At 70.6% G+C, this 113,199-nt stretch carries 99 protein-coding genes and 2 pseudogenes (2 of these 101 running past the window's edge); 48 read left to right on the top strand and 53 right to left on the bottom strand.

From position 1 onward, the window contains the following. From ACIBQX_RS31080 to ACIBQX_RS31070, 3 genes are all read left to right on the top strand, one after another. On the top strand, positions 1-868 hold the 3' portion of the coding sequence (locus tag ACIBQX_RS31080; protein WP_397010694.1) for an arginase family protein. 17 nt of this gene lie to the left of the window's left edge; only the last 868 of its 885 coding nucleotides appear in the window; its start codon lies beyond the left edge, outside the window; it ends in the stop codon at positions 866-868. Between the two features lie 294 nt (positions 869-1,162). Beyond that, positions 1,163-2,548 carry a hypothetical protein gene (locus ACIBQX_RS31075; RefSeq protein ID WP_397010692.1) on the top strand — a complete coding sequence of 462 codons (1,386 nt, stop codon included), beginning with the start codon at positions 1,163-1,165 and terminating at the stop codon, positions 2,546-2,548. Positions 2,549-2,629: 81 nt separating this feature from the next. Next, complete coding sequence (locus ACIBQX_RS31070; RefSeq protein WP_397010690.1) at positions 2,630-4,075, top strand: hypothetical protein; 1,446 nt, start codon at positions 2,630-2,632, stop codon at positions 4,073-4,075. An 18-nt stretch (positions 4,076-4,093) separates the two neighbouring features. On the opposite strand, the gene ACIBQX_RS31065 is transcribed toward ACIBQX_RS31070, so the two are convergent. From ACIBQX_RS31065 to ACIBQX_RS31050, 4 genes and pseudogenes are all read right to left on the bottom strand, one after another. Further along, positions 4,094-5,692 (bottom strand): hypothetical protein, encoded by a 1,599-nt coding sequence (locus tag ACIBQX_RS31065; protein WP_397010688.1) that lies wholly within the window; start codon positions 5,690-5,692, stop codon positions 4,094-4,096. 28 nt (positions 5,693-5,720) lie between these two features. Continuing rightward, a complete protein-coding gene (locus tag ACIBQX_RS31060) occupies positions 5,721-6,080 on the bottom strand; it encodes a nuclear transport factor 2 family protein (protein WP_397010686.1) in 360 nt (119 codons plus the stop codon). Positions 6,081-6,166: 86 nt separating this feature from the next. Next, on the bottom strand, positions 6,167-6,544 hold the full coding sequence (locus ACIBQX_RS31055) for a hypothetical protein (RefSeq protein WP_397010744.1): 378 nt from the start codon (positions 6,542-6,544) through the stop codon (positions 6,167-6,169). Between the two features lie 50 nt (positions 6,545-6,594). Continuing rightward, positions 6,595-6,774: pseudogene (locus ACIBQX_RS31050) on the bottom strand (helix-turn-helix domain-containing protein); the annotation flags it as partial. A gap of 82 nt (positions 6,775-6,856) precedes the next feature. On the opposite strand from ACIBQX_RS31050, the gene ACIBQX_RS31045 reads away from it, so the two are divergent. Then, a complete protein-coding gene (locus ACIBQX_RS31045) occupies positions 6,857-8,134 on the top strand; it encodes an FG-GAP repeat domain-containing protein (RefSeq protein WP_397010684.1) in 1,278 nt (425 codons plus the stop codon). 2 nt (positions 8,135-8,136) lie between these two features. On the opposite strand, the gene ACIBQX_RS31040 is transcribed toward ACIBQX_RS31045, so the two are convergent. Further along, positions 8,137-9,189, bottom strand: coding sequence for a Glu/Leu/Phe/Val dehydrogenase dimerization domain-containing protein (locus tag ACIBQX_RS31040; protein WP_397010682.1), 1,053 nt, complete (start codon positions 9,187-9,189; stop codon positions 8,137-8,139). 10 nt (positions 9,190-9,199) lie between these two features. Further along, positions 9,200-10,423, bottom strand: coding sequence for a serine hydrolase domain-containing protein (locus ACIBQX_RS31035; RefSeq protein ID WP_397010680.1), 1,224 nt, complete (start codon positions 10,421-10,423; stop codon positions 9,200-9,202). A gap of 117 nt (positions 10,424-10,540) precedes the next feature. Between ACIBQX_RS31035 and ACIBQX_RS31030 the strand changes: the two genes are divergently transcribed. From ACIBQX_RS31030 to ACIBQX_RS31000, 7 genes are all read left to right on the top strand, one after another. Next, positions 10,541-10,975: an Lrp/AsnC family transcriptional regulator gene (locus ACIBQX_RS31030; protein ID WP_397010678.1), complete on the top strand. Its 435-nt coding sequence runs from the start codon at positions 10,541-10,543 to the stop codon at positions 10,973-10,975. Further along, positions 10,972-11,778: a helix-turn-helix transcriptional regulator gene (locus ACIBQX_RS31025; protein WP_397010676.1), complete on the top strand. Its 807-nt coding sequence runs from the start codon at positions 10,972-10,974 to the stop codon at positions 11,776-11,778. Before ACIBQX_RS31030 ends, ACIBQX_RS31025 begins: the two co-directional genes overlap by 4 nt. Positions 11,779-11,848: 70 nt before the next feature. Beyond that, on the top strand, positions 11,849-12,607 hold the full coding sequence (locus ACIBQX_RS31020) for a glucose 1-dehydrogenase (RefSeq protein WP_397010674.1): 759 nt from the start codon (positions 11,849-11,851) through the stop codon (positions 12,605-12,607). A gap of 212 nt (positions 12,608-12,819) precedes the next feature. Beyond that, on the top strand, positions 12,820-14,004 hold the full coding sequence (locus ACIBQX_RS31015; protein ID WP_397010672.1) for an MFS transporter: 1,185 nt from the start codon (positions 12,820-12,822) through the stop codon (positions 14,002-14,004). A gap of 100 nt (positions 14,005-14,104) precedes the next feature. Next, positions 14,105-14,680 (top strand): PadR family transcriptional regulator, encoded by a 576-nt coding sequence (locus ACIBQX_RS31010; protein WP_397010670.1) that lies wholly within the window; start codon positions 14,105-14,107, stop codon positions 14,678-14,680. Next, positions 14,677-15,459 (top strand): SGNH/GDSL hydrolase family protein, encoded by a 783-nt coding sequence (locus ACIBQX_RS31005; protein ID WP_397010668.1) that lies wholly within the window; start codon positions 14,677-14,679, stop codon positions 15,457-15,459. The genes ACIBQX_RS31010 and ACIBQX_RS31005 overlap by 4 nt, the downstream gene beginning before the upstream one ends. A gap of 607 nt (positions 15,460-16,066) precedes the next feature. After that, positions 16,067-16,327: a MerR family transcriptional regulator gene (locus ACIBQX_RS31000; protein WP_397010666.1), complete on the top strand. Its 261-nt coding sequence runs from the start codon at positions 16,067-16,069 to the stop codon at positions 16,325-16,327. Between the two features lie 121 nt (positions 16,328-16,448). Here ACIBQX_RS31000 and ACIBQX_RS30995 read toward each other — a convergent pair whose 3' ends face one another. From ACIBQX_RS30995 to ACIBQX_RS30960, 8 genes are all read right to left on the bottom strand, one after another. After that, positions 16,449-21,233 (bottom strand): GH92 family glycosyl hydrolase, encoded by a 4,785-nt coding sequence (locus tag ACIBQX_RS30995; RefSeq protein WP_397010664.1) that lies wholly within the window; start codon positions 21,231-21,233, stop codon positions 16,449-16,451. A gap of 182 nt (positions 21,234-21,415) precedes the next feature. Beyond that, on the bottom strand, positions 21,416-22,204 hold the full coding sequence (locus ACIBQX_RS30990) for an AAA family ATPase (protein WP_397010662.1): 789 nt from the start codon (positions 22,202-22,204) through the stop codon (positions 21,416-21,418). A gap of 247 nt (positions 22,205-22,451) precedes the next feature. Further along, positions 22,452-22,847 (bottom strand): hypothetical protein, encoded by a 396-nt coding sequence (locus ACIBQX_RS30985; RefSeq protein WP_397010660.1) that lies wholly within the window; start codon positions 22,845-22,847, stop codon positions 22,452-22,454. Continuing rightward, positions 22,844-24,148: a hypothetical protein gene (locus tag ACIBQX_RS30980; protein WP_397010658.1), complete on the bottom strand. Its 1,305-nt coding sequence runs from the start codon at positions 24,146-24,148 to the stop codon at positions 22,844-22,846. Before ACIBQX_RS30980 ends, ACIBQX_RS30985 begins: the two co-directional genes overlap by 4 nt. Next, a complete protein-coding gene (locus ACIBQX_RS30975; protein ID WP_397010656.1) occupies positions 24,145-25,347 on the bottom strand; it encodes a hypothetical protein in 1,203 nt (400 codons plus the stop codon). The genes ACIBQX_RS30980 and ACIBQX_RS30975 overlap by 4 nt, the downstream gene beginning before the upstream one ends. Positions 25,348-25,405: 58 nt before the next feature. Continuing rightward, entirely contained in the window at positions 25,406-27,193 is a 1,788-nt protein-coding gene (locus ACIBQX_RS30970) for an FtsX-like permease family protein (RefSeq protein WP_397010654.1), read from the bottom strand. A 5-nt stretch (positions 27,194-27,198) separates the two neighbouring features. Further along, positions 27,199-27,939: an ABC transporter ATP-binding protein gene (locus tag ACIBQX_RS30965; protein ID WP_397010652.1), complete on the bottom strand. Its 741-nt coding sequence runs from the start codon at positions 27,937-27,939 to the stop codon at positions 27,199-27,201. Continuing rightward, positions 27,936-28,469 carry a PadR family transcriptional regulator gene (locus tag ACIBQX_RS30960; protein ID WP_397010650.1) on the bottom strand — a complete coding sequence of 178 codons (534 nt, stop codon included), beginning with the start codon at positions 28,467-28,469 and terminating at the stop codon, positions 27,936-27,938. The genes ACIBQX_RS30965 and ACIBQX_RS30960 overlap by 4 nt, the downstream gene beginning before the upstream one ends. Positions 28,470-28,600: 131 nt before the next feature. Here ACIBQX_RS30960 and ACIBQX_RS30955 point away from each other — a divergent pair, with 131 nt between their 5' ends. Together ACIBQX_RS30955 and ACIBQX_RS30950 are read left to right on the top strand one after the other, a co-directional pair. Further along, positions 28,601-31,117, top strand: a complete 2,517-nt coding sequence (locus ACIBQX_RS30955) for a DUF4118 domain-containing protein (protein ID WP_397010649.1) — start codon at positions 28,601-28,603, stop codon at positions 31,115-31,117. Further along, positions 31,114-31,779 carry a response regulator gene (locus ACIBQX_RS30950; RefSeq protein ID WP_397010647.1) on the top strand — a complete coding sequence of 222 codons (666 nt, stop codon included), beginning with the start codon at positions 31,114-31,116 and terminating at the stop codon, positions 31,777-31,779. Before ACIBQX_RS30955 ends, ACIBQX_RS30950 begins: the two co-directional genes overlap by 4 nt. A gap of 7 nt (positions 31,780-31,786) precedes the next feature. On the opposite strand, the gene ACIBQX_RS30945 is transcribed toward ACIBQX_RS30950, so the two are convergent. The 9 genes from ACIBQX_RS30945 to ACIBQX_RS30905 form a co-directional block, all read right to left on the bottom strand. Further along, positions 31,787-33,697 carry an amino acid transporter gene (locus ACIBQX_RS30945; protein WP_397010645.1) on the bottom strand — a complete coding sequence of 637 codons (1,911 nt, stop codon included), beginning with the start codon at positions 33,695-33,697 and terminating at the stop codon, positions 31,787-31,789. Positions 33,698-33,805: 108 nt separating this feature from the next. Then, a complete protein-coding gene (locus tag ACIBQX_RS30940; RefSeq protein ID WP_397010643.1) occupies positions 33,806-34,450 on the bottom strand; it encodes a TetR/AcrR family transcriptional regulator in 645 nt (214 codons plus the stop codon). A 57-nt stretch (positions 34,451-34,507) separates the two neighbouring features. Then, positions 34,508-35,740: an RNA polymerase sigma factor gene (locus ACIBQX_RS30935; protein ID WP_397010641.1), complete on the bottom strand. Its 1,233-nt coding sequence runs from the start codon at positions 35,738-35,740 to the stop codon at positions 34,508-34,510. Next, positions 35,737-36,072 carry a YciI family protein gene (locus ACIBQX_RS30930; protein WP_397010639.1) on the bottom strand — a complete coding sequence of 112 codons (336 nt, stop codon included), beginning with the start codon at positions 36,070-36,072 and terminating at the stop codon, positions 35,737-35,739. The genes ACIBQX_RS30935 and ACIBQX_RS30930 overlap by 4 nt, the downstream gene beginning before the upstream one ends. 20 nt (positions 36,073-36,092) lie before the next feature. Further along, on the bottom strand, positions 36,093-36,713 hold the full coding sequence (locus ACIBQX_RS30925; protein WP_397010637.1) for a dihydrofolate reductase family protein: 621 nt from the start codon (positions 36,711-36,713) through the stop codon (positions 36,093-36,095). A 72-nt stretch (positions 36,714-36,785) separates the two neighbouring features. After that, positions 36,786-36,971, bottom strand: coding sequence for a hypothetical protein (locus ACIBQX_RS30920; RefSeq protein WP_397010635.1), 186 nt, complete (start codon positions 36,969-36,971; stop codon positions 36,786-36,788). A 416-nt stretch (positions 36,972-37,387) separates the two neighbouring features. Next, positions 37,388-38,641 (bottom strand): arginine deiminase, encoded by a 1,254-nt coding sequence (locus tag ACIBQX_RS30915; protein ID WP_397010633.1) that lies wholly within the window; start codon positions 38,639-38,641, stop codon positions 37,388-37,390. Between the two features lie 110 nt (positions 38,642-38,751). Further along, positions 38,752-39,402, bottom strand: coding sequence for a class I SAM-dependent methyltransferase (locus ACIBQX_RS30910; protein WP_397010631.1), 651 nt, complete (start codon positions 39,400-39,402; stop codon positions 38,752-38,754). Positions 39,403-39,515: 113 nt separating this feature from the next. Then, positions 39,516-40,661: an FAD-dependent monooxygenase gene (locus ACIBQX_RS30905; RefSeq protein WP_397010629.1), complete on the bottom strand. Its 1,146-nt coding sequence runs from the start codon at positions 40,659-40,661 to the stop codon at positions 39,516-39,518. Between the two features lie 180 nt (positions 40,662-40,841). On the opposite strand from ACIBQX_RS30905, the gene dnaE reads away from it, so the two are divergent. From dnaE to ACIBQX_RS30880, 5 genes are all read left to right on the top strand, one after another. Continuing rightward, a complete protein-coding gene (gene dnaE / locus ACIBQX_RS30900) occupies positions 40,842-44,396 on the top strand; it encodes a DNA polymerase III subunit alpha (protein ID WP_397010627.1) in 3,555 nt (1,184 codons plus the stop codon). A gap of 70 nt (positions 44,397-44,466) precedes the next feature. Next, the gene (locus ACIBQX_RS30895) at positions 44,467-46,158 is read left to right on the top strand and encodes an amidohydrolase (RefSeq protein ID WP_397010625.1); all 1,692 of its coding nucleotides are present in this window, start codon (positions 44,467-44,469) and stop codon (positions 46,156-46,158) included. A gap of 95 nt (positions 46,159-46,253) precedes the next feature. Beyond that, entirely contained in the window at positions 46,254-46,886 is a 633-nt protein-coding gene (locus tag ACIBQX_RS30890) for a DUF1707 domain-containing protein (RefSeq protein WP_397010623.1), read from the top strand. Positions 46,887-46,927: 41 nt separating this feature from the next. Beyond that, positions 46,928-47,899, top strand: coding sequence for a tyrosine-type recombinase/integrase (locus ACIBQX_RS30885; protein ID WP_397010621.1), 972 nt, complete (start codon positions 46,928-46,930; stop codon positions 47,897-47,899). Next, positions 47,896-48,888, top strand: coding sequence for a BtrH N-terminal domain-containing protein (locus tag ACIBQX_RS30880; protein ID WP_397010619.1), 993 nt, complete (start codon positions 47,896-47,898; stop codon positions 48,886-48,888). Before ACIBQX_RS30885 ends, ACIBQX_RS30880 begins: the two co-directional genes overlap by 4 nt. Here ACIBQX_RS30880 and ACIBQX_RS30875 read toward each other — a convergent pair. Both ACIBQX_RS30875 and ACIBQX_RS30870 read right to left on the bottom strand, forming a co-directional pair. Continuing rightward, positions 48,878-49,579: an SIR2 family NAD-dependent protein deacylase gene (locus ACIBQX_RS30875; RefSeq protein WP_397010617.1), complete on the bottom strand. Its 702-nt coding sequence runs from the start codon at positions 49,577-49,579 to the stop codon at positions 48,878-48,880. The genes ACIBQX_RS30880 and ACIBQX_RS30875 overlap by 11 nt on opposite strands. A gap of 227 nt (positions 49,580-49,806) precedes the next feature. Continuing rightward, positions 49,807-50,307, bottom strand: a complete 501-nt coding sequence (locus ACIBQX_RS30870; protein ID WP_397010615.1) for a hypothetical protein — start codon at positions 50,305-50,307, stop codon at positions 49,807-49,809. A 320-nt stretch (positions 50,308-50,627) separates the two neighbouring features. On the opposite strand from ACIBQX_RS30870, the gene ACIBQX_RS30865 reads away from it, so the two are divergent. The 7 genes from ACIBQX_RS30865 (at position 50,628) to ACIBQX_RS30835 (ending at position 56,322) form a co-directional block, all read left to right on the top strand. After that, positions 50,628-51,719: a serine hydrolase domain-containing protein gene (locus tag ACIBQX_RS30865; protein ID WP_397010613.1), complete on the top strand. Its 1,092-nt coding sequence runs from the start codon at positions 50,628-50,630 to the stop codon at positions 51,717-51,719. A gap of 146 nt (positions 51,720-51,865) precedes the next feature. After that, the gene (locus ACIBQX_RS30860; RefSeq protein ID WP_397010611.1) at positions 51,866-52,285 is read left to right on the top strand and encodes an RNA polymerase sigma factor; all 420 of its coding nucleotides are present in this window, start codon (positions 51,866-51,868) and stop codon (positions 52,283-52,285) included. Then, a complete protein-coding gene (locus tag ACIBQX_RS30855; RefSeq protein WP_397010609.1) occupies positions 52,282-52,770 on the top strand; it encodes a hypothetical protein in 489 nt (162 codons plus the stop codon). The genes ACIBQX_RS30860 and ACIBQX_RS30855 overlap by 4 nt, the downstream gene beginning before the upstream one ends. Then, complete coding sequence (locus ACIBQX_RS30850; protein ID WP_397010607.1) at positions 52,767-53,462, top strand: ABC transporter ATP-binding protein; 696 nt, start codon at positions 52,767-52,769, stop codon at positions 53,460-53,462. The genes ACIBQX_RS30855 and ACIBQX_RS30850 overlap by 4 nt, the downstream gene beginning before the upstream one ends. Beyond that, the gene (locus ACIBQX_RS30845) at positions 53,459-54,097 is read left to right on the top strand and encodes an ABC transporter permease subunit (protein ID WP_397010605.1); all 639 of its coding nucleotides are present in this window, start codon (positions 53,459-53,461) and stop codon (positions 54,095-54,097) included. Before ACIBQX_RS30850 ends, ACIBQX_RS30845 begins: the two co-directional genes overlap by 4 nt. Before the next feature lie 169 nt (positions 54,098-54,266). After that, the gene (locus tag ACIBQX_RS30840; protein WP_397010603.1) at positions 54,267-55,469 is read left to right on the top strand and encodes an erythromycin esterase family protein; all 1,203 of its coding nucleotides are present in this window, start codon (positions 54,267-54,269) and stop codon (positions 55,467-55,469) included. Between the two features lie 109 nt (positions 55,470-55,578). After that, positions 55,579-56,322 (top strand): class I SAM-dependent methyltransferase, encoded by a 744-nt coding sequence (locus ACIBQX_RS30835; RefSeq protein ID WP_397010601.1) that lies wholly within the window; start codon positions 55,579-55,581, stop codon positions 56,320-56,322. Positions 56,323-56,403: 81 nt separating this feature from the next. On the opposite strand, the gene ACIBQX_RS30830 is transcribed toward ACIBQX_RS30835, so the two are convergent. After that, on the bottom strand, positions 56,404-57,261 hold the full coding sequence (locus ACIBQX_RS30830) for a pentapeptide repeat-containing protein (RefSeq protein WP_397010599.1): 858 nt from the start codon (positions 57,259-57,261) through the stop codon (positions 56,404-56,406). A gap of 308 nt (positions 57,262-57,569) precedes the next feature. Beyond that, positions 57,570-58,343 carry a lysostaphin resistance A-like protein gene (locus ACIBQX_RS30825; RefSeq protein WP_397010597.1) on the bottom strand — a complete coding sequence of 258 codons (774 nt, stop codon included), beginning with the start codon at positions 58,341-58,343 and terminating at the stop codon, positions 57,570-57,572. A gap of 123 nt (positions 58,344-58,466) precedes the next feature. Between ACIBQX_RS30825 and ACIBQX_RS30820 the strand changes: the two genes are divergently transcribed. Genes ACIBQX_RS30820 through ACIBQX_RS30805 form a run of 4 tightly spaced genes read left to right on the top strand, consistent with a single transcriptional unit; the run spans position 58,467 to position 61,614 of the window. Continuing rightward, entirely contained in the window at positions 58,467-59,558 is a 1,092-nt protein-coding gene (locus ACIBQX_RS30820; RefSeq protein ID WP_397010595.1) for a sensor histidine kinase, read from the top strand. Next, positions 59,555-60,205 (top strand): response regulator, encoded by a 651-nt coding sequence (locus ACIBQX_RS30815; protein ID WP_397010593.1) that lies wholly within the window; start codon positions 59,555-59,557, stop codon positions 60,203-60,205. The genes ACIBQX_RS30820 and ACIBQX_RS30815 overlap by 4 nt, the downstream gene beginning before the upstream one ends. Before the next feature lie 33 nt (positions 60,206-60,238). After that, entirely contained in the window at positions 60,239-60,988 is a 750-nt protein-coding gene (locus ACIBQX_RS30810) for a MerR family transcriptional regulator (RefSeq protein WP_397010591.1), read from the top strand. Beyond that, positions 60,985-61,614 carry a hypothetical protein gene (locus tag ACIBQX_RS30805; RefSeq protein ID WP_397010590.1) on the top strand — a complete coding sequence of 210 codons (630 nt, stop codon included), beginning with the start codon at positions 60,985-60,987 and terminating at the stop codon, positions 61,612-61,614. The genes ACIBQX_RS30810 and ACIBQX_RS30805 overlap by 4 nt, the downstream gene beginning before the upstream one ends. A 41-nt stretch (positions 61,615-61,655) precedes the next feature. On the opposite strand, the gene ACIBQX_RS30800 is transcribed toward ACIBQX_RS30805, so the two are convergent. Next, positions 61,656-64,172 (bottom strand): glycoside hydrolase family 9 protein, encoded by a 2,517-nt coding sequence (locus ACIBQX_RS30800; RefSeq protein WP_397010588.1) that lies wholly within the window; start codon positions 64,170-64,172, stop codon positions 61,656-61,658. A 180-nt stretch (positions 64,173-64,352) separates the two neighbouring features. Between ACIBQX_RS30800 and ACIBQX_RS30795 the strand changes: the two genes are divergently transcribed. Further along, entirely contained in the window at positions 64,353-64,676 is a 324-nt protein-coding gene (locus ACIBQX_RS30795) for a hypothetical protein (protein ID WP_397010586.1), read from the top strand. Positions 64,677-64,847: 171 nt separating this feature from the next. On the opposite strand, the gene ACIBQX_RS30790 is transcribed toward ACIBQX_RS30795, so the two are convergent. The 3 genes from ACIBQX_RS30790 to ACIBQX_RS30780 form a co-directional block, all read right to left on the bottom strand. Then, a complete protein-coding gene (locus ACIBQX_RS30790) occupies positions 64,848-65,999 on the bottom strand; it encodes a macrolide family glycosyltransferase (RefSeq protein ID WP_397010742.1) in 1,152 nt (383 codons plus the stop codon). A 55-nt stretch (positions 66,000-66,054) separates the two neighbouring features. Then, positions 66,055-66,684, bottom strand: coding sequence for a hypothetical protein (locus ACIBQX_RS30785; RefSeq protein WP_397010584.1), 630 nt, complete (start codon positions 66,682-66,684; stop codon positions 66,055-66,057). 77 nt (positions 66,685-66,761) lie between these two features. Then, entirely contained in the window at positions 66,762-67,214 is a 453-nt protein-coding gene (locus ACIBQX_RS30780) for an NUDIX hydrolase (protein WP_397010582.1), read from the bottom strand. Between the two features lie 92 nt (positions 67,215-67,306). On the opposite strand from ACIBQX_RS30780, the gene ACIBQX_RS30775 reads away from it, so the two are divergent. After that, positions 67,307-69,028 carry a hypothetical protein gene (locus tag ACIBQX_RS30775; protein WP_397010580.1) on the top strand — a complete coding sequence of 574 codons (1,722 nt, stop codon included), beginning with the start codon at positions 67,307-67,309 and terminating at the stop codon, positions 69,026-69,028. A 221-nt stretch (positions 69,029-69,249) separates the two neighbouring features. On the opposite strand, the gene ACIBQX_RS30770 is transcribed toward ACIBQX_RS30775, so the two are convergent. From ACIBQX_RS30770 to ACIBQX_RS30760, 3 genes are all read right to left on the bottom strand, one after another. After that, positions 69,250-69,663, bottom strand: a complete 414-nt coding sequence (locus tag ACIBQX_RS30770; RefSeq protein ID WP_397010578.1) for a DNA-binding protein — start codon at positions 69,661-69,663, stop codon at positions 69,250-69,252. Continuing rightward, a complete protein-coding gene (locus tag ACIBQX_RS30765) occupies positions 69,645-69,929 on the bottom strand; it encodes a hypothetical protein (RefSeq protein ID WP_397010576.1) in 285 nt (94 codons plus the stop codon). The genes ACIBQX_RS30770 and ACIBQX_RS30765 overlap by 19 nt, the downstream gene beginning before the upstream one ends. A gap of 90 nt (positions 69,930-70,019) precedes the next feature. Then, a complete protein-coding gene (locus ACIBQX_RS30760) occupies positions 70,020-70,544 on the bottom strand; it encodes an ATP-binding protein (protein ID WP_397010574.1) in 525 nt (174 codons plus the stop codon). A 246-nt stretch (positions 70,545-70,790) separates the two neighbouring features. On the opposite strand from ACIBQX_RS30760, the gene ACIBQX_RS30755 reads away from it, so the two are divergent. Continuing rightward, positions 70,791-72,383: a hypothetical protein gene (locus ACIBQX_RS30755; RefSeq protein WP_397010572.1), complete on the top strand. Its 1,593-nt coding sequence runs from the start codon at positions 70,791-70,793 to the stop codon at positions 72,381-72,383. 5 nt (positions 72,384-72,388) lie between these two features. Here ACIBQX_RS30755 and ACIBQX_RS30750 read toward each other — a convergent pair whose 3' ends face one another. The 5 genes from ACIBQX_RS30750 to ACIBQX_RS30730 are packed head-to-tail and all read right to left on the bottom strand — an operon-like array spanning position 72,389 to position 79,074. Further along, the gene (locus ACIBQX_RS30750) at positions 72,389-73,612 is read right to left on the bottom strand and encodes an acyl-CoA dehydrogenase family protein (protein ID WP_397010570.1); all 1,224 of its coding nucleotides are present in this window, start codon (positions 73,610-73,612) and stop codon (positions 72,389-72,391) included. A gap of 10 nt (positions 73,613-73,622) precedes the next feature. Continuing rightward, positions 73,623-74,606: an ABC transporter ATP-binding protein gene (locus tag ACIBQX_RS30745; RefSeq protein ID WP_397010568.1), complete on the bottom strand. Its 984-nt coding sequence runs from the start codon at positions 74,604-74,606 to the stop codon at positions 73,623-73,625. Next, positions 74,596-76,503, bottom strand: a complete 1,908-nt coding sequence (locus ACIBQX_RS30740; protein WP_397010566.1) for a dipeptide/oligopeptide/nickel ABC transporter permease/ATP-binding protein — start codon at positions 76,501-76,503, stop codon at positions 74,596-74,598. Before ACIBQX_RS30740 ends, ACIBQX_RS30745 begins: the two co-directional genes overlap by 11 nt. Continuing rightward, on the bottom strand, positions 76,496-77,425 hold the full coding sequence (locus ACIBQX_RS30735; protein WP_397010564.1) for an ABC transporter permease: 930 nt from the start codon (positions 77,423-77,425) through the stop codon (positions 76,496-76,498). The genes ACIBQX_RS30740 and ACIBQX_RS30735 overlap by 8 nt, the downstream gene beginning before the upstream one ends. A gap of 5 nt (positions 77,426-77,430) precedes the next feature. Then, the gene (locus tag ACIBQX_RS30730) at positions 77,431-79,074 is read right to left on the bottom strand and encodes an ABC transporter substrate-binding protein (RefSeq protein WP_397010562.1); all 1,644 of its coding nucleotides are present in this window, start codon (positions 79,072-79,074) and stop codon (positions 77,431-77,433) included. A gap of 135 nt (positions 79,075-79,209) precedes the next feature. On the opposite strand from ACIBQX_RS30730, the gene ACIBQX_RS30725 reads away from it, so the two are divergent. Then, positions 79,210-79,860 (top strand): TetR family transcriptional regulator, encoded by a 651-nt coding sequence (locus tag ACIBQX_RS30725; RefSeq protein WP_397010560.1) that lies wholly within the window; start codon positions 79,210-79,212, stop codon positions 79,858-79,860. A 27-nt stretch (positions 79,861-79,887) separates the two neighbouring features. Here the strand turns inward: ACIBQX_RS30725 and ACIBQX_RS30720 are convergent, their stop codons facing one another. From ACIBQX_RS30720 to ACIBQX_RS30710, 3 genes are all read right to left on the bottom strand, one after another. Next, complete coding sequence (locus tag ACIBQX_RS30720; protein ID WP_397010558.1) at positions 79,888-81,753, bottom strand: potassium transporter TrkA; 1,866 nt, start codon at positions 81,751-81,753, stop codon at positions 79,888-79,890. 125 nt (positions 81,754-81,878) lie between these two features. After that, complete coding sequence (locus ACIBQX_RS30715) at positions 81,879-83,348, bottom strand: long-chain fatty acid--CoA ligase (RefSeq protein ID WP_397010557.1); 1,470 nt, start codon at positions 83,346-83,348, stop codon at positions 81,879-81,881. Between the two features lie 40 nt (positions 83,349-83,388). After that, entirely contained in the window at positions 83,389-84,699 is a 1,311-nt protein-coding gene (locus tag ACIBQX_RS30710) for a PucR family transcriptional regulator (protein WP_397010555.1), read from the bottom strand. A 209-nt stretch (positions 84,700-84,908) separates the two neighbouring features. Here ACIBQX_RS30710 and ACIBQX_RS30705 point away from each other — a divergent pair, with 209 nt between their 5' ends. Genes ACIBQX_RS30705 through ACIBQX_RS30685 form a run of 5 tightly spaced genes read left to right on the top strand, consistent with a single transcriptional unit; the run spans position 84,909 to position 89,617 of the window. Then, complete coding sequence (locus ACIBQX_RS30705; protein WP_397010553.1) at positions 84,909-85,667, top strand: ABC transporter ATP-binding protein; 759 nt, start codon at positions 84,909-84,911, stop codon at positions 85,665-85,667. Further along, the gene (locus tag ACIBQX_RS30700) at positions 85,664-86,374 is read left to right on the top strand and encodes an ABC transporter ATP-binding protein (RefSeq protein WP_397010551.1); all 711 of its coding nucleotides are present in this window, start codon (positions 85,664-85,666) and stop codon (positions 86,372-86,374) included. The genes ACIBQX_RS30705 and ACIBQX_RS30700 overlap by 4 nt, the downstream gene beginning before the upstream one ends. A gap of 2 nt (positions 86,375-86,376) precedes the next feature. Beyond that, entirely contained in the window at positions 86,377-87,258 is an 882-nt protein-coding gene (locus tag ACIBQX_RS30695) for a branched-chain amino acid ABC transporter permease (RefSeq protein WP_397010549.1), read from the top strand. Further along, a complete protein-coding gene (locus ACIBQX_RS30690; RefSeq protein WP_397010547.1) occupies positions 87,255-88,331 on the top strand; it encodes a branched-chain amino acid ABC transporter permease in 1,077 nt (358 codons plus the stop codon). Before ACIBQX_RS30695 ends, ACIBQX_RS30690 begins: the two co-directional genes overlap by 4 nt. Before the next feature lie 5 nt (positions 88,332-88,336). Next, positions 88,337-89,617, top strand: a complete 1,281-nt coding sequence (locus ACIBQX_RS30685; RefSeq protein ID WP_397010545.1) for an ABC transporter substrate-binding protein — start codon at positions 88,337-88,339, stop codon at positions 89,615-89,617. Between the two features lie 39 nt (positions 89,618-89,656). Here the strand turns inward: ACIBQX_RS30685 and ACIBQX_RS30680 are convergent, their stop codons facing one another. From ACIBQX_RS30680 to ACIBQX_RS30670, 3 genes are all read right to left on the bottom strand, one after another. Next, positions 89,657-90,226 carry a dihydrofolate reductase family protein gene (locus tag ACIBQX_RS30680; protein ID WP_397010543.1) on the bottom strand — a complete coding sequence of 190 codons (570 nt, stop codon included), beginning with the start codon at positions 90,224-90,226 and terminating at the stop codon, positions 89,657-89,659. Between the two features lie 131 nt (positions 90,227-90,357). Further along, positions 90,358-91,878 (bottom strand): M28 family metallopeptidase, encoded by a 1,521-nt coding sequence (locus ACIBQX_RS30675; RefSeq protein WP_397010541.1) that lies wholly within the window; start codon positions 91,876-91,878, stop codon positions 90,358-90,360. 229 nt (positions 91,879-92,107) lie between these two features. After that, the gene (locus ACIBQX_RS30670) at positions 92,108-93,583 is read right to left on the bottom strand and encodes an alkaline phosphatase PhoX (protein WP_397010539.1); all 1,476 of its coding nucleotides are present in this window, start codon (positions 93,581-93,583) and stop codon (positions 92,108-92,110) included. Positions 93,584-93,698: 115 nt separating this feature from the next. Here ACIBQX_RS30670 and ACIBQX_RS30665 point away from each other — a divergent pair, with 115 nt between their 5' ends. Continuing rightward, positions 93,699-95,372 (top strand): DUF4434 domain-containing protein, encoded by a 1,674-nt coding sequence (locus ACIBQX_RS30665; protein ID WP_397010537.1) that lies wholly within the window; start codon positions 93,699-93,701, stop codon positions 95,370-95,372. A 4-nt stretch (positions 95,373-95,376) separates the two neighbouring features. Here ACIBQX_RS30665 and ACIBQX_RS30660 read toward each other — a convergent pair whose 3' ends face one another. Then, a complete protein-coding gene (locus tag ACIBQX_RS30660) occupies positions 95,377-96,171 on the bottom strand; it encodes an SDR family NAD(P)-dependent oxidoreductase (protein ID WP_397010535.1) in 795 nt (264 codons plus the stop codon). A 72-nt stretch (positions 96,172-96,243) separates the two neighbouring features. After that, entirely contained in the window at positions 96,244-96,738 is a 495-nt protein-coding gene (locus ACIBQX_RS30655) for a GNAT family N-acetyltransferase (protein ID WP_397010533.1), read from the bottom strand. Between the two features lie 82 nt (positions 96,739-96,820). On the opposite strand from ACIBQX_RS30655, the gene ACIBQX_RS30650 reads away from it, so the two are divergent. Beyond that, positions 96,821-98,227 (top strand): trypsin-like serine peptidase, encoded by a 1,407-nt coding sequence (locus ACIBQX_RS30650; protein WP_397010531.1) that lies wholly within the window; start codon positions 96,821-96,823, stop codon positions 98,225-98,227. Positions 98,228-98,379: 152 nt separating this feature from the next. Here the strand turns inward: ACIBQX_RS30650 and ACIBQX_RS30645 are convergent. Then, positions 98,380-98,627: pseudogene (locus ACIBQX_RS30645) on the bottom strand (hypothetical protein); the annotation flags it as partial. Between the two features lie 101 nt (positions 98,628-98,728). Here ACIBQX_RS30645 and ACIBQX_RS30640 point away from each other — a divergent pair. Next, a complete protein-coding gene (locus ACIBQX_RS30640; protein WP_397010529.1) occupies positions 98,729-100,405 on the top strand; it encodes a hypothetical protein in 1,677 nt (558 codons plus the stop codon). Next, a complete protein-coding gene (locus ACIBQX_RS30635; protein ID WP_397010527.1) occupies positions 100,402-101,457 on the top strand; it encodes a hypothetical protein in 1,056 nt (351 codons plus the stop codon). The genes ACIBQX_RS30640 and ACIBQX_RS30635 overlap by 4 nt, the downstream gene beginning before the upstream one ends. Here the strand turns inward: ACIBQX_RS30635 and ACIBQX_RS30630 are convergent. The 4 genes from ACIBQX_RS30630 to ACIBQX_RS30615 are packed head-to-tail and all read right to left on the bottom strand — an operon-like array spanning position 101,437 to position 105,879. Further along, positions 101,437-102,822, bottom strand: a complete 1,386-nt coding sequence (locus ACIBQX_RS30630) for a glycoside hydrolase family 5 protein (RefSeq protein WP_397010525.1) — start codon at positions 102,820-102,822, stop codon at positions 101,437-101,439. The genes ACIBQX_RS30635 and ACIBQX_RS30630 overlap by 21 nt on opposite strands. 2 nt (positions 102,823-102,824) lie before the next feature. Continuing rightward, entirely contained in the window at positions 102,825-103,643 is an 819-nt protein-coding gene (locus ACIBQX_RS30625; protein WP_397010523.1) for a carbohydrate ABC transporter permease, read from the bottom strand. After that, a complete protein-coding gene (locus ACIBQX_RS30620) occupies positions 103,640-104,602 on the bottom strand; it encodes a carbohydrate ABC transporter permease (protein ID WP_397010521.1) in 963 nt (320 codons plus the stop codon). Before ACIBQX_RS30620 ends, ACIBQX_RS30625 begins: the two co-directional genes overlap by 4 nt. Continuing rightward, entirely contained in the window at positions 104,599-105,879 is a 1,281-nt protein-coding gene (locus tag ACIBQX_RS30615; RefSeq protein WP_397010519.1) for an extracellular solute-binding protein, read from the bottom strand. Before ACIBQX_RS30615 ends, ACIBQX_RS30620 begins: the two co-directional genes overlap by 4 nt. A gap of 159 nt (positions 105,880-106,038) precedes the next feature. Between ACIBQX_RS30615 and ACIBQX_RS30610 the strand changes: the two genes are divergently transcribed. Further along, the gene (locus tag ACIBQX_RS30610) at positions 106,039-107,052 is read left to right on the top strand and encodes a LacI family DNA-binding transcriptional regulator (protein ID WP_397010517.1); all 1,014 of its coding nucleotides are present in this window, start codon (positions 106,039-106,041) and stop codon (positions 107,050-107,052) included. Between the two features lie 87 nt (positions 107,053-107,139). Next, a complete protein-coding gene (locus tag ACIBQX_RS30605) occupies positions 107,140-107,634 on the top strand; it encodes a DUF6789 family protein (protein WP_397010515.1) in 495 nt (164 codons plus the stop codon). Here ACIBQX_RS30605 and ACIBQX_RS30600 read toward each other — a convergent pair. Beyond that, positions 107,604-108,368 carry an aminotransferase class IV gene (locus ACIBQX_RS30600; RefSeq protein WP_397010513.1) on the bottom strand — a complete coding sequence of 255 codons (765 nt, stop codon included), beginning with the start codon at positions 108,366-108,368 and terminating at the stop codon, positions 107,604-107,606. The two genes, ACIBQX_RS30605 and ACIBQX_RS30600, sit on opposite strands and share 31 nt — an antisense overlap. 113 nt (positions 108,369-108,481) lie before the next feature. Here ACIBQX_RS30600 and ACIBQX_RS30595 point away from each other — a divergent pair, with 113 nt between their 5' ends. The 4 genes in view from ACIBQX_RS30595 to ACIBQX_RS30580 are tightly spaced (at most 47 nt apart) and all read left to right on the top strand, a layout consistent with a single transcriptional unit that may run on beyond the window. Next, positions 108,482-109,714 (top strand): sensor histidine kinase, encoded by a 1,233-nt coding sequence (locus ACIBQX_RS30595; RefSeq protein WP_397010511.1) that lies wholly within the window; start codon positions 108,482-108,484, stop codon positions 109,712-109,714. Then, complete coding sequence (locus tag ACIBQX_RS30590) at positions 109,711-110,355, top strand: response regulator (RefSeq protein ID WP_397010509.1); 645 nt, start codon at positions 109,711-109,713, stop codon at positions 110,353-110,355. The genes ACIBQX_RS30595 and ACIBQX_RS30590 overlap by 4 nt, the downstream gene beginning before the upstream one ends. 28 nt (positions 110,356-110,383) lie before the next feature. After that, a complete protein-coding gene (locus tag ACIBQX_RS30585; RefSeq protein ID WP_397010507.1) occupies positions 110,384-110,740 on the top strand; it encodes a nucleotide pyrophosphohydrolase in 357 nt (118 codons plus the stop codon). A gap of 47 nt (positions 110,741-110,787) precedes the next feature. After that, positions 110,788-113,199, top strand: partial view of a BTAD domain-containing putative transcriptional regulator gene (locus tag ACIBQX_RS30580; RefSeq protein WP_397010505.1) — the 5' portion only. It continues 813 nt past the right edge of the window; only the first 2,412 of its 3,225 coding nucleotides appear in the window; its start codon is at positions 110,788-110,790; the stop codon falls past the right edge of the window.

Here is a 113,199-nt window from a genome sequence, read left to right as displayed (position 1 = left end):
GCGGACCAACCTCGGCCTGGTGCCCGGCGTCGAGCGACTCGGCGGCGCCCTGCTCGACGAGGGGCTGGCCGAGGCTCTCGACGCGAGCGTCGGGCCGGTGGTGGAGGCTCCCGCGTATTCGGGGGAGCGCACCCATCCGAGCCGGCTGCTCAATGCCGAGGCCATCGCCCAGGTCGCGCTGCGCCAGGCGGCAACCGTAGGGGACGTGCTCGACGCGGGCCGCTTCCCCGTCGTGCTCGGCGGGGACGACAGCGTCATCTTCGGCAGCCTGCTGGCCCTGCGCCGCAGAGGCGCTCATGGCCTGGTGTTCCTCGACGCGCACACCGACTTCTACCCGCCCGAGGACTCCCCGACCGGTGAGGCCTCCGACTCCGAGCTGTACCTCGCCTTCGGTCACGGCGCCGACCTGATCGCGGACCTGGCCGGCGCGAAGCCGTTGATCGTCGACCGCGCCGCGGCGCTGATCGGCCACCGCGACCCCGGCGAGGAGCGGGACACCGGCGCCGCCATGAGCGCCACCGACGCGCTGGTCATCCCCCTCGGGGAGATCCGCGACACAGGCGCGGAGGCCACAGCCAGGCGGGCGCTCGCCCACCTGGACGGCGCGGGCGTCGAACGCTTCCTCCTGCACATCGACGCCGACGTCCTCGACGACGCCCTCATGCCGGCGGTCGACTACCGCCTGCCCGGCGGGCTCGGCAGGCGGGAGTTCGCCCTGCTGACGGGGACGTTGCTGGCCGACGATCGGGTCGCCGCCCTCGACGTCACGATCTACAACCCCGCACTCGACCCCGGCGGCGCAGCGGGCCGCAACCTCGTCGGCTGCCTGCTCGACGCGTTCGCCCACGCGGCAGCCCGTACCTGCTGAGCCGCGGCCGCCATCGCCGGCCCCTGGAGGTGGCGCGCCGGGACGAGGATGATGTGCTGCTGTACGAGGTGCGCCGGGCCGTCCTTGCCGGTGCCGCGGGCGGACGGTTGCTGGAGGAGCGCTGTGATGAAGAACGATCCCAGGAGGCCGCGCGCGCGGAGCGACGGTCCCGCACCGGCGGCTTCGGCTCCGCTGATCCGGAACAAGCGCCAGCGGGCCGCCTCCATGCCGCCCCGGGAGTCGCCGCCCCGGGAGCCGCCGCCCCTGGAGTCACCGCCGCGGGAGTCGCCACCCTTGAGTTCGCCTCTCCTGGACGGGGACAGATTGGCCGGGTTGATCGTCGAAGGACTGGAGCGCAGCGCTGACTTCGATCTCGCGATTCTCGTGGACGAGCTGAACGCCCAGTACCCGATCGAGGACGAGACAGAGTGGATCATGGCCGAGGTGATCCTGGGGTGGCTGCAGGGGCCGGTGCGGGACGCCGGCCGGATGCTGAGGCTGCAGCCCCTGCACAAGCGGGCGATCCTGGACGCTCTGGCCGCCGTCGTCGTCGCTCCCAGCACCGCCGCGGCCTTCTCGGAGCAGATGGACGACCTGCTGCACGAAGCGCAGCGGAAGCAGGCCGCCGCAGCGCGGTCCATCCGCGAACGCGACGCGCGCGAACTGGCCGGCCTGCCGCTCAGCGTCAAGTGCGGCCTGCTGCGCGACCTCGTCAGTGGCCACGACAGGGCCATCGCCGACGAGGCTCTCATCCTGCTCTACCCGCTCCTCGACCTCGACCCGGACTTCGCCGCGGCCGATGCCGTGAGGCGTCGCCAGGCGGGCGAGACGCTGCACGTCCAACTGCGGAGCGAGGTCCGCCACTGGGCTCGCTGCGACGACAGCGCGCGGCTCGCGTTGCTGAATCGAGCCCTGTCCATCCACTGCTCGGTGCTGGGGATGGCCGGTCGGGAGCCGACGCTCGTGCTCGTCTACCTGGAGGACGAGCACCTCGACGGCGAGTGGCTCGACTCGTGCGGCAATTTCGACCCGGTGACGGGAGTCATCACGTTGAACCCGCGCTCGTCCCTGTGGAACGACATCGACCAGATCTTCAACACGGTGATCCATGAGAACACGCACAACTACCAGATGTGGCTGGCCGCCCAGCTCACTCCCGAGCAGATGATCGACCCACGCCACCTGCAAGCCACGCTCTTCGCGCTCAACAGGTACGGATATCTGAAACCGTCCGCAGGCGAACACGTATACAAGCGTCAGCCCGTCGAACGGCACGCGTTCCTCGCGGGGGACGAGGTCATGGGGCTGTGGCTGGAGGAGGCGCGCGAAGAGGGCGAGGCCATGCTGGCCATGCTGGCGAAGACTCAGCAGCAGGCTGCGGCGGCGTACCATACGCGCCTGTCCGCAGCCCTTGAGGCGGGTTCGGTCAGCAAGATCTTCATCGCGATCGACAGCGCCCAGACGTTCCTGGACTGGCTACCCGGGGAGGCGGCCGTCAAGCAGCTCCAAGCTCTGGAGCACCACCCCGGACGCACGGTCATCCTCGAAGCGCACCGCCTGGTGCTGCTGGCGGAGCTCGGTGAGCTCCGCCGCTACTCCAACCCGGGCTCGCTCAAGACCGCGATCGCCCGGCTGCAAGATGAGTACGACACGACACGGCCGGGCCCGCCCCCTCGATGAGCGTCATCACTTCGCATCTCCTGGCCCAAGTCCTTTCACTGAGCCCGTACCCGTGGAGAGCCCGGCACTAAGAAAGCCTCTATGGGATCGAGAGCGTCGAGGTGGCTGCGGGCCGACCCCTGGCGGGCGCTGCTGATGCTGGTGGCCGCCTGCTACGGGATCGCCCAGCTGATCGCGGTGGGCCCCGGCATGGGGCTGGGCTGGGACGAAACGGTCTACGTCAGCCAGGTGGATCCACGGGTGCCCGCCGCCGAGTTCATCGCGCCCCGGGCCCGCGGGATCACCCTGATCGTCGCGCCGGTGACACTGGTGACGTCCTCGACGGAGGTCCTGCGGGTCTACCTGTGCCTACTGTCGGCCCTGGCGCTGTACGGGTCGTTCGGGACCTGGCTGCGGCTGCGTCCGGGGGCCGTGGTGCCGGTGGCCGCGCTGCTGTTCGGGTCGCTGTGGCTGGCGCTGTTCTACGGCAACGAGGTCATGCCGAACCTGTGGGTCGCCTTCGGCGCGGTGGCCGCCGTGGGGTTCTTCCTGCGCTGCGTGCGGCCGGGCGGCGGTCGCGGCTGCGTGGCGGGGCTGGCGGTGTGCGTGGCGGCGGTGGCGCTGCTGCGGCCTCCCGACAGCGTCTGGCTCGTCCTCCCGCTGGCCCTCGCGCTGGCCAGGCCGCGCTGGTGGCGGCCCCGGGTGGCGCTCGCGCTGGTCGCCGGCCTGGTGGTCGGCTGGGCGGACTGGATCATCGAGGCGTACGTCCGCTTCGGCGGCCTGCTCGCCCGCTGGCACGCCGCCGAGGCGGCCAACGAGACCGGCCTGCACTTCTCCCTGTACGACCACGCCCAGGCGCTGAACGGCCCGCTCCTCTGCCGGCCTCCCGGCGGCTGCGGTCCCGCCGAGCCGTCGTGGGTGCTGTGGTGGAGCGCGATCCCGGCCCTCGTCCTGCTCGGCCTGTACGCGGCCCGCCGGGCTGAATCGCTGCTCCCGGCCGTCGTCGCCGTGTCGCTGGCCGCGCCGTACCTCTTCCTGGTCGGGTACGCCGCGCCCCGCTTCCTGCTGCCCACGTACGCCCTGCTGACCTTCCCGATCGCGTACGGCGCGGTCGGGCTGCTGGAGCGCGCGCGGGGGAGAGCACCGAAATGGGCCGTCGCCTTCCTGGTCACGGCCGGTTTCCTCGCCCACCTCACCCTGCAGGGCGGCACCTTGGACGAGGTCGTCACCCCCCGGCTCGCCAAGCGGGAGGGCGACGCGCGGGCCGCCCGCGCGCTGGAAGGGCTGGGCGTCCGTCCGCCGTGCCTGGTGTACGGCGAGCAGGCGGTGAAGATCGCTTACCGGATGGGCTGCGCGGGGCACACCGTACTGACCTGGCCGGAGCAGAGCGACGTGCCTGCGGCGGTACGCGACGCCGAGGCCGCGGGGAAACAGGTGATCGCCGTGGACCGGGGCCGCCCGGTTCCCGCGCCGTTTCTCCTGACCTGGGACAGGCGGCACCTGCAGAACGTCCAGCCGGGACGGTGGTTCGCCTACACCCCGCGCTGACGGACGCCGGCGACGTCGCTATGCGCGCAGGACGGTGACCTGGCGGCCGGACGGTGTGGTCGCCTGCTCGAAACTTCCGCGTTCCTTCCAGGGCGGGGCCTCGGGGCGCCGGTCGAAGACCACCAGCACGCCGGTGGTGAGGCTGAGTCGGTCCAGATACCCGTCGAGCTGGACGAGACCGTCGGGCAGCGGGTCTTCCCGGCCGGTCCGCCATACCTTCAGCTCCATCGCCTCCCGCTGCATCAGCCGCTCGCCGTCCGGGCCGGTGTAGGGCCAGCGGACCAGCACGTCCAGGCGCTTGGTGCCCGCGGCGTACTCCCGGTCGAGCCGGCCGCCGCCGTTGACCAGCCGGTGCAGGAAGGCCATGAGGATGATCTGGCAGGCGGCCTCGTGGTAGCCCTCCTGCCGGATGAGCACCTCGCCGTGCTCACGCCAGAACACGACGAACTCCTTCAGCAGCCGCTCCAGGTCGAAACGGCCGTCGGGCAGCACGAAGCTGCGCGGATCGGCCTTCACGAATCGCTCCGTGCGATCTCCCAGGACCCGTAGCAAGACCTCTCGGTAAATCGGGTTGGCGATCTCCAGTTCTCTGGTCCCCCGGATAAGGCCTAGATCGTGAACGTAGGAGACGTCATCGTCGAAGGATGTGTCCGTCTCTGGCCACGTTCCCGCCATGATCGGTTCGATCACCCGTTCCACCCGGGGTTCGTGCAGCCGCGCCACGAGGGCGTCGAGATGGGTGGCGCGCGCCCGGATCAACCGCTCCTTGGCGTCCTCCACCTGCCCGGCGGTGATGGCGCCGGTCACCCCCATCTGGAAGGTGATCTCATGGGCGAGGGCGTTGACCAGCCACGGTTGTCCCTGCGTCAGTTCGAACGCCCGGTCCACCGCGTCCTTGGTGAACTCCTGGCCGGTCGCCTGCGTGTGCTGGCCGTACAGCTCGCCGATCTGATCGGCGGTGAAATCGCCGAGGCGCAGCGACTCGGAGACGATGTTGAACGGGCTGGTGGGATTGCACCGGCCCGGATCGGCGCCTACGGCGACCTTGTAGTCGCGGACGTCCCGCAGTCCGCACAGAATCACGGACGTGGGGAACGGGTGCCCGTCGGGCCGGGCGTTGTGGCCGTCTCTGAGCTGGCAGAGGAAGCTGACCAGGCTGTCGCCCTGCAGGGCGTCGATCTCGTCGAAGAACAGCACCACCCGGCGCGGGCTGCGACGGCACCACTCGCTCAGCGCGACGTCGATGCGGCTGCCCGGTGTGGCCTCTGGCCAGGGATCCGGGGGCAGCAGTTCTTCCGGCCAGCCCGATCGCTCGGCGGCCGCACGGATCGAGTCCAGCAGCATCGACTCTCCCCAGCCGACGTCGTCGCGGGCCACCTTGGCTCGTTCGCAGGAGAACGCCAGGGCCGCGACGGCCCCCTCGGCCGTCAACTCGGACGCCAGGGTGCGCAGACCTGTCGTCTTGCCGGTCTGCCGGGGCGCGTGGACCACGAAGTATCGGTCCATGTCGATCAGTGCTCGTGCCTTGGGCAGCCGCGGTGTGGGAGGCAGCATGTAGTGGCGTTGAGGGTCGCACGGACCGGTGGTGTTGAAGAACCTCGCTCGGGGTGGGCGCATGGTCACATACTGTCATCGAGCCACCGTGTCAGGCGTCTACCTTGTCCAGATAAAACCTGCTGAAGATGAAGCGGCCCTCGTGGGCGCGCAGGATGGCCACGCCGCAGGCCAGATGCTCGTCTCCGTCCCGGGTCTTGCCGCTGAGCTCCCACTCGCTCCACACCTGGCCACCGTCCACCACCGACTGCAGGACGGTCGCCGTCATGTCCGGGACATGCGCGAACAGGCCGGCCCAGTTGGCCCGCACCCGATCCTGCCCGACGAAGCTCTGCTGCGGGTGGTGCGGCAACTCGGAACGGTAGTCTTCGGCGAAGCAGCCGACCAGCGCCTCCAGGTCGTGCTCGTTGATGGCTCTTTCCGTCCGGGCCAGGATCTCGGTAGCGTGCACGCTTTTCTCCCCGTGGTCATGGTTGACGTGACGATCGCCAACCATGCCGGCCCACCGCCGAGCGGTCGTGGCCCGACTTGTACCCCTTACGGGGTCGGCACGGTGATGTCGCGGAAGGTGAGCAGGTCCCAGTCGGCGGTGATCTCGCCCGCCACCGGATGATCGATGGTCACCTGGTCATCGTGATACCGGGGCGTCGATCCGCTCTCCCAGAGCTCGCCGAAGGTCTCGCTCACCCGCCTGAGATCATCGACCAGCGCCGCCACCTGCTCGTCCGCCGGGTAGCGCAGCATGGCCGCACGCAGATCGGCCACCAGCGTCGATGCGAACCTCGCCCGCCGCTCGGGCGTTCGCCGTGTCGGCCCCGGAACCTCGGTGAAGGCACGCCATGCCACGTTGCGGTCCCACCGGTGTCCTGTCGACGGTCCGCGCGACCGCGCACAGGTACTCGTAGTCCGCGCGATCCAGCCCCAGCGCGCGGGACAGGCAGTTCACCACCCCGGCGGACGGGTGACCGCGCCCCTTGCTCAAGACGCTTGATGTAGTCGACCGACACCCCGGCGAGCTCCGCCAGCTCCTCGCGGCGCAGCCCCCTGGCCCGCCGCCGTCCCCCTCCGTCGAGACCGGCCGCGACAGGGTCCGCCCGCTGGCGCCACGCCCGCAGCAAGGCCGCCACAGAACCATGTTCCGGCATGGAAGCCATTCTGTTCCACCTGCCCGAGACAAGGCCGGTGAACCGGAGCCATGACCACGGGGAGGCGGGCACACTAGGTGCTGTGCCTGACCTGCGGAGAGTGATGATCTGGCTGGCTTTGGCGGGGTTGTTGGCGGGATGTGGTGGTGGGCCGCGGCCTGAGCGCCAGGCGAGTTCCCCGGCCGTCGCCGGCCCGACGGCCGCACCCGAGGGTTCCGCGTCCGCCGCCCGTTCCTCGGGTGCGTCTCGCGCCGCTGCGGGGCGGGCCGACGACGTCAACGGGGACGGGCACGCGGACCTGGTCGTCGAAGTGGACCTTCCCCGCGCTGACAGGCGTGACCTCGTGATCGTCCTTGGCTCCGCCCGGGGCCTGGACCAGCAGAGGCGGACGATCGTCCCGTCGGGGACGTTCTGGTCCTGGTTGATCGACGCGGGCGTCAGGGCCGATCTCGACGGGGACGGGTTCGGCGACGTCCTGGGATACGGCCGGTCGAACGACGCCGAGCGCATGCGCCCGCACATCTTCTGGGGCGGCCCGCGCGGGATCGACCCCGGGCTGCCGCCGACCCCGATGCCGCTGCCCGGCCAGAGCGACGTGGCGTCCTACCGTACGGTCGCCGGAGATTTCGACGGGGACGGCGCCGCGGACGTCGCGATGTCCACCCCGAGCGGCCGGAACGACACCAGCCTGACGATCCTGTACGGCCCCTTCACCCGCGAGGGCGTCGCCGCCCGGGAGAGCGTCCAGCCGTCGCCGACCGGCTCGGACTTCTGGCGGATGTCCGTGGACCGGATCGACGGGCGCCGGGCCACGGCACTGATCGTGTACGAAGGCGACGACGGCGAGCAGACCTCCGGCTGGCTGCTCGACGCCGGGCCCGGCGGCCTGGCGAAGGCAGGACGCAAGCTGAACAAGGGGATGGCGGCCGCGTTCGGCGACTTCGACGGCGACGGCACCAGGGACGTGGCCGTCGGCGACGACGGCGGTCGCAACAACGAGCCCGGCTACGAGACGGAAGCGCCCTCGGTCGATCAGACGTTGACCGTCTACTACGGGGATGGCCGTACCAAGGCGTTCACCGGCACTTCAGGCCCGGCGGTCGCCGGCGACTTCGACGGCGACGGGCGCGACGACCTCGCCTTCGGCGGCCGGAAGCGTCCCGTACAGATCTTCTGGGGCGGTGCGGGCGGTTTGCGCGCGGGTGGGGGAGTCGACGGGACAGGCCGGGCGGTCGTGCCGCTGGCGGCGGGGGACTACGACGGCGACGGCGACGACGAGCTCGCCCTGGCCGCCCGCGACGACGGCTACGAGGTCGTCGTCACGGACGGCAGGAGAGCGCTGAGCCGTTTCCACCCGTAGGTTCACACCGCCGTTTCGCGGAGTGCGGCGGCGTCGGCGATGCGCCGGTGCGCCAGCCGGATCGCCGCCTCGTACGGCACGATCCCCGCCGCCGTGGCCTCGCGGTAGACGTCGGTCAGGCGGTCGCCGATCTGGAGGGTCGCTTTCCGCGCCTCCTCGGGGGTGCCGCCGGCCATGTCGATGATCGTGCCGTGGATGACGCCGCCCGCGTTCACCACGAAGTCGGGCGCCCACACGATCCCGCGCCGGGCGAGCTCGTCGGCAACCGAGGGGGAGCCGAGCTGGTTGTTGGCCGGTCCGACCACGGCGGCGCACCGCAGCCGCGGCACGACCTCATCGGTCAGCATCCCGCCGAGCGCGGCCGGCACCAGGATGTCGGCCTCGGCGGTGAGCGCCGTCTCCGGGTCCACCCAGCGCGCGCCGAGCGTTCGCGCCAGCTCCTCGCGGCCCGGATCGATGTCGGCGACGGTCAGCTCGGCCCCCGCGTCGGCCAGCAGGCCGGCGAGCCGCCCGCCGACCTGCCCCAGGCCGACGATCGAGATCCGCTGCCCGGCCAGTGACGAGGTGCCGGCGAGGTGCCGCCAGGTCGCCTCGATGGCGGCGAACGTGCCCACCGCCGTCAGCTCCGACGGCTCACCGCTGCCGCCGTGCTGTACCGGCAGGCAGTGCACCCACGGCGTGCGCTCACGCGCGACCCACATGTCCTCGGCGCTGGTGCCGACGTCCTCGCCGGCGTGGTAGCGCCCGCCGAGGTCGTTCACCGCGTCGCCGAAGTCCAGCAGGGCGTTGCGGCGGCGCGCGCCGAGCGACGCCGTGCCCGGCGGCAGCACGATGACGGACTTCCCTCCGCCGAAGTCGAGCCCGGCCGCCGCGCACTTCAACGTCATGGCCGCCGACAGGGCGAGCGCGTCCGCCAGGCCCGCCTGCCAGTCCGGGTAGGGCCACACCCGGCAGCCGCCCACCGCGTCCCCCAGTGCGGTGGAGTGCAGCGCGATGATGATCGGCAGGCCGGAGCGGGCGCCGGTCCGGATCAGGACTTCCTCATGCTCCAGCACGGTGACTCCCTTACTTCGCCGGTACGGGCTTGCCCAGCATGACGCAGATGGCGGCGTCGATGAGCTTGCGGTCCGCGACCGCGAGCTTCTCGTCACGCAGGCCGAACAGGGTCGTGGTGACGACGGTGACCGTACGGCGGCCGGTGCTGTCGGTGTAGTTCTGGCTGGAATAGCCGGGGATGCCGCCGGTGTGCCCCCACACCGTGCCGCAGGAGTTGGTGTGGCGCTGCAGGCCGAGCCCGTATCGGGCGGAGGCGTCGCTGGGATCCTTCACCGTGACCCGCATCTGCGCGAGCTGGGCCGGAGGCAGCAGCTTGCCGGACATCAGCGCGCTGAGGAACCGCCCCCAGTCGCGCGGGGTGGAGACCACCGCGCCCGCCGCCCAGGTGATCGCGGGGTCGAGCCCGACGACGTCGACGTGGCCGACGCGCTGCGGCCCGGTGAACGACAGACCCGCGGCGACCTCGGGAAGGTTCATCTCGGCCAGGCGGGCGGCGTCGGGTTCGTAGCCGTGGGCCAGCCGGTCCCCGTCGCGTGAGCCGGCGTCGGCGGACAGGTAGGTGTGGCGCAGGCCGAGCGGACGCGCGATGCGCTGCTGGATCAGGTCGGCCACGGACCTCTTGGTGACCTTCTCCAGGATCATGCCGAGGGCGATGTAATTGGTGTTGCTGTAGGCGTGCTCCTTGCCCGGGGCGAACAGGGCCGGCTGCTGGAGGCCGAGGGTGAGCAGCTGACTGGGTGTCCAGGTCCGCTCATCCTGTCCGGTGAGCGTCTTGAGCGCGTCCGGGGTCAGCAGGTAATCGGCCAGGCCGCTGGTGTGGTCGAGCAGCATCCGCACGGTGATCGCGCGCCCGTTCTCGATGGCGGGCAGCCACGTGGCCACCGGATCGTCCAGCTTGAGCCGGCGTTCGGCGACGAGCTGGAGGATCAGGGTCGCGACCATGGTCTTGACGTTGGAGCCCATGCGGAACTGGCTGTCGGCGGTGAGGTGGTGGTCGTTCCTGGTCCACGACGCCTGCTCGGCGATCCGCAGCGGCTTGCCGCGGCCGGGGTCGACGCGCACGATCACGCCCGGGGCGCCCGCCTCGATCTCCTGCCGGGCCAGAGAGGTGAGCAGGGAGGCCGGCGTCGGCGCCACGTCGGCGGCCGCCGGGATCGTGGGCGCCACGACCGTCAGCGCGGTCGCCAGGGACAGCCCTGCCACTAATCGCGGGCGGGAATCGCGGTGACGCATGGCGGTTCTCCATCGGTGATGTCACGAGGCCTCTCCCCGCGGCTGGGATCAACGCTAAGACCGCCGGATATGCGGACAACAGCTGCAAATAATGCGACGAATGTTAGTTTTTTAATCGTGGACGCCATCGATCGTCAGATCCTTGACCAGCTGGTGCTCAACGGGCGGGCCAGCATGACGAAGATCGCGTCCGTGGTCTCGCTGTCGGTGCCCGCGGTGAAACGGCGGATCACCCGCCTGGAGCGGGACGGGGTCATCCGCGGCTACACCGCGATCGTCCAGGAGCCGGGTCCGGGCAAGATGCACGCGCTGGTGGAGCTGTTCTGTTCCGCGGACGCGCAGACCAAGGACGCGGCGCAGATCTTCGGAGCCCGGTCGGAGGTGCGGATGGCGTTCTCGGCCGCGGGCGACAGCGACGTGGTCATGCTGGTGCGGGTGGATGGCACCGATCACCTGGAGTCCCTGCTGCTCGACCTGCGCCGCCACCCGATGGTGCAGCGGACGCGGGCGCTGGTGCTGCTCAACAGCCTCGTCGATCGCCTCGTCACATGAGCGGGACGACCAGCCGATCCGCCGAGGCGCGGCGGGTGCGCCGGGAGCAGCTTCGCGACTTCCTGCGCACCCGCCGGGCGCGGCTCACGCCCGGCGACGTCGGCCTGGTGTCGGTGGGCCGGCGGCGGACCCCAGGGCTGCGGCGTGAGGAGGTCGCCGCGCTGGCCGGCGTCGGTGTGTCCTGGTACACCTGGCTGGAGCAGGGCCGCGACATCAACGTCTCGATCGAGGTGCTCGACGCGATCAGCGGGGCGCTGCGCCTCACCGAGCCCGAGCGCGCGCACCTGTACGTCCTGGCCGGCGTCAACCCGCCACCGGCCGATGGCGCCCTCGGGGCCGAGGTCACCCCGGAGTTGCGGCGGCTGCTCGACGCCTGGACGCCCCGGCCCGCGCTGCTGCGGGACCGCTACTGGAATCTGCTCGCGGTCAACGACGCGGCGCAGACGGTGTTCGGATTCGGCGGCACCGACCACAACTGCCTGATCTCGTTCTTCACCAATGCCCGATACCGGGGCATGCACGTCCACTGGGCGTCGGTCGCGCCGTCCGTCGTCGCCGCCTTCCGCGCGGACGCGGCGCACGCGCCCGACGACCCGGAGTTCGGCCGGGTGGTGGACGATCTGAGCGCGGTGAGCCCCGAGTTCGCCGAGATGTGGGCGCGACACGAGGTGGGTGTCCCGGTGCAGGTGGTGAAGGCGGTGCGCCATCCCGAGGCCGGTGAGCTGTTCTTCGACATGACGACCCTGGCCGTGGTCGACAACCCGGGCTGGTATCTGGAGCTGTACAACCCACGCCGGCCGTGAGCCTGGTGGTGCGGCTCACAGGTTGACCACGCTCTGGTCCGGTCGCCCGCCAGTCGGCAGGCTGAGCCCCATGACGCACACCATCTCCCGCTTCGACGGCAAGATCGCACTCATCACCGGCGGCACGAGCGGCATGGGCCTGGCCACCGCGCGACGGTTGCTCACCGAGGGCGCCCAGGTGGTCATCACCGGGCGCGACCAGGCCCGGCTGGACGCCGCGAGCAAAGAACTGGACAGCGGGGACCGGGTCCTGGCGCTGCGCGGCGACGTGTCGCGGTTGCCCGACCTGGACGCGCTGATGGCCGCGATCCGGGACCGGCACGGGCGGCTGGACGTGGTCTTCGCCAACGCGGGCATCGCCTCGTTCCAGCCGAACGGGGAGGTCACCGAGGCCGCATTCGACCACATGGTGGACATCAACTTCAAGGGGGTGTTCTTCACCCTCCAGAAGAGCCTCCCCCTGCTGTCCGACCACGCGGCGATCGTGATCAACGCCTCCTGGACGGTGCACCGCGGCCTGCCCGGCACCTCCCTGTACGCCGCGACCAAGGCGGCGGTGCACAACCTGGCGCACACCCTCGCGGCCGACCTGGCGCCCAGGAGAATCCGGGTCAACTCCGTCAGCCCCGGCTACATCGAGACCCCGATGTTCCACGACAACATCTCCGCCGAGGCGCAGGCCGCGGTCGTCGCCGGGCTGGCCGCCGGTCGCATCGGCGCCGCCGGCGACGTCGCGGACGCGGTCGCCTTCCTCGCCTCCGACGAGGCGTCGTACGTCAACGGGCAGGACCTCATCATCGACGGCGGCCTGGTCGCGGCCGTCGCTTGAGAACCGCTCGCGGCTGCCAGGCTCACCCTTCCTTACGTGACCGGCGTGGAAAGCGTCCGACCTTCTGACCGGCCTGTCGCGCGAAAGTGTGCGACTTTCTGTCCGGCCGGTCGCGCCGGGAACGGGTGGGAGGGGCGGCGCTCGGGCTCTCACCGTCACGCCCCGCGCTGTAGCTTCGTGGCTTCGCCCCCGTCCGTCATGGAGATCGGCTCATGCGCATCCTCGCGCCTCGTGGACGCCTGCCCCGAGGTATTCGGCTGCTGATCGTGGCGCGGGCGGTGAACCGGCTGGGGGCGTTCTCGCTCTCCTTCCTGACGGTCCTGATCAGCACCGACTTCGGGGTGAGCGCCGCCACGGCCGGGCTGGTCTCGGCCGGCTTCGGGCTGGCGACCGTGCCCTCCCGGCTGCTCGGCGGGCATCTGGCCGATCGGCTGGGGCGGCGGCGCACGATCCTGCTGGGGCTCATCGGCTGCGCGGTCGCCCAGCTCGGCATCGCGGCGGCCGGCTCGCTGGCCGTGGTCGCCGTGTTCGCGGTCCTGCTCGGGCTCGCCTTCGAGCTGTTCGAGCCGCCGAGCCAGGCGATGATCGCGGACGGCGTGCCCCCGGCCGACCGGGCGCGGGCGTACAGCCTGCTGAACGCGGCCCTGGCGGCGGCGGGCATGGGAGCCGGGCTGATCGCGGCGAGCGTGGGGCGATGGGACCTGCGGTGGCTGTTCGTCGTCGACGCGCTGACGTGTCTGGCGTGCGCGGTCATCATCGCCGTCGTCGTGCCCGCAGACGGCCCCCGGCCCGGCCGGGCGACGACGGCCGCCTCGTCCTCGGCCTGGCGGGATCCCGCGCTCCTCGCCATGCTCGGCTGCGGCACGCTGCTCGCCCTCGTCTACATGGTGATCATGATCCTGCTTCCGCTCGCGCTGCCCCGGTACGGTCTTCAGGCGGCGGACGCGGGCATCCTCTTCACCGTCTCCGCCCTCACCATCATCGCCGGACAGCCGCTGCTCCGGCTGAGACCGGTGGCCGCGCTGCCCCCCGCCGAGGGTATGGCGGTGGGCGCCGCGTTCATGGCGGCCGGCCTGGCCGGTTACGCGCTCGCCCACGCCCTGCCCGCCCTGGCGGTCGCGACCGTGATGTGGAGCGTCGGCGACCTGCTCATCATGGGGCGCGCGTACGCCGTCGTCGCCGACCTCGCCCCGCCGGAGGCCCGCGGACGCTACCTCGCCGTGTACGGGACCAGTTGGGGGTTCGCCACGGTGGCCGCGCCCATCGCGGGCACCCAGCTGCTCGAACGACTGGGCGCGGAAGGCCTGTGGGCCTGCCTGGCCGGCGTCTGCCTGCTCTTCGCCGCCGCCTCGATGAGCGTCAAGCGGCTGATCAGCCGGCCGAGCACGGCACCCTGAGGGCGACGACCGCCTCGCTCAGCACCTGCGCATCCACTCACGCGCCGAACTGCAGCCATATTTCTTGACTAATCAAGGAATTGAGTAGATAGTCCCATCCATGGCATTACGGCATGCGGTGCTGGCGGCGATGCTGGACGGCGCGTTCTCCGGCTACCAGCTCGCCAAGATCTTCGACGTGGGCGTGTCCAACTTCTGGTACGCCTCCCCGCAGCAGCTCTACACCGAGCTGGCGAAGCTGGAGAAGGCCGGGATGATCGCCGGTGAGCAGGTCATCCAGCTGGACCGGCCGAACAAACGGGTGTTCACGGTCACCGAGAAGGGCCTGGACGAGCTGGCCGCCTTCGCCGCGACCGCGTCCAAGCCGCTGTCCATGCGGGACGACCTGGCGGTGAAGGTCCAGGCCGTCGACCACCTCGACCCCGGCCCCGTGCTGGCCCAGCTCGACGAGCGGGCCGTCGAGGCCGCCGCCAAGCTGGCCCTGTTCGAGCAGGGCATGCGCAGGCTCCGGGGTGATCTGGCCGAGGAGGACTTTCTCCGCACGTCCCCCCGGGTCGGCCCGTACCTGACCTATCTGGCCGGATGCCGCCTGGAGCGGGAGATGCGCGACTGGTGCCTGACCACCGCCGCCCTGCTCCGCGCCCGTACGGCGAGCCACTGTGAGGAGGAGCGATGACCCGCTACACCCGGTATGTCGCGCTGGGCGACAGCCAGACCGAGGGCCTCGGCGACGGTGACGAGGTCCGTGGCTACCGGGGCCTGGCCGACCGCCTCGCCGAGCACCTGGCCGTGGCGTCCCCGGAGCTGCACTACGCCAACTTGAGCGTACGAGGACGCCTCGCCTCGCAGGTCCTCGCCGAGCAGCTCGGCCCGGCGCTGCGGTTACGACCGGACCTGGCCACGGTGATAGCCGGGATGAACGACCTGATCAGGCCCGGCTTCGACGCCGCCGCGGTGGCCGCGAGCCTGGAGGAGATGTTCGCCGCGCTCACCGGGGCAGGCGCGCACGTCCTTACGGTGACATTTCCGGATATCGGGAAGATCGCGCCTCTGGCCCGGCCGTTGCTGCCCCGTGTCCTCGCCCTGAACGAGCACATCCGCGAGGCCGCCGCCCGCCATCGTGTCACCGTGGTCGACACCTTCCCGCACGCCTTCGCCACCGACGCCAGGATGTGGAGCTCGGACCGCCTGCACGCCAGCCCCCTGGGACACGCCCGGATCGCCGCCGCCTTCGCGCACGCGCTCGGGCTGCCGGGCAGCGACGACACCTGGTCGGCCCCCCTCGAACCGGCCCCGCCGCGTGGCCGCCTGCGCAGCACGGGGACGGAGTTCCGCTGGATCGCCGGTTTCGCCGGCCCGTGGATCTACCGCCGCATCCGGGGCAGATCCTCCGGCGACGGCCGCACCGCCAAACGCCCTGACCTCGGCCCCGTACTGCTCCACGGCGAGGAGTGACGCGCGGCGCAGATTGGCCGCCATGGCTGGTGTCGAAAATCTGTAGTGGCGAGAGTAGACATTGGTCGCTGTGGGCGCTAATGTTTCTCACATCGCAAGGAACGGAACGGGCAGCAGGATCTAGCACCACGACGAACTGCCCGGAAAAGACGGAAGTTCAGGCAGAAGGTCGGACGAGACGGGCCAGCGCAGTGGCAAGAGGCCCAGACCGTGGACGCGCTGCCGAAGGTTTAAGTCGGACAGAGTTCAGATGATGCGAAGAAGGGAGTGTTGAACGCCATCGGGATCGCCCGTCGGCTCAGTTCCGCCGCGCGGGCACCGCAGCTCCACAGATAGGACGGTGGTCTACGGTTACGCATCCAAGATCCCGCACAGCCGCCGCCGAGTACGGCGGACGCGGAAGACAGTAAGCCGGCCGACTGGCCGGTAGATGGTGTTTGAACCTCTTCGGGGCCCCGGCGCACATGCGCCGGGGCCCCCTGTTGGCGTGTGAAAGGCATTAATGGATCAAACCCGCTCAGCAGCCGGCGGCGACAGGCACGCTCCCGCCGGCGCCGCAGTCAGTGCCGAAGATCGTTTCGATGACGAGGATTACCCCGCTTACAGCATGGGCGCGGCTGCGGAGATGCTCCAGGTCACCCCGACGTTCCTGCGAGCTCTGGGCACGGCCAAGCTGATCGAACCGCTACGTTCCAGCGGCGGTCACCGCCGCTACTCTCGCTACCAACTCCGCCTCGCGGCCCGAGCCCGGGAGCTCGTCGACCAGGGCACGCCCGTGGAAGCCGCTTGCCGGATCATCATCTTGGAAGACCAGTTGGCCGAGGCGCTGCGCATCAACGACGCCCGCGACCGGCCGGCCGGACCGTAGCTCTCTGCTCTTTCATGCGGACACGAACACGGCCCGGTGTCCTGCCGTGTGAGGCAGGACACCGGGCCGTGACAGCGGCTTCAGGTGCAGTGGCTCAGTGACACCGGCTCAGTGAGGCGGCTCAGCCTGCCGCGCGCCGCAGCTCCAGCCGTACCCTGGCCAGCCACGCACCCCAGCCGTCCTGTGGCCGGCTGTCCTTGATGCGCAGGTAGAACGTCCCCGTCTGGCCACGCAGTTCGCCGAGGTCGAGCGTGCGCTCCTCGCGGTTGGCCAGGTCGCGCACGTTGGCGTCCTCCTGCAGGACGGTCCGCCAGGTCTGGTTGTCGGGGGAGACCTGGACCAGGAACTGGTTGCCGATGTCCAGCGTCAGCGACCCGCCGGTCACCTCGGCCGGCAGCGCGAACCGGTAGGTGGCGTGGCTGTCGCCGTCGGTGAATCGGGCGCGTCCGTCGTACACCTCGCCGTCGAGCTGGGACGCACCCGCCTCCAGGAGCCAGGGCGCCTCGGCCGGGGTGCCGGGTGTGAACTGCACGGTGTCGCCGAGCACCGTCACCGTCGCCTGCGCGCTCGCCGAGCCCGAGGTGAGCTGGATCGGATGGGTGCCGGGACCGGCTGTCGCCGGCACCGCCACCTGGAACTCCACCGTCTGGGACTCGCCCGGCGCGACGGGCCCGAAGTCGGCGGACGCGGGCTGGACGGTCCAGCCCTGCGGCGCGGTCGCGGTCAGCCGTCCGGAGGCGGGCCGGGCGTCGTGGTTGGCCACGGTCGCCGACAGCGTCACGCTCTCACCGGGGGTGCCGAAGACCCCGCCGGCCTCGATGGCCAGCGACGAGGTGGCAGGCGGCTCGTGGGTGAGCAGCTCGACCTCGGCCAGCGAGGTCGGCGACCCAGCGGACCCGGTGAACCTGAGCCGGTACTGGTCGTACGAGCCAGGGCTGTGGATCTTGAACGGTCTGGTCTGCTGCCGCCACTGGAAGCTCTCCCCGGTCCGCTTGTCGATCGTCTTCCACGCGTTGCCCTTGGTGAGCCCTTCCAGCACCCAGCCGGCCGGATTCCCGGTGAGCTCGCCGGTGCCGGAGGTGAGCGTGTAGAAGCGCGCCTGCTCGTCGCCGGGGAAGGTGTACTGGATCCACTCGGGCAGCGTCGCCTGGCTGGCCGAGTCGTTGTCGAACAGCGCGCTCACGTCGGCGTCGCCGAACCCGGTCGCGGTGCCGCGCCCCGGCCCGGTGGCGTCACGCAGCGGCTCGGGGATCCGGTTGTCGTCGGTGATCGAGGGCGGCGCGGCGTCCCGGCCGGTGCCCCACCGCGACGGCTTCGGCCCCATCTCGAACACCAGCTCGCCGCCGTCCGCCAGCAGGTCGTGGGGGAGGTACGTCTTCCCGTACGGCCTGCCGTCGACCTTCAATCCCTGCACGTAGACGTTGCGGTCGCTGTTGCCGTTCGCCCTGACGACCAGCTTCTTGCCGTTCTCCAGACGTACGGTCGCCTTCTCGAACAGCGGGGAGCCGATCGCGTAGGTGGGGCTGCCCATCTGCAGCGGGTAGAAGCCGAGCGCGCCGAAGACCTGCCAGGCCGACATCTCCCCGTTGTCCTCGTCGCCGGGATAGCCCTGGCCGATCTCGCTGCCCAGGTACAGCCGCGAGAGCGCCTCGCGTACCTTGGCCTGGGTCTTCCACGGTTGTCCCGCGAAGTTGTACATGTACGGGATGTGGTGGGAGGGCTGGTTGCTGTGGCCGTACTGTCCCATGCGCACGTCGCGGGCTTCGCGCATCTCGTGGATGATCCCGTTGTACGAGCCGGGGAACGTCGCCGTCTCCTGGGTGGCGAAGAACGTGTCCAGCTTGTCGGCCAGCGCGTCCGCGCCGCCGTACAGGTTGGCCAGTCCGCGCCCGTCCTGCGGGACGTGGAAGGCCATGTTCCAGCCGTTCGTCTCGGTGTAGTCGAAGCCCCACTTACGCGGGTCGTAGGCGCCGGGTTTGTTGCGGAAGGACCCGTTGGCGTTCCGGCCTTGGAAGAAGCGCACCGCCGGGTCGTACATGTGCACGTAGTTGAGCGCCCGGTTGCGGAAGTACTCGTACTCCTCCAGGTAGCGGGCGCGTTCCGCGCCCCGGGAGCGCTCGGCCAGCGACTTGGCCATGTTCGCGATGCCGAAGTCGTTGATGTAGCCGTCCATCGCCCACGACATCGCCTCGCCGGTCGACTCGATGCTCGTGTACCCGAGGAAGGCGGAGGTGGACAGGCCCTTGCGGCCCACGTGGCGGGTGGTCGGGGTGACCGTCGCGTTCTTGACGGCCGCCTGGTAGGCGGTCGCGGCGTCGAAGCCCTTCACGCCCTTCAGGTGGGCGTCGGCGAAGGCGACGTCGGAGCTGGTGCCGACCATCAGGTCCGCGTACCCCGGTGACGACCACCGCGCGATCCAGCCGCCGTCCTCGTACTGTCGCACGAAGCCGTCGACCATCTCGCCGGCCGCCTTGGGGGTGAGCAGCGCGTACGCGGGCCAGGTGGTGCGGTAGGTGTCCCAGAAGCCGTTGTTGACGTACACCTTCCCGTCCGCGACCTTCGCCCCGGTCTCGGTGGGGGTGCTGGGCGGGGTGCTGGTGGCCGACTGCACGGCGTGCTTGTACACCGGCGCGTCCGCGGTGCCGGTGTTCTCGAAGCCGGAGTTGGGATACAGGAACAGCCGGTACAGGTTGGAGTAGAGCGTGACCAGCTGGTCCTTGCGCGCCCCTTCGACCTCGATGACGCCCAGCTTGGCGTCCCAGGCCCGGCTCGCCCGCTCGCTGACCTTCTCCAGCGTGTCCGAGGCGGCGATCTCCAGCTCCAGGTTCCGCCTGGCCTGCTCCACGCTGATCAGCGAGGACGCGATCCGCATGGTGACCGTGCGCGACTGCCCGGCGTCGAAGGCCAGGTAGCCCAGCACGTTGTCGCGGCCCTGGCCGGTCAGCTTGCCGCCGCCGGTGACGGGACGGTCGAAGACGGCGTAGTAGAACATCCGGGTCGCCCCGGTGGACAGGTCGCTGCGCACGTCCGAGTAGCCCGTCACCACGCCGCCGGAGGTGTCCAGGGTCAGGCCGCCGTCGTTGTTCACGTTGTCGAAGACGATCTTGGCCGAGTCGCCGGGGAAGGTGAAGCGGGCGAGCGCCGCGTGATCCGTCGGCGCGATCTCGGTCTTGAGCCCGTTGTCGAACGTGACCCCGTACAGGTGTGGCTGCGCGACCTCCCGCTCGTGCCGGAAGGGCAGCGCGCGGACGGCACGGGACGGGTCCGGCGTCCCTTCGGCCGCCGACGGCATGAACTGGAACGTCTGCCGGTCGCCCATCCACGGGCTCGGCTCGTGGCTGGCGGTGAACGCCTCGATCTCGGGCAGGTTGGCCGCGTTGTTGTCCCGGTGGTACTCGTACAGCCAGCCCGTCGACTCGGCGTTGGTCATCGGTGACCAGAAGTTGAACCCGTGCGGCACGGCGGTGGCCGGGAAGTTGTTCCCCCGCGAGAACCCGCCGGTGGAGTGGGTGCCCCGGGTGGTGATCACGTGCTGCGACGGCCGCTCGTCACCTCGCGTCCGCCGGCCCTCGTACGGCTGCCGCTTGCGCTCCGAGACGAGCTTGATGTCGTCCACCCAGCCCCGGAACCCGGCCTCTCCTTCAGCGGAGTCGTAGGCCACCAGGATGCGGCTGATCCGCTTGCCTCTGGCGACCTTGCCGATCTCGGCGTGCTTGTAGTTCCACTGGTCGGCGTACAGGGTCTTGGACTCGCCCTGGGCGCGCGGCGTCAGCCGGACCCCGTGCTGGTCGACGGCCTTGAGGTCGCTGAGGTAGGTGCCGTCGCTGAAGGCCAGGTCCACGGCGACGTACGTGCCGGGGTAGCGCAGGTCGGCGGCGGTGAACTCGGGGAAGACGACGTACGACAGCTCCATCCGGGACGTGACCGGGATGTCCACCTCGAACACCTTGTTGGTGGAATGCCCGCCGTCCTTCGCGGTGGTGCTGCCCGCGTACGTGAAGGCTCGCGAGCCGGAGAAGCCGGCGCGCGGCTTGGCGGTGAACCCGCGGGTCGGCCCGTCGCCGACCTGGCTGCGCACGTCGCTGGGCGGCCTGGGGCCGCGCTGCCCGTCCGACAGCTCCCACTCGGCCAGCTGCAGGGTGGAGCCGCTGCCGATGCGGGTGATGTTCAGCCGGTAATGGGCGTAGGCGGTCGCGTTCTCGAAGCGGTACTCCTTGCGCTGGTGGCGCTCGGTGAACGTCTCGCCGGTACGGGTGTCCAGGGTGGTCCAGTCCTGCCCGTCCTGGGAGCCCTGCAGTTGCCAGTCGCGGGGGTCGCGCTGGGGCTCGTCGTCGGCGGAGGTCAGCGCGTAGTGCGTGACGGCGACCGGGCTGGACAGGCCGTACTGCGCCCAGCCTGTGCCGGTGAACACCAGCCACTTGGTGTTCGCGTCGGTGTCGGCCAGGTGCTCCTTCATCTCGCCGTTGGCCGCGTACTCGCCGTTGACGCTGATCTGGGTGATCCGGTCGGAGAGGGTGCCCTCGATGCCGCCGATCAGGATGCCGGTGACGTTGGCGGCCTTCTTGACGCCCCGGGCGTCGGTCTCGGGGGTGTTGAGCCAGGTCGGCTGCGGATCGCCGGGCTCGAAGGAGGAGACGAAGGCCGCCCCCTCGTCCCGCGCCAGCTTCTGGCCGTCCTGCGCCGCGCGCCGCTCCACCTCCGCCGACGGCGCCTGCTCGGTCTTCCTCGGGTCGGGGAGCGGGCTGTGGGACGGGCCGGGGGCGGGAGTGCCCGAGGGGCCGGGATTCGGTACGGGATCGGGGCCGTGCCCGGCGGTCAGCGCGGCGGCGGCGGGGGCGGCGAGGGTGACGGCGATGGCGGCGGATAAGAGCGCGGTCAGGAGGGATCGTCGGTGAGGGCGCTTCATGGGGGGAACCTCTCGTGCGTCAGCCGGTACGGGGACTGAGCAGCGTCACGAAGGCGGCTGCGGGGGGTGCGGTTATGACAACGTTGTCAGCGAGTGATCTGTTAAGGAAGTTTTCAAACCGTCAGCGCCTTGTCAAGGGCTGCGTCACGGCGCACCGCATGCTGGTGTGAAACGTCCCTGCCTCAGTCAGCGTCCAAGGCGTAGCGCAGGTAGAAGTCCGGCTTGGCCATGAACCGCCGCCAGTGGTCGACCAGCTGGAGGTTCTCCCACTCCGCCGGGTGCATGCCGTCTTCGCTCAGCTCAATGATCTGAGCCCCTGGCAGGCTGGCGAGGATCGGCGAATGGGTGGCGCAGACGATCTGGCCGCCCTCGCCCGCGACGCGGTTCATGAGGGCGACCAGGCGTATGCACGACTGGAAGGACAGCGCGGCCTCGGGTTCGTCCATCAGATATAGGCCCGGCCCGGACACCATGCGTTCGAGAACGGTGAAGAACCCCTCGCCGTGTGACTGCTCCGTAAGGTCGTCTTCCCAGAATCCGTGCATGCCGGACACGTTCCGTCCGAGGTTGAACAGTGTTTCAGCGCGGAAGAAGAACGCGCGCCGCTTGGGGCGGGGACCGTGCAAGAGCCGCAGTCCCGTTGCGGTGAGTTCGGCATCAAGAACCTCCCCGAGTGGGGTGAGCTCGCCAGTTGAGGAGTACTTGGTCCCCGCCTTGCCGCCCTCGGAGTTGATGCCGCACACATCGGCGATGGCCTCGACCAGGGTCGACTTCCCTGACCCGTTCTCACCCACCAGGAAGGTGACCTGGCGGGTGAAGGCCAGCCCATGCTCGACCAGATGACGCACCGGAGGCAGATTGCCGGACCAGCCGCTTGGCAACCGCGGAGCCTCAAGCCGGGTCAACAGCACCGCTACCGCCTTCCGCCTCATCCAAAGGCACGTCTCGCCTTGAGCGTCCGCTCGGCTCATGATGTCTATCGATACCTCGACCATCCTGTCAGCAGGCCCGAACCTCGGACATCGATGCTCGGGGCCCGTTGTCGGGCCCTGGATCAGACCGCGGCGACGCCGGCGGCAGGCCGTGCGGTGGGCAGGCCAACTGGTGAACGCCAGGCGAATGCGGTGACCTCGGCGATTTTGGGCTGAGTCTTGCCGCGGGCGGGCTCATGAGCGGAGCGAGGCTGTCGAGGGCCATGGTTACCGCCACACCGACGAGCTACTCGGCGATCAGTGTCCTGACGGCGAGTTGCTCCTCGCCGGCGGGGCCGTCGAGGCGGATCGACAGCTCCCAGACGCCGCTCATCGTGAACAGCTCGCCTGCGGCCACGAAGCGGCCGGGCGCACGCTCGGTGGCGGAGATCTCGGGTGTGGAATGTCCCATCTGGGTCATGACCGCCGACAGGGCCACGGTGTCGGCGTCGCCCTCGCTCACCTCGATCTCCACGGTGACCTGGCCGGGAGCCGGGTCCGCGATGTGGACGGTGGCGGTGTAGCGGGCGCCCGTGGTGGTCAGGTCGACCGGTTCTGCGGCCGTGCTCCTGCCCACGACGAACAGCGCCACCGCGGCGGCCACGAGCGTGGCCGTGGCCACCGCCTGCCACCTCTTGATCACGGGGCCTCCATCACGTTCACGGTGAAGGGGGCGGTCACGATGCGGTCGGCGACGGCGTACTGGATCCAGGCGAGGTAGCGGCCCGGTTCGGGGAAGCTGAAGGTGAAGCGCACCCGGGCTCCCGGCGCGCCCATCTCGTGCACGTGGCCGAAGAAGCGGCCGTCCTCACTCCGGATGAGCAGGTGGCCGGTCATGCCGAGCCAGGTCCGGACGCCGGCGGGGGTGTCCAGCTCGATCGTCGTCGGACGGCCCGCGACGGGCACGGCGGGTTGGAGCCGCGGCGTACCGGTCTGCACGGTGGGTTGTAGTCGCGGCGTACCGGCCCGCGTGGCGGGTGCACCGGCTTCACCTGGGGCCTTGGCCGTCCCGCCGACGGTGAAGTCCGCGGCGACGAGCTGCCCGCCTGAGTCCTCCCGTTCGACCTCGACGTGCGCCAGATACCGGCCGGGGCGCTCGGCGCTCAGTCTGACCTCCAGGCGCCCGGGCGCCGTGCGCAGGGGGTGCACGTGGCGGAAGTAACGTCCGTCCTCGCTGGTGACGACCACGTGGGCGAGCGCCTCGTGGTGCGCGGTGAGGTCGTCGACGGGCCGCCCGGTGGAGCCGTCGACGAGATCGACCCGCAGGGTGAACTCCTCACCCGCAGCCGGACGGGCCGGCACCGTCTCCATGCGGACCTGCGCGTACGGCCGCCCCTGGGCCGTCGAGGTCGTGGGAGCGGGGGCGGCGCCGTCAGGCGGGGGCGCCGGTACGTGCGATTCGAACACGATGACCATGGCGGCGACCGTCACCCCGGCCGCCGCGCCCGCGGCCAGCGCCATCGCCCGTCCCGGCCGGGCCGCCGACCCGGTGAGCAGGCCGCCCACCAGCAGGAGCGCGGCCACGAACAGGCCGCCGTAGATGAGGATCGCACCCGCCGACTCGCGTTCGACGAGGACGCGGAACGGGATGACGGCGGTCTGGTCCCCCGCGCTCAGTTTCAGCTCGTGCGGCCCGGTCCGCTCCACCTGGAGCTGCGTGTACTGCGGGTTCGCCGCCGCCTGGGCGGTACCGGTCACCGTGCGGCCGTCCTCGACCGAGTGCACCTCCAGGCCGATGACCGGCCCGGACACCGGCTGGTAGGCGATGACGCCGATCCGCAGCGGCCCCGGCACCCGGGTCGTTCCTTTCACCACCACGGTCACCTCGTGGCCGGCGATCGTCTGGGCGATCCGCAGGTCCGCCCCCGCCGTGACGTTGTGCGCGGCGGCGGGGACGGCCAGCACCAGCACGAGGGCGGCGGCGAGGCACAGAACGCGGATCATGCCCGCCCGGCGCCGGGCCCGACCGGCTCGTCAGCGGCGGCGTCGGCGTCAGCGGCGTCAGCGGCGGCGGCGTCAGCGGCGGCATCGGGCGGGGCCGGCTGGGCGGTGACCGCGTTGGGCAGGAGCAGGGCACCGAGTGCCAGCCCGATCAGCCCGGCGACGATCGGCGCGCCGGTCCACAGCTCCGGCATGGTGGGCAGGCCGCCCCCGGTGGCCGAGGCGACCCCGATGTACAGCGACCAGGTGGCCAAGGCCGACAGCCCGGCGAAGGCCCAGTAGGCGGCGCGCCGCTCACCCGACGGCCGCAGCCGGCGGATCAGCAGGTCGCTGACGAACCCGGCGGCCACGAACGACAACAGGATCGGCACGTTGCTGAACGCCGTCTGGGCACCCGGCATGAGCACCATGATCGTGTACATGACGGTCACCGAGCCGAACGGCAACGACCAGCGGCGCACCAGGAACAGCACCGGGGAGAGCATGACGACGTTGGTGACGACCATGGCGACTGCCACTCGATCGGCGCTCGGGCCCACCGGCCGGGGACCGGCGCCCGGCTGTCCGGCGCCCGAGTCCTGCAGCATGGAGAACGCCTGGACGATGTCCTGGGCGCGGTACTGCATGGCGTCGCCGTACGACAGGAAGAGCGAGACCAGCGTGGCGGCGAACGCGAGCGCGATCAGCGCGGGCAGCAGGCGGCCGAGCGACGGCCGGGAGCCGACGTCGGGGGCGTGCCACGCCGAGCGCAGCGGTGTCGTGATGATGAGCATCATCATCACGACGAGGCCGAGGTGTGACGGGCTGAATAAGATGTCGATGCTCGTCTCGATGCCGAGGACGGTGTGCCACACCATGTCGGCGAGCCCGAAGGCGGCGAACGCGGGCACCGCGACCAGCCCGGCGAGATACCCGGTCGGAACGGCCGCGAGCCCCTGCCGTCCGGCGCGCACGTTGCGCCACACCTGCCAGATGATCCAGCCCGAGATCACGGCGAACCCGGAGTAGAACACCGCGTGCCAGGGCGTGAAGAACGTCTCCAGCTCCGCCAGATTGGTGTGCGCCCACGCGTCGATCATCAGTCCGACCCCGAACCAGATGCCGAGCAGCGCCGTCACCAGGTCGGTCCTGGGGGACACCCAGCTGCGGGGTTCTCCGCTGTCCACCATGAATCGCCGGATACCGGCGGTGTCAGATGCCACGTCATGATTCCTTTCGTCGATCGGATCGATGCGTCCAGACGCCGCCGGGCTGGGCCGGTCACGTCGTTTCGGCGCTGAGGGCCCGTGCTACAGGATGCCGGGCCGCCAGGCGTGCCGGTAGGGCGGTGAGCGCCGCCGTCGCCAGGAGGATCGTGAGCGCGGCGATGAGCAGCCAGGAGGAGGGTGCGTCCACCGCGTTCCTGGCGGCGAAGAGCGAGAGCAGGCCGCCGCCCAGCGGGATACCGATGACGGCACCGGGCAGGCTGGGCAGGAGCTGGGCGATGGACAGCCCTGCGGAGACCTGTCCAGGGGTGGCGCCGAGGGTGCGGGCGATGGCCATGTTCGCCCGGGCCTCCATGGCGGTGGTCCAGGTGAACGTGATGGTGTTCACGACGGCGAGCGTGATCAGCAGGATGGCGACGGCGAGCATCAGCCGGCGATCGTGCTCGCCCCGCAGGTTGGGCAGGACGGAGGAGCCGTCCAGGCCGTAGCCCCTCTCCGGATGGGCGTAGAGGGTCAGCAGGGCGACGATCGCGATCATCGTGGTGGCGGTGGAGCACGCCTGCAGCAGGGCGCGGCCCGGCCGGCGGGCGGTCAGCCGCAGCCCGAGCAGCAGCGGCGTGGGCAGCAGCGCGGACAGCGCGGTGAGCCACGGGCGGTGACGGGGCTGGTGCGCGGTGGCGGTCAGCGCCGTGACGGTCGCCGTACGCAGGGCACGCAGCGTGGGGCGCAGGGTGGACAGCACCGCCACCACCACGGCCAGGACGGTCACCGCCGCGACCGTGGCGGCGGCAGGCCCGGCGGCGTCGCCGATCCGGCTGGCGGTGGGGCTGGCGATGGCGGGCGCGGCCAGGCGGGCGATCACCAGCCCCAGCGCGTCGCCGGCCAGCGCCAGCGCCAGGTACTCGGTGAGCAGGACGGTGGCGATCAGACTCGGGGTGGCGCCGACGGCCTTGAGCAGCCCGGCCCGGCGCGTCTGCTCGACGGCGCGTCCCGCGGCCAGCGCCGCCACTCCGGTGATGGCCAGGAAGCTGAGCAGCCAGCTGCCGACGACCAGGATCGGCCGACTGTTCTCAAGGATGACCATGTCCTGCCCGGCCGTGAACTGCCAGGAGCGGAAGTTGATCCTCACAGGGAAGTCGCGGTGGGCCTCGCGGAAGGCCTCGGTGGTGGCGGGGTCGCGCAGCTTGAGATCCAGGGCCATGGTCACCGGCAGGTCCTGGGACGACGCCAGCGTCCGGGCATCCGATCGGGTCATCCAGGCCAGGCCGCTGTAGTCGCTGCCACCGCCGTACGGGCCGATCTGCTGGGCCCCGGGGTAGACGGAGGTGGCCGCGGTGACGGCGATCCCGGCGACGGGGTACGACCGGCCGGCGATGGTGACGCGGTCGCCGACGCCGACGCCCAGCGCGGTGGCGAAACCGCGTTCGAGGACCGTGCCGCCGGAGCGTACCCAGTGGCCCGAGGTCAGCAGCGGGCGGTTGACCGCGCCGGGCGTCTCGGCGAAGCCGTGCACCACCACGTTGGAGGTGCGGCCGCGTGCGGTGAGGTCGGCGTACACGATGCGATAAGGACCATGGTGGGCGACCACTTCGGGATCGTCCGCCAGCGAGGCCAGGGCCGAGGTCACGGCGGGGCCGGTGTCGCCGGCGAGTGCCACCACGTCCGGCCCGGCGGTGGCCGCGCGGGTCTGCTCGTACAGCGACTCGCTCACGCCGCGCAGGGACAGGCCCAGGGCCATCGTGGCGGTCGCCACGGTCACCGCGAGCAGGAGCATCGCGGCCTGCACCTGGTGCCGGCGCACGTCAGCCAGCACCAGGCGCACGACGAGCACGAGGGAGCCCATGCCGGTCAGCCCTCCAGCCCGATCAGCCCGCCGAGCCCGCGCGGCGGGGAGCCGGCCAGCCGGGTGTCGTCGACGAACATCCCGTCGCGCATCGAGACCAGCCGATCCGCCGTGGCCGCCACCCGCTCGTCATGCGTGACGATCACGAAGGTCTGCCCGGCGGAACGCAGCTCCTCGAAGATCCTCAGCACCTCGAGGGTCGCCGCGGTGTCGAGGTTGCCGGTCGGCTCGTCGGCCAGGACGACCAGCGGTTCGTTGACCAGCGCGCGAGCGACGGCGACCCGCTGGCGCTGCCCGCCCGACAGCTGCGACGGCAGGTGCCGGGCGCGGTCGGCGAGCCCGACCCGGTCCAGCAGCAGGCTCGCGCGCCGCCTGGCCTGGCGGCGTGAGCGCCCGGCCAGCAGCGCGGGCAGCTCCACGTTCTCCGCCGCCGACAGCTCCTCCACCAGATGGAAGGCCTGGAAGACGAACCCCACCGACCGGCGCCGCATGCGCGCCAGAGCTCGCTCGCTCAGCGTGTCGATGCGCCGCCCGCCCACCCACACCTCGCCACCGGTCGGCCGCTCCAGGCCGCCCAGCAGGTGCAGCAACGTGGATTTCCCACAGCCGCTGGGCCCCATCACCGCCAGCATCTGCCCCTCGGGCACGTCCAGGTCGACCTCGTCCACCGCGTGCACCCGGCTCTGCCCCTGACCATGCGTCTTCGCCAGGCCGCGGGCCCGGACCGTGGCACCTGACACGTTCATCCACCCTCGACTTCGTCATCGACCTTGGACCAGGCCCGCTCACAGGCGTCCAGCCAGCGCAGGTCCGCCTGCAACCGCAGCACGACCCCCTCCAGCAGCAGCCCGGCGCCCGACCCCGGCGGCTCGGCCAGCGCCGCCCGCTGCGCCTCGCGCAGGCGGCGCAGCAGCTCACGGCGCTGCGCCGCCACCAGCTCCACCGGGTCGGCCAGCCGGGCCGCGCGGGCGGCGGCGAGCTTGAGATGGAACTCCGCCAGGTCCGGTTTCGGCCAGCCCACCTCGGCCAGCCAGGCGGCCACCCGCTGCTGCCCGGCCGGCGTCAGCGCGTAGACCTTGCGCTCGGGCCGCTCGGGCAGGCCGTCCGCGCGCTCGCAGACGACGAGCCCCGCCTTCTCCAGCCGCGCCAAGGTCACATAGATCTGGCCCCGGTTCATCGACTCGCCCAGCGGGCCGAGGCTCTGCCGCAGGCGAGCATGCAGGTGGTAGCCGTGCGTCGGCTCCTTGGCCAGCATCGCCAGCACCGCGTCCTGCATTCCGCCCCCTAACGGTTAGCCAATAGATAGCGGTTACCCATACAAGGTGTCAAAACGCCCGGCCGGCACCAGGCGACGGGCGACCGGGGTGCGGCACGTAGCCTTGGCCGCATGAGCGAGCTTCACGGATCATGACCAGAGGTCGTCTGCGGGTCTATGTCGGCGCCGCGCCAGGAGTCGGCAAGACGTACGCGATGCTGAGCGAGGGGCGGCGGGCTCGCGAGCGGGGCAAGGACGTGGTGGTGGGTCTCGTCGAGGACCACGGCCGTCGGCACACCGCCGCGCTGCTCGACGGCCTGGAGGTGATCCCGCGCAAGCGCCTGGCTCACGGGAGCGCCGAGCTGGACGTCGAGGCGGTCGTCGCACGGGCGCCGAAGGTCGCGCTGATCGACGAGCTGGCCCACACCAACGCGCCGGGCTCGGCCAACGCCAAGCGGTGGCAGGACGTCGACGTGATCCTCGACGCCGGGATCGACGTCGTGTCCACCGTGGACATCGAGCACCTGGAGTCGGTGAGCGACGTCGCCCAGGCGATCACCGGCATGCCGCAGCCGGAGACCGTGCCGGACGAGGTGGTGCGCCGGGCCGACCAGGTCGAGCTGGTCGACATGGCGCCCGAGGCGCTGCGCCGCCGCCTGGCGCACGGGGACGTGTACGCCGCGGGGGAGGTGGACGCGGCCCTGTCGAACTACTTCCGGGTGGGCAACCTCACCGCGCTGCGCGAGCTGGCCCTGCTCTGGGTCGCCGGCAAGGTCGACGACCAGCTCGGCCGCTACCGCGCCGAGCATGGCATCGCCGGCACCTGGGAGGCGCGCGAGCGGGTCGTCGTGGCCCTCACGGGCGGTCCCGAAGGCGACACGCTGGTACGGCGGGCCGCCCGCATCGCCGCCCGCAACACGGGCGCCGACCTGCTCGCCGTGCACGTGACCCCGGCGGCCGGGACACCCGGCGCCGACCCGCCCGGCCTGGCCCGCCTGCGCATCCTGGTGGAGAGCCTGGGAGGCTCCTACCATCACGTCGTCGGCGAGGACATCCCGCGCGCGCTGCTCGACTTCGCCCGCGGGGTGAACGCCACCCAGCTGGTGCTGGGCGCCTCCCGCAGGGGACGTTTCGCGCAGGTCATGTCGCGCGGCGTCGGCGTCACCGCCACCGCGCTGTCCGGCTCGATCGACGTGCACATGGTCACGCACGAGGAGGCGAGCCGGGGCCGCCCGCAGTGGTCGCCCGCGCGGACGGCGCTGCCCCCGAACCGCCGGCTGGCCGGGTGGGTGATGGCGGTGGCCGGGATCCCGGCGCTGAGTGCCATGCTGTTGCCGGTCGAGGACGACCTGGCGCCCTCCAGCGAGATGTTGCTGCTGCTCTTCGCGGTGGTCGGCGTCGCGCTCACCGGTGGCATGTGGCCCGCGCTCACGGCGGCCGTGGGGGCGTCGCTGCTGCTCAATCTGTTCTTCACGCCGCCGGTCGGCCTCTTCGCCATCGCCGACCCGGAGAACATCCTGGCGCTGATCGTGTTCATCCTGGTGGCGGCGGCGGTCAGCGTGATCGTGGACATCGCCGCCCGGCGCACCAGGGAGGCGGCCAGGGCCGGCGCCGAGGCCGAGCTGCTGTCCACCCTGGCGGGCCACGTCCTGCGCGGTGAGGCCGCCGTCCCGTCGCTGCTCGCGCGCATGCGGGAGACGTTCGGGCTGGTCTCGGTGACGCTGCTGGAACGGCACGCCGAGCCGGCCCCCGACGACCTGGCCGAGCCGGGGCGCTGGCGGATCGTCGCCACGTCCGGCGGCCCGCCCGCCACCTGCCCGGCCGCCGCCGACACGGCCGTGGTGATCGATCCCCAGCTCGTGCTCACGGCTCGCGGCAGGCTGTCGGACGCGGCCGACCGGCGGGTGCTGGAGGCGTTCGCCGCCGAGGCGGCGGTGGCGCTGCGGCACGAACGCCTGGAGCGGGAGGCCGAGCTGGCCCGGCCCTTGGCCGAGGCCGACCGGATGCGCACCGCCCTGCTCGCCGCCGTCAGCCACGACCTGCGCACGCCGCTCGCCTCGGCCAAGGCCGCCGTGGAGAGCCTGGCCGACACCGGCATGCCCTGGACCGAGCAGGACCGTGCCGAGCTGCTCGAATCCGCCCAGGAATCGCTGGCCAAGCTGGAGCGCCTGGTGATCAATCTGCTCGACATGAGCCGCCTGCAGGCCGGGGTGCTGGGGGTCGAGCTCCAGCCGACCTCGCTGGCTGACGTCCTGCCCGGGGCCGTCGACGACCTGGCCCAGTCGCGTGGCCGCGTCGAGGCCGCCATCGGCTCCGGGGTGCCCGACGTGCTGGCCGACCCGGCGCTGCTGGAAAGGGTGCTGGTCAATCTGATGTCCAACGCGGTCCGCTACAGCCCGCAGGGTGAGAAGGTGCTCGTCACCGCGAGCCGGTACGCCTCCCACGTCGAGGTACGCGTCGTGGACCGTGGTCCCGGCATCCCGCGAGAGGCGTACGAGCAGGTGTTCCTGCCCTTCCAGCGGCTCGGCGACCGCGACAACCATTCGGGCGTCGGGCTCGGGCTGGCTCTGTCCCGGGGGCTGGCCGAGGCGATGGGCGGCGTGCTCGTACCCGATGAGACACCAGGGGGAGGTCTCACCATGATCCTCAGGTTGGGCGTCGCCGCATGACCCGCATCCTCGTCGTCGACGACGAACCCCAGCTCCTGCGCACACTGCGGATCAACCTCGTGGCCCGGCAGTACGAGGTCGCGGTGGCCGCCGACGGCGCCGAAGCCCTGCGCGAGGCTGCCGAATGGCACCCGGACCTGGTCATCCTCGACCTCGGCCTGCCCGATCTGGACGGCATGGACGTCATCCACGGGCTGCGCGGCTGGACCAGCGTCCCGATCATCGTGCTGTCGGGCCGGTCCGGAAACCAGGACAAGGTCGAGGCGCTGGACGCGGGCGCCGACGACTACGTCACCAAGCCCTTCGGCATCGACGAGTTGCTGGCCCGCATCCGCGCCGTCTCCCGCCGGACCGGCCAGGAAGAGGAACTGGCGCCCGTCCGGATCGGCGACCACGAGATCGACCTGACCACCAAGACCGTCTCCGGCGAGGTACGGCTCACCCCGACCGAATGGCACATCCTGGAGATCCTGCTCCGCAACCCCGGCAAACTCGTCAGCCAGCGACTGCTGCTGTCGGAGGTGTGGGGCGCCAAGTACGTCAAGGAGTTCCACTACCTGCGCCAGTACATGGCCCAGCTGCGCCGCAAACTCGAACGCGACCCGGCGCACCCGGTGCACCTCATCACCGAACCGGGGATGGGCTACCGGTTCACACCCTGAGCAGAGGTCAGCCGACGTGCACGATCGGGCGGCGGTCGGGGTCGGGCTCGGCCTGGCGGAGCACCTCGCGGGTGAGCGGCGGGATGTCTCCGCCGCCGAAGACCAGATAGCGCAGCAGCGCGCCGATCGGGTTGCCCTCGGCCGCCCAGTGGAAGTAGACGTGCGGCGTCTTCCTCGTCTCGTCGCGCAGGTGCAGCAGCAGGGCGGCGATGGCGTTGGCGACCGTGGTGCTCCGCATCCGCAGCACGCGGAAGCCGTGGCGCTCCTCGCCCACGACGTGCAGCTCGCCGGCGAACTCGGAGGCGTCCGGGATGGTGACCTCCAGGAAGATCGGCCCCTCGCTGGTGCGCAGCCGGTGCAGCTCCCACGCCTCGCGCATCTTGTCGACGTACTCCTTGCTGTTGCGGGCGTGGGGCTCGTTGGCGATGAGGTAGATCTCGCCGACCTCGTTGATGAACTGGCGGGCCTGGTCGTCGAGGGTGATCCGGGTGACCCGCAGCTCGGTGGACCGGGTCGCCCGGGAGACCAGCGAGATCACCACGATGGCCAGCACGAACAGCAGGGCGATCACCAGTCCGTCGGGCCGTTCGATGATGTTGGCCACCGTGGCGTAGCCGAAGATCAGCGTGACGACCCCGAAGAAGGCCGCGGCGCGGAGCCGGCCGCCGGTCCAGGCCGACAGGGTCACGGCGACCGCCGCCGACAGGATCAGGGCCAGCACGCCGGTGGCGTAGGCGCCGCCCTGCACCTCCACCTCCGCGTCGAAGAACAGCGTGATGAGCACGGAGACGGCGGTGAACACCAGCACCATCGGACGGGAGGCGCGTGACCAGTCCGGCGCCATGCCGTACCGGGGGAGATAGCGCGGCACGATGTTGAGCAGCCCGGCCAGCGCGGAGGCGCCGGCGAACCACAGGATGGCGATCGTGGACAGGTCGTAGGCGGTGCCGAACCAGTCACCGAGGTACTCATGGGCCAGGTAGGCGAGCGCCCGCCCGTTGGCCGCGCCTCCCTCGGCGAACTCCCCGGCGGGGATGAGCACGGTGGTGGCGAAACTCGACGTGATCAGGAAGACGCTCATGATCAGCGCGGCCGTGGTCAGCAGCTTGCGCGCGCCCTTGATCCGTACGTCCACCTCGCCTTTGACCAGCGGCATCACGGCGACGCCGGTCTCGAAGCCGGACAGGCCGAGGGCGAGCTTGGGCATGATGTACAGGGAGACCGCCACCATGGCGAGCGGGCTGGCGTAGTCGTCGGCCAGCACGTTCCGCCAGCCGGTCACCCGCTCGGGCTCGGCCAGCACGTGGAGGACCGCGGTGGTCACCACGACCAGGTTGAGCAGCAGGTAGACGCCGACGAGGACGACGGCGATGGAGATCGCCTCACTGAACCCGACCAGGAACACCGCGCCCAGGGCGGCGATCAGCACCAGCGTGACCGGCACCTGCCAGCCCGCCAAGGAGTCCGGGACGAACGGGTTGTGCAGGATGTGCGCGGTGGCGTCGGCCGCGGACAGGGTGATCGTCACGATGAACGCGGTGGCCACGAACCCGAGCAGGAACAGCACCAGCAGCTTGCCCCGCCAGCCGGGCAGCAGCCGCTCCAGCATCGACAGTGAGCCCAGCCCGTTCGGGCTCTCCCCGGCCACGGCCCGATAGGTCGGCAGCGCGCCGAACAGGGTGAGCGCCACCAGCAGCAGGGTCGCGACAGGGCTGAGCGCGCCGGCGGCCAGCGCCGCGATGCCCGGCTGGTAGCCCAAAGTGGAGAAGTAGTCCACACCGGTCAGGCACATCACCTGCCACCAGCTGTGGTGATGGTCCGGCTGCGATTCCGCGAGCTGGCTCTCGGGCCGCTGCAGGCCTTTCAGCATCCACGTGCGCAGCGCCCCTTCCCGTACGGGCTGACCTAATCCGGCCAACTCGGCCACCTCCAGCATCTTTTACGTGCGAAACCGCAAAGGACACTAGTGAGGGTGAGGGCGGCCACCGCATGATCGCGGCATCAAGAAAACGTCAATAATCGGCGGTCAGGGAGGGGAGTAGTCGCCGGGCAGGAGGAGGTTGCGGTGCACCATCTGGTGCAGCCGCACCCGGAACAGCTGCCAGGCCCCTTCGTCAACGGAGGTCACCGTGGTGCCGGTGTCGTCCAGCATGCCGCCCAGGACGAAGGCCTGGATGCACCAGTTCGTGAAGTACAGCGTGTACTTCAGGTCCGCGTCCTTGCTCAGGTGCCCGGCGGCCATCGCGGGCTCGAAGGCGTCCAGGACGGCCCGCAGAAGGGGCACGGTGTAGCGCGTCTCGATCTCGTCCACGTGGATCGCGTCGGCCAGCCAGCGGTGCGTCCGGAGCGCGGAGATGTAGGGGTGGCGGGCGGTGAAGTCGATCTGCCTGTCGATCAGCAGGTGGATCGCCCGCGCGCAGTCGGCGGGGTCGTCGCAGCGGAGATCGTCCAGCAGCGCGTCCAGGGTGACGCGTTCCCGCTCGAAGGCGTCCTTCATGACGGCGACGTAGAGCCCCTGTCTGCCGCCGAAGAGCTCCTGGATGACAGAGGGCTGCACTCCGGCCGCTTCGGCGATCTGCTGGGTCGAGGTGGCGTCGTACCCGAGAGCGGAGATGAGCCGGGCGGCGACCTGGATGATGTGCTCGGCCTGCTGATTGTCCGAAGAAGCCATGCACAGAAACGTACGTTCACCCTGCCGTCCCCTTCGGTGGCAACCCGCGCGAAACGGTCAAGATTCCACAGGGCCCGCCCAAACGGCCCGCCGCTTTTCGGTGAGGAAGGCCCGTTCGGCGTCGTTGCCGGCCAGCGTGATCGCTCGCTCGTACGCCTCGGCGGCCTCCGCCCGGCGGCCCAGCCGGCGCAGCAGGTCGGCCCGGACCGCGGGCAGGTAGTGGTAGGCGGCGAGCCGCTCGTCCCGCTCCAGCGCCTCGACCTCGGCCAGGGCCGCGGCCGGGCCGCTGACCATGGCGACGGCCACCGCCCGGTTGAGCGCCACCACCGGTGACGGCCAGACCTTGAGCAGCTCGTCGTAGAGCACCAGGATCTGCTCCCAGTCCGTGTCGGCGTAGGCCGGCGCGGTGGCGTGCAGGGTCGCGATGGCGGCCTGCAGGGCGAACCGGCCCGGCGCGCCGCCGCGCAGCGCGCCCACGACCAGCGCGTCCGCCTCGGCGACGGCCTCCTGGTCCCAGGCCGAACGGTCCTGCTCCGCCAGCGGCAGCAGGCGCCCGTCCGCCGTGGCGCGGGTGGCCCGGCGGGCGTGACCGGCCAGCAGCAGCGCGAGCAGTCCGCGTGCCTCCCGCTCGTCCGGCATCAGGTCGCGGAGCATGCGTGCCAGGTCGAGCGCGTGCGCGACCAGGTCGTCCCTGGTCAGCGCGGCCCCCGCCGGCGCGGTGTGGCCGGTGGTGAAGAGCAGGTGGATCGTGGTGAGCGCGGCGTCCAGCCGGTCCGGCAGCTCGGCCGGGGCCGGCATCCTGAACGGGATCCCCGCCGCCATGATCTTCTTCTTGGCCCGGGTGATCCGGGCCGCCATGGTCGGCTCGGAGACCAGGAACGCACGGGCGACGTCCGGCGTGCTCACCCCGCAGACCAGCCGCAGGGTGAGCGCGACCTGCGCCTCGACGGCCAGCGCCGGATGGCAGCACAGGAAGACCAGCCGCAGCCGGTCGTCGTACGGCACCGGCTCGGCGGCCACGTCCGGCTCCACCAGCAGGTGCAGCTTCGAGCGCAGCGTGCCGGCCCGGCGCAGGGCGTCCAGCGCGTTGTGCCGGGCGGCGGTGGTCAGCCAGGCGCCCGGCCTGGCGGGCACGCCGTCGCGCGTCCAGGAGTCGAGCGCGGCGGTGTACGCGTCCTGGACGCACTCCTCGGCCAGGTCCAGGTCACGGGTGACGCGCACCGTCGCGGCGAGCAACCTGGCCCACTCGCGACGGTGCGCCTCGGCCACCGCCTGAAGGACGGAGGTCATCCGGTGAGCAGCGGCCGCACCTCCACGGCGCCGTCCATGATCGGCAGCAGCCGGCCGATGGCGACCGCCGTCTCCAGGTCCGCGGCCTCCACCACGAAGAACCCGGCGATCACCTCCTTGCTCTCCAGGAACGGGCCGTCGGTGACCAGGCCGCCCTTGTGGATCGTCCGGGTGGCCGCGCTGGGCTGCAACGCCTGCTCGTGGACGACCGTCGCGCCCATCGCGGCGATCTGCTCGCCGGCGCGCAGGTTGGCCTCCATGACCTCGGGCGGGATGTCGGCCACCCCGCCGGGCGTCTCCTTCTCGTAGATCAGGATCGCGTACTGCGGCATGGCCGCTCCCCTTCGCTCGATCACCAGTTGCCGGTCTCCGGGCCGAGTTCGCCGTAGCCCACCTTGCCACTTCTCGCGTACGTGCTCAGGACCACGCCCGTGCTCGACGTCGTGCTGTCGAGCAGCTTGAGGCCGGCCGTAGCGGTCCTGAAGAGCCGCTTGCCGGAGCCGAGGAGCACCGGGAAGACCAGCAGGTGGAACTCGTCCACGAGGTCGTGCTCGAGGAGCGTCTGGATCAGCTCGCCGCTGCCGTGCACCTGGATCTCGCCGCCCTCGTCCCGCTTGAGCTCGCCGACCGCCTCGGCGACGTCGCCGGTGAGCAGCGTCGAGTTCTGCCACGTCACGGTGTCCAGGGTGCGGGACGCGACGTACTTGCGCAGGCCGTTCATCGTCTCCCCGATCGGGTCGCCGGGGCCGGCCAGCGGCCAGGTGGCGGCGAAGCCCTCGTAGGTCCTGCGCCCGAGCAGCAGCGCGTCGGCCCTGGCGGTCAGCGTGGCCATCCGCTGGATGAGCTCCTCGTTCATGTGCGGCACCGCCCAGCCGCCGTGCTCGAACCCGCCTTCGCGGTCCTCGTCCGCGCCCCCGGGCGCCTGTACGACGCCGTCCAGCGACATGAACGTGGTCACCATCAGTTTCCGCATGATCGTTCCTTGTCAGTCGGTGATGCCTCTCACTGACTACGGCGAACGAGCCCGGCGACAATCGACAGCTCGTCAGGAATGGGAGGCGCGAATCTCCGTCATGGTGAAGTCGTCGACGATGTGCCGGTTCTGCAGCAGAAAGCCGACCACCCCCGCCACCGCCTCCGCGCTCAGCTCCGCCCGGACATGGCCGCTCAGGATGTAGACCAGCGGCGTCGACGGCTGGTCCAGCGCGAACCGGCGGCCGTGGCGGTGCACGTCCTGCAGCGCCCTGATCGGGATCGGCCGTGTGGTGGTGAACCACGCCGCGACTTCCCACAGGGGCAGCTCCGGGTCGGCCGTGGCGCAGGCGTCATAGCACGCGATGCAGCCGTTTCCGGCGTGCTGGCCGTGCGGGCAGGTCCACTTGACGACGTCGGCCGAGCTCTGGTTGCTCAGCGTCGTGGCCTCGGTGATGCGGCGGCGCGCCGGACGCGGCGCGTTCCCGAACGGCGGATATGAGTCGCTGACGATGATGGTTCCCTTCGGGCCCAGTTCGGCGTGGCCCGAGCCTAGCCCCGTGCGACGTCAGGGGGAATCAAGGCCACGCCTGTCGGCCGCCGCCGATGGACAGCCGATGGACAAGGTCTGATCATTGTACGTGAACCGCTGTTGTCACTGGTCAGGGGCGGGCCTCACACGGCGTCGCGCTGGATGGGACAGGTCATGCAGTGGGCGCCGCCCCGGCCCTTGCCGAGCTCGAAGCCCTCGATCTCGATGACCTCGACGCCGTGCTCGCGCAGCTTGCGGTTGGTGGCCTGATTCTTGTGGTAGCCGACGACGACCCCCGGCTCCAGGGCGAAGAAGTTGTTGCCGGAGTCCCACTGCTCGCGGGACTGCTGGGCGTCGTCACCGCCGGTGGGGATCACGTCCAGGTGAGGGATGCCGAGGGCCTCCTGGATCGCGGTGACGAAGCTCGGGTCGCGGTGGACGGTCAGTGTCCCGTCCTTGTCGCCGGGGCGCAGCGAGAAGGTGGCGGCCGTGGCCAGGAACGGCGTGTAGGCGGTGGCCTTGTCGGCGTCCAGGAGGGTGAAGACGGTGTCTAGGTGCATGTAGGAGCGCTGCTTGGGCACGTTCACGGCGATGATCCGCTCGGCCGCGCCGGAGGCGAACAGCGACAGCGCGAGGTGCTCGATGGTGCGCGGGCTGGTGCGTTCGCTGATGCCGATGACGACGACGCCGTTGCCGATCGGCATCATGTCGCCGCCCTCCATGGCGGCGTTGCCGTAGTCCTCCTCGTTGAAGCGCGCGTAGTCGCCCGCGTACGGATACCAGAACGAGAAGTCCGCCCCGGCGAACATCGGATGGTGGTGGTAGATCGTGCTCTGGTTCATGGTCTCCAGCAGCCGGGCGTGCCAGAACATCGGATTGAGCGAGACGCCCGCGTACAGCCAGGCGGCCGGGTCACGCTGGTAGAGGCTGTTGGGCAGCGGCGGCAGGATGAACCGGCGCGGGCTCGTCCACGCGGCCACCAGCGAGGAGCCCTCCAGCTCGGCGGTGCCGAACTCCTCCTTGGTCAGGCCGCCGATCAGATGCCTGGCCAGGTCGGCGCCGCTCCAGGCGGACAGGGTGTCGCGCACGGTGTCGACCAGCGCGGGCCCGACCGTCAGGTGGGTGACGGCCTGCTCGACGGCCCGGCGCTTGACGTCGATGCCGGTGTCGAGAGCCTCGGCGAGCAGCTCGTGGTGGTAGTAGACGTCGATGCCGCGCGCACGCATCACGGCCACGAACGCGTCGTGCTCACGCTGAGCGTGCTCCACCCACAGGATGTCGTCGAACAGCAGCTCGTCCATGTTGCTCGGAGTGAGCCGCCGCAGGCTCAGATCGGGCCGGTGCACGATCACCTTGCGGAGCCGGCCCACCTCGGAGTGGACTCCGAACTCACTCATCCGCTAATTCCCCCTATGTGTCAACATGTCGGGTTCTTTCCATTCCCGTGCATGCTGTTTGTTACACCTGGTCTGATGCGGGGGTCCCCAACCGTTGCGGAGACGCCGGGCTAGGCGAGGCCGGCTTCAGGTCGTACGGCCTGGACGTAGCGCAGCCGGGGTGGCAGCTCGCCCTCGGCCTCGACCCGGAAACCGGCGTCGGGGACGAGCGTGCCGAGCACGTCGTGGCCGTGATGCCGCAGGAGCAGCTCGCCCAGCCGCCTGGCCAGCGCGTTCGCCGGCGGCCTGAGGTCGGCGACGAGCAGCCGCCCGCCCGGCCGCAGCACGCGGAACATCTCCCGCATCGTCTCCTGCCGGGCGTCGGCGGGGATGTGGTGCAGCGCCAGGCTGGAGACGACCGTGTCGAAGGAGCCGTCGGGGAACGGCAGGTCCTGCGCCCGGCCGACGGTGTAGTCGCAGTTGCCGGGAGCGCGGCCGAGCGCGTACTCGATCATGGAAGGGGAGGGGTCCAGGCCCGTCACGTGCCCGGCGGGCGTGACCACCGGAGCGAGCACCCGCGTCAGATAGCCGGTGCCGCAGCCCACGTCCAGGATGCGGTCGCCGGCGCGCGGCTTGGCGAGGGCCGCCAGGCGGGTGAAGGTGTAGCGCCGGCCTCCGGCGAAGGCGATGGCCGAGACGATCTCGTAGGCGCGCGGGTGATTGAGCGTCCCGCCGGAGTCGGCGTGCTCGGCGTGGTGATGCAGCAGCTTGCCTGTGCTCATGGTGGGCTTCCCTTCTCTTCCGGCGTGTTTCAACGGTGAGCTTCCCTTCTCGTCCGGCGTTTTTCAACAGGGTGAGGGGCTGCCGGCTCCGGCAGCCCCTCCCGGGCGTACGTTCAGCGTCCGAACCGGCCGGCCAGCCGCCAGATCCGGTAGTACAGCGCCGGTGGGAGATGCGCGAGCAGCCCGGAGTGGCGCTGCCCGAGCAGTTCGAGCAGCTGCTCCGGGGGTCGGTCGATGTAGCGCGGGAGGTTCTCGAACCACTGGGCGCTGTGACGGGCCGAGCGCTGGGCGGACCGGATCTCGCCGATGCGGTTGTGCTCGTAGCGGGTCAGGGCGGGCTCCAGCCGCGTGTCCCGCTGCAGCTCCTCGGCCAGGACGGCGGCGTCCCCCAGGGCGAGGCCGGTGCCCGAGCCGATGGAGTAGTGGGTGGTGTGCGCGGCGTCCCCGAGCAGGACGAGGTTGCCGCGGTGCCAGGTCCGGTTGGTCAGGGTGGGGAAGTACTCCCAGCGTGCGCTGCCGTCGGCACGCGTGCGGCCGATCAGCGGGTGCCCGTCCAGCACGTCGGCGAAGAGCTTCTCCAGCATGCCCAGGCAGTCGGCCTCGTTCATCTGGCCGAAACCGAGGCCCTGCCACGTCTCGGGGGTGGACTCGACGACACACGTGCTCTGCTCCGGGCTGAAACCGTAGCCGTAGCACCAGATCCAGCCGTGGTCGGTCTCGGTGAAGGCGAAGGTGAAGGCGTCGAAGACCTTGGTGGTGCCGAGCCAGAGGTAGGGGTGGCGGCCGACCGTCACCTCGGTGCCGAAATGGTCGGCGTGACGCTCCCGCAGCACGCTGTTGACACCGTCGCCGGCGACGATGAGGTCGGCGTCGACCAGCTCGTCCTCGTCGAGGATCTCGCGTTCGAACTCCAGTCGCACGCCGAGCGCGCGGGCCCGGTCGGCGAGGATGTCGAGCAGCCGCTGCCGGCCCACGCCGAACCCCTCCGCGCCGTTCTCGACCGTGATCGTCACGCGGTCGTGGACGTGCGTGATCCAGTTCTCCCAGCGGACCGAGCTCTCGCTGATGGCGCGCCCGGACTCCGGGTCGGCGCTCCGTAGATAATCGATCAGCGCTTCCCAGTAGGTCACCCCCCAGCCGAACGTCGATCCGGCGGGGTTGCGTTCGTAGACGGTGATGTCATGGGACGCATCCATCCGCTTCATCAGGATCGAGAAGTACAGGCTCGCGGGCCCGCCGCCGACACAGTCGATCTTCACACTGCCCCCTTATGTGACTTAATGTAATCAACATGTAGCACACGGTGTGTGGGGGAATATGGCGGGGGTCCTTCGGGGCCCGACAAGGCGCCGAGTCGTCGGGCGCGATGCCCCAACGGCTCCATGGGACGGAATAGGCTCGTGCGGTAACTCTGGCCGGGGCGAGCGTTAGGGGACCAGGTGAGCAAGTCCTTCGTACATCTGCACGTGCACACCGAGTACAGCATGCTGGACGGTGCGGCCAAGATGAAGCCGCTGTTCAAGGAGGCGGAGCGGCTGGAAATGCCCGCCATCGCGATGTCGGATCACGGCAACATGTTCGGTGCGTACGAGTTCCAGAAGGTGGCGAAGGGCAGCCCGGTCAAGCCGATCATCGGCATCGAGGCGTACGTCGCGCCGGAGAACCGGTTCGTGAAGAAACCGGTCTTCTGGGGCCGGCGCGCCGAGACCGGTGTGGCCGACGGCGAAGGCGGGAAGGACGTCTCCGGCGGCGGCCGGTTCACCCACATGACCATGTGGGCCAAGGACGCGGACGGCTTGCGCAATCTGTTCCGGCTGTCCTCGCTGGCGTCGTTCGAGGGCTATTACTCCAAGCCCCGGATGGACCAGGACCTGGTCTCGCAGTACTCGTCCGGGATCATCGCCACCACCGGCTGCCCGTCCGGCGCGGTGCAGACCCGGCTGCGGCTCGGCCAGTATGACGAGGCGGTCCGGGTCGCCGGCGAATACCAGGAGATCTTCGGCAAGGAGAACTACTTCCTGGAGTTGATGGACCACGGCATCGACATCGAGCGGGAGGTCCGGGCGGATCTGCTGCGGCTGGCCAAGCAGCTCAACATCCCGCTCCTGGTCACCAACGACAGCCACTACGTGACCGAGGACCAGGCCGACGCGCACGACAGCCTCCTGTGCGTCGGCGTCGGCAAGAACAAGGACGACCCCAACCGCTTCCGGTTCAACGGGTCGGGCTACTACCTCAAGAGCGCCGACGAGATGTACGCCCTGTTCACCGACCTGCCGGAGGCGTGCGACAACACGCTGCTGGTCGCCGAGATGGTCGGCGACTACAGCGAGGTGTTCGCCGAGGTGAACCGGATGCCGGACTACCCCGACGTGCCCGAGGGGGAGACGCAGGAGTCGTGGCTGCGCAAGGAGGTGGAGCGCGGCCTGGAGCTGCGCTACGGCGCCCCGGTCCCGGCCGAGGTGCTGGAGCGGTACGAGACCGAGATGAAGGTCATCGGCCCGATGGGGTTCTCCTCCTACTTCCTGGTCGTGGCCGACATCTGCCGCTACGCCCGCGACAACGGCATCGCGGTGGGGCCGGGCCGAGGCAGCGCCACCGGTTCGATCGTCGCCTACGCCACCCGCATCACGGAGCTGGACCCGTTGGAGCACGGGCTGCTGTTCGAGCGGTTCCTCAACCCTGAGCGGATCAACCCGCCGGACATCGACCTGGACTTCGACGACCGCCAGCGCGACCGCATGGTGGCCTACGTCACCGAGAAGTACGGCAGCGAGTACACCGCGCAGGTCAACACCTTCGGCACGATCAAGGCCAAGGCCGCGGTCAAGGACGCTTCTCGAATCCTCGGTTACCCGTTCGCCGTGGGCGACAAGATCACCAAGGCGATGCCGCCGGATGTCATGGGCAAGGGCGTCCCGCTCGCGGACATGTTCAACGAGGACCACCCTCGCTACAACGAGGGCGGTGAGATCCGCGCCCTGTACGAGAACGACCCGGACGTGCACAAGGTCATCGACACCGGCCGGGGCATCGAAGGCCTGATCCGCGGCACCGGCGTGCACGCGGCCGCCGTCATCCTTTCGTCGGCGCCGCTGCTGGACCTGATCCCGATGCACAAGCGGGACAAGGACGGCGTGATCATCACCGGGTTCGACTACCCGAGCTGTGAAGACATGGGCCTGGTCAAGATGGACTTCCTGGGTCTGCGCAACCTGGGCATCATCGACCACGCCATCAAGATCATCGAACAGAACCGGGGCGTCAAGCTCGACACCCTGACGCTGCCTCTCGACGACGAGACGACGTACAAGCTGCTGGCCCGCGGTGACACCCTCGGCGTGTTCCAGCTCGACGGCGGCCCCATGCGGCAGCTGCTCAAGCTGATGGAGCCGAGCCGGTTCGAGGACATCGCGGCCGTGCTCGCCCTTTACCGGCCGGGGCCGATGGCGGCCAACGCGCACACCAACTACGCGCACCGCAAGAACGCCCGCCAGGACATCGAGCCCATCCACCCGGAGCTGAAGGAAGCGCTCGAGCCGATCCTGGGCACCACCTTCCACCTGCTCGTCTACCAGGAGCAGATCATGGCCGTCGCCCGCGAGCTCGCGGGCTACACCCTGGGCGGCGCCGACATGCTGCGCCGGGCCATGGGCAAGAAGAAGAAGGAGGTCCTGGACGCCGAGTGGGGCAAGTTCTCCTCCGGCATGCGCGCCAACGGCTACTCCGACGAGTCGATCCAGGCGCTGTGGGACGTCATGCTGCCGTTCTCCGGCTACGCGTTCAACAAGTCCCACACCGCCGGCTACGGACTGGTCGCCTACTGGACCGCCTACCTGAAGGCCAACTACCCCGCCGAGTACATGGCCGCGCTGCTCACCTCGGTGGGGGACGACAAGGACAAGGCCGCGGTCTACCTAGCCGAATGCCGAAAAATGGGCATTCAGGTGCTCGCCCCGGACGTCAACGAATCCCAGCTCGACTTCGTCGCGGTCGGCGACGACAAGGTGCGCTTCGGCCTCGGCGCGGTCCGCAACGTCGGCGCGAACGTCGTCGAGGGTGTCGTCAAGGCCCGCAAGGAGAAGGGCCGCTACACCGACTTCGACGACTTCCTGGCCAAGGTGCCGCTCGCCGTCTGCAACAAGCGGGTCATCGAATCACTGATCAAGGCGGGCGCGTTCGACTCGCTCGACCATCCGCGCAAGGGCGCGCTCATGATCCATGAGCAGGCGGTCGAGTCGGTCATCGACATCAAGAAGAACGAGGCCCACGGCCAGGACTCCCTGTTCGGCGGTGTGGACGACGCCAGCGAGGACACGGCGTTCACCATCGCCATCCCCGACATGGAGTGGGACAAGAAGACCAAGCTCGACTTCGAGCGGGAGATGCTCGGCCTGTACGTCTCCGACCACCCGCTCGCCGGGGCGGAGCGGCTGCTGGCCCGTAACCGGGACACCACGATCGCCGACCTGCTCGACAGCGGCCGCGACGACCGCGGCGACGTCACCGTCTGCGGCATGATCGCCAACGTGGACAAGCGGGTCAACAAGGCCGGCAACGTGTGGGCGATCGTCACCGTCGAGGACATGGACGCCGCGGTGGAGTGCCTGTTCTTCCCCAAGAGCCACGAGCTGTACGGGCCGGAGCTGCGTAAGGACGCCGTGGTGTCGGTGCGCGGGCAGATCAACAACCGCGACGGCGCCATCTCGGTCTTCGCCCAGGACCTGACCCCGATCGACGTGTCCGGCATCACCAGCGACGCCGGACACCCCGTCACCCTGAAACTGCGTGAGGAACGGATCAACCCGCAGGTCATCGACGAGCTCCGCAACGTGTTGCAGCTGCACCAAGGACAGGTGCCGCTGCAGATCAACCTGCGGCGCCTCGCCGGCAACACCATCGTGCTCGCGTTGCCGGAGTTTCAGGTCAACCCCGAACCCAGCTTCGCCGCCGACATCAAGCAGCTTTTCGGGTCGGAGGCGATCTCGCTCTAGACCATCGAGCCGCCTCTTGCCGCCGACGATCTATCAGCCGATAGTTGAGTCTTGAACGAAAGGCGGCTCGATGAGCATGGATCTCTCTCGGCGTAGTGTCCTTGGCACCGGTGCGGCGGCGATCGGCGGCGTGATCGCCACCGCCGGTGCGGCGGCGGCTTCGGACGCTTCGCCGGCGTCGGCCACGACCCGGACCGTGCCGCAGGGCGACCTGGTCCTCCACAACGGGAAGATCCGTACCTTCGACGACCGCGACCGCACCGTCTCCGGAGTCGCCGTCGCGCAGGGCCGCATCGTGGGTGCCGGGCTGAGCCTCGGCCGGCTGAAGCAGCTGGTCTCCCGGGACGCGAAGGTGATCGACCTGCGCGGCCGCACCGTGATCCCGGGCATGATCGAGGCGCACGTGCACTTCGTCAGCCTGGCGATCCGGCCCGGCTACCACGTGGTGATCGAGAACGCGGGGGACATCGCCGGGATCCAGAAGTCACTCGCGGCCCGCCGCCGGGGGGTGCCGGAAGGTCAGTTCGTCACCGCGATGGGCGGCTGGCACCCGAACATGTTCGCCGAGCGCCGCCTGCCCAACCTGGCCGAGCTGGACGCCGCCGTGCCGGACCGCCCGGTGCTGCTGTTCCAGGGGTTCACCGGCCCGGCCGTGACGAACAGCGCGGGCAAGGCGGTGCTGGAGTCGGCGGAGGTGCCGTCGGTCGTCGGCGCGGACGGCTCGATCGCCTCCGGGGCGAACGCCACGGCCGCCCTGTACAACGTCCGCCTCACCCAGACCTTCGAGGACAGGAAACGCAGCACCCTCGACGCCATGGCCTACGCGGCGAGCGTCGGCATCACCAGCGTGCAGGATCATGTCGGCTTTCCCGTGGTCGGGCCGCCCGCCCCCGGCCAGTTCCTGTCCAACTTCGACCACTACCGGATGTACGACTCCTGGCTCGCCCTGCACCGGGAGGACCGTACCTTCATCCGGCTGCAGACCAACTTCCTGCACAACCAGAACGACATCGACCTGCCCGAGCTCACCCAGCGGCTGAACAACCAGTTCCAGCTCTTCGGCGACGACCTGATGATGACCGGCGGCATCGGCGAGTGGGGAGCCCCCGGTGACGGCAGCGGCCCGGTCTGGGCGAAGGCCCAGCAACTGATCGCGCAGGCGGGCTGGCGCAACACCAACCGGGCACTCAGCCTGGCCGCGCTGGAGGCCGAGATCGCCGGCTACGAGGCGGTGAACGCCCAGCACGACATCACCAAGCTGCGCTGGCGCATCGACCACGTGCCGGTGGTGACCACGGCGCTCCTCGACAGGCTCCAGGCGCTCGGCGGCGCCGTCCAGTGCGGGACGTACAGCTACGTGGCGGGCGGCGGCACCGCGGCCGGCGCGCCCTTCCGCACCATCCTGGACCACGGCATCAAGGCCGGCATCCACCTCGACGGCGTCCACATCGCGCCGCTCAACCCCTGGTACGGCGTCTACTACGCCGTCACCGGCCGCAACGCGCTGGGGAACCTGGTCAACGACGGTCAGCAGATCACCAGGGACGAGGCGGTACGGCTGTACACGCGGGAGAACGCCTGGTTCCTCAACATGGAGGACAAACTCGGCACGATCGAGAACGGCAAGCTCGGCGACCTCGTCGTCCTGGACCGCGACTACCGCACGGCCGGCGACGAGGACCTCAAGCGCATCAAGCCGATCCTCACCACGGTCGGCGGCACGATCGTGTACGACTCCGGCGACCTGACCCGCCGCCCCTAGCTCCCGCCTGTCCCGAGCCGGCCGACTCCGTCAGGTCATGATCACAAATAACCCCACATAATCTCCCTTATGGGGGTGTATGGTAATGATCTCCGGTGTTCCGGGCCCATTACCCCTACCTGAAAGCGAACGCGATGGACGCAAACCAGCAGCCGCTTCCCTCTAGCTCTAATCAGGTGCGTGTTTCGCATGACGAGCGCGAAGCGATGGTGGAGCGGCTCAACACCGCGGCGGCCGAGGGTCGAATCGACTTCGGTGAGCTGGAAGTGCGGCTGGATCTGGCGCTGAACGCCAAGACGTACGCCGACCTGGAGCGCCTTGCCGCCGATCTGCCGCAAGAGATTCCAGCAGAGCCGCTGGTTCTCAAGGGCGGCATCAACGGCGCGGCGCGGACCGGCCGCTGGCGGGTGCCTGCGCGCATCACCGTGTACGGCGGCATGGGCGGCGCCAAGCTCGACTTCACCCAGGCCGAATGCCGGTTGCGCGAGATCTCGATAGAAGCGTACGGGCAGATGGCCGGTGTGACGATCATCATCCCCGATGGGTGGGTGGCGGAGACCTCGGAGATGAATCCAGGCCTTGGCGGTTTCAAGGACAAGACCACATCCCAGCGGCTTCCCGGGACGCCACGGGTCCGCCTCTCCGGCGACGGCGGCGCCGCGGGCGTGGTCATCCGCCACCCGAACAGCTGGGAACGTCGAGTGCAGCGGCGCGCTCAGGGACGTTGAACGACCACAGCCGTGCGCTCGCCCTCGGGGAAGGTCGAGCCGTGACCGTCGAGCCGGCGCCGCACGCGGGTGACGATCTGGCGTGCCCGCCCGGCATGCACGGCTCCGTGCGGGACCTGACGAAGGCGTGGCTGCTGTCCTACAACTCCCCGAACACCCGCGACGCCTACCGGCGCGAGATCGAGCGGTGGTTCTGCTTCTGCGCCGAGATCGGCCTCGACCCGCTGCAGGCGCGGAAGTCCCACGGCGATGTCTACCAACAATGGCTGGAGCTACAGGCCGGCAGGCCGATCCCGCCCCAGACGATGAACTTGCGGATCTCGGCCGTGTCATCGTGGTACGACTACCTCTTCGGCGAAGACGTCATCGATGCCAACCGGTTCAAAGGAACCCGCCGGCCGAAGGTGAACCGGCGGCGCTCCGAGACCGCGGGCCTCACCCGCGCCGAAGCCCGTGACGTGCTGTACGCGGCCGACCACGACCACGGCCGGGAACGGCTCCGCACAGCGGCGCTCATCCGGCTGCTCATGGAGACCGGCGTCCGCGTCACCGAGGGCTTGGCCGCGCAGTTGCCCGATCTCGGGCACGAGCGCGGTCACCGCACCCTGCGGATCGTCGGCAAGGGCGACAAGCCGCAGACGCGGAAGATCCCGCCGGCGGCGGCGCACGCGATCGACGCGTACGTGACCCACCGCGCCGAGCGCGCCGGGATCACGGTGGAGGAGCTGACCGGGCCGCTGTTCGTGTCCGCCTCCGGACGGCGGCTCGACCGCAAGGACGTCTACGACCTGGTGGAGCGCATCGGCCGCCAGGCCGGGATCACCGGGCTCCATCCGCACCAGCTCCGGCGCACGTTCGCCACCCTCGCCGAAGAGGCGGGCGTCGACCCCGAAGCCCGTCGTGACCTCGCCGTGCGGCTGGACTCTCCTACGGTGGGAGGCGTCATGCTGCTCCCAGCGGTTCCCGCATCAGGTGCGGGTTCGTCACGTCAGCATCAGGAGAGCGGCGCATGACCATCGTGAAGGACATCGAGGCCCGCGGCATGCGCCACTGCGAGACGACCGCGCTGGGGGTGCTGCTGCGACATGAGGGACTCGATCTGTCCGAGCCCATGCTGTTCGGGCTGGGCTCGGGGCTGTCCTTCGTCTACTGGGACAGCAAGAGCATGGCGTTCCCCTTCCTCGGCGGCCGCGTCAAGCCCTTCGAGCTCACCAGGAACCTGACCGCCAGGCTGGGACTGACGTTGACGACCAAGGAGACCACCTCGCCACGCAAGGCGTGGGAGAACGTGGCCGCCCCCATCGACGCCGGTCGGCCGGTCGGCCTCCAGCTCGACTGCTACCACCTGGACTATTTCCACTCCAAGGTGCACTTCGGCGGTCACGTCGTCGCGATGTACGGCTACGACGAGCATGACGCCTACCTGGTGGACACCGACCAGCAGGGCGGAGCGGTGCGCGCCGGCCGGGCCGGCCTGGCCCTGGCGCGGGCCGCACGCGGACCGATGACCGCCAGGAACCGATCCTTCACCATCTCCCGGCCGGCTCACCCGCTTTCCTGGCAGGACCAGATCATCCCCGCCATCAAGGACTGCGCCGACGCCTTCCTCGCCGCCCCCATCGCGAACCTGGGCCATCGCGGCATCGAGAAGGCCGGCGAACAGGTGCCCGGATGGCTGCTACGCGCGGGGGAGCCGCAGCGGGACCTGCCGCAGGCCGCCCTCCTCATGGAGAAGGGCGGCACCGGCGGCGCCCTGTTCCGCGCCCTCTACCGCGACTTCCTCGACGAATGCACCCGGCTGATCGACGACGACAACCTCCGCGCCGGTCACCGGCTGTACGCCGAGGCCGCCGTCCTGTGGACGGACGTGTCCGCCTTGATCGCGAAGGCCGGGGAGAACGGCGACGCGGCGTACCTTGAGCAGGCCGGCGTCATCCTGCACGATCTCACGCGCATCGAGAGGGACGCCATGCAGGTGCTTCGTCAGCTGGTCAGGCGGTGAACCGCGCCACGAGCTGAGGGACCGCCTCGCCGATCGGGTCCCTGATCAGCTCGGTGGCGAAGTCGTCGTACGGGGTGGGCTCGGCGTTCACGATGACGAGCCGCGCGCCGGACCTGACCGCGAGTCCCGCCAGGGAGGCGGCGGGCTGCACCTGCAGGGAGGTGCCGATGGCGACGAAGGTGGTGGACCGCTCCGTGGCCCGGACCGCCTCGGCGACGACCTCGCCGGGCAGAGCCTCGCCGAACATGACCGTGGTCGTCTTGAGGATCCCGCCGCACACCAGGCAGGCGGGATCCGGCTCACCCCCGTCGATCCGCGCCAGCGCCTCCGCCAGGGTGGACCGGGCCTCGCAGCGCACGCACAGCACACCGGACATGTTGCCGTGCAGCTCCAGCACCCGATCAGGGCTGGAGCCGGCCTTCTGGTGCAGGCCGTCGATGTTCTGCGTGACCAGGCGGTCCAGCAGCCCGGCCCGCTCCAGCTCGACCAGGGCCAGGTGGGCGGCGTTGGGCACGGCGGTCCTGGCGGGGCTGTCACGGCGGAACTGCCAGGAGCGGCGGCGGATGTCGGGATCGGCCAGGTAGTAGTCGATGGTGACGAGCTTCTCGTGGTCCGGATCGTTCCGCCACAGGCCGGAGGGGCCTCGGAAGTCGGGAATGCCGGAGTCGGTGGAGATGCCGGCGCCGGTCATGACGGTAATCATCACCACCCATTGTCCCAACAGGCGAGGTACCGCAGAGCCGCAAACCTATGTGGTGCGGCCCGATGGGCTTTCACATTCGTACGGCGTACGCGTCGGAACGGGGTTGCCCGATCACACTTGGTGAGGCACACTGGGAACTGCCGCACCCCCGGTGGGTGTTGGAAGTGAGGCCGGGCCTCCCGATGGAATCGGGCGTCCGGCCTTTGCGCTCTCACTCAATTGATGCACACCACTCTTACGCGCTCTTCAAGGCACTCGAAACCGGCGCTCTGGCCGTCTATCCACCAAGTGGTCGCGCCGACCACGGCATCGGCCGCCCAGAGCAGTGGCTCCTGGTGTGAAGGTAGCCAGTTGACTGTGACCGCTTTCGAGAGGGTTCGGGATTTCCGCAAGGCCATGACCATCAGAAGATCCAAGTGGTCCTGGCCGGGCGTGCGACTTTCCATGACGACCTCCGCCACGCCCGTGTTCTCCAGTTCGAGGAGCAGGCGCTCAAGACAGCGTCGGCGTGCTCGCTCGGTGCGGCACGTCCTGTCGAAGATGTGCACGGCCACAACGGCGGCAAGGGGCATCCTGGCGATTGCGTCAGCGATGATTCGCTGCCTGGCAACAGGCTCGTCGCGCCAGTGCAAGCGGGGGTTCTTGCCCAGGCGCAGCGACTCCAAGGTCAGGCGGGCCTCGTCATGGCCGCTGGAGTCGATGACGATCGCCGCCATCGCGTAGATGCTGTCATCGCCGGGTCGGCGACGCATGCTCTCGTCAACATGGGCCGTAAGCATAGAGTAAATTTATAGTCACAGATTGTGCATGTGATGCTGTATTCGCCTCCGTGATAGCCGACGCCGTGGCCTGCGATCTACCCTGCGGCGGGCGCAACTGGGGTTACGCCGGGCGCCCGATCCGCGTTGAGCCAGGGGGCATGCCCTGACGTCAGGTAGGGACACCCCCCGGGTGGGAGCGGTGCTGGCGTGACTGTGTTTCTGCGGGCCGGAAGGGAGAGTCGTGGGAGACACTTTCCGATTCCTAAGGACTTCTCATGGCTCGCAGGACTGCTCACCGGTTGGTGGCCGCCGTTGTCGTCGGCGCGCTGGCGCTCGCTCCCCTGACCCCGGCGCTCGCCGCTACCGACCCCGGGTTGGGGGAGCGGCTGGGTCGGCTTACCGGGGAAGGTGGCGTGGCGGGGGCCCTGGCGCGTACCAGCGACGGCGTGACGGTGGTGTCCGGCACCGCTGAGCGGGGGACCGGGCGGCCGATGGTCGGGGCGGATGCGCGGTTCCGGGTGGGGAGCTTGAGCAAGCCGGTGATCGCCGTGACGGTGATGCGGCTGGTCGAGCGGGGCGAGATCAAGCTGGGGGCGCCTGTCGAGCGGTATCTGCCCGAGGTCCTGCGGGGGCAGGGCGCGGGGGCGGCGATCGACGGGCGGAAGATCACGGTACGGGATCTGCTGCGGCACACCAGTGGGCTGCCGGACTTCAGCGAGGCGGTCGACTGGTCGAAGTTGCCGCAGGACTATCTCAAGGTCGCGCTCGGGCTCAAGCCGACGCCCGTGGGGCGGTTCGCCTATTCCAACACCAACTACCTGGTGCTGGGCAAAATCATCCATGCGGTGACCGGGGAGGACTTCAGGCAGGTCTCCCGGGAACTGGTGATCAAGCCGTTGCGGATGCGGGACACGTACTGGCCGCGCAGGGGAGAGATGGGGATTCGCGGCGAGCACGCGCACACGTACGGGGTGAGTCCGGCGGATCCGGAGGGCGGGGTCGTCGATCTCACCCGGCTGCCGGGGTACGAGTTCGGGGCCAGTGGCGGGCTGGTGTCCACGCCGGACGATCTGAACCGGTTCTGGCGGGGTATGCCGGCCAAGACGCTGCGGGCGATGACGGCGGATGCCGTACGGGTCGGCGAGCCGGGGTGGCCGGCCAAGGCGCGCTACGGGCTGGGGGTCGCGCAGGCTCGGCTGAGCTGCGGGGAGGTCTGGATGCACGGCGGCGATGTGCCTGGTGTGTCGGTGTTGTCCGGGCGGACCCGGGCCGGGCGGGCGGCGACCGTCTACGTCACCGGGTCGGCCGCCACGCAACGGCAGCGCGAGCGACTGCTCGACACCTTCGACACGGCCATGTGCGGTTGATGACGGTGGTCGGCGTCAGCCGACCCATGATCTACCGGCACCTCGATCCCGACCTGCGGTGATCGTGGTCGGTTCCGCACGATGATGTCGTGAATCGTGAACCTGATCGGCTTCTCGCCCGACTGTTCAGGTGACGGGAGGGCGAGATGATCGATGAGCTGCTGGTGGTGCGCGCGCAGTTGGGTGAGCGCGCGGCCCTGGCCGAGCTGGTGGCCCGATGGCGCGTGCCGATATGGACATACGTGCGCCGCATGCTGGATGCCGAACGGGCCGACGACATGACCCAGGAGATCTGGCCGGCCGTGGTCCGCGGCCTGTCCCGGCTGCGGGAACCCGGCCGGTTCGTGCCCTGGCTGTTCACGATCGCCCGGCGATCGGTGACCGACCGCCTGCGCAGCGAGTACGCGCAGGAGCGGGAGATTCTCGTCCTGTTCTACCTGGAGGACCTGTCGGTGGAGGACCGCGCGCGGATCTGCCAGGTCCCCGTCGGCACGGTGAAGTCCCGGCTCGATCGCGCCCGTCGGCTGCTGCGTGAACACCTTGACGGAAAGGGACACCGGCCATGACCGAGGAGGAGCCGCGCCTGTCGGCGCGGGAGATGATCGATCGGCTGGCGCCGGCGCTGTCGCTGAGGACGCGGATCAGGGCGGTGGCGGCGCTGCTGGCCGGACTGGCCGGCACGGTGTTCACGACCGCGCTGTGGTGGTCCGAGCCGGGTCCGCTGCCTGGCCGCACGTACCTGGCGTTCGCGCTGTTCACCGTTTTCTGCCTGGCCTGGGCCGGCTACGGGGGGTGGCTGCTGACGCGCAGGGTGCCGCTGTTCGCCACCGAGCAGGTGATCGCCGCCTGGATCGCCCTGGTGGCCTCGACGGTCACCACTGCGGTCGTGGCCGTCGTCGCTGCCCAGCGCGGGACGGGCCTGGGCCTCGCGCTGGTGGTCGGGGGCCTGTTCGTCGCGGCGGCGTTGGTGCTGGCCGTGCGCGCTCACGGTCGCCGGGCGGCGCTGCTGCGTCGCATGCGCGAGCTGACCGGCGGGACGGGGGAAGCGTGAACGCGTTGGAGACCAGCGAGCTGGGCAAGCGCTACGGGCGCCGGTGGGCGCTGCGCGAGGCCACCATCGAGCTGCCCTCAGGGGCCAAGGCCGCCCTGGTCGGGCCGAACGGGGCGGGCAAGTCCACGCTGCTGAACCTGGTGACCGGGCTGCTGGCGCCCACCACGGGCGGGGTGCGCGTTCTCGGCCGGCCGCTGGAGGCGGCCGCGGTCGCGTTCGTCGCCCAGGACAAGCCGCTGTATCGGCGCTGGAGCGTGGCCGACCTGCTGCGCTTCGGCGCGGCCACCAACCCCCGCTGGGACCGCGAACCCGCCGAGTCCCTGCTGCGCGCGCACGACATCGGCCTGCGCGAACGGGTGGACCGGTTGTCCGGCGGACAGCGCACACTGGTCGCGCTCGCCCTGGCCGTCGGCAAGCGCGCCGATCTGGTGGTGCTGGACGAGCCGCTGGCCGACCTAGATCCGCTGGCCCGGGTTCAGGTGATGAGCGTGCTGCGCGCCCTGGAAGCCACCGTGCTGTTGTCCTCGCACATCCTGGCCGACCTGGCCGAGGCATGCGATCACCTGATCCTGCTCGGCGCCGGCCGGGTCCGGCTGTGCGGCAGCTTCACCGACCTGCTGAGCACCCATCCCACCGCCGATCTGGAGGACCTCGTGCTGGACTTCTTGCGCAATTCCGAGGCGGCCCGGTGACGGGGCTGGTTTGGGTGGCCTGGCGCGGGCAACGCGCCCAGGCCACCGCCATCGCCGCCCTGCTCCTGCTGTACGGGGCCGCCGTTGTGGTGGAGCGTCTGGAGCCGGAGCTGAGCGGACTCACGTTCCAGCTGGCGGGTTTCCTGGCCGGGGCGGTCTGCCTGATCTGGGGCGCACCGCTGATCGCCCGCGAATTCGAGACCGGCACCTACAAGCTCGCCTGGACCCAGAGCCTGTCCCGAGGCCGGTGGCTTGCCGTCACCCTCGCCACCGCGGCCGTCTGCGCCCTTGCCGCGACCGCGGTCCTTGCCGCGCTGCTGACCTGGGCGCTCCCGCAAGCCGAGGCGGACCCGATGGCCTGGCCGTACTACGAAAGCCACGGCCTGGTGCCGTACGGCAGGGTGCTGTTCGCGCTGACACTCGGCGTCGCACTCGGTGCGGTGACCCGGCACACCCGCATCGCCATGCCACTGTCGGTGCTGCTGGTCGGTGCGAGCCAACTCGCCGGCCGGGCCCTGCGCGGGGGACTCGACCTGCCGTTCTGGCCCATGCAAGGGACCGAGACCGCCGCCTATCTGACTCTCGCACTCGTCCTGACCTGGATCGCCTACCTGGCGATACGACGCCGGGCCTGACAGGGAGGGATCGCGATGGCACACAACCCGAAGTTCATCCGCCGCCGGTTAGGCAAGACCATCCTGGCTGGTGCCGGGCCGTACCGTCCGCTTTTAAGGTTTTGCTCTGTCGAACTGGTGAAATATCGGAAAAGGTTCAACCGATATATTGAACGATATTCTTTAAGGTATGACAACTGGCATCAAGGACATCGTTCATGCCATTGAGGTGGCCACCATCATGAGGCTCCTCCCGGCCCGGCCCCGGCTGCTCGCGCTGGGCGAGCCCACCCACGGCGAGGACACCCTGCTCGACGTTCGGAACGAGCTCTTCCGGCAGCTCGTCGAGCAGGAGGGCTACCGGGCGATCGCGATCGAGAGCGACTGCATGGCGGGCCTGGCCGTGGACGACTACGTCACCTCGGGCACGGGCACCCTTGACGAGGCCATGGAACGCGGCTTCAGCCATGGGTTCGGCGCGTCCGAGGCCAACCGCGAGCTCGTCCGCTGGATGCGCGCCTACAACGACGCCCGCCCCGCGTCCGAGCAGTTGCGCTTCGCCGGGTTCGACGGCCCCCTGGAGATCAGCGGCCCCGAGAGCCCCCGGCAGGTCCTCACCGCACTCCATGACTACCTCGCCACCTGGGGCGACGCGGACCTGCTGCCCTGCACCGCCGAAACGCTCGACCGGCTGCTCGGCGCCGACGACCGGTGGACCGACCCTGCCACGATGATGGACCCGTCCGCGTCCGTGGGGCAGTCGGCCGAGGCCAGGGAGCTGCGGCTGCTCGCCGACGACCTGGTGGCGTTGCTCGACGCGCAGACGCCGCACCTGATCGCGGCGTCCTCGCGGGAGGGCTTCGACCGGGCGAGCCTGTACGGGCGCACCGCCACCGGCCTGCTGCGCTACCACTTCTGGATGGCCGACCCGTCACCGAGCCGGTTGACGCGCCTGCTGGGCGTACGGGATTCGATGATGGCCCGCAACCTCCTCGCCGTCGCCGAACGGGGCCCGGCGCTGGTCTTCGCCCACAACAGCCATCTCCAGCGGGCGAAGAGCTCGATGCGGATGGGCGGCCTGCCGCTGGAGTGGTGGAGCGCCGGCGCGATCGTGAGCGCCCATCTGGGCGAGGAGTACGCCTTCCTGGCCATGGCGCTCGGCACCATCCGGCACCAGGGAGTGGACACCCCGCCCCCGGACACTCTCGAAGGGCTCCTGTACGCCCTCCCCGAGGACCGCTACCTCGTCGACGCCCACCGGCTGGCCACCGACCTGGTCGGCGCACTGCCGGCTCCCCGCGTGTCCCCCTGGTTCGGCTACGCCTCGCTGGACCCGGCCCACCTGGCCGGGATCGACGGGGTCGTCTGGGTCAAGGACTCCCCGCGAGGCTAGGCCCCCTCAGCGATCACTGGCCCGGGCGCCTTGGCCCCTCGCTCTCCACCTAGCCGACATATACCGTCATATGCGCCCGTACACCCCGGCTCAGTTAAGGCGGTTGACCTTGCTCGACTACGACCGTGAGGCCGCACGCTACGACGCGACGCGAGGCGGGGACGCCCGCGCCGAGGCGGCGGCGGAGGCGGTGGAGAGGCTGCTACCCGAGGGGGCGCGGGTCGTCGTGGACGTGGCGTGCGGTACGGGGATCGTCACCGCCCGGCTGCGGCGGCCGGGGCGGCGGGTGGCCGGCGTGGACCGGTCGGCCGGGATGGCGGGGGTGGCGGCGTCCCGGCTGCCGGGCGCGGTGGTGCGCGGCGACGCGGCCCGGCTGCCTCTCGCGGACGGGTCGGCGGACGCGGTCACCATCATCTGGTTGCTCCACCTGCTGGACCTGGCCGGCTCCGCCGCCGTGCTCGCACAGGCGGCACGGGCGCTGCGGCCGGGCGGGGCGCTCCTGACCACCGTCGACAAGAGCGCCGCCGCCTATCGCACCGGCGACGATGTCGCCGCGCTGGTCGGCCCGGCGGGTGACGCGCACACTCCGCCGCCGAGCGACGCGCTCGACCGGGTGCTGGAGGTGGGTTCGGGGCTGGGGCTCAGGATGGCGGGTCGTACGACGTTCGCCGGGCTCGGGCAGGGCCGCAGTCCTCGCGGATGGCGTGAGGTGATCCCGGAGAGCTCATGGGGCCGCCGGATGGACGCCGCTGCTCTCGCCGAGCTCGGCAGCCGACTGGGCGACCTGCCCGACCAGGACCGGCCACGCCCTGACCCCGTCTACACCTTGGTCGCGCTGGTGAAGCAGGGCTGAGACGTGGCACAGCCGTCAGGTGTTCGGGCGCGACGCCGCATCGCGCCGCCTGTCGATCAAGCCTTGAGTGGCCAGATGCGATCAGAATTTCGTGGTCTTATCAACACGGGCCACTTTCCTGATTTCGTCCTCTGTGACCCCGCGTACGCGCCTCAGGTCCGCGCCGATCAGGTTCGCGTCGGTCAGGTTGGCGCCGGTCAGATTCGCCCCGGTCAGGTCCGCGCCGTTCAGGTCCGCGCTGCCCAGGTCCGCGTTGAACAGGTTCACGCCGCGAAGGTTCGCGCGGTCCAGGAACGCGCCATGAAGGAGGCTACGGGACAGGTCGAGTGCACTCACATCTCGGGTGCCGTTTCGACGGCCGATGACGGTCAATGCGGCTTGCGTGTCAGCGGCGGGGTCGAAGGACGATTGCACTCCTTCTTCAACGGGTTTCCGGTCGCGCTCGCGAACGAACGCGGCCAGCACGTCGTAAACGGTTTGATGATCGCGCGGGGAATCTTGCGCGAGCCGTTCCAGGGCGTAGATGCCGCCCAGACGGATGTTCGTTTTCGTGGCGCCGAGTTGTTCCACGGCCTTGGTGTACCGGTCGGCGATCTGCCCCTGCTCAGCGGTCCGCTGGGCCTGCCGGGAGGCGTCGAGGGACTGCGCCGTGTACCACAAGCCCTGCGCCGTGAAGACGACACCGCCGATGACGACCAGCCCCGTCGCGGCCTGGATCAGGGTGTGGCGGGCGGCGTTGACGGCCTCTACGCGTTCTGTGGCGGTCATCTGCTGACGCTCGGCCTGGGTGAGCGGGTGGCGTTCGCCTGCGAGGCGGCGTGAGGCCGGCCCGATGAGGACGGCGATGCCGAGGCCGACGGCCCCGGCCAGGGCGGTACCGGCCAGGGTCCAGCGTCCCCAGTCCGGGATGCTCTCGTCGGTCGCCGCGACGGCGGCCACGACGATCCCCACCAGCAGGGGGAGGAGCCACAGTAATCGGCGTACCCACCGCCGCGCCCAGGGCACCGGGCGGGGTGGGGCAGGCGGAGGAGCCGCCGCTGCTGCGGTTTCGGCCATGCGACGTGCCCTGGTCGCGGTCGCCGCCGCAAGGACCTGCCGGGCCGGTAGGCGCGGCTGCCTGGCTCTCATGCCCCTATTGCATCTCTTCCGGCGTGCGGGCGGTGTCACGGTTCCCCAACCGTTACCGCAGGCCGGCCACCCGGCACCGGTGCGGGGAATCCGCCCCGGTGCGACGAAGGTGACCGCCGCTACCGGGTCGGGGCCGGGCTCTGTGAGCTCGCCGTCCGCTCGCTCTGGCCCCTGAGCAGCAGGACTCCTGCCAGCGTGAGAGTGATGGTCAGCAGCACGAGCGTGACGCCGTAGTGCACCGGCTGGAGGGGCAGCACGCGCAGGCCCAGGTGGAAGCCCCAGTGCACGCCGACCGCCATCCAGAGCCCGCCGCCGCGTACCCGTGCCGCCGTGCACGCGAAGCCGAGCGCCACGGCCATGACCACGTAGAGCAGCTTCTCCATGAGGGTGCTCGCCGGGCTCTGGGAGAAGATGTGCAGGACGCCGAATCCGGCCGAGCTGATGATCACGACTGCCCGTGGCGACAGTCGTACCGACAGGGTGTCGACGAGGTGGCCGCGCCAGAGCAGTTCCTCCGGGAACGCCTGGCCGAGCAGGATGACGACGGCGGCCAGCGGCAGCCAGACATAGGCGGAGGCGTCGACCGACACCCAGGTGGACGCGCCTACGGCGAGGGAGAGCCCGCTCGCGGCGAGCGGGGGCACAGCGCCCGCGAGCACGCCGAGCAGGACATGGGACGGGTTCCGCCAGCCCAGGGCCGACCACGGCCGCCGGTCGAGGAATCGGCGGACGAGGTGGACGAGCAGGAGCGCGGTGAGCGTGACGCCGATCGCGCCGAGGGGCTCCCGCAGCGGATTCGCCTGGTCGAGGAGCAGTAAGGCGGGGCTGGAGCCGATGAAGATCTGCGCGAACATGACGACGATGACGAGGAGGACGGCCCAGAGGGTTCTCATGCCAGGCACGCTACGAACGCGCGGGTCCGCCGCGCATCGGGCCGGAGATAGAGAGCACCATGACCAAGGTCATGGTTACTCGGGTGGGATGTCGGGACTTCGGCGGGATCGTAGGTTGGTCTTATGGCGTGGTTGCGTGATCCCGACCGTCCGGCTCTCCTCAGCGTGGTGTTCTGGCTGGTGCTCGGCGCCACGGTCATGATCAACCTGGCGGCGCCCAGCGATGCGTGGCACCGGGTCCTGTTCCTCGCTGACGTCGCGCTGCTGTGCGGGCTCTGGCCGGTGATGCCGTGGCGGCCCGGCCGTGGTCGTCGCCTGGTGGCCCCCGCGTTCCTGGCGGGCGCGTTGGCGCTGGGGCTCACCGGGGCGGCCGGCACGCACATGCCCCTGCTGCTCATCGGCATGACCAACCTCGCCTTCGTGTACGGCATGCGGGTCGCCGCCGCCATCCTCGCCGTGTTCGGTGCGATCATGGTCGTGGTCATGCCCGTGGTCTACGGCAGGACGATCGTCGAGGCGCTGGTCGAGACGGCGGCGATCGCGGTGCTGGCCGCGTTCTCCATGGGGATGGCGTCGGCGGTGCTGCGGGCCCGGCACCTCGCCGAACGGGTGCGGGAGCTGACCGTCGCCGAGGAGCGCGCCAGGATGGCGGCGGAGATGCACGACTCGATCGGCCACCACCTGACCGTGATCAAGGTGGGGCTGGAGAACGCCGAACGCTTCCGCGACAGCCGGCCCGTCGCCGCCTGGGAGGAAGTGCACCAGGCCAAGGAGCTCACGATCGCGGCGCTGGCCGACGCTCGCCGATGGGTGCGCGCGCTGCGCCCGCTCGCCCTCAACGGTCACCTGGGCAGCGCCGCGCTCCAGCGGCTGGCGGACTCCTTCACCGGCACCGGCGTCCGGGTCGCCTTCGAGGTGACCGGGACCGAACGCCCGCTGGAGCCCGACGCCGAACTGGTGCTCTACCGTGTGCTGCAGGAAGGGCTCACCAACGCCCTCCGGCACGCCGAAGGCGAGTCCGTACGCGGCACGCTGGCGTTCGAGAAGGGGAAGGTCGTGCTCGTGGTCGCCGACGACGGCAAGGGCCGTGACGATGATCATGGCCACGGGTTCGGGCTGAGCTCGCTGGCCGATCGGGTCAAGGCGCTCGGCGGCGATCTCACCAGCGGAAACGCGGCCAGGGGCTTCGAGCTGCGCGCGGAGCTGCCGTCGTGAACGCGGTCCGGGTGCTGCTGGTCGACGATCAGGAGCTGATGCGGCAGGGCCTGCGCAAGCTGCTGGAGATCGAGGAGGGCATCGAGGTCGTGGGCGAGGCCGCCGACGGGGTCGCCGCACTGGCGGTGGTGGGCGAGACCCGCCCTGATGTGGCCCTCGTGGACGCCCGGATGCCCCGGATGGACGGCGTGCAGCTGATCACCCGCCTGACGGTCGAGCATCCTTCGGTGGCGGCGATCGTGCTCAGCACCTTCGACGAGGACGACTACATCTTCGGCGCGCTGCGCGGCGGCGCCGTCGGCTACCTGCTCAAGGACTGCTCACCCGACGAACTGGTCGCGGCCATCCGGCAGGCGAGCCGCGGCGAGACCGTGCTGAGCAACCCGGTCGCCGCCCGGCTGGTCGCCGACCTACGACGTCGACCGGCACACGGCGCGTTCCCCGGCCAGGAGCTTCTGTCGGCCCGGGAGCTCGAAGTGGCGCGGATGGTGGCCGCCGGCGCCGCTAACCGGGAGATCGCCGCCCGCCTGTTCATCACCGAGGGAACGGTGAAGAACCACGTCTCCAGCGTGCTGCGCAAGCTGAACCTGCGCGATCGCACCCAACTGGCCCTGCGCCTGACGGGCCGGTCGGGTCACGGCGGTTGACCTTGACGTAGCGGCAACGTTTCTAATGGGGGCATGCGGATCGGCGAGCTCGCCGCGCTGGCCGGGGTGTCTACCCGGACCGTGCGGCACTACCACCACCTGGGGCTGCTGCCCGAGCCCGTGCGGCTGGCCAACGGCTATCGCGAGTATCGGCTGCGCGATGCCGTGCTGCTCGCGCGGGTGCGGCGGCTGGCCGAGCTGGGGCTGTCGCTGGACGAGATCCGTGACGTGCTGGCCGACGACCGGGGCAAGGACCTGCGTGAGGTGCTGGTCGAGCTGGACGCCGACCTGGCGAGGCAGCAGGAGGAGATCGGCGCGCGGCGGGCCAGGCTGGCGGGGCTGCTGGCCGAGCCGGATCTGAGCGCGGTCGCGGCGGTCTCCGCTGACCTGGCGGCGGTGCTGCGCGATCTGACCGGCGGAGGGTCGAGGTTCGCCGAGATGGACAGGGAGATGCTCACCCTGATGGGCACCGTCGCCGAGGCGAGCGAGCGCGATCGGGTGGTCGATCTGCTGCGGCCGCTGGCCGAGCCCGAGGCGGCGGCGCGCGGGCACGAGCTGTACGAGCGGCTGGACGAGCTCACCGACGCCGATCCGGCGGACCCCAGGGTCGCCGAGGTCGCCGCGGACCTGGCCGCTCACCTTCCCGAGGAGTTGGTCAAGGGGGTGCTCGGCAACCTGCCCGAGGACGGGGCGCCGTGGCTGGCGGCCATGACCGAGGAGCTGTCGCCCGCCCAGGCCGAGGTGTTCAGGCTGATGGTGGCCGTACTGAAGGAGAAGATGTGAGGCTCGCCAGGGTGCCCCAGGTGGTGCGCAGGATCGCCGCCTTCGACGTGATGGGCATGCGGAGCGTGGGCCTGTGGGTGCTGCGCCGCCGCCACGGCGTGCCGCCGGGCGCGACCGAGGTGACCTACTCGCGGGCGCAGTCCACGACGATGGTGATCATGCTGGCGATGATGGCCGTCGAGACGGTGGCGGTGGATCTGCTGCTGCAGGCGATGGACGTCGTCGGCTGGCTGCGCGTGCTGGTGCTGGTGCTGGACGTGTACGGGGTGCTCATCGGGCTCGCGGTCGTGGCCGCGTGCGTCACCCGGCCGCACGTCGTGACCGCCGGGGAGTTGCGGGTCCGGTACGGCGCGTTCCTGGACGTACGCATCCCGCGTGAGCTGATCTCCTCCGTGCGGGTGGTGCGCAGCTACAACGAGTCGGGGCTGATCAGCGTGGCGGACGACCGGTTGACCGTGGCGGTGTCGTCACAGGTCAACGTGGTGGTGCAGCTGTCGGAGCCGATCACGATCGTGCGCCCGATGGGCCGGACCGCCGAGGTCGGCGTGGTCCGCTTCTTCGCCGACGCTCCCGCCGTGGTGCAGTCGGCCCTGCTGCCCAGTAAGGCCCGCGATCTTCTCGGTTAGGGAGCGCCCGCCCCCTGAAGGGCGGGCGCTCCGGTCAGGTGTCAGCCGCAGCGGCCTCCGTTCAGGTGGAAGACCTCGGGGGCCGTCCCCGGCGCGCCCGCGCCGGTGAAGCCGAACGTCACCGTGCGGCCCGGCTTGATAGTACGGTTCCAGCTCAGGTTCTCGGCCTTCACCACCGGGCCCGACTGGGAGACCTTCACGCCCCAGGCGTCGCGGACCCGCTGGGTGCCCGGGAACGCCCAGCGCAGGCTCCAGCCGTCGATCGCCTTCTTACCGGTGTTCTTGATCGAGACCTGGCCGGTGTAGCCCTGCGGCCACGAGCCGTGCGCGGTGTAACGGACCTCGCAGGACCCGGGCCCGCCCCGGTCGGCCAGGAAGGACGAGATCCAGGCCAGCGGCGAGTTCCAGTTGATCGTCAGCTCGTTGGTGGCCCAGGACTCGATGTGGTCGATGTAGCAGAACTGCGGCTCGCAGCCCTGTAGCAGCCGCTGCGCGATCGGGTCCTGGATGGCCGAGTTGGGGCCGCCGGACAGGGTGCCGCGCGGCGGGTTGGGCAGCTCGGGGTTGAGCTGGCGGGCGTACCACCGGCTGTGCTGGTTCTGGCTGGCGACCTCGCCGTAGCCGGTGACGTAGGACTGGTTGAGCGCGTTGCGGCCGAGGATGTAGTCCATGCCCTCCCGTACGGCCGTGCGGTACTTCTCCTCGCCGGTCGTGTCGTACGCGGTGGCCAGGACGACCATGTTGTTCAGGACCAGGTTGTTGGAGCCCCAGTCGTAGTCCGGCGGGTCGTACGGGATCCCGTACGGGTGCGCCTGAAGGACGGCGAGATACTTGTCGGCGCCCTCGGCCACCGACGCGCGCACCCGATCGCGATCCGGCAGGGTGTTGGGCACGGTCGCCAGGTCCAGGCGGCCGAGCTGGGCGGTGTTGCCCCAGTCGAAGCCGCGCTGGCGCCAGATGTCGCCGGTGTGGTGCGGCGAGGCGAGCACGAAGTCCTCGAACTCCTGCTCACCCGTGGTGAGGTACAGCTCGGCCGCGGCCCAGTAGAACTCGTCGGTGACGTCGCCGTCGGAGTAGGCGCCGCCGCCCACGCCGTCGTTGGGGTCGGCGTAGCGGGCGGGGTTCGCCTTCGCGGCGGCCCAGGCGCGGCGTGCTGCCTGGAGGTTCGTGGCGGCGAAGCCGGCGTCGTACGGCGCGTACAGGCGGGCGGCCTGGGCGGCGGTGGCGGCCAGGTTCAGGGTGGCGGCGGTGGACGGCGGGTGCAGCTCGCGGGGCTGCGGGTCGAGGTGCGGCAGCAGCGGCAGCCCGGTCCAGGCGGCGTCGTGGATCTTGTGGTGGGCCATGCCGGCGAGCGCCTCGCCCTCCGGGACCTGCATGCTCAGCAGGAACTCCTGCTCCCAGCGGGCCTCGTCCAGCACGTCGGGCACGCCGTTGTCGCTCTCCGGGATGCCCAGTGCGCCATCGGCGAAGGCGGCCCGGTCGCGCTCGTACAGCGCCATCAGCTGGTGGACCGAGATGCCGCCGTTGACCACGTACTTGCCGTGATCGCCCGCGTCGTACCAGCCGCCACGGACGTCCAACGTGTAGTCGCAGACGCCAGGCTGGCAGGGGACGCTCGTGTCGCCCTGGTTGGGCGGCGCGCCCAGGTGGCCCGCGGGCCTGGCGTAACCAGGTCTGAGCGCGTCCTGGATCTCGATGCCGCTGCGCTGGGTGTAGTAGAACTTCAGCGCGTCCACCCGCAGCTCGTCGTACAGGTCGGCGGCGATGTCGAACGGGCGGCTGGTCTCGCCGTCGGCCACGAGGGTGTAGCCGGTGCCCGGTTCGCGGTAGGAGCCGAAGTCGATCGTCTGGACGTTCTGGCCGGAGCTGGCGTCCACGCCCGCCGGCTCGGTCTTCCCCTTGGCGACGGTCGTGCCGCTCGCGTTCTTGAGCTGCCACTCCAGTACGGCGGTCTCGTCGGTGACCACCGTCGCGTTCTTGGGGCCGGTGGGGAGGTAGCCGACCATGTTGACGCGCACGCGCGGGCCGGTGTCGGGCACGTACTCCTCGGGCTCCGCGCCGCCCTTGAGCGACACGTCGTCCATGCAGAACCGCCAGGGCTCGGCGCTGCCGCCCAGCTGGAAGGCGACCTGGGCGTTGGGCAGGGTGACGGGGGAGGTGAAGGTGTAGGAGTAGGCGTTGCCTGACACGCTCAGCTCGGGACTGGCCGACAGATACTGCGTGTACGGATCGACGGGGAGCTGGATGAGGGCCTTGCCGACCTTGGCCGGGGTGGCCGAGGCGCTGAACGCGTAGCCGTACGTCTCGCCCTCGACCAGGGGCAGGTCGTTCTGGCCGATGATGGCGTCCCACGGGTTGATCGTGCCGCCGGGGATGTCGGCGCACAGGCGGCCGTCGTCGAGCTCCAGCGTCAGGTTGCCGGTGCTCCACCAGGGGGCGGTTCCGGTGTCGAAGGTGCCGTTCACGATCTGCTCCGGGCCTTCGTCGGCGTGGGCCGGGGCGGGGGTCAGAGCGATCATCAGGAGAAGGGCCGCTGCTGCGGCCAGGCGTCCGGTCATGGGGGTCCTCGGGGGGTTGGGAGCGCTCCCAGGATCTTCGGCCGCCCCGGTCCTGCCGTCAATGAGCCCGCACCATGTAGCCGACCGTCGGGGGTGCCGGGCTGGACAGGTCTCCCGGTTACGGGATGAAACTTTCATCGGAATCGACGGTCGGACCTGCTTGATCGCCAGAATGGGTTCATGGCGAGGAACGGCGCTTCGTGGCGGTACGTGCTGGGCTGGTGGGCTTCGATCGCCGGGCTGGCGGCGGTGCTCGCTTTGGTGGGAATCACGCTGTTCAGCAAGGACGGCCTGCAGACTGCGGCGAACGTCGCCCAGGTCGTGGGCATTCCGCTGCTGTTCCCGACGCTGCTGGTGCCGCTGCTGCTGTGGCGGCGCCGGGCGGTTGCCGCGAAAGCCGCCACCTCGGCGGACGTGGCGTCCTACATCTGGTGCGAATCTCTGTGCTGGGGCTCACGGCCGGGTTCGCGGTCGGCCGTCACCATGCGTGGCTTGCGTACCTGATAGCCAACTACCGGCTGGCATGGGCCGGGCGTCTTCCCCGCAAGCTGATGCCGTTCCTGGAAGATGCGCACCGGCTGGGACTGCTGCGTGCGGTCGGCCCGCACTAGCAATTCCGACACGCCGAATTCCATGACCATCTCGCCGACACGTACCGACCCCGGTGAACCGGGCTCAGTCAGCGATCACGGCCTCCAGGAGGTCGGCGGCGCGGGTGGTGCCGCCCTCGGCCCGTGCCTCGGCGCGCAGCCGCGCCGAGCGGCGGGCCACCTCGGGGTCGGCAGTGAGCTCCAGCAGGGCCGACCGCAGCGCCTCCGGGGTCGCGTCGGCGGTGTCGATACGACGGGCTACCCCCAGCTCGACCAGCCGGTCCGCGTTCATGAACTGGTCGACGCCCTGCGGCACCGCGATCATCGGCACGCCGGTGGACAGGCCCTCGCTGCTGCCGCCCATCCCCGCGTGCGTGACGAACGCGTCCGCCTGCTCCAGAATCGCGAGCTGCGGCACCCAGGAGTGCACCTCGACGTTGGCCGGGACGCTGCCCAGCTCCTCCACCGAGGTGTGCTTGCCGATCTGCAGCACCACATGCCAGCCGGGCAGCTCGCCGAACGCCGCCAGGCAGCTGCGGTAGAACTCCGGCTGCCGGGTGTAGGCCGAGCCGAGCGAGATCAGCAGCACGTTCGCGGCGTCGGCTGGGCGGGTCCAGCCGCCCTGGTCGGTCCGGGGGCCGAAGCACGGGCCGACGAACGTCACCACGTCCGGATCCACCTGGTCGGCGTGCGGCTGCATCGCCCGGGGGATGGTGGCCAGGCAGCGCGGCGGATGGCCGGAGAAGCTCTCCATGTCCGTGGTCGTCGCCCCGGCCCCGGCGAGCCACTCCGCGAACTTCGCCCGGTACGCCGAGGCGCCCGGCAGCTCCCACAACTGCGCGGCGACCTCGTCCTCGTAGCCCTTCCAGGCCACCATCGACGGTGAGAGCTGCACCACGGGCCTGCCCTGCGACTCGGCCAGGGCACGACCCGCGTACCCGCCGATGTCGTACAGGTAGAGGTCGGCGGGGTCGTCGTCGTAGGCGGCCCGCAGCGCCGCGTACCGCTGGATGTTGTCGTCGAGGAAGACGCCCATCGCGGCGATCGGGTCGTCCGGCCAGTCGTGGTCGGTGACCGGCAGCGTCGAGGTGTACGGGACCAGCTCGGCGCCGGTGGCCGTGATCACGTCGGCCACCAGCGGGTCGTTGGCGTACGTCACCCGGTGGCCGCGCGCCACGAGCTCCCGGATGATCTCCAGGCTGGGCAGGATGTGACTGATGGCGGGGATGCCGACCATCGCGATATGGGACACGGCGGATCACTCGTTTCGGGTCTGCGGAGTGCTGCTGATTTTAGCCCGCGCGCCGGAACCTCCTGATCGCCCACGCCAGGCCCGCCGTGAGCACGATCGCCACCAGGGCCAGGACGGCCAGGGGCACCGGGTCGCCCGAGGTGGTGTCAGGTCGATGGGCGGCGCTGGCCGGTGTCGGGTCGGGGGCGTCCAGGGCGGGCCGGTGCGGAGTGCCCAGGGCGGTGAACAGCTCGGGGTCGAGAGGGGTGAACCCGGAGGTCCGGTCAGAGGGACGAAGCGGCCGGTCGCCGGGCGGCACGTCCCTGTTGCCCGAGCAGAGCGAGGTGGTCAGCCCCTCGGGGCGAGCCTTGGCGAAGATCAGGTAACGCCTGCCCGCCACGAAGTCGTAGCCGCAGGCGGCCCCCTGCGCCTTGGTGACCACCTCGATCTCACGGCCCGGATCGCCCTTGTAGACGTGGTCGGCGTGCAGCGTGGCGATGACCTGACCGCCGCCCAGCATCTCCTCGTCGACTTGGACGGCCGTGGCGGTCGCGGTGAACACCGCGTCCGAGTCCCGCATCCGCTGCTTCGCCGCGATATCGGCGCAGGAGCAGGCCAGCGCCGTCCCGACGCCACCGACCGTGAGAAAGGCCACCACCAGCACGAGTGCGGCGAATATCCGAGCTGCCATGCCTACGTGACGTGCGGCGCGGACGATCGGTTCAACCGACCCGGTAGCGGGTGGTCGCCGAGTGCGGTGGCTCTCGCTCAACCCGCCACGCGGTAGCGGGTCGCCGGTGCCGCCTCCAGCACCTGGGCGGTGGCGGGGAACAGCGGCGCGGGCAACTGATCCGGGGCGAACCACCGCCATGACCGGAACACCTCCGGCTCGGTCACGCGCGGCCGTCCCGACTCGATCGTGTGCGGTACGCCCTGAGGGTCGCCGGCCAATGGTCCGGTGTCCATGGCCACCGCTGCGGTGACGCGCACGACGTCGCCGGGGTGGTCGACGATCACCGCCGTGACCCGGGGCAGGCCGGCGTCCCCGATGCCGGTCTCTTCCTCAAGCTCGCGTACGGCGGCGGCCTCGAAGGTCTCGCCCGGCTCCACCGCGCCGCCCGGCAGGCACCAGGACGGCTCCTCACCGGCCTTGATCCGCTCGCCCAGCAGAATCCGCCCCTGCGGGTCCGTCAGCACGACCCCCACCCCGACGATCCCCATCCGACCTCCTCCGTACGGCGCCCGCGTAAGTGTAGGACTTGATCTTCGCTAGGGTGGGGCGCCCCCTGCCCGGAAATGCGAGGAAGTGACCGATGAGCCGCTACAGGTTCGGCTGGGTCGCCGCCGTGGTGGCCGGGGGATTCGTCGCCGTGGTCGTCGTGTCGGCTGCCGTCGCTGTGGTGACCGATGACATCGACCACTTCTGGCTCCCCATCGGCGTCATCGGCCGCGGTCCTGGCGGGTGGGCGACGGCGCTGCCGATGGTCGCCCTGGGGGTGTTGCAGGGCTGGGGGCTGTGGCAGATCCTGCGCGGGCGGTCCATGAAGGGGAAAGCCGAGTCGGCCCGGGACGCTCGTCTCCTACGAGCAGTCCTGTACGCGTCGCTGGTCTTCGAGTTCGTCCCCTCACCGTGGTGGGTCGACATCCTGGAGGACGCCCTGTGGGTGGCTCTGGTGGTGTTGCTTTATCGGGTGCTCAACCAGGCTCCCAGGGCGGTGCGGACGGTCGCGCTGGTGGCGGGGGTGTACATTCCGGTGGCCGGGCTCACGTACATGGTGCTCGATGTCGGTTACGTTCGTCTGTTCGGGTTGCCGTGGTTCGTCTGGATGGTGTTGACGCTGGCCGCCCAGGCGAGGGACGGCCGGTGGAGCCGGACCACGGTGTGGTCGGGAGCGGTGCTGGCAGCGGACTTCTTCTTGCCGGTGACTGTTTCCACCCTCGTCCCGGAAGGTCTTGCCACCTTCTACTGGTTTTCGATCGGTAACCAGGTGTTCGAGGTGTTCGGGTTGGTATGGCTGGCCCGTACCGCGCACGAACTCGGGAGCCGTCGGGAGGAGTCGGCGCCCGGACGCGGGCACGGCCCTCGCGGACCGTTACGGGTGGCGCTCGCCTGTACGGTCACGATCGCGGTCCTCGTCCTCGTCCCGGTGTCGGACCACGCGCCCGGGCCCGTCACCACGGCACGAGCCTGCGAGCGGGCGGAAGAAGACCGGCGGTGGTACGCGCGTCCGCCGATCACAGGTGGGCGGGCGTTCGTGTGCGAAGTGCGCACATCAGGCAAGCCGTCGTTCGCGCAGGACATGCCGGACGGCCTGCTGATCGTCTACGGGCACCGCCTGTGCGGCGTCTACACCCGCGCCGACCCGCGTGAGCTGGCCGGGCTCCGCGAGAGCGACGGTCTCGACCCGGCGGACCTGGCGACCCTCCTGGCGGGCATCTGCCCTCCCGCCGCCGCCACGCTGAAGGCGGCGGCCGACGCCGAGCAGCGCGAGTTGCTGGCCTGGGAGGCGGCGCAGCAGCGCAGATGCGCCAAGGTGCCCCGCCACCGCCCCCTGATCAAGCCCGTGAAGGCGACGGTGGTGAAGAGTCCCATCTGGCCGGAGTTGCCCCTTGAGGCGTACGAAGAGGGAGCGGAGGACGACCCCTTCGAAGACGACCTGATGGAACGCGCGCAGGAGAACGACCTGGTCGTCTCGGCACCCGGCCACCTCATCGTCTTCGCCAGCACCTCACTCCGCTCCTGCGTCACCGTCGAAACGTACGCCCGCCGCCCGCCGATGGAGACCGAGGGCTGGGCACACGTCGTCGAGGTCGGTTACCAGAGCCCGGACGGCAGCGTCGTCCTGAGCGACGGGCTGGGCAGCGCCCCGCTCCCGGACCTCGCCGCCCACGGCAAAGGCCACTACCGGATCCGCGTCCACGTGAGCCAGATCCCCTGGAAGGGGGACGAACAGGGAGCCTGGCGGCTGCTCATCATGTCCTACCCGGGCCCCGGCGACCACGTCGTAGAGCACCGCCCCCGCAAAACCCCCTGACCCGTTCGGCTGTCCCCACATTTGCTCGCGAACACCTTGTCGAAGACGGCGACCGACCGTAATCAAGCCGGTACGAAAACCTAGCTAGCCCGGCGTGGAGGCGTACTCGGTGCCGCCGCCGCGGACGTGTACCACAGGGGTGTGCCCGCGCCGTTCCAGGCAAGAGGTGACTGTCCGCGAGTCAGAGGCCGAGGCCCGGAACGGCTGGCGGCATGACCGGTTCATAGGCCGACGAGGCGCACGCGATCTCCACAGAGCTTGGTCATGTCGTCGATGTCCGAGGTGACCAGGACGACGGGTCGCTGCTGTCGCATGGCCATCTCGGCCACGATGGCGTCGATGGCGTACTTGTGCCCATGCAAGCCCGTGTCGAGCAGCAGCGCGGAAGCCGCCTTGGCTTCCTTGTCGCCTACCGGCGAAATGCGCATGCCGGAAAGGAGCCAGGCCAGCCGGGCATGATTGCTGCGGCGGTGAGTGGCCTCCACGATCGTCAAAGCGTTGATGACGACCTCCATGCCACGGCTGCGTGCTCCGGCGACCATGGAGACCGTGTTCTCGTGATCCTCGATCAACTTGGCGAGTCCCTCGCAGTCGAGGACGAGCGTGCCCTCGTGGCTCAGCTTGCGGTTGGCCACCGGTCTTCTTCCGCGAATACCTCATCGAAGATCTGGCGCGTCCGTTCCTGCGCTTGTTCCGAAATCGGACCTTTGCGGCGTTCGTAGTCCGCCAGGTAGTCATCCAGGATCTGGCCGCGTAGCTCGCGCTCGACCGCGGCAGCGATGAAAGCGGAGAACTCGCGTTTGCCGACGCGCTCACGAATCGCCGCTGCGGTGCCCTCCGGCAGGGAAAGGCTGACTCTGGCGGCTGGCCCTTCGCCGATGCTGTAAGAGATCTCACCCATGACGCAACATTATCAAACAAGTAGGAATCTCGTCTTGGGAAACGGCTGCCGACAGCTGGCGTGAAGGTGAGCGGCTGGCATGTCCTCGTCTTAGCCACTGGGCTGGAGCATCCGCGCCCACACCTGGTGACCCATCTCCTCGTCGCCTTCGTACCCCAACTGGTCGGCGAGTGCGGCGACGATGGCCAGGCCCCGGCCGTGCTCCGCGTCGAGCCCGAAGAGTTTGCCGAAGCGGGGGACGCCGCCCAAGCCGCAGTCGTAGACCGCAATGGTGGTCGTGGCCGTCGTACGGGTGATCTCGACGATGAAGGTCCCGTTGGGGTGGCCGCTGGCGGTGTGTCGGACGGCGTTCGCGGCGAGTTCGCCGGCGATCAGTTCGGCGTCGTGGCGGCAGTCGGAGTCGGTCAGAAGGTAGCGGGTGAAGTGGCGGGCGTGCGGGATCTGGTCGAGGGTGCCGGGGAAGGTGCGTCGCCAGGTCAGGCCGCCGGGGTGCAGGTCGATCATCGCGTCGATGTGCTCGCGGAGGATCGGGCCGGACGGGGCGGCGCTCGGGTCCTGCTCGCGTTGCCGGGGGATGAGCAGAGGTACGTCCGCCCGTTCGGTGATGTTGTGCACTGGTGGCTCTCCGTGGACACGTAGGGGTTCGGCTCTTCACCTCATACGTTGTCCCGTCGGCCGCACCAGGTGGACCCCCACCCACTCCTCACGGGCCACCCGCCCGACGTCACTGCCGACCTGCCCGAATCTGCCCATACCCATGATCTGGCCCCGCTGCCGTCTGGAATCCCAGCCCTTCCATCATCGCGGAACGTGACTTTCCCTTTACTATTAGTAGGCGATTTAGGCGTGGAGGTGGTGTGGATGTCCGGCGAGAGCTACCGAGCACTGCTGCAGGCTCGCTCTTGGAGTAAGCAACTTCGTGAGAAGGGTCTCACCTGGGATCAGATCGCCGAGGTGCTCGCGCTCACGCACGAGGTGAGCCCGTTGCGGCTGTATCGGCTGGCGCACGGCCGCACGGGAGCCGACGTGGTGGCCCTGGTCAACGACGCCGACCCGGCGGGCACCGCCGCCCTGCGCGATTCACGACTGTACGACTATGAAGGCTGGCCACAAACGGGTCGCCGACCACCGGCCCGGCTGCTCACCATGCTGGCCGAGATCTATCAGACCGCATCCCGAAGCCTGCTGTCCGCTGAGGTCATGGCCTCGTACGACGCCGCCGATCGCTCCTTGATCGGCGACACGGATTTCCGCCATCTCGACGCCAACCAGCCCACCCGGCCGGATCGCGACAATCGTGTCACCTCGGAGACCGATGCAGGACTTACCTCCTTGGGCAAGACAGCATGGGACGCGCCGGCGTGCGTGCGGTTGCTGCGCGCCATCGACATCGAGGAGACCGACGTGAAACGACGGGAACTACTCTTCGAACTGGCCCTCGTCTTCGGTGGCAGCCAAGCGCTCGACCTGCTGCGCATCCTCACCCCTGACGAAGAGGAACGTCTGGCCGGAGTGCTCCGCAGCACCTGGCGGATCGACGAGACCGGCATACGAACCTTCGAGAAAATGCTGTCGTACGCAAGGCGAGCTGACGAACTGTCTGGCCCTGCAACGCTGCTACCGGTGGTCAACGGTCAGCGAGCGGCAGTGGGAAGACTCCTCGCACGCGAGTCGATGGCGCCCTGCCTCCGCGACCGGTTGCTTGCTACGCATACGCAGTTGGCCCAGTTGGCCGGTTACCTCGCCTACGACCTGCTTGATTATCCGACGGCAGAACAATCGCTGCTTGACGGGCTGCGCGCGGCACTTGACCTCGGAGACTCAACTCTGATCGGCTACATGCACTACTGGTTGGGGAGGATAGCGGCCGATCAGAACCGGACTGCCGCCGTCTTCGACCATGCCTTCGCCCTTCAGAGTTGGGCCGTCCAATCCCCGAGCAAGCTTCTGGCCCCACTCCACCGATCGCTGCTTTCGCTCGCCCACGCCGCCAAGGGTGAAGCTGCGGAGAGCGCCCGCGCGCATGAGAACGCGCGGGCATCCGCCGGGGCGCCGAGGAACAACGAACCGGCGTTTCTGTCCTGGGTCTCACCAGCAGCGGTGGAATCGAGAAGGTCCGCCTTGCTGATCCAGCTGAATCAACCCAGGGACGCCCTGAAAGCGGTCGAGCGATATCTGGCCGAGCATGACTCGAAGTTCAAGAGAGAGCATGGGTTGGTGCTCGCCCGGTACTCCAGCGCCATGACCCTGGCCAAGGAGATTCCCGAGGCGGCGGCCAAACTCACGGAGGCCGCCCACATCACCAGACAGCACAGCTCGGCCCGGCTCGCCCACGAGATCAACCAGGCACGAGCCCGACTGGAACCCTGGGCGACCACCACCTACGTACGCCATCTGGACGAGACCCTGCGATCCTGTGGCCTCACTTCGACGGGGCCAGTAAGCAAGGCTTGATCGTGTCAGAGGGGGAGGCCTCCGGTGGCGGCGTTGGTGGAGCCGGTGGCTTGGTAGGCGGCTATGGTGCGCTCCGCGATGCGCATCTGGTGGATCTCGTCGGCGCCGTCGGCGAAGCGGGCCCAGCGGGCGTGTTGCATCATGCCGGCCAGTGGGGTGTCGGTGGAGTAGCCCAGGGCGCCGTGTACCTGGATGGCGCGGTCGATGATGCGGTTGAGGCTGTTGGCGACGAAGTGTTTGGCCATGGAGACCTCGGTGCGGAAGTCCTCGCCTTTGTCGATTTTGGAGGCGGCGTGCAGGACCATGAGTTTGCACTGGTAGAGCTCCATGGCGGAGTCGGCGATGAGCCATTGGATGCCCTGTTTCTCCGCCAGCAGTGAGCCGTGGCTGTAGCGGTTCAGGGCGCGGTCGACCATCATGTCCAGGGCCGTCTCCGCCTGTGAGATCCAGCGCATGCAGTGGGCCAGGCGGGCCGGGCCGAGGCGATACTGGCCGAGCCGGTGACCGTTGCCCCGGCCGCCGAGGATCTGGCCGTCGGGGACGCGCAGGTCGCTGATGACGATCTCGCTGTGGCCGGTCGAACCGTGCATGGTCTCGACCTCGCGGACGTCGTTCCAGCCCTCCTGCGGCAGGTCGATGAGGAAGGCGGTGTTCGCGCCCCGGGCACCCTCCGGCACGTCGAGCTCGGTCCTGGCGATGAGGATGGCGAAACTGGCCCGGCGGGCGTTGGAGATGAACCATTTGTGGCCGTTGATCACCCACTCGTCGCCGTCCTGTACGGCCTGGGTGCGGATGAGGGTGGGGTCGGATCCGGCCACTTCCGGCTCGGTCATCGCGAAGCAGGACATTTTGCTACCGGAAAGCAGGGGGCGCAGGTAGCGCTCCTTCTGCTCGTCGGTCGCCCAGTGCAGCAGGGTGTGCATGTTGCCCTCGTCGGGAGCGCTGCAGTTGAGCACCCAGGGGCCGAGCCGGGTCTTGGCCGCCTCCGACTGCACCATGGCCAGCTCCACGTGGCCCAGGCCCATGCCGCCCCACTCCTTGGGCATGTGCGGCAGCCACAGTCCCTCGGCCTTGGCCTGCTCGCGGAGTGCGAAGATGCCGCGCAGGTAGCCGTCCCGGTCGCGCTCGCTCAGCTCCGCGCTCGCCGGGATCACGACCTCGTGGATGAAGGTACGGACCCGCTTGCGGATCTCCTCATGCTCGGGCGCAAGGGTGAAATCTATGGCCATAAATCCTCCTTCAGTCGGATATCTCGGGGAAGTGGCAGGCGACGAAGTGGGAGCCGCCGTTCAGCGGGCGGATCTGGGGCTCCTCCTGCGCGCACCTGGCCGCCGCCCGAGGGCAGCGGGTGCGGAAGCGGCAGCCCGTGGGCGGGCTGACGGGGGAGGGCGGTTCGCCGTCGATGAGCTGGTCCGCCGGAGGCAGGCCGAGTCCGCTGCCGGGGATGGAGGCGAGCAACGCCCTGGTGTAGGGGTGGGCGGGACGCGCGATCAGTTCCTCGCTGGGGGCCAGCTCGCACGTCTTGCCCAGGTACATCACCAGGATCCGATCGCTGACGTTCTTGACCACGGCCAGGTCGTGGGCGATGAACACCAGCGTGAGCCGATAACGCTCCTTGAGATCCTCCAGCAGGCCGAGGATCTGCGCCTGCACCGAGACGTCCAGCGCCGACACCGGCTCGTCGCAGATCACCACCTCGGGCTCCAGGATGAGGGCACGGGCGATGGAGACGCGCTGGCACTGCCCACCCGAATACTCGTGCGGTCGCCGGACCGCCGCGGTCGCCGGGTCCAGCCCCACGGCCTCCAGCACCTCGTCCACGTCGCCGGCGCCCGCGCCCCACACCCGCGGCCCCTCCGCGACGATGTCGCGGACGCGGCGGCGCGGGTTCAGCGACGAGATCGGATCCTGGAAGATCATCTGGAGCCGTCGCCGGGTCCGCCGCAGCGCCTCGCCGCGCAGCCCGGTCAGCTCGACGCCGTCCAGCCGCACCGACCCCGAGCGCGGCGGCGGGAGCTGGATGAGCGCCCGCGCGGTGCTCGACTTGCCGCAACCGGACTCGCCGACGATGCCCAGGGTCTCGCCCTTGACCAGATCGAAGCTCACCCCGGAGACCGCCCTGACGGTCCGGCCCCGGCCGGCGGGGAACTCCACGACCAGGTTCTCCACCTGGAGCAGCACCTCGTCGCGGGGACGCAGGTGCGCGGTGCCGCTACCGGCCATGAGTGTCGGCTCCTTCGACTCGGGCTGCTTCAGCGACGGTCGTTTCGGTGGCGGCCGGGCCGGTCGGGTGCCAGCAGGCGTAGCGGTGGTCGGGGGTCTCGGCCAGCAGCGGGGGCGCCTCGGTGGCGCACCTGTCCCGGGCGTGGGCGCAGCGCGGGTGGAACGGGCAGCCGCCGAGGGTGGCGGCCAGGTCCGGTGGCCGGCCGGGGATGACGCGCAGCCGGTGGTGCGCGGGGTCGGTCAGGCGGGGCGCCGCCTGCAGCAGAGCCTCGGTGTACGGCATGCGGGTCCGTTCGAAGATCTGGTCCGCGGGCCCCTGCTCGACGACCTTGCCCGCGTACATCACGATGACATCGTCGGCCCACTCCCGCACCACCGCCAGGTCGTGGCTGACCAGCACGACGGCCATGTCGCGCTCCTTGCGCAGCCGGTGGATCAGCCGCAGCACCTGGTCCTGGATGGTGACGTCGAGCGCGGTGGTGGGCTCGTCGGCGAACAGCACGTCGGGCCCGCAGGACAGGGCCATGGCGATGGTGACGCGCTGGCGCATGCCGCCGGACAGCTGGTGCGGGTAGCGGTCGAGCAGGCGATCGGGGTCCGGGATGCCGACGGAGGCGAGCAGCCGGGCGGCCTCCTCGCGGGCCGCGCGCCGGCTCATGCCGAGGTGCACCCGCAGCGGCTCGGCCACCTGCGTGCCGATGGTGCGGACCGGGTTGAGCGCCGTCATCGGGTCCTGGAAGACGGTGCCCAGCCTGCGGCCGAGCACCTGGCGCAGCTCCTCGGGGGTGCGCGCGGTGAGGTCGTCGCCCTCCAGGAGGACGTGGCCGCCCCGGGCGACGTCCGTGCCGGGCAGCAGGCCGAGGATGGAGCGGATCAGCATGGACTTGCCGGAGCCGGACTCGCCCACGATGGCCAGCGTGCGGCCGCGCCGCAGGGTGAAGGACACGCCGTCGACGGCCTTGACGGCGCCGCGTGGGGTGACGAAGTGCGTGCGCAGGTCGTCGACCTGCAGCAGGGCGTCGGCGACGGGCTGCGCGGGGGCACCGGCCGGCAGCACCGCCGCCGCCTGCCGCACCGGCTCCAGCCCGCTCTGCCGTACGTCGCTGAGCGCCCTGAGCCGGTCGCCCACCAGGTTGAACGACAGGACGGTCAGGAACATGACCACCGAGGGCGCGAGCACGACGTGCGGCGCGTTCTCCAGCAGGGTGCGGCCCTCGTTGATGAGTCCGCCCCAGGTGGGGGTGGGCGCCTGGACCGACAGGCCGAGGAAGGCGAGGCTGCCCTCGGCGACCACGACCACGGCCATCCCGATGAAGGCGTACGACGCGGCCGGCACCGCGACGTTGGGCATGATCTCCCGCCAGAGGATCCGGCGGTCGCGAACCCCCAGCACCCGCGCGGCCAGCACGAACTCGCGCTCGGCGAAGGTGAGGGTGGCCCCGCGGATCAGCCGTACCCACGCGGGCACGCCCAGTACGCCGAGCACGATGAGCACGTTGCGCAGGCTCGCCCCGGCGAAGGCCACCACGGCCAGCGCGAAGACCAGGGCGGGGAAGGCCAGCGCGACGTCGTTGACGGCCATGATGACGGCGTCGGCGGCTCGCTTGCGGTATCCGGCCAGGACGCCGAGCGGGGCGCCGACGGCCAGGCCGAGGACGACCGCGCCGATGCCCACGCCGAGGGAGACGCGGGCGCCGTACACGACCCTGCTGAGCACGTCGCGGCCGAGGCCGTCGGTGCCGAAGGGGTGCGCGAGGCTGGGGCCCGACTGCGGCGGGCCGGCCAGCGTCTCGTCGTAGCGGGGGAGCGGCAGCACGTCGGCCAGGACGGCGGCGGCCAGGACCAGCCCGATCCAGGCCGTCGCGATCCAGAACCCGGGACCGAAGCGCCTACGCACGCCGGATCCTCGGGTCCACGGCGGCGTAGACCACGTCCACCGCGAAGTTGACCAGCACGTAACCGACCGAGATCAGCACCACGCCTCCCTGCACCGTCAGGTAGTCCCGGGAAAAGATGGAGTCGACGATGAGCCGCCCGATGCCGGGCAGGCCGAAGAGCGTCTCGATGATCACGGTGCCGCCGATGAGCGCGCCGAGATTGAGCCCGACGGCGGTGACCAGCGAGATCGCCGACGGGCGTAACGCGTGCCGCCACAGGATGCGGCGCGGCGACAGGCCGCGGGCCCTGGCCAGGGTGATGTAGTCCTCCTGCAGGGTCGCGATCAGGTCCGTGCGCAACAGCCGCGCGTACACCGCGAGTTGCCCGCAGCCGAGCGTGACGGCGGGCAACAGCACCGAGGTGATGTTCCATCCCAGATCCACCGAGATCGGCGTCCAGCCGGTGGCGGGCAGCACCTGCCAGGTGACGGCGAACAGCAGGATCAGCAGCACGCCGAGCACGAACACGGGAGTGGACAGCAGCGCGAAGCTCACCGCGGTGAGCACCTGGTCCAGCGCGCGGCCCGCATGGCGGGCGGCGGCCACGGCCACCGGGACGGCCAGGCCCAGCGCGACGATCTGCGCGGCGACCAGCAGCTCCAGCGTCACCGGCAGCCGTTCCAGGAGCTCGTCGGCGACCGGTACCCGGCTGATGTAGGAGGTGCCGAAGTCGCCGGTGACCAGGCCGCCGAGCCAGGAGGCGTAGCGCACCAGCAGGGGCTGGTCGAGGCCGAGCTCCCGGCTGACCTGCGCGCGTGCCTCCTCGGTCGCCGACAGGCCCAGGATCTGGGTGAGCGGATCGCCCGGCAGCAGCGCCAGCAGCGCGTAGGACAGGAACGTCACCACGAGCAGCACGATGATCAGCCGGCCGAGCCGGCGCACGAGGATCACCGTGGGCTGACCCAGAGGTGGGAGAACGGGTGGTAGGGGATGGGGGAGCCGGTCAGCGGCAGGCCCTTCTCCCCGTCGGGGAGGGTCCGCTCCTCGATGCCGTGCACCTTCGCCCTGGCGATGACGGCTCCGGTGTTGAGATGGTCGATGAACACGTACGGCACCTGCTCACGCAGCCGCTCCTGGACGGTGGCGTAGGCCTGCTTGCGGGCGCCCTCGTCGGGGTTGGTCCTGCCGATGTCGAAGGCCTTGCTGAGCCGCTCGTCCTTGAGGCGGGTGAAGTTCAGCGAGATCTCGCCGACCGGCTTGGCGTAGGCCTGGTGCATCCAGATGTACTCCTCGTCGGGGTCGGAGGAGGAGAACGCCGTCCACACCGTGGCGCCGTAGTTGCCGGTGACGGCGCGGTTGATCAGGTCGGCCTGGTCGGCCTGCTTGATCGACACCTCGATGCCGGCCTTGCGCCACATGTCCTGGGCCAGCTCGACGCCCTGCATGGTGTTGGGGTCCGGGGTGGAGATCACCTCGAACCTGACCGGTCCCTTCTCCGCCTCCACCTCCTTGACCAGTGCGGTGGCCTTGGCCAGGTCGTAGGCGGGGTAGTCGCCCGCGTCGGAGTACCACGCGGAGTCCTTGGACCAGGGGCCGTCGGCCTCCTCGGTCAGCCCGCCGCGCAGGGTCGAGATGACGGCCTTGCGATCGGTGGCGTGGGCCAGCGCTCGGCGCACCCGTACGTCGTCCAGCGGCGCGGTGGCGGTGTTGAGCATGAAGGCGTACTCGGCGATGGCCATGCCCTGTGCGCGGTGCACGCTGTAGGCGTCCTTGAGCGCGCCGTACTTGGTGATGTCCTCGTCGCGCGAGGTGCCCATGGCGTCGATGCCGCCGGCTTCGAGCGTCTGGGCGCGGGTCTGGCTGTCGGGCAGGATCCTGAACTCCACTTCGTCCAGGTACGGCAGGCCCTTGCGCCAGTAGCCGGGGTTCTTGGTCACGACCATCCGGCTGTCGGGAACGTACTCCTTGAAGATGAACGGCCCGGTGCCCACGGGCTTGAGGCTCGCCGTCTTGGGGTCACGCAGCGAGCTGGGCGGCACGATCATGCCGATCTGGGCGTCCAGGTAGCTGGGGAAGGCCACCCAGGGCTGCTTGAGCTTGACCGTGACGGTCATGGGGTCGGTGAGTTCGATGGACTCGACGGGCAGGAGCACCGCGTTGTTGAGCGGTGAGGCCTTCTGCGCCTCCAGGTTGGCCTTGACGACGGCACCGGTCAGGGCGATCCCGTCATGGAAGGTGATGCCTTCCCTGATCTTGATCGCCCACTCGTCATAGGTCTTGCTGGGGGTGAGCGACTCCGCCAGGTACGGCTTCCAGTCGCCGTCGGCGTCGGTGCTCACCAGGGGTTCGATGATCGTGCCGACCATGCTGTAGCTCTGGGCCGCGAACTGGTCGGTGACCGGGTTCAGCCCGTTGGCGTCGGCGCTCAGTCCGTAGACCAGCCGTCCGCCCGGTGTCGGTGACAGTGCCAGTGACGGCGGGCCGGCAGGCGCGTCGCTCTCCTGAACGGCGGCGGGCCGTTGCCCGCTGCACGCGACAAGCAGCACTGTGGCCAGCGAAAGTGCCGCCACCCTCTTCCAGCAGCGTTCCATCCGTGCCTCCCGGTCAGCCCCCGGCGCAATTTCACCGATAGTACTATCGGTGAAAAATCGCACAAGAGCCCAACGGCGATCGTTACCGGGGACTTGGCCTGGCTAGAGTTATCGGTGAACGAGAGAAGGTGGCCTGTGACCAACACACCGCTCACCAGGAGCGAGGGCAAGGACCTCACCCGGCGCAGGTTGATCAGGGCCGCGCTGGAGATCCTCGACGCGGAGGGCGAGGCACGCCTGACCACCGTCAACGTCGCCAAGGCCGCGGGCATCGCGCAGTCCAGCTTCTACGTCCACTTCAAGGACAAGCAGGACCTGCTGCGCGCGCTCGGCGACGAGGGCGGCGAGCGGCTGCGCAGGGCCATGCGCGAGGCGCGGCGGCAGGCGAGGGAGTCGCCCAGCGACACCGAGCGGCACCGCGACACCTTCCGCATCCCGCTGGAGGCCATCTCGCGCCACCCCGAGCTGCTGCGCGCCATGCAGCGGGCCCGGCACGACCCCGCCTCCCCGTTGCGTGAGTTCGCCCTGGAGACGGCGAAGGTCTACCGCGACCACCACGCGGCCGACCTGGCGGCTCTCGGCTACACGGCCGACAACGAACGCGACCGCCGCCGCCTGGAGATGATCGCCGAAGGGATCAACGCGGCCACCAACGCGCTGGCCATCGGGCACCTGGAGGGCCGCTACCCGGACATCGAGGAGGCCGTGGACGTCCTGGTCGCCCTGTCCAGGGGAGCCCTGCGCCTTCTCAAGTCCTCACAGACCGCCCCGGACCAACAGGCCTGACCGCCTTCCGCTCCGGAGTGACACGGGTCAGTATTCGGCGAGGACGATCACCGAGTCCCGCTCTCCCAGGACGATCGGGTCCGTCTTGTTGGGGTTCAGGACGATGCCGTAGTGCGGCGGATCGTTGCGCGCGGTGGCGTCGCGATAGCCGATGGCCGTCTCGCCCTGGCGCCGCGCCGACTCCACGACCGTGGAGAACGACACCCGCGTGCCCGGCTTCACGTAGCCGGCGGCGGGGCGTGGGTAGATCTCCGAGCCGCGTGAGTCGAAGAGGTAGCCGAACACGTCCGCCAGATGCCGGTTCTCGGCGAGCTGGGCCAGGAGCAGGCCGATGACGGTGTCGCTGATCACGATGTCGTCGGCCTCGGTGACCTCCGCCAGGGCGCGGTTGTTCTCGTCGTGCATCTCGCTGACGATCGAGTAGTGCTCGCCCAGCACGCGCTGCATGTCGCGTAACTGCAGCAGCGTCATGAGCGTGCGCGTGTCGGCGTGATGGGTCTCGAAGCGGTCGTCGGACAGCACGATGACGTGCTGGAAGAGGCCGACGCCGAGCGACTCCAGGGCGAACCTGTCGGTGGTGTCGCAGTCCTTGACGTTCACGACGAGGTTGCGCAGCCCGGCGAGGTTCGCTCCGGCCTTGGGGTGGTCGGTGGAGATCTCCAGGATCGAGCCGGGGGCGACATAGCCGTCGAGGTAGCGGACGATCTGCTCGGCCCGGCCGTTCCAGTTGAGCAGCAGCGTGCGCTCCGGTTCGGTGGACGTCTTCCCGGCCACGACGATGGCGGACTCGTCCAGGGACGGCTCGCCCGCCGCCAGGCGGACGTGCGAGTCGTCGTGCGCGATGACGATGACCTGGTCGTCGGCGTTGATGACGGTGTCCATGGCCGGGTTGAGCACGACGCCGGACGGCCGGCGCAGGCCGATCACGGAGGCGGTCTGGTAACCGTGCAGCGCATCCCCGTAGGTGACTCCCACGAGTTTCTTCGGGGTGCGCAGGTAGATCTCGCCGCCGTCGAAGTTCAGCAGGTCCATGCAGACGACGGACATGCCCGACTGACGGGAGGACTGCACGATGAGCCGCGAGGCGGTGTCGTCGGAGTCGACCAGGTGCACGTCCGGGCCGCCGGCCAGACGGGCGGCGGCGGCGTTGCGGCTGGAGGTGAGGGCGGCCACCACGGGCGGGTGGACGCCGTCGCGTTTGGCCAGCGCGAGCAGGGTCTTGATGACGTGCGCGTCCGGGTCCTCGCCCTCGGGCGAGAGCACGACGACGGAGTGGGCCGCCGCCAGGTTCAGCAGCGCGAGGTCGTGCGGCTCGGTGGGCCGTCCGGTGCGGCAGACCAGCCGGGTCCTGCCGAGGTCGCCGACGTGCTCGCGGATGTCCTCCTCCATGGCCAGCTTGTCACGATCGGCCAGGACCGCGATGACCGAGCCCTTCTGACTGGCCTTCGCCTTGACCAGCTCGGCCACGATCGTGAACACCTGGTCGGACCAGCCGAGCACCACCGTGTGCCCGGACTCCACGATCCGCGACCGTCCCCTGCGCAGGCGGTCCACCTTGTGCTTCAGGCCGTTCGCCAGCAGGCCGACGAGCATGCTCACGATGAAGAGCCCGCCCAGCGAGCCGGCGAACATCACGATCATGTACGCCACGGAACCCTTGTCGCTGGCCACCTTGCCCGGGGTGAGCGCGTGCATGAGCGCGATCCAGAGCACTTCCCCCGCGTGGGTCACGCCCTCGGGCTCGCCGGGCGCCAGCCACAGCGTGAGCGCCGTCACCACGACGATCAAACCCAGCGACGCCATCGCCAGCCAGCCGATCAGCGACGCGGTGCCCCTGGACATCGTGTTGTCGAACCAGTAACGCACCCGCTCGCCGAACGTGACCTTCGACACTTCCTCGATACCTCCGCGTAAGGAGTGATCTGACCCGACAGCACACCGCCTCGGGTGATCTTATGTCCGTCCGGTGACAGTTTTTCCCCATCGTTCAGCCGACGGACCACGGAGAATCCTGGAACTCAGGGAACGGTGATGGCACGCTTGAGAATTTTGCCGGTCGGGGTGACCGGCAGTTCGTCGGCGAAGGAGATGTGCCGGGGATACTTGTAGGCGGCCACCCGCTCCTTGACGAAGGCGCGCAGCTCGTCGGCCTCGACCGCCCCCCGCAGCGACACCACGGCGGCGATCTCCTCCCCGAGCTCCGGGTGGGGGACCCCGATGACCGCCGCCTGCCGCACGGCGGGATGCTCGTACAGCACCTCCTCCACCTCGCGCGGATAGACCGTGTACCCACCCCGGATGATCACGTCGCGGCGGCGGTCGACCAGGAAGAAGAAGCCGTCGCCGTCCACCCTGCCGAGGTCGCCGGTGTGGAACCAGCCGTCACGGATGGCCTCGGCGGTCGCGGCCGGGTTGTTCCAGTAGCCCTTCATCACGTTCGGTCCCCGGATGACGATCTCGCCGATCTCGCCGCACGGCACCTCGCTCCCGGCGTCGTCCACCACCCGCATCTCGATGCCCCTGACCGGCCAGCCGATCGAGCCCGCCCGGCGGCCGTGGCCGCTGCGGTTGGTGGCGGCCAGCGCCGAGGTCTCGCTCAGGCCGTACCCCTCCACGATCGAGCAGCCGAAGCGCACCTCGAAGGCCCGCAGCACGTCCAGCGGCAGCGGCGCGCCGCCGGAGACGCACACGCGCAGCAGCGACAGGTCCGAGGCGCCCGGATGGTCCAGCAGCGCGATGTACATGGTCGGGACGCCCTGGAAGACCGTGACCCCGTCGCGCCGCATGACCTCCAGCGCCCGGCAGGCGTCGAAGCGGCGCATCAGCGTGAGCCGCGCGCCCGCGTGCACGGTGGCGTTGAGCGAGCAGGTCTGCCCGAAGGAGTGGTAGAGCGGCAGCGCGCCGAGGACCACGTCGTCCACGCCGAGCGCGTGCATGCGGGCCACGGTCGCGGCGTTGCCGCCGAGGTTGCCGTGGGTCAGCTCGATGCCCTTGGCCCGGCCGGTCGTGCCGGCGGTGTAGTGGATGACCGCCGTGTCGCCGTCGGCCCTCGGGGTGATCCCGTCCTCGGCGGGCAGACCGCGCAGCAGCCGGCGGAACTCGTCGGGGACCACGAAGAAGCAGTCGGTACGGGTGCCGGCCGTCCCCGCCTCGGCGACCTCCGCGAAGGCGTGCCAGGCGATCAGCAGCCTGGCACCGCAATCCCCGACGTACGAGGCGATCTCGCGCTTCCTCAGCAGCGGATCGATCGGCACCACCACGGCCCCGATCCGCAGCACCCCGTAGTAGACGGCGGCGAACTCGGGGACGTTCGGCAGCATGACCGCCACCCGGTCGCCGACGCCGATGCCACGCCGGATGAGGAGTGTCGCCACTCGTGCCGCCATCAGCTCCAGCGCGTTGTAGGTGAGCACCGATTCGTCCAGCGTGATGACCGCCCGCTCGCCGAGTCGCTCGGCGGAGGAGTGGAGCCGGTCGGCGAGGTTCATGGCAATGACCGTACGTCCGGCATCCCCCGGTCCTCATTGGTCACGGTGGCCAGTCTTTTCCGCTGCTCATTGTGCCGGGAGGCAGTGAGTCCTGCAGCGCGATGGCCACGAGCAGCTCGACGAGGTCGTTGATCCGGCGCAGGCTGCGCCCGGTGCGCTCCTGGATGCGGCGCAGCCGGTACTGGGCCGTGTTGGGGTGGATCTGCAGCCGCTCCGCGGCGGTGCGCAGGTTCAGGTCGGCGGCGGCGAAGGCGCGGATGGTGGCGGTGAGCACGCCGCCGCGCGCCCGGTCCTCGTCCAGCAGCGCGGTGATCCGGGGGTCGACCAGGTGGCGGGCGGTGTCGTCGGCGCGCAGCGCCAGATACTGGAAAGGCGTGATCCTGGGCAGTGCGGCCACGCCGCCGTCCTCCGGCAGGAAGTCCAGCACCGCGCGGGCCTCCTGGTAGGCCTGCGGGATCAGGGCGAGATCCGCGCTGACCGTGCTGATGCCCATGGCCAGCACGATCCCTTCGGCCAGCAGGGTCTCGCGCAGCGCCTGCAGCCGGTCGCACAGCTCGCCGGGGTCGCCGCCCTGGCCGAGGACGGGAACGGCGACGATCTCCGACTGCCGCACCACCGACAGCGTCCGCGCGCCGTGACCGCCGGTCCTGGCGATCGCCGCGCAGGCCGCGTGCCGGGCGTCGGCTCCCCGGTCGGGCCCCCTGGGCACCGCGCCGCGCAGCCCGAGCACGACCGCGACGACCACGAGCACCGAGGTGCGCGAGTCCGGCGCGAGCCCGTGCGCCTGCGCGGCGGCACGCTGCGGCCCGCGCGTCGGCAGCGCTCCGGCCAGCAGCGTCTCCAGCAGGTCCCGGCTCTCCCGCACGGCCTCGGCGGCCGCGTACTGCTGGAATTCCATGTACGCGTTCGCGGCGTGCGTGCTGGCGAAGTCGCAGTAGCGCATCAGCGGCGCGGCCAGCGAGAGCGCGGCCTCGTGCCCGGCGGACGAGTGGCCGGCCCGGATGAGCACCGACTCCCAGAAGACCTGCTGGCCCACGCGGAAAGCGTTGATGTAGTCGGCCAGGGCCAGCCCGGCGCGGGCCCGGCGCATGGCCGCCCGGCGGGTGAAGGCGATGTCGTCCAGCGTCACCGTCCGCTCTTCGAGCAGCACGGCGAGCTTGCTGCGGTAGTGGCGGGCCACCTGGTCGCGCACGTCGGTCAGGAACGCCTCCTCCTGGGCGGCGTAGGCGGGGATCTCGGCTCGCATCGTGGCCACCGCCGTGGCCGCCAGGGCGTCGAGGTCCGCGAGCAACTCGGAGAGGATCCGCACGCGTTCAGCACGCACCGGCTCCGCACCAGTGAACGTTTCCATGCTGAAACCACGGGACATGTCCGGGATGATCCCCGCCGGTAGCGGACAGGTCAACGGCTTGTAACCGGTCCGAGACAGATGCTGTGCTCGGCGGACAACCTTCGTGTCACATGTTGGGTGACCGTACCCAATGCGGCCGGTGACGGCCGGATCCTACGCTGACCCCAACTTCAGAACATTCTTCCGCTCGCAGCGCCCCAGGAGGCCGGATGCTGGAAGTACACGATCTCACCGTCCGTTTCGGAGGCATCACCGCGCTCGACGGCGTCGGGTTCTCCGTGGCGCGCGGTGAGATGGTGGGGCTCATCGGACCGAACGGCGCCGGCAAGACCACCCTGTTCAACTGCCTGACCCGGCGCTACACCGCCGACGAGGGAACCGTCCGGTACGAGGGCGAGAACCTGCTGGCCGTGGCGCCGCACGCCATCACGGCGCTCGGCATCGCCAGGACCTTCCAGAACCTCGTACTGTTCCCGCGCATCTCCGTACGTGACAACGTGCTGGTCGGCGCGCACCACCGCGGCCGGTCCGGGTTCCTCACCGCGGCCCTGCGCCTGCCGGGCGTCGGCCGGGAGGAGCGGAAGTTGCGCGCCGAGGCGGACGCCATGCTCGCCCGCCTGTCGCTGACCGAGGTCGCCGGCCACCCGGCAGCCGGGCTGCCGTTCGGCACGCTCAAACGGGTGGAGCTGGCCAGGGCGCTGATCGGGCGGCCCCGGCTGCTGCTGCTCGACGAGCCGGTCAACGGGCTCAACTCCGCCGAGGTGGCGGAGTTCGCCGGGACGTTGCGCGCCCTGCGCGACGAGCTCGACCTGACCGTGGTCGTGGTCGAGCACCACATGGGCTTCGTCATGAGCACCTGCGAGCGGATCGTCTGCCTGGACTTCGGCAAGAAGATCGCCGAAGGGCCCCCCGCCGAGGTCCAGCGCGATCCCGGCGTCATCGAGGCCTACCTGGGGACGGCGGTATGAACGAGCTGGTGGTGCAGGACCTGTACGCCGGATACGGGGGCGCGCAGGTCCTGCACGGGGTGAGCTTCACGGTCGGCGAGGGTGAGATCGGCGCCATCCTCGGCCCGAACGGGGCGGGCAAGACGACCCTGCTGCGCGCGCTGTCCGGCATGGTGAAGGGGCGCGGCAGCGTCCGGCTCGACGGCGTCGAGCTGCTCGGCAGCTCGCCGGACACGCTGGCCAGGCAGGGTGTGGCGCACGTCCCCGAAGGGCGGGGCACGTTCATGCCGCTGACCGTCGAGGAGAACCTGCGCCTGGGGGCGTATGTACGGCGCGCCGGCGTGGAGGCCGACCTGGACCGGATCTACGGCTACTTCCCCGCCCTGAAACCCCGGCTCAAGCAGGCGGCGGGCAGCCTCAGCGGCGGCGAGCAGCAGATGCTCGCCCTCGGCCGGGCGCTCATGCTGCGGCCCCGGCTGCTCCTGCTCGACGAGCCGTCGCTCGGCCTGGCCCCGCTGGTCACCCGGGAGCTGTTCCGCATCGTGCGGGCCATCAACGAACAGGAGCGCACCACCGTGGTCGTCGTCGAGCAGAACGCTCATCTCGCCCTCGGCATCGCCCAGCAGGCGCATGTCCTGGAAACCGGCAGGATCGTGCTGTCGGGCACCGCGGCGCAGATCAGGGCGGACGAGCAGGTCGCCCAGTCCTATCTCGGATACCGGGTTTAGGCATGGCCGGATTCCTGCAGCAGATCGTCGTCGGGCTCGGCGCGGGCGCGATCTACGCCAGCCTCGCCCTGGCCCTCGTGCTGATCTACCAGTTCACCGGGATCGTCAACTTCGCCCAGGGCGAGCTGGCCATGTTCTCCGCCTACGTCGCCTGGCAGTTCACGGCCGTCGGGGTGCCGTTCTGGCTGGCGCTGGTGCTGGCGCTGGCGGTGTCGTTCGCCGGCGGGATGCTCATCGAACGCGTGATCATCCGTCCGGTGGAGGGCGCCCCCGAGCTGACCGTGGTGATCGTCACCGTGGGGCTGTTCATCTTCGTCAACGCCGCGGCGGGGTGGATCTGGTCGTTCCTCATCAAGGACTTCCCCAACCCGTTCCCGAGCGGCGCGATCGAGGCGGGCGGGCTGACCATCGGCTTCTCCACGCTCGGCGTGTTCGTGGTCGTCGGGGTGGTGATGGGGCTGCTGTACCTGCTCTTCCAGCACACCAAGATCGGCCTCGGGATGCGGGCGGTGTCGGCCAACCCCGACTCGGCCCGGCTCGTCGGCATCAGGGTCGGCTGGACGCTGGCGCTCGGCTGGGGGCTGGCCGCCACGGTCGGCGCGGTCTCCGGGGTGCTGGTGGCCCCGCTGCTGTTCCTGGAGCCGAACATGATGGGCGGCGTCCTGATCTACGCCTTCGCCGCGGCCACGCTCGGCGGCTTCGACAGCCCCATCGGGGCGGTGGCGGGCGGCCTGATCGTCGGCGTCGCGGAGACCCTGGCCGGGGCGTACGTGAGCGCCATCGGGCCCGACCTCAAGGTGGGGGTGCCGTTGATCATCATCCTCGGCGTCCTGCTGCTGCGGCCCCAGGGCCTGTTCGGGCGAGCGGTGGTGGAGCGGGCATGAACGAATCGACAGCGAGCGACGCGGCGGCGAGCGACGCGGCGGCGGGCGGTTCGCCGGCGGATGGTTCGGCGGCGGGCGGGAGCGTCGTGACGCGGGCTCGGGCGTGGGCGTGGGCGGGGGCGGCGCGCCGGCGCTGGGTGGTCGCGGGGCTGCTGCTGGCGGCGGCGCTGTACGCGCCCTTCCAGCTCGTCCCGTTCCACGTCTTCCAGCTCACCATGGTGCTGGTCTACGCGGTGGCACTGCTCGGGCTGAACGTGCTGGTCGGGCACGCCGGGCAGATCTCCCTCGGGCACGGCGCCTTCTTCGCCGTCGGGGCCTACGCCGCCGCCATCCTGCTGGACCGGTGGGACGTGCCCCACCTGGTGACGCTGCCGATCGCGGCCGGGGTGGCGTTCCTGCTCGGCCTGGCGCTCGGCCTGCCCGCCATGCGGCTGCGCGGGCTCTATCTGGCCCTCGTCACCCTGGCCATCGCGATCTTCCTGGTGCCGCTGCTCAAGCGGTTCGAGGAGGTGACCGGCGGGTCCATGGGGCTGACGCTCCCCAAGCCGGCGCCACCGGCCTGGACCGGCCTGGCCGAGGACCAGTGGCTGTACTTCCTGGCCCTGGCCGTGGCCCTGATCGCGTTCGGCCTGGCGGCCGGGCTGCTGCGGTCGCGGGTGGGGCGCGCCCTGCACGCCATCCGCGACAACGAGGCCGCGGCCGAGGTCATGGGCGTGCGGCTGTCGTACTACAAGACGCTCGCCTTCGCCTGGAGCGCGATGTTCGCCGGTGCGGCGGGCTGCGTCTACACCTGGGTGATCGGGTTCGTCTCACCGGACTCGTTCGTGGTCACCCTCTCGATCACCCTGCTGGCCGGCATCGTGGTCGGCGGTCTCGGGTCGCAGGCCGGCCCACTGTTCGGCGCGCTGTTCGTGATGTTCGTGCCGAGCATCTCCCAGGACATCAACAAGGCCGCGCCCGGCGTCATCTTCGGCCTGCTGATCATCGCGGTGATGTACGTCGCTCCGACCGGTCTCGCCGGGCTGGCAGGCCGCGCGGCTGGTTCGCTCAAGAAGACCCTCCGGAAGGGGTAAAAGGGATGCGTTTATCTGCGATCGGCCGTACGGCCGTGACGGCGACCCTGCTGATCGCCGCGGCGGCCTGCGGGGGGCGGGAGAGCGGCGGCGGCACACAGTCCACGGCGGCCGCGGGCGAGTGCCAGGGGCAGCAGACCACCGGCATCACGGACACGAGCATCAAGCTCGGCGGCATCTATCCGCTGTCGGGGCCCGCGTCCGCGTACGGCGACATACCCAAGGGCATCAAGGCCTACTTCGACTACGTCAACGCCGAGCAGAACGGCATCGACGGGCGCAAGGTCGAGTTCGTCGTCCGTGACGACGGCTACCAGCCGCCCAAGGCGGTCGAGGAGGCGCGCAGGCTGGTCGAGCAGGAGCAGGTGTTCGCGCTCTTCCAGACGCTGGGCACGCCGTCGACCACGGCGACCTGGGACTACGCCAACCAGCGGAAGGTGCCGCAGATCTTCGTCGCCACCGGCGCCTCCAAGTGGGGCCTGGACGCGGCGCACCCGTGGACCATCGGCTGGCAGCCCAACTACATCTCCGAGGCCCGCGTCTACGCGCAGTACCTCAAGACGGAGAAGCCCACGGCCAAGGTCGCCGTCCTCTACCAGAACGACGACTTCGGCAAGGACCTCCTCGGCGGCTTCAAGAACGCCATCGCGGGCACCGAGATCACCATCGCCGCCGAGCAGAGCTACGAGGTCTCCGACCCCAGCGTGGACCCGCAGATGCGCAACCTGGCCGGGTCGAAGGCCGATGTGTTCCTCAACATCACCACGCCGAAGTTCGGCTCGCAGGCGCTGGCCGCCGACGCCAAGAACACGAAGTGGAACCCGCTGCACATCGTCAACAACGTCGCCGCCTCCGTCACCGTGCTCAAGCCGGTCGGCTTCGAGAACGTGCAGGGTGTCGTCTCCTCCTCCTACTACAAGGACCCGCTCGATCCCGCCTGGGAGAACGACGCGGAGATGAAGCTCTACAAGCAGAAGATGCAGCAGTACGCGCCCGGCGCCGACCCCGACATCCCCTATCACACCTTCGGCTGGGCGGTGGCGAGCAGCTTCCACAAGGCGATGGCCGCGGCCAAGTGCCCGACGCGCGAGGGGCTGCGCGACTCGGTGCGCGACCTGAAGGGCGTCAAGGTCGACATGCTGCTGCCGGGCGTGCTGCTGGACACCGCCCAGGGTGACGGCTTCCCGATCGAGTCGATGCAGCTGATGGAGTTCAAGGGCGAGCGGTGGGAGGTCTTCGGCGAGGTGATCGACACCCGCAAGGAGTTCGGCCCGCTCACCGGCTGACCGGGCGCGTCAGCCCGCTACGAGCCCGCTACGAGCCCGCTATGAGCCCGCCACGGGCTCGTAGCGGGTGAGCACGGCCTGGGAGTCGAGGCGGCGGGTGTCGGTGAGACGCAGGGCGAGGCGGTCCTGCGGGTGCGGGAACAGCTGCCTGCCGCCGCCGAGCACGACCGGGTGCACCACGATGTGCCACTCGTCCACCAGGCCGAGCCGGGTGAGCGAGGACATCAGCTTCGAGCCGCCGGTGAGCAGGATGTCCTTGCCCGGCCGCTCCTTGAGCGCGGTGATCTCGTCGGCCACGTTCTCGCGGATCAGCTGGGCGTCCCACTCGGCCTTCTCCAGAGTGCTGGACACGACGACCTTCGGGGTCGCCCGCCAGATGGGCGCGAACTTGAGGTCGTGCGGGTCCTGGGAGATCGACTCGGCGTCCGGCCAGTAGGCGGACATCATCTCCCAGACCGTGCGGCCGTAGAGGAAGGTGTCGGCTGTGTCGACGAGCGTGTGGGAGTAGGCCGACAGCTCGGGGCCCATGCTCGCCCAGTCGAACTCGCCCTGCGGGCCCTCGATGTAGCCGTCGACCGAGGCGTGGACGTAGTGAATGATCTTACGCATGGCGTGCTCCTGATGGGTGTTCCGTTGCCTTTCGCGAGTGGGTCGGAGCCGCCGGCGCGTTCTCTACACGTACGCGGAAGATTTTCGGGAAAGCGGTGAGCGGTCCCCGTGGGGACCGCTCACCAGGGCTGTCAGCTGCGGGCGCCGGCCGCCGGGGCGCCCTTGCGGGCGGGGGCGGCGTCGGCCCGGTCGGGGATGGACCGGAGGTTGAAGGCGTACCTGGCCGTGGAGTCGGCGATGGCGTCGGAGTTCACGTCCAGCGCGGTCGCGTTCACGTTCGTGATCGTGTCGCACGCCTGGTGGTAGCAGGCGTCGTAGGCCGCGCCCGCCGTGCCGCCGAACAGCGCGGCCTCCTCCGCCGTCTTGATGCCCTCGGCGCCGGTGAAGATGCCGCCCGACGGGATGCCGATGGCGATGAACGGCCCGTAGTCGGAGCGGCCGTCGAAGTCGGTGCCGATGGTGGGCAGGTCACGCTTGCCGAAGAACGTCGCCAGCTGCTGCTCGATCTGCGCCGATCCGGGCGGGCCGGCGGCTGCGCCGGTGGCGTCGGAGTCGTCGCCGTCGTAGAGCATGTAGGCGTAGTTGGGCGAGGCGACCATGTCGAAGTTCAGATAGAGCCTGATGCGGTCGCGCTCGGCCTGGCCGAGCTTCTCCACATACTGGTCGGAGCCCAGCAGGCCGATCTCCTCGGCGGCCCAGAAGGCGAAGCGGACCTTGTTCTTCACCGGGAAGTGCTTCAGCTGCAGGGCGGTCTCCAGGATGGCGGCGCTGCCCGAGGCGTTGTCGTTGATGCCGGGACCGGCGGGGACGCTGTCGAGGTGGGCGCCGACCATGACGACGTTGCGCGGGTCACCGGAGCGGGTCTCGGCGATCACGTTGTCGTCGGTGCCGAGCACCAGGGCCGAGTCGACCTTGAGCCGGACGGACGTGCCCGGCGTGGCGGCGAGCTCGTTGCCGACGAAGAAGTCGGCGTAGACCATCGGGATCGCGGCCCGCCATTCGCCGATGTCCAGCGGGTTGGCCTCGGTCCGGTCCGGCTGGCCCTCGTTGAAGACGATGATCCCGCTCGCGCCGGCGATCCCGGCGTTGCGCACCTTGTTGGCGAAGGGACAGGTGCCGCGCTGGATGAGCGCGATGTTGCCCGCCTGGAAGCCCTCGAAGTCGGACTGCTCGCAGCCGCTGGTGGAGGAGGAGACGGGAGTGGGCGGCAGGGTCAGGTCGACGCCCTGGACCGGCGCGGTCACGTCGCCCGCCGGGGAGGGCTGGAAGGTGTAGAAGTCCTGGTTCGGGACGTACGTCTTGGCGCCCGCGGTCAGGGTGGGCGGGGTGTTCTCGCTCCAGCTCTCCACGAAGTTGATCGGCTGGAGGGTTACTTTGTACCCGGCTTTGCGCAGCTTGCCGGCCACGTAGTCACGGGAGGCCTCGTAGCCGGGCGTGCCGGCCGCGCGGTTGCCCCCGTTGGCCGTGGCGATGGCCTGGAAGGCCTCCAGATGCTTGCTGACATTCGTGCCCTTGACCTTCTTCACGAGCAGTTTGGCGGCTGCTTCGTCGACGATTCCGGCGTTGGCCGGAGGCGTGAAAGCGAAGGGGAGGGCGAGCGCCGTGACCAGTGCGACGGTACGTATGGCGCTTTTTCCGAAACGAAGGTTCATTTCGCACTTCCCGTGGGACAGCTTGAAGCGGTCGTGCGCCTGGATGCGCGGTGCCACCTCGACGGATGGCTTGAAAAGGACCTGCACGGCATTTATTCCCCCGAATGCGTGCCTAAGGGAAGCTAATACCGTCAGGTACCCGTGAAAAGACCCACTCAGCCCATGGTGTGTGCCAGATTTGGGACAATCTCGCAGTTGACCTTTTCGCGATAAGTGTTTATAAACGCCGCTAAAGCGGACCGCGCCGCCAGGGCCCCCGGATGGCGTACGTGCGGCCCGGCGGATCCAGCGAGGCGGTGCTGCCGAGCTGGTTGACGAACAGGACCGAGCCGTCCGGGCTGAAGCAGGCCCCCGCGAACTCGCTGTCGTCGGCGATGTTCACCGCGAACTCGAACGGCCGGCCACCGCGCGGGTCCAGCCCGATCAGCCGGTTGACGTTGGCCAGGCCCGGAGCCAGCGGATGCGGGTCGGCGTCGGCCGAGGAGGCGTCGTCCTCGCACAGCACGATGCCGCCGCGCGGGGTGAAGGTGAGGTTGTCGGGCGAGTCGAGCTCCTTGCGCCCCGGAGACTCGTACACCAGCACCAGCGTGCCGCCGTTGTTCCGACTGGGCAGATACTGCCAGACCTGGCCGTACCCCTCCACATAGCCGTCAGCGCCCGGCGCGTCGCCGCTCTTGACGTCACCGCCGCTGGTGGAGTTGAAGAACACCGCGCCGTCGCCCCACCAGCAGCCCTCCAGCCGGTTGAACTTGGCGCCGCCCTTGGCGAGCCCCTGCTGGGTGCACGTCGGGGCGCCGCCCTCCAGATCCGGGTCCGGGTCGTCGATCCGCACCCACTCGACCGGCAGCCGGGCCCCCATCCGCTGGCCCTCGCGGCAGTCGTAGCCGTCCACATCCCTGATCTTGAGCATCTCCAGCACGCCCCCGGCCGACAGCTGCCGGGGGTCGTGCGGGCGGAACCGGTAGAACCCGTCGGGCTTGCCCGAGTCGTCCTCGGTCTCGTACACGTACCCGGTGCGCGGGTCGACGGCGACGGCCTCGTGGGAGAAGCGGCCCATCGCGGTGAGCGGCATCGAGGCGGCCGGCCTGCCCGGCACCGGGCCGCGCAGCGGCACCTCGAAGATGTAGCCGTGCTTGCGCTGCCAGCCGTCCGCCGGGCCGGCGGTCGTCTCCTCGCAGGTCAGCCAGCCGCGCTGGTGCAGCATCCGGCCGCCGGCGCAGTTGATGATCGTGCCGTTGAGGCTGACGAAGTGCCGCAGCACCTCGCCGTCGCGCAGGTCCACCTCCAGGGTGGTGGTGCCGCCGACGCCCAGCTCGTCGTACCTCTCGGAGCCCGGCACGTGCACGCGCCCCTCGGCGGTCCCCGGCGGCGTGCGGACCTCGTGGTTGCGGATGAGCCGCACGGTGTGGCGGTGGGTGCCGGGGAAGGCGGCCATGCCGTCGTGCGCGATCGGAGTCGGCACGCCGTCGGACATCGGGGTGCCGGTGCGGCCGAGCACGACGTAGGAGAAGCCGGCGGGCAGGGCGAGCAGCTCCTCCCCGGTGTTCCCGGCCGGTACGCGGTGCAGCGGGCCGTAGCCGGCTCCTCCGGCCTCCCGGCCCGCTTGCGCCCAGGCGGCGTGGGCGGACAGGGTCTCGATGGCGACGCCGCTGGCCAGCGCGCCACTGGCGGTGGCAAGGAAGGATCGGCGATCGAGCGCACTCATGGGGTCCCCTCACGGTCGCGGATCACCACACGGTAAACGCACAATGCGCCGTCAAATAGACCCAATCGGGCGCGGTCCACCGCATAACCTGAAGGTCCGAGCGAAGGGGCCACGGGTGCTGCAGGGGTTCGTGCGGATGGCCTTGGCCGTCACGGTGGTGGTGCTGGCCGTCATGCCGGACACCGTGGTCACCGCCATCGCCAGGTCCTTCGGCGCCGCCGAGGCGTGCCCGCCGAGGGACACCCGGGTCACCACCCCCTACCCGATCACCGGCTACTGGGTCATCCCGCGCCCGGACCGGTGCGTGACCCAGCGGCTGGTGGAGGCGGTCCACGGCGTGGGCGGCGACACGCTCATCACCTTCGGCGCGCGGATCCTGCCCGCCGAGGTGGACGGTGTGGGACGGGTGACCGGCGAGCTCGCCGGCGACTTCGCCGGCTGCGTCGAGAACGGCAAGCCCTGCTACCGGGCCGCGCTGGAGGCGGCGCCCGGCCGGACCGTCCGCCAGGTGTACACCTACGTGACGACCGAGCGGTTCGGCGACGCGGTGCTGCGCTGCCCCGGGCTCGACCGGCGGATCGAGAGCGGCGGGCGCACCTACTACCGCCTGATGCTGGGCGGCTCCTGCGACTCCGGCGGCCACGACCTCCTGCTGATCGCGACCGACGGCGACGGGGTGGGCAACCTGCTCGCCGAGGCCGCGGCGTACGGCATGCGGGTCTTCCCCGGGCTGCCCGTGCCGCCCAAGGACGCCGTCAAGCCGTGGCTGCCCGACCTGTCGCACCTGCCCGCGCTGAACGAGCTCACCGCCCGCGTCCTGGCCGACTACCGGCAGCGTTACGGGTCCTCGCCCGCGCTCGGCGGCCTCTACCAGTCCTTCGAGCTCGCCATGCGGGACCGGGCGGACGACGACCCCATCATCGCCCTGTACGCCGCGCAGCACCAGGTCGTGGCCGCCACCATGCCCGGCACGACGATCATGGTCAGCCCCTTCTGGGACGCGCGCAGGGGCCGCGGCTTCCCGGTCGAGCAGGTGGGCAAGGGCTTCGCCGACATCGCCGCCACCCGGGCGGGCGCGCCGATGGCCATCGCCGTCCAGGACGGGCGCGGCGTGGGCAAGGTGCCCGTCTACGGCGCGGACGAGGTGGACGCCCCTGTCGGGCCACGGCTGGCGCCGATGGTGGGCGAGGTCACCCATCGGCAGGCCTACCACGGCTCCACCCGCGACTACGTGGCCGAGGCCGCGCGGCAGGTGGAGCCGGGGGTCGAGCTGTGGGTGAACGTCGAGGTCTTCGAGCCCACCCAGGTGGCGGGCGAGTGCGGCAGGGCCAACCCGTTCCCGCTGCGTGGCCGGGCCGCCAAACCCCGGGTGGACGAGCAGGTCGCCGCGGTGGGCAGGAACGCCACGAAGATCATCGCGTACGGGTGGGACCCGTTCCTCACCTGCCGGTCCGACCTGGCCACGCCTTCGCTCAGCGACGACCTCGCCGCGAGCGGGCGGCAACCCATCGTCGCCGACGCGCGGTGGACGGACGCCGGCGTCACGGTCGAGGGCTACCACCTGGGCGGCGGCGAGCTGCGGTTCACCTACCGGCAGCGCGGCGGCGGCACGAGGACCGTGACGGCCGCACCACAGCGGCACACGGCGGTGACCGGCGCGGTGCCCGCCGGCCTGGAGACGGCCTGGGCGCCCTTCGCGGCGCCCGACCTCGACCCTGAGCGGCCGTGGGTCTCGATCACCCTCCAGAACGCCACCGGCGCCTACGCCTTCGACGCCGCGAGGCCGTAGCGGATCAGGGCAGGATCGAGTCCACGTACCCGCCGTCGACCCGGACCGCCCCGCCCGTCGTGGCCGAGGCGAGCGGCGAGCTCAGGTAGACGACCAGGTTGGCGATCTCCTCGGGCTCGATCAGCCGCTGGAGCAGCGACTGGGGCCGGTACTCGCGCATGAACGCCCGCTGCGCCTCCTCCCACGGCAGCTCCCGGTCGACGAGCTGATAGACGAAGTCCTCGACGCCGCCGGTGTGCGTGGGGCCGGCGATCACCGAGTTGACCGTGACGCCGCTGCCCGCCGCCTCCTTGGCGAAGCCGCGGGAGACCGCGAGCAGGGCGGTCTTGGTCATGCCGTAGTGGATCATCTCGGCGGGGATGACGATGGCCGAGTCGCTGGCGATGTACTGGATCCGGCCCCAGGCCCGCTCCCGCATGCCGGGCAGGTAGGCCCGGGTCAGCCGGATGGCGGCCAGCACGTTGATCTCGAAGTAGCGCCGCCACTCCGCGTCGGTGATCTCCAGGGCGGGTACGGCGCCGAAGATGCCGAGGTTGTTGACCAGGATGTCCACCTGCGGCAGCTCCCGCAGCACGCTCGCGGCTCCCTCCTCGGTGCCGAGGTCGCCCGGCGCGGCGACCAGGTCCGCGTCCGGCACGTCGGCCCGGATGCGGTCCATGGCCGCGCTGACGGAGGCGTCGCCGCGGCCGTTGACCGCGACCCGCGCCCCCGAACGGGCCAGCCCGGCCGCGATGGCGGCCCCGATGCCCTGGGTCGAGCCGGTGACCAGCGCGGTCCGTCCGGTGAGATCGATGTGCACGGGTGAGACTCCTCTGTCGGATCCTGCTCTGCGGTCATTGTCGGCGAGCCCGGCATCAGGAGGGCGGCACGGTCACGGCGTGTCCCGCGAACGCCGCCACAGCCGCTCGCCGTCGTCGAACCGCTCGGTGGGCAGCAGGCCGGCCCGCCCGGCGACGGCGGCCGAGGCCGTGTGGCTGGGGTGGATGTGCGCCTCGACGGTGGTCACGCCGTGCCCGTCCAACCAGGCGACCAGCGCGCGGGCGGCTTCGGACGCGTAACCCCGGCGCTGCCGGCGCGAGCTCACCACCCAGGCGATCTCCGCCCGCCGGCCGTCGTCGGCGATCGTCGCCTGCACGTAGCCGACCGCCTCGTCGTCCTCCACCGTGCGGATGATCCAGTTGCGCCACTGCTCGCGGCCGTCCGGTGAGTGGCCCACGACCTGCCTGGCGTAGCGCTCGCGCAGCTCCGCCAGGGTGGGCGGGGCGCCGCCGGTGAAGGTGTAGAGGTCCTCGCCGCTCAGCACCTCCACCATCTCCTCGGCATCGCCCACCTGCAGCGGGACGAGCCGGATGCGCTCAGGTGCCATGCCACGAGCCTATCGGGCGGAGTCGCTCACGGAATGTGTGCCGAATGTGACCTAGTGTGCTGCCGGAAGGGATGGGGGATCGATGTCACGCCGAAGGATCCTGCTGGCGCTCGCCGTCGCGGGCACCGCCTTGACGCTGCCCGGCCCGGCCGGGGCCCGCACGGAGGACGGACCGCAGGTGGACGCCTCGCCGGTGATGGATCCGCGCCGGGCGGTGGACTACTGGACCACCAGTAAGCAGTCCAACGCCGGCGCGGCCGAACTACCAGAGCTCGCGACACCGCTGGACAGGCCCGGCTGGATGCGCGGTGGGGCGGAACGGGGGGTGCCGGAGGGGATCCGGCTGACGCCGGGGAGTGACGTCAACGGGTACGCGAGCGTGCCCAGGCCGTACGGCGGGGCGGCGGCGAGCCGGGCCACCGGGCGGTTGTTCCTCCTCGACGCCGACGGCGGACGCAAGTCGTGCAGCGGGGCGGTGGTGCGCTCCGCCGGCCGGATGCTGGTGGCGACGGCCGCGCACTGCGTGTACGGCGTCTCACGGCGGACCGGCCAGGGCACCTGGTCGTCGAACATCGCGTTCGTGCCCGCGTACGACGGACACGGCCAGGGCGCGCCGTACGGCGTGTGGGGGGCGCGGCGCGTCTGGAAGCCGCACGCCTTCACCGGCGAGGGGCAGTGGGACTGGGACTCGGTGTACGACATCGCGCTGGTCGAGGTCGGCAAGCGGGGGAGCGCCACCCTGCAGGACACCGTCGGCGCCTTCACCCCGATGCGCAACCAGGCCGGCGACTACACCGTCGTGAGCCTGGGCTACCCCAGCGACCCTCCCTACGACGGCTCCCGCCAGCTCTGGTGCCTGGGGCGGACGACCGTCGCGCCCGGCTACGTACGGCCGACAGGGACGTCCGGGCGGTTGCACACCGTCAACTGTCACCTGTTCGGCGGCAACAGCGGCGGGCCGTGGCTCGACCGGAGCACCGGCCTGCTGGTCGGGGTGCTGTCGTCGGGGGCGGGCGGCGTGCCGGGAGACGGGTACGCGGTCGCCAACCCGCTCGGGCCCGACGGCTACGGAGCGCTGGCGCGGCAGGCGGATCCGGGCGGGGTGTACGACGCGCTCTCGGTGAAGGGCAGGGTGAAGGGCACGGTGAAGGGCACCCGGTCGGCCAGGCGCGTCACCGCCACGGTGCGGATGCGCGGGCTGATGGCGGCGGCCCAGGTCCCCGTCACCTTCCGGCTGCCCCCCGGGCTGAGCCTGGCCTCGGGGTCGTCGTGCGCGGCGGTGCGGCGGCGGGTGACCTGCACGCTCGCGGTCGTCCGTCCGGGCAGCCCGGCCCGGGTGACCATCCCGGTCAAGGGCCGCACCGCCACCCACCGGAAGATCACCGTCTCGGTGGCGTCCACCTACCTGGACCAGAACCCCCGCGACAACACCCACACCTTCCCAGCCGGTGACGCCCCCGCGCGCCGAACACGGATGCGGGACAGGTGACCCCATCGGTGGGTGGGGGAGCACCCACTGGTGACACCGGTGGGACGACCCCCACCGGCCCTGGCCGGCCCCCCTGAGCGTCATGGCCGTGTGCGGCTACGGCAAAGGATCGCGTGTTGCGCGAGCCGGTCCCGCGTCCGGTCTGGAAACGTCTACGCGGCTGCCGCGAATGCGGGAGGGCATTCGACATCCTCGCCCTCGTGAACGAGGGGGATTCCCACGGTCGCCCGTGAGGGTTCCCGCCGCACCGCCGATTGCCCGCCCGAGAGGACTCTCCTTGAGGTCTTACACCAGCTCCACAGGCGTTTCAGCTCTCCGCCGGCCCGGCGGCGAGCACGTTCCTGGCCGCGTTCGCGTCCCGGTCGTGGACCGCCCCGCAGGTGCGGCTCCACTTTCGGACACGGCGATTCCGCCTGGCGGCGAATCTCCTGCCCCTGCCCCGCTTCGCAGGGGTTCGATTCCTCTCCCGCCTGAAGGCGGGGGTCTCCTCGGAGGTATCTGATGAGTTCTGTCGGGGGCGGGGAGCAGTTCGAGCGGCTGCTCTCCGCGGCGAGCGCCTACTGGGGCAAACGTCACCACCGGCCGGGAGCCTGTGTGGTGGTCGAGGCCATGCAGCAGGACGTCCGGCTCGTCGTGCGCAACCTTCTGCTCGCCAACGCGATCTGCGACGTGACCTCCGCGAGGCTGGTCGTGCTCACCGGCACCGACCGGGAGCTGAGCGGGGTGCTGTGGGAGCGGTTCGACGTCGAGCGGGTGCGCCGGCTGGCCGAGGCGTTCGGCGCGGCCGAGATCATCGACGTGCACGACCTCGTGGACCGGCGGCTCGCCGACGAGGGGGACAGTCCTGCCGACGGGATCGGCTCGGCGGCGCTGGAGGCGCTGGAGCGGGCGACGCTGCTCCGGCTGAGCCGGATGCCCAGGCTGCCCGGGGCCGAGGACGAGCGGCACCACGCGAGGCGCGGGCGTGCCAGGGCCCTGTCGGCCGTCTACGACCGGCTGTTCGCCGAGCTGTCGCCCGTCGCCCTCGTCACCGGCCAGGTCGACTACGACCAGTGGGGGCTGGCGGTCGAGACGGCCATGCGCAGGGACGTACCGGTCGTGCACACGCAGAGCACCGGGTCGCTGGGAGCGTACGCACTCTTCCCCCACGCGGACCCAGGCACTCACGCGGACCTCGGCACGTCCGCGGTCGCCGGGACGCCTGGCGCGGGCGGCTTCCGCGAGGTGCTGACCGGTCGCCTGGCCCGCTACTTCGACGAGTGCGTCTGGCCGTACCGGGACCTCATCAGGCCGGGCGCGGAGCTGGTGGCCTGGCGGGTGAAGGGCGATCGGGGGAGCTGGTGGCGAGGCGGCAGCGTGAACTCCTTCGAGCTGCGGACCGAGACCGAGCGGCGTCAGCTCCGGGGGCACGGTTGCGACCGGCTCGGCCTCGACCCGGACCGCCCGACCATCACCGTCTTCCAGCACGCCGTCTCCGACGCCGTCGGCATGAACCGGGAGACATTCGACGACTTCGCGGAATGGTGCGAGGAGACCGCCGAGTTCGCGGCGGCCGAGGACGCCGTGAACTGGCTCTTCCTCGACCACCCCGAGCAGGACCGCCACGACTCGACCGGCCACTTCGCCGCCCTCGCCGAACGCCACGCCCGCCGCCCGCACCTGGCCTTCATGCCCAGGCGGGCGCTGTCGAAGAACATGCTGTGGAGCATGACCGACGTGGGCGTCACGGTACGCGGCCGGGCTGCCTGCGAGCTGCCCGCCTTCGGCATCCCGGTGATCCAGGCCGGCTGGTCGGAGTGGAGCGGCTGCGGCCTGTCGCACGTGGCGGAGACACGGGCCGACTACTGGCGGCTGCTCGCCGAGGCGGTCGCCAGGCACACCAAGGGCGAGTCCCTGCTGGCGCCCGAGCAGCGCGAGCGGGCCCGGCTGTGGCTGTGGCTGCGGCGTAGCGGCGCCGACGTGTCCTCGCCGCTGCTGCCGCACTGGGAGCTGGGCGAGGGCGAGGAGTATCTGCGCGCGCTGTCGGTCAGCATGCGGCACGTGGAGCGGGACGGCGACCCGCTGCACCGCGCGGTGCGCCGCATGTGGGAGCGGCGTGATCCCGTGCTCAGCAGGTTCGACTTCCATGATCCAGCAGGGCTCGCCGAGGCCCTCACCGCATCGAGGGGCGCATCATGACCACGACTCTCCTGACCGGCCCCGCCACCGAGCTCGACGAGGTCATCGTGCCGCTGTCGCCGCCGATCGAGGTGTTCGGCGGGCAGGCGGCGGCGCTGCAGGTGGCCGACCAGTTCCATCGGGGCAAGCAGATCCTGGGCCGGTTCGAGCGTTCGGGGCTGGTCGGGTTCAAGGTCGCGACCAGGGAGCGGTGGTTGCGGGTCAAGGTGGCGCTGGCGCTGGACGAGACCTCCTTCCCCGGCTGGCACCTGGACGGCCGGGTCCAGGCGGCCCGCCTGCCGCAGCGGCTCATCCAGGTCCGGGCGCAGGGACGGCTGCGGCAGTGCGTGCTGCTGAAGGGCGGTCCCGGCATCAAGAGCGGCCAGGCGGTCTTCGACCTGATGCCGGAGGAGGTGCCCGAGGACGGCCTGGTGTGCGTGGAGATCCTGGACGTCGCCGAGGGCCGTGACGTCTCGCCGGAGCTGCGCGAGGCCGTGGCGGGCTCGGTCATGGAGGGCGGCACGGCCGGCCTGCGCATCGACAGCGTGGCGTTCGAGGAGGTCCCGGAGCCGAAGGCGGCCCGGCAGGGCGAGGAGCTGGACGCCGCCCGCTGCGAGCTGCTGTCCCTGGTCAGCTCCGGCGGCCTGGCCAACCTCAACCGGCGCGGCGTCCGTACCATGCGCAGCGGCCTGTTCGTGGTCAACCCCGTCCCGCTCGGCGTCTTCGGCTCGGGCGGCCGGCTGACCGTCCGGCTCGGCAGCCGGGCCGACCTCAGCACCGGCAGGCCGGCCACGGCCAGGGACCGCGCGCTGATGCGGCGGGCCCTGCGCCGGGCCGGAGGCGAGGCCAGGCGGTTGCGGCACGCCGCCCGCGAGGCCCTGTGCACCGCGGCGCCCACCGTGGTGCGGATCATGAGCGTGCAGGACGGTGTCCTGCCCATGCCGACCCGGTCCACGACCGGCAACACGCTGGAGCTGGACCTGCCCGCCCCGCTGACCTCGCCGATGCTCGTCCAGGCCGCCTGCAGGCAGGGCGCCGTGCCGACCCTCGTCTCAGTCGCCTGGACCCCCTGACGCCCCGCCGAGGTTGGCGGCGAGCAGGTCGAGCAGTGGTTGCCGGCGCACGCACCCCTCCAGGGCGAACGAGTCCGCCAGCGCCAGCAGCTCACTGTCGTCGAGTCCGCGGAACAGCTCGGCGTACTCCGGCAGCAGCGCCTGGGCGATGAGGATGTGCCTGATCAGGTCGTCGGTCTGGTAGCGGGCGCCCCACGGGTAGGGGTTCCAGCCGGGGAACTCCGTCTCCACCAGTGTGTGCAGCGGGCTGAGCCGGTCGCCCGCCTCCTCCATGGTGGAGCCCCACCTGTCCGCGCCCAGCCGCCGCTTCTTGTCGATGAAGGCGCCGAACCGCTCCAGGTACGGCCCGCTCGCGTGCACCAGCCCCTGCAAGCCGACATCCTTGTACGTCCACAGCGACCATCCGGCGTCATGGGCGTCGTAGATGTCGAGCTGGTCCCGCAGGATCTGGTAGCGCTCCTTGTCCGGCTCCGGATGGCCGGTGTAGACGGGCCCGAACTCGCCCACCCACAGCGGCGTGCCCGTCTCCCGCTGGAACCGCGACCGTTTGTCGAAGGTGCGCTCCAGCTCGTTCCTGTCGCACCACTTCCCACGGGTGAAGCCGGGATATCCGCCCCCGTGGGCGAACCCGGCCAGCGCGTAGTCATGGCAGACGAAGACGGTGTTCTCGTACATCTCCCGGAAAATGGAGAAATCGGTGGAGTAGGTGTTGCCGTCGAGGAAGAGCACATGCCTCGGGTCGGCCGCGCGCACCGCCTTCACCAGACGGTCGTAGAACGGCCCGATGACCTTGCCGCTGGGGTCGCCAGGCTCGTTGACCGGGTTGTAGCCGGCCACCCAGGGGTGGTCGCGGTAGTGGTCGGCGATGGCCTCCCACAGGTGCACGGCCCGGTCCTGGAAGTGCCGGTGCTGCCAGAAGGCGGCGATGTGGGTGGGATTGTCGGAGTGCCAGTGCTGGTTCTGCGAGCCGGGCAGCGCGTGCAGGTCGACGACGCTGTAGATGCCGCGCGCGCCGAGCAGGTCGATGACCCGGTCAAGGTGGTGGAAGCCCTGCTCGATGACCTCGAAGGGCCGGTCGTCGGACTCGAAGTGCCGGTAGTTGATCGGGATGCGGACGCAGTTCATCCCCAGCCCGGCCAGCAGCGCCGCGTCCTGGTCGGTGAAGAAGGAGGTGAGCAGCCGGTCGAAGAAGAGCGCGGCCCGCTCCTCGCCCAGCACTTCTCGTACGGCGGCGCGCATGGCGGACTCGTTGGCCGGATGACCGGTGATGAAGTTCTCCAGGTTCATCCACCCGCCCAGCCCGACCCCGCGTAGCCGTACAGGCTGATCGCCGGCGAAGAGCCGCGCTCCGGAGACATGCAGCATGGTCATCCTTTCGTAGCGCCCGCGGTGAGGCCACCGATGAGGTGGCGCTCGGCGATGGCGTAGAAGCCCAGTGCGGGCACCATGGCCAGCACCAGGTAGGCGAGGATTCGGGAGGTGTCGGAGCTGTACTGGCCCTGGAACTGCTGGATGCCCAGCGGCAGCGTCCAGCTCAGCTCTTCGCTGAAGACCACCAGCGGGAGCATGAAGTTGTTCCAGCTGCCGACGATCGCCAGGACCGAGACGGTGGCCAGCGCGGGGCGGGCCATCGGCAGCAGGATGCGCCAGAAGAAGGCGAAGGGGCCGCAGCCGTCGAGCGTGGCCGCCTCCTCGATCTCGCCCGGGATGCTGCGGAAGAACCCGCGCAGGATGATGATCGTCAGCGGCAGCCCGAAGGCGGCCTGCACGAGGATCACGCCCCAGGGGTTGTCCAGCAGGTTCAGGGTGCGCAGCATGACGAAGATCGGCAGGATGGCCACCGCGAACGGGAACATCAGCCCGGCGGTGAAGAGGGTGAACAGCAGCTCCCTGCCCCGGAAGGCGAACCTGGCGAAGACGAACGCCGCCATCGCCGACAGCGCCACCGTGACGAAGGTGGTGAGCACGGCGATGAACGTGCTGTTCCACATCTGCCGCCAGAACGACCCCTCGGCGAGCACCTCGGTGTAGTTGCCGGTGTTCCACGGGCTGGGCGGGCCGAACGGGTTGACCGAGAGCTGGTCGGTGCCCTTGAAGCCGCCGAGCAGCGCGTACACGATCGGGACGAGGATGAACGCGCCGACGACCCAGGCGATCGCGTGCAGGGGGAGTGTGGTGCGCTTCAACGGTTGTCTCCCATCGCGGTGGTCGCGCCCTCAAGGTCACGGCGCATCACGAACCGCTGGTATCCCAGGGCGAAGACGAAGCTGAGCACGAACATCACGACGCTGATCGCGCTGGCGTAACCCACCTGGGCGCGGTCGAAGCCGACGTCGAACATGGTGACCGCGAGCGTCTCGGAGGCGTGCGCCGGGCCGCCCTCGGTGAGGATCCAGACCAGGTCGAACAGCTGGATGGTGTAGATGACCGAGAGGAACACGCTGATCCGGATCGTCGGCCCGAGCAGCGGCAGCGTGACGTACCGGAACACCTTCCAGCCCGCGGCGCCGTCGATCTTGGCGGCCTCGATCAGCTCGTTCGGGATGTTCTGCCGCCCGGCGAGGTAGATCATCATGTGGAAGCCGAAGTACTTCCACGTCAGCACCAGGAACAGCGACAGCAGCACGGTGTCGGGATCGGACAGCCACTCCGACTCCAGCCCGACGATGCCGATGATCTCGTTCGCCAGCCCGGAGGTGGGCGACAGGATGAGCGAGAACAGCACGGCGGTGATGACCTCGGACAGCACGTACGGCGCGAAGAAGATCATCCGGTAGATGGAGCGTCCGCGGATCCGCTGGTTGAGCAGCATGGCGATGCCCAGCGCGAACGGCAGCTGGACCACCACGCAGAGCACGACCAGGACGAGCAGGTGCCACAGGTCGGTGAGGAAGATCTCGGACTGGAGCAGCCGGGTGAAGTTGTCGAAGCCGATGAAGTCGGTGGGCAGCCCGCCGAAGCCGTTCCACTTGAAGCCGCTGGCGTAGACCGCCACCAGGATGGGGGCCACCACCAGCAGCAGGAACAGCACCAGCGCGGGCAGCACGAACAGGATGATCGTCAGTAGGCCGCGCCCCCTCTTCCGGGTGGGGCGGGCGTGGGCCGGAAGCGTCGCCGCTTCCGGCCTACGGGTGACGGTCGTCATTCGCTCTTGGCCACTTCGGTGATGTCCGCCGCGACCTGCTCGGGGGTCTTGGTGCCCGCGAAGAGCTCGGCCACGCTGTCGTTGACCTCCGCTCCGACGGCCGGCGGGTACGCCTGGTCGAGGTAGAGCTGGAAGCCGGTGGCGCCGGCCAGGGACTCGGCCACCACCTTGAGGTTGGGATCCTTGACCGCGCTCTCCTCGCCCTTGAGCACCGGCAGCACCGCGTTCGCCTCGACGGCCTTGGTGTGGTTGCCGGTCTCGGTCAGGAACTTCAGCAGTTCGAGGGCCTCGGGGGGCGCGTCGGCGCCGACGGCCATGCCGCCGCCTCCGCCGAACGCCTCGGTGATCGTGCCCTTGCCGCCCTCGACCGCGGGGAAGGGGAAGAAGCCGAGGTCGTCACCGAGCCCCTTGCCGTTGTCGTTCTGCACGTTGGGCGCCCACTGGCCCATCAGCTCCATCGCGGCCTTGCTGTTGGAGACGGTGGCGGCCTGCCCGTCGGGGGTGGAGTAGCTGGCGCCCAGGAAGCCCTTCTGGAACGGCTGGAGGTCCACCAGCGCCTTGAGCTGCTGTCCCGCCTGGACGAACTCCGGCTTGGTGAAGTCGTGGTCGACCCCGGCCTGCTGGAGCGCCGGCAGCCCGGCGATGCGCATGGCGAGGTAGGCCCAGTAGTAGTGGCCGGGCCACTTCTCCTTGCCCGCGAGCGCGATCGGGGTGATCCCGGCGGCCTTGAGCTTCTTGACGGCGTCGAGGTAGGCCGACCAGGTGGCCGGCGGCTCGGTGATGCCCGCCTGCTCGAAGAGCTTCTTGTTGTACCAGAAGCCGACCATGCCGATGTCCACCGGCAGGGCGTACGTCTTGCCGTCGAACTGGTAGGCGGTGAGCGACGCCTTGGTGAAGGTGTCGAGGACGGGGGCGACGTCGGCGGAGACGTCCTTGACCAGCCCGGCGTCGATCTGCTGCTTGAGCACGCCGCCGCCCCAGGTGGCGAACAGGTCGGGGGCCTTGCCGGACTGGGTGAGCGTGGTGACCTTGGACTTGTAGGCCTCGTTCTCCAGCACCGTCATCTTGATGGTGACGTTGGGGTACTTGGCCTGGAACTCCTTGGCCCTGGTCTCGTAGACGGTCTTGAGGGGATCGGCGGTCGACAGGTGCCACCACTCCAGGGTGACCTTCTGTGGTGCTCCGCCGCTGGCGTCGGCCTCGGGTGCGGCGGCCTGTCCGCCTCCGCAGCCCGCCACGAGTGCGGCGGCCGCGATCAAGGCGAAAGTTCGTTTCATAGGGGTTCCTCCCCGGCTGGCGAAAGTTTCGTGAACCCCCCGATAATTTCGTCGTGTCCGGAGCATAAATATTGGTGTGATATTCGTCAATAGTCGTCCTGACCCGGATCATGGACCCCTGACATCGTGATCCCGAAACTTTCGGCTAAACTTCGGATCATGTCTGCGAAAAGGCGGGTGACGATCGCTCTGATAGCCGAAGAGGCCGGGGTGTCGATCCCCACGGTGTCCAAGGTCATCAACGGCAGGCCCGAAGTGGCTCCGGCGACCAGGCACCGCGTCGAGCGGCTGCTGCACAAGCACGGATACCAGCGGCGCATCAGCCAGGACGAGACCCGCGCGGGCCTCGTCGACGTGGTCTTCACCGAGATGGAGTCCCCCTGGGCCATGGAGATCGTGCGCGGCGCCGAGATGGCCGCCCACGAGGCCGGGGCGAGCGTGGTGATCTCCGTTCTGCACACTCACGCCGGGCCGGGCCGCGACTGGCTCGAACGGCTCGCCGGGCGCAGGACGGACGGCGTGGTGATCGTCGCCTCCCGCCTGTCGCTCGGGGTCCAGGACCAGCTCAGCGCCCGTACGCTGCCGTTCGTGGTGGTCGACCCCGACGGTGAGCCCGCGCCGGGCGTCGTCTCCGTCGGCGCCACCAACTGGAACGGCGGCCTGGCCGCCACCCGCCACCTGCTGGAGCTCGGCCACCGCCGGATCGGCATGATCAGCGGTCCGGCCGACATGCTGTGCAGCCAGGCCCGGATAGACGGCTACCGCGCGGCCCTGGAGACGGCCGGCGTGCCCGCCTCGCCGGAGCTCATCCGCCGCGGCACCTTCCTGGTCGACTCCGGCCACGACCACGGCCACGCGCTGCTCTCCCTCGACGACCCGCCCACTGCGATCTTCGCGGGCAGTGACCTGCAGGCGTTCGGCGTCTTCGAGGCGGCTCGCCAGCGCGGGCTGCGGGTGCCCGAGGACCTCAGCGTGGTCGGCTTCGACGACCTGCCCCTGGCGAAGTCCGCCTGGCCGCCCCTGACCACGGTCCGTCAGCCCTTACAGGAGATGGCGGCGCTGGCCACCCGGACGGTGCTGGCCATGCGCCGGGGCGACACCCCCGAGGCGCGTCGCGTGGAGCTCGCCACCGAGCTCATCGTCCGCGAGAGCACCGCGGCGCTGCCCGCGTAGCGTTCCAGGGCGAGCGTTTCAGGGTAGTTTCATCGGGTTCCGGCCCGGCGGCCGTTTCGCGCCTGGGGAGGCGGGCAGCCGCACGGCATGATGCGCGAACTCGTCAACGGAGCCGTCAGCGGCACGCTCGCCACCGCGGCGATGAGCACGGTCATGGTCACGGGGGAGAAGGCGGGGCTCATGCACGGCCAGCCGCCCAAGCACATCGTCCGTGGCCTGCTGCCCGGCAGCGAGCGGCGGCGCAAGAAGGGCGAGGGCGTGCTGGGCGCGGTCGCGCACCTCGCCTTCGGCGCCGCCTCGGGCGCCGCCTTCGGCCTGCTGTGCAGGAGGCGGCGCGGCCGGATGCCGCTCGGCGTCGGTTACGCGTTGCTGATCTGGGTCGTCAGCTACGCGGGCTGGGCGCCCCGGCTGAGCGCGCTGCCGCCCCTGGAGCGCGACGACCCCGGCCGGCAGGGCGTGATGGCCGCCGGCCACGTGGTGTACGGCGCGACGCTGGCCTTCCTGCTCAACCGGCTCGACCCCGGCCGGGCCATCCCAGCCGAGGCGTCACCTCAGATGGCGTCCCAGGGCGTCGCGTCGTAGAGGTCCGTCAGCCGGGCCATGAGCCCTTCGTCCACCTTCAGCGCGACGTCGTCCACCCGGTCCACGGCCATCACGCCCCACGAGTTCGTCAGGAACACCGCGCCGAACGCCGGCAGGTCGCCCGTCCGCAGCACCCGGTGCTCGCACGGCACCCCGGCCCGGCCCAGCTCGGCCTCCATGAGCTGCATCGTGATGCCGCGCAGCATCGGCGCGTCCGGCCAGATCACCCGCTCGCCGTCGAAACAGCCCAGGTTTGTGATCGCCCCTTCGGAGATCACCCCGTCGTCCCCGGTGAGCAGCGCCTCGTCGAAGCCCTCCGCCCGCACCTGGGCCCGCAGATAGGCCTGGGGGAAGCCGCCGGTGTGCTTGATGTGCGGCAGGAAGCGCTGGTAGCGCACCGACCGCAGCCCCTTCGGCGTGGCCGCCAGACGCACCGGCTCACCGGAGCCCACCAGCACGCGCAGCCCGTCCGCCTCGCACACGTACACCCGCACGCCGGCGTCCACGACCTCCAGCGCCCTGATCGAGTCCACGACGAGATCCCGGTCGAGCTCCTGGCCGAACAGCTCCCGCGTGGCCGAGCCGAGCCGGTCGAGATGGCGGCCCAGCCCCCGCACCCGGCCGCCCCGCAGTTGCATCGCCGTGAAATGCCCGTAACGCGCCTTGAGGGCGAGAGCCACCTCGGCCCCGTCCGCGATCCGCCCGTCGATCACCGTGCGCTCGATGACGACCACCTCCTTCGACCTCCGGCAACATACTCCTTTCGTCGCCCCTCCCCGTAGCCGATCGGCCCAGGCCGGGCACGCCCGCCGCGCCGTACCCTGACGTCGTGCGGTGGAGGGAACGGATGCGGAGCAGTGTGCCGGCGGCGCTCGGCGCGCTGGTGTTCGTGACCTGCCTGATGGCGGTCGCCGGAGGCCAGGGCTTCACGCCCGCCCCTCCGGCCGCGCTCGTGCCCGCCGCCGCGGCGGCGGCCGGCCTGGCCGCCTGGCACGCCGGGCGTTCGTGGTGGCCGCTCACCCTCGTCGCCGCCGTCGTCTACCCGTCGCTGGTGATGTGGCCGCCGCTCGTCGTCGCCTCCTACTACGTCGGTACGTCCTGGCGCAGGACCCGGGACCTGGTCGCCTACCTGGTCGTGGCGGCGCTCACCATGGCGGCGTCGGTGGTGGTGGGCCGGCTGACCGGCGGGATCCGGGAGACGGTGACCGCCACGCCGGCCAACGCCACCCTCATGGCGGCGGGCACGGTGGGTCTGCCGCTGGTGTTCGGGCTCTGGATCCGTACCAAACGCGAGGTGCTCGCGGCGGCCAGGGAGCGCGCCGACCGCCTGGAGCGCGAGCAGGTGATGCGCGCCGAGCAGGCCCGCACCCAGGAGCGGGCCCGGATAGCCAGGGAGATGCACGACGTCGTCGCGCACCGGGTCTCCCTCATGGTCCTGCACGCCGGCGCCCTCGAAGTGAGATCCGGCGACGAGGAGGCGGCCGGCACCGCGGCCATGATCGGCGACATCGGCAGAGAGGCCCTGACCAACTTGCGCGAGATCCTCGGCGTGCTCCGCTCCCCGCACCAGCCCGTGCCGCTGAGCCCGCAGCCCACGCTCGGCCACCTCGACCGGCTGCTCGACCAGACCCGCTCGCTCGGGATCTCCGTCGTCCGGCACGACCACGGCCAGGCCCGCCCGCTCGGCGCGACGGTGGAGCGGACCGCCTACCGCGTCGTACAGGAGGCGCTCACCAACGTCCACAAGCACGCCGCCGACGCCCGCACCGACGTCCACCTCCGCTTCCTGGCGGGTGAGCTCCAGGTGGAGATCCACAACCTGCCGCCGCGAGGCGCCGACCTGCCGCCGCGCGGCGCTGACCTGCCGGCTCCCGGCGCTGACGTGTCACGGCGGGGCGGCGCCGGTCCGTCTGCCGGGGGCGGGGCGCCGGCCGCCGCCGGGGCGTTGCCCGGCTCCGGGTGGGGGCTGGCGGGGCTGCGTGAGCGGGTGGAGCTGCTGGGCGGCACGCTTCAGGCGGGGCCGCGTGCGGACGGCGGGTTCGGCGTGCTCGCCACCATCCCGGCGGAGGCCGCCGCGTGATCCGGGTGCTCGTGGTCGACGACGAGGCCCTGGTCAGATCCGGACTTAGGATGATATTGGAGGCATCCGATGACATCGTGGTCGTCGGCGAGGCCCGCGACGGAGCCGAGGCCGCCACGGCCGTCCTCCGGCTCAAACCGCACGTCGTCCTCATGGACGTACGGATGCCCGGCACCGACGGGCTGACGGCCGCCGCCCGCATCCTCGCCGCGCCGGACCCGCCCAAGCTGGTCATGCTGACCACCTTCGACCTCGACGAGTACGTTCACGAGGCGCTCCGGCTCGGCGCGGTGGGCTTCCTGCTCAAGGACACCCCGCCGCGCGACCTCGCCACCGCCGTGCGCACGGTCGCGGCGGGCCAGGCGATGCTCTCGCCCGCGGTGACCAAGCGGATCATCGACGCCTTCGTCGGTCGCGCGCCCTCCCGGGCCGAGGCGGCACGCGACCGGCTCGCCTCCCTCACCGGCAGGGAGGAGGACGTGATCAGGGCCGTGGCCCGCGGCCTGTCCAACGCCGAGATCGCCCGCGAGCTACGACTCTCGGAGGCGACGGTGAAGGCGCACCTGAGCCGCGTGCTGGCCAAGCTCGGCCTGACCAACCGCGTCCAGGCCGCCATCCTCGTCCACGACGCGGACCTGTGAGCGAGTCGTGTGGGTAGTGTCGTCTTCCGTGACGGAGTTGGAGCGGCTCGCCGCACGGTTGCAGGAGTTCGCCGAGGTCCGGGAGTGGGAGAGGTTCCACACGCCCAAGAATCTCGCGATGGCGCTCGCGGGCGAGGTCGGGGAGCTGGTGGCGGAGTTCCAGTGGCTCACCGCCGAGGAGTCCCGCGCCCCCGACCCGCAGACGCTCGCCAGGATCGCCGCCGAGCTCGGCGACGTGACCAACTATCTGGTACGGCTGGCGGACGTCCTCGGCGTGGACCTCATCGAGGCTGCGGAGGCCAAACTGGCCTCCAGCGAACGCCGCTACGACCCGGACCTCTACCGAGGCTCCGCGAGAAAAGCCCCACCGGACGCCCACCCCTAGGGGCCAGAGAGCCGCTTACGCCCCGCACTCGCCCATAGGGTACGAGTATGCGTTTTGGGGTGCTTGGGCCGCTGGCCGTGTGGACGGACGCCGATGAGGCCGTCACGATCCCCGGTACGAAGGTGCGCGCGCTCCTCGCCGACCTCCTGGTGCACGACGGCCATCCCGTCTCCGCCGACCGGCTGATCGACGACCTGTGGGGCGACGACCCGCCCGGCAACCCCACCGGCGCGCTCCAGGTCCGCGTCTCCCAGCTCCGCAAGGCGCTGGAGGACGCCGAGCCGGGCGGCAAGAACCTGGTCGTCTCCAAGCCCCCCGGCTACCTGCTCCGGGCCGCCGAGGTCGACGCCACCCGCTTCGCCGAGCTGCTCGCGCGCGCCGAGGCGGCCGGCGGCCCCGGCACCCGGGCGGGGCTGCTCGCCGACGCGCTCGCGCTGTGGCGGGGGCCCGCGTACGCCGACTTCGCCGACGAGGAGCACACCCGGGGCGCGATCCTCCGGCTGGAGGAGCAGCGGCTGACCGCCCTGGAGCTGCAGGCCGAGGCGCGGCTGGAGCTCGGCGAGCACGGCCTGCTGGTGGGCGAACTGGGCGATCTGGTGGCCCGGCACCCCCTCAGGGAGCGGCTGCGCGCCGCGCACCTGCGCGCCCTGTACCGGGCGGGACGGCAGAGCGAGGCGCTCGCCGCCTACGCGGAGCTGCGCGACCGGCTGGCCGAGGAGCTCGGCCTGGACCCAGGACCCGAGCTGGTGGCGCTGCACCAGGCGATACTCGGCCAGGACCCGGCGCTGAGCCTGCCCGCCGAACGCCCCGCGACCAACCTGCCCGCCTCGCTCAGCAAGCTCATCGGACGGGGTGAGGCCCTGGCGGAGGTACGCTCCCTCGTCCAGTCCGAGCGGCTGGTCACGCTCACCGGCACCGGCGGCGTGGGCAAGACCCGGCTCGCCCTGGAGCTCGCGAGCCGCCTGGTGGACGACTTCCCCGACGGCGCGTGGCTGGTGGAGCTGGCCCCCGTCGACCGGCGCACGACGTCGCTGGCCGAGGTCGTCATGGCGGCGTTGCAGATCAGGCAGGACACCGGCGCGGCCTTGTCCACCGACCTGCTGGCCGACGCGCTGCGCGCCAGGCACATGCTGTTGGTGCTGGACAACTGCGAGCATGTGGTCGAGCAGGCCGCGCAGCTTTCCGAGCTGCTGCTACGGGCCGCCCCGGAGCTGCGGATCCTGGCGACGAGCAGGGAGCCGCTGTCGATCGACGGCGAGACGTTGTGGGCGGTGCCGCCGCTCGGTGTCCCCGGCAGCACCGACCTGGCGATCATGGCCGGCTCGGACGCCGTGCGGTTGTTCGTGACGCGGGCCGCCGCCTCGGCACGCGGGTTCGCGCTCGACGCGGCCAACGCCCCGGCCATCGCGCAGCTGTGCAGGCGGCTCGACGGCATCCCGCTGGCGCTGGAGCTGGCGGCGACCCGCGTACGGGTGCTCGGCGTGCAGGGCGTGGTGGCCCGGCTCGACGACCGGTTCCGGCTGCTGGCCTCGGGGCAGCGTGGCGCGCCGCAGCGGCAGCAGACGCTCATGGCGGTGATCGACTGGAGCTGGGAACTGCTGACGGAGCCGGAACGCGTGGTCCTCCGGCGCCTGGCGGTGCACTCCGACGGCTGCACCCTGGAGGCGGCCGAGACCGTCTGCGGCTCCGGCTCCGGGGTCGCCGGGCCGGACGTTCTCGATGTGCTGGCCCGGCTGGTCGATCGGTCGCTCGTGGTCGTGGTCGACGCCGCGGCGGGCGTCCGCTACCGGCTGCTGGAATCGGTGGCGGACTACTGCGTGACCAAGCTCGCCGACGCCGGCGAGCTCGACGCCGTACGGCTCGCGCACGCCGCCTACTACACCGGCCTCGCCGAGGAGGCCGAGCCCCACCTGTACGGCCACGAGCAGCGGGAGTGGCTGCGACGGCTGGACGCCGAGTCCGCGAACCTCCGGGCCGCCCTGGACACCGCCGTGAACACCGCCGTGAACACCGCCGTGGACCAGGGAGCGGCCGACCTGGCGCTGCGACTGGTGAACGCGATGGCGTGGCACTGGTTCCTCCGCGGCCGCCTGGCCGAGGCGAGACGGGCGCTGGAAGCCGCGCTGACCGCCGCAGGCGACGCCGGTGAGCGACGTGAGGCGGGGCACGCCGGGGACGGGGACGGGGACGGGGACGGCGGCGATGTCAGGGCGAGGGCAGCCGCGTGGAACGCCGGGTTCGCGCTGCTGCTGGGGGAGCAGGCCGACTGGGAGCCGCTGCCGGACCGGATCGCCGACCCCGGCCGGCGGGCCAGGGCGGTGCTGTTCCTCGCGATGAGCGTGCATGACCTACCGCTGTGCCTGGAGCTGCTGGACAGGGCGCTGGTCACCTTCCGGGCCACCGGCGACCGGTGGGGCATCGCCGCCGCGCTCAGCCTGCAGGCCAAGGACCACTTCACC

This window comes from Nonomuraea sp. NPDC049714 (assembly GCF_044465295.1).
Taxonomy (GTDB): domain Bacteria; phylum Actinomycetota; class Actinomycetes; order Streptosporangiales; family Streptosporangiaceae; genus Nonomuraea.
Note: the sequence above shows the minus strand (reverse complement) of the source record. Positions and strands in the feature narration are given on the sequence as shown.

What these genes read in the sequence shown, in the direction of transcription:
- ACIBQX_RS31070 (WP_397010690.1), top strand. Translation starts at nt 2,630, where the DNA reads ATGGGATCGAGAGCGTCGAGGTGGCTGCGGGCCGACCCCTGGCGGGCG.
- ACIBQX_RS31065 (WP_397010688.1), bottom strand. Translation starts at nt 5,692, where the DNA reads ATGCGCCCACCCCGAGCGAGGTTCTTCAACACCACCGGTCCGTGCGAC.
- ACIBQX_RS31035 (WP_397010680.1), bottom strand. Translation starts at nt 10,423, where the DNA reads ATGCGTCACCGCGATTCCCGCCCGCGATTAGTGGCAGGGCTGTCCCTG.
- ACIBQX_RS31025 (WP_397010676.1), top strand. Translation starts at nt 10,972, where the DNA reads ATGAGCGGGACGACCAGCCGATCCGCCGAGGCGCGGCGGGTGCGCCGG.
- ACIBQX_RS31020 (WP_397010674.1), top strand. Translation starts at nt 11,849, where the DNA reads ATGACGCACACCATCTCCCGCTTCGACGGCAAGATCGCACTCATCACC.
- ACIBQX_RS31015 (WP_397010672.1), top strand. Translation starts at nt 12,820, where the DNA reads ATGCGCATCCTCGCGCCTCGTGGACGCCTGCCCCGAGGTATTCGGCTG.
- ACIBQX_RS31010 (WP_397010670.1), top strand. Translation starts at nt 14,105, where the DNA reads ATGGCATTACGGCATGCGGTGCTGGCGGCGATGCTGGACGGCGCGTTC.
- ACIBQX_RS31005 (WP_397010668.1), top strand. Translation starts at nt 14,677, where the DNA reads ATGACCCGCTACACCCGGTATGTCGCGCTGGGCGACAGCCAGACCGAG.
- ACIBQX_RS31000 (WP_397010666.1), top strand. Translation starts at nt 16,067, where the DNA reads ATGGGCGCGGCTGCGGAGATGCTCCAGGTCACCCCGACGTTCCTGCGA.
- ACIBQX_RS30995 (WP_397010664.1), bottom strand. Translation starts at nt 21,233, where the DNA reads ATGAAGCGCCCTCACCGACGATCCCTCCTGACCGCGCTCTTATCCGCC.
- ACIBQX_RS30990 (WP_397010662.1), bottom strand. Translation starts at nt 22,204, where the DNA reads ATGAGCCGAGCGGACGCTCAAGGCGAGACGTGCCTTTGGATGAGGCGG.
- ACIBQX_RS30980 (WP_397010658.1), bottom strand. Translation starts at nt 24,148, where the DNA reads ATGATCCGCGTTCTGTGCCTCGCCGCCGCCCTCGTGCTGGTGCTGGCC.
- ACIBQX_RS30970 (WP_397010654.1), bottom strand. Translation starts at nt 27,193, where the DNA reads ATGGGCTCCCTCGTGCTCGTCGTGCGCCTGGTGCTGGCTGACGTGCGC.
- ACIBQX_RS30965 (WP_397010652.1), bottom strand. Translation starts at nt 27,939, where the DNA reads ATGAACGTGTCAGGTGCCACGGTCCGGGCCCGCGGCCTGGCGAAGACG.
- ACIBQX_RS30960 (WP_397010650.1), bottom strand. Translation starts at nt 28,469, where the DNA reads ATGCAGGACGCGGTGCTGGCGATGCTGGCCAAGGAGCCGACGCACGGC.
- ACIBQX_RS30955 (WP_397010649.1), top strand. Translation starts at nt 28,601, where the DNA reads ATGACCAGAGGTCGTCTGCGGGTCTATGTCGGCGCCGCGCCAGGAGTC.
- ACIBQX_RS30950 (WP_397010647.1), top strand. Translation starts at nt 31,114, where the DNA reads ATGACCCGCATCCTCGTCGTCGACGACGAACCCCAGCTCCTGCGCACA.
- ACIBQX_RS30940 (WP_397010643.1), bottom strand. Translation starts at nt 34,450, where the DNA reads ATGGCTTCTTCGGACAATCAGCAGGCCGAGCACATCATCCAGGTCGCC.
- ACIBQX_RS30935 (WP_397010641.1), bottom strand. Translation starts at nt 35,740, where the DNA reads ATGACCTCCGTCCTTCAGGCGGTGGCCGAGGCGCACCGTCGCGAGTGG.
- ACIBQX_RS30930 (WP_397010639.1), bottom strand. Translation starts at nt 36,072, where the DNA reads ATGCCGCAGTACGCGATCCTGATCTACGAGAAGGAGACGCCCGGCGGG.
- ACIBQX_RS30925 (WP_397010637.1), bottom strand. Translation starts at nt 36,713, where the DNA reads ATGCGGAAACTGATGGTGACCACGTTCATGTCGCTGGACGGCGTCGTA.
- ACIBQX_RS30915 (WP_397010633.1), bottom strand. Translation starts at nt 38,641, where the DNA reads ATGAGTGAGTTCGGAGTCCACTCCGAGGTGGGCCGGCTCCGCAAGGTG.
- ACIBQX_RS30910 (WP_397010631.1), bottom strand. Translation starts at nt 39,402, where the DNA reads ATGAGCACAGGCAAGCTGCTGCATCACCACGCCGAGCACGCCGACTCC.
- ACIBQX_RS30895 (WP_397010625.1), top strand. Translation starts at nt 44,467, where the DNA reads ATGAGCATGGATCTCTCTCGGCGTAGTGTCCTTGGCACCGGTGCGGCG.
- ACIBQX_RS30880 (WP_397010619.1), top strand. Translation starts at nt 47,896, where the DNA reads ATGACCATCGTGAAGGACATCGAGGCCCGCGGCATGCGCCACTGCGAG.
- ACIBQX_RS30875 (WP_397010617.1), bottom strand. Translation starts at nt 49,579, where the DNA reads ATGACCGGCGCCGGCATCTCCACCGACTCCGGCATTCCCGACTTCCGA.
- ACIBQX_RS30870 (WP_397010615.1), bottom strand. Translation starts at nt 50,307, where the DNA reads ATGGCGGCGATCGTCATCGACTCCAGCGGCCATGACGAGGCCCGCCTG.
- ACIBQX_RS30865 (WP_397010613.1), top strand. Translation starts at nt 50,628, where the DNA reads ATGGCTCGCAGGACTGCTCACCGGTTGGTGGCCGCCGTTGTCGTCGGC.
- ACIBQX_RS30860 (WP_397010611.1), top strand. Translation starts at nt 51,866, where the DNA reads ATGATCGATGAGCTGCTGGTGGTGCGCGCGCAGTTGGGTGAGCGCGCG.
- ACIBQX_RS30855 (WP_397010609.1), top strand. Translation starts at nt 52,282, where the DNA reads ATGACCGAGGAGGAGCCGCGCCTGTCGGCGCGGGAGATGATCGATCGG.
- ACIBQX_RS30840 (WP_397010603.1), top strand. Translation starts at nt 54,267, where the DNA reads ATGACAACTGGCATCAAGGACATCGTTCATGCCATTGAGGTGGCCACC.
- ACIBQX_RS30825 (WP_397010597.1), bottom strand. Translation starts at nt 58,343, where the DNA reads ATGAGAACCCTCTGGGCCGTCCTCCTCGTCATCGTCGTCATGTTCGCG.
- ACIBQX_RS30820 (WP_397010595.1), top strand. Translation starts at nt 58,467, where the DNA reads ATGGCGTGGTTGCGTGATCCCGACCGTCCGGCTCTCCTCAGCGTGGTG.
- ACIBQX_RS30810 (WP_397010591.1), top strand. Translation starts at nt 60,239, where the DNA reads ATGCGGATCGGCGAGCTCGCCGCGCTGGCCGGGGTGTCTACCCGGACC.
- ACIBQX_RS30800 (WP_397010588.1), bottom strand. Translation starts at nt 64,172, where the DNA reads ATGACCGGACGCCTGGCCGCAGCAGCGGCCCTTCTCCTGATGATCGCT.
- ACIBQX_RS30795 (WP_397010586.1), top strand. Translation starts at nt 64,353, where the DNA reads ATGGCGAGGAACGGCGCTTCGTGGCGGTACGTGCTGGGCTGGTGGGCT.
- ACIBQX_RS30790 (WP_397010742.1), bottom strand. Translation starts at nt 65,999, where the DNA reads ATGGTCGGCATCCCCGCCATCAGTCACATCCTGCCCAGCCTGGAGATC.
- ACIBQX_RS30785 (WP_397010584.1), bottom strand. Translation starts at nt 66,684, where the DNA reads ATGGCAGCTCGGATATTCGCCGCACTCGTGCTGGTGGTGGCCTTTCTC.
- ACIBQX_RS30780 (WP_397010582.1), bottom strand. Translation starts at nt 67,214, where the DNA reads ATGGGGATCGTCGGGGTGGGGGTCGTGCTGACGGACCCGCAGGGGCGG.
- ACIBQX_RS30775 (WP_397010580.1), top strand. Translation starts at nt 67,307, where the DNA reads ATGAGCCGCTACAGGTTCGGCTGGGTCGCCGCCGTGGTGGCCGGGGGA.
- ACIBQX_RS30765 (WP_397010576.1), bottom strand. Translation starts at nt 69,929, where the DNA reads ATGGGTGAGATCTCTTACAGCATCGGCGAAGGGCCAGCCGCCAGAGTC.
- ACIBQX_RS30755 (WP_397010572.1), top strand. Translation starts at nt 70,791, where the DNA reads ATGTCCGGCGAGAGCTACCGAGCACTGCTGCAGGCTCGCTCTTGGAGT.
- ACIBQX_RS30750 (WP_397010570.1), bottom strand. Translation starts at nt 73,612, where the DNA reads ATGGCCATAGATTTCACCCTTGCGCCCGAGCATGAGGAGATCCGCAAG.
- ACIBQX_RS30745 (WP_397010568.1), bottom strand. Translation starts at nt 74,606, where the DNA reads ATGGCCGGTAGCGGCACCGCGCACCTGCGTCCCCGCGACGAGGTGCTG.
- ACIBQX_RS30730 (WP_397010562.1), bottom strand. Translation starts at nt 79,074, where the DNA reads ATGGAACGCTGCTGGAAGAGGGTGGCGGCACTTTCGCTGGCCACAGTG.
- ACIBQX_RS30715 (WP_397010557.1), bottom strand. Translation starts at nt 83,348, where the DNA reads ATGAACCTCGCCGACCGGCTCCACTCCTCCGCCGAGCGACTCGGCGAG.
- ACIBQX_RS30710 (WP_397010555.1), bottom strand. Translation starts at nt 84,699, where the DNA reads ATGGAAACGTTCACTGGTGCGGAGCCGGTGCGTGCTGAACGCGTGCGG.
- ACIBQX_RS30705 (WP_397010553.1), top strand. Translation starts at nt 84,909, where the DNA reads ATGCTGGAAGTACACGATCTCACCGTCCGTTTCGGAGGCATCACCGCG.
- ACIBQX_RS30700 (WP_397010551.1), top strand. Translation starts at nt 85,664, where the DNA reads ATGAACGAGCTGGTGGTGCAGGACCTGTACGCCGGATACGGGGGCGCG.
- ACIBQX_RS30695 (WP_397010549.1), top strand. Translation starts at nt 86,377, where the DNA reads ATGGCCGGATTCCTGCAGCAGATCGTCGTCGGGCTCGGCGCGGGCGCG.
- ACIBQX_RS30690 (WP_397010547.1), top strand. Translation starts at nt 87,255, where the DNA reads ATGAACGAATCGACAGCGAGCGACGCGGCGGCGAGCGACGCGGCGGCG.
- ACIBQX_RS30685 (WP_397010545.1), top strand. Translation starts at nt 88,337, where the DNA reads ATGCGTTTATCTGCGATCGGCCGTACGGCCGTGACGGCGACCCTGCTG.
- ACIBQX_RS30680 (WP_397010543.1), bottom strand. Translation starts at nt 90,226, where the DNA reads ATGCGTAAGATCATTCACTACGTCCACGCCTCGGTCGACGGCTACATC.
- ACIBQX_RS30675 (WP_397010541.1), bottom strand. Translation starts at nt 91,878, where the DNA reads ATGAACCTTCGTTTCGGAAAAAGCGCCATACGTACCGTCGCACTGGTC.
- ACIBQX_RS30670 (WP_397010539.1), bottom strand. Translation starts at nt 93,583, where the DNA reads ATGAGTGCGCTCGATCGCCGATCCTTCCTTGCCACCGCCAGTGGCGCG.
- ACIBQX_RS30655 (WP_397010533.1), bottom strand. Translation starts at nt 96,738, where the DNA reads ATGGCACCTGAGCGCATCCGGCTCGTCCCGCTGCAGGTGGGCGATGCC.
- ACIBQX_RS30650 (WP_397010531.1), top strand. Translation starts at nt 96,821, where the DNA reads ATGTCACGCCGAAGGATCCTGCTGGCGCTCGCCGTCGCGGGCACCGCC.
- ACIBQX_RS30640 (WP_397010529.1), top strand. Translation starts at nt 98,729, where the DNA reads ATGAGTTCTGTCGGGGGCGGGGAGCAGTTCGAGCGGCTGCTCTCCGCG.
- ACIBQX_RS30635 (WP_397010527.1), top strand. Translation starts at nt 100,402, where the DNA reads ATGACCACGACTCTCCTGACCGGCCCCGCCACCGAGCTCGACGAGGTC.
- ACIBQX_RS30630 (WP_397010525.1), bottom strand. Translation starts at nt 102,822, where the DNA reads ATGCTGCATGTCTCCGGAGCGCGGCTCTTCGCCGGCGATCAGCCTGTA.
- ACIBQX_RS30620 (WP_397010521.1), bottom strand. Translation starts at nt 104,602, where the DNA reads ATGACGACCGTCACCCGTAGGCCGGAAGCGGCGACGCTTCCGGCCCAC.
- ACIBQX_RS30615 (WP_397010519.1), bottom strand. Translation starts at nt 105,879, where the DNA reads ATGAAACGAACTTTCGCCTTGATCGCGGCCGCCGCACTCGTGGCGGGC.
- ACIBQX_RS30610 (WP_397010517.1), top strand. Translation starts at nt 106,039, where the DNA reads ATGTCTGCGAAAAGGCGGGTGACGATCGCTCTGATAGCCGAAGAGGCC.
- ACIBQX_RS30605 (WP_397010515.1), top strand. Translation starts at nt 107,140, where the DNA reads ATGATGCGCGAACTCGTCAACGGAGCCGTCAGCGGCACGCTCGCCACC.
- ACIBQX_RS30595 (WP_397010511.1), top strand. Translation starts at nt 108,482, where the DNA reads ATGCGGAGCAGTGTGCCGGCGGCGCTCGGCGCGCTGGTGTTCGTGACC.